The 115,343-nt window shown below is 60.6% G+C and carries 104 protein-coding genes, 4 tRNA genes, 1 rRNA gene and 2 pseudogenes (2 of these 111 cut by a window edge); 51 read left to right on the forward strand and 60 right to left on the reverse strand.

Annotated features, from left to right (window positions below):
• The 10 genes from PspS04_RS23245 to mrcB form a co-directional block, all read right to left on the reverse strand.
• Positions 1–703 (reverse strand): 16S ribosomal RNA (locus PspS04_RS23245) (it extends 834 nt beyond the left edge of the window).
• Between the two features lie 487 nt (positions 704–1,190).
• A complete protein-coding gene (gene msrQ / locus PspS04_RS23250) occupies positions 1,191–1,811 on the reverse strand; it encodes a protein-methionine-sulfoxide reductase heme-binding subunit MsrQ (RefSeq protein WP_159997983.1) in 621 nt (206 codons plus the stop codon).
• A complete protein-coding gene (gene msrP / locus PspS04_RS23255) occupies positions 1,811–2,824 on the reverse strand; it encodes a protein-methionine-sulfoxide reductase catalytic subunit MsrP (RefSeq protein ID WP_159997985.1) in 1,014 nt (337 codons plus the stop codon). Before msrP ends, msrQ begins: the two co-directional genes overlap by 1 nt.
• 63 nt (positions 2,825–2,887) lie before the next feature.
• Positions 2,888–3,745 (reverse strand): CDP-diacylglycerol--serine O-phosphatidyltransferase, encoded by an 858-nt coding sequence (gene pssA / locus PspS04_RS23260; protein ID WP_095166608.1) that lies wholly within the window; start codon positions 3,743–3,745, stop codon positions 2,888–2,890.
• A 145-nt stretch (positions 3,746–3,890) separates the two neighbouring features.
• On the reverse strand, positions 3,891–4,907 hold the full coding sequence (ilvC, locus tag PspS04_RS23265; protein ID WP_007948647.1) for a ketol-acid reductoisomerase: 1,017 nt from the start codon (positions 4,905–4,907) through the stop codon (positions 3,891–3,893).
• Between the two features lie 48 nt (positions 4,908–4,955).
• Positions 4,956–5,447 (reverse strand): acetolactate synthase small subunit, encoded by a 492-nt coding sequence (gene ilvN, locus PspS04_RS23270; protein WP_003176102.1) that lies wholly within the window; start codon positions 5,445–5,447, stop codon positions 4,956–4,958.
• A 2-nt stretch (positions 5,448–5,449) separates the two neighbouring features.
• The gene (locus PspS04_RS23275) at positions 5,450–7,174 is read right to left on the reverse strand and encodes an acetolactate synthase 3 large subunit (protein ID WP_095166633.1); all 1,725 of its coding nucleotides are present in this window, start codon (positions 7,172–7,174) and stop codon (positions 5,450–5,452) included.
• A 483-nt stretch (positions 7,175–7,657) separates the two neighbouring features.
• On the reverse strand, positions 7,658–7,993 hold the full coding sequence (locus tag PspS04_RS23280; protein ID WP_095166606.1) for a YqcC family protein: 336 nt from the start codon (positions 7,991–7,993) through the stop codon (positions 7,658–7,660).
• Positions 7,993–8,742 (reverse strand): hypothetical protein, encoded by a 750-nt coding sequence (locus PspS04_RS23285; RefSeq protein WP_159997987.1) that lies wholly within the window; start codon positions 8,740–8,742, stop codon positions 7,993–7,995. The genes PspS04_RS23280 and PspS04_RS23285 overlap by 1 nt, the downstream gene beginning before the upstream one ends.
• A gap of 16 nt (positions 8,743–8,758) precedes the next feature.
• Positions 8,759–11,083, reverse strand: coding sequence for a penicillin-binding protein 1B (mrcB, locus tag PspS04_RS23290; RefSeq protein ID WP_159997989.1), 2,325 nt, complete (start codon positions 11,081–11,083; stop codon positions 8,759–8,761).
• 117 nt (positions 11,084–11,200) lie between these two features.
• Between mrcB and PspS04_RS23295 the strand changes: the two genes are divergently transcribed.
• The 3 genes from PspS04_RS23295 (at position 11,201) to PspS04_RS23305 (ending at position 13,692) form a co-directional block, all read left to right on the forward strand.
• A complete protein-coding gene (locus tag PspS04_RS23295; protein ID WP_159997991.1) occupies positions 11,201–12,757 on the forward strand; it encodes a bifunctional aminoglycoside phosphotransferase/ATP-binding protein in 1,557 nt (518 codons plus the stop codon).
• Between the two features lie 93 nt (positions 12,758–12,850).
• On the forward strand, positions 12,851–13,195 hold the full coding sequence (locus PspS04_RS23300) for a pentapeptide repeat-containing protein (protein WP_159997993.1): 345 nt from the start codon (positions 12,851–12,853) through the stop codon (positions 13,193–13,195).
• Between the two features lie 224 nt (positions 13,196–13,419).
• Entirely contained in the window at positions 13,420–13,692 is a 273-nt protein-coding gene (locus tag PspS04_RS23305) for a TfoX/Sxy family protein (protein WP_095166596.1), read from the forward strand.
• 261 nt (positions 13,693–13,953) lie between these two features.
• Here PspS04_RS23305 and PspS04_RS23310 read toward each other — a convergent pair whose 3' ends face one another.
• The 4 genes from PspS04_RS23310 to PspS04_RS23325 are packed head-to-tail and all read right to left on the reverse strand — an operon-like array spanning position 13,954 to position 17,503.
• A complete protein-coding gene (locus tag PspS04_RS23310; protein ID WP_159997995.1) occupies positions 13,954–14,805 on the reverse strand; it encodes a ChaN family lipoprotein in 852 nt (283 codons plus the stop codon).
• Positions 14,806–14,814: 9 nt separating this feature from the next.
• The gene (locus tag PspS04_RS23315) at positions 14,815–15,582 is read right to left on the reverse strand and encodes a heme ABC transporter ATP-binding protein (protein ID WP_095166591.1); all 768 of its coding nucleotides are present in this window, start codon (positions 15,580–15,582) and stop codon (positions 14,815–14,817) included.
• Positions 15,582–16,565, reverse strand: coding sequence for a FecCD family ABC transporter permease (locus PspS04_RS23320; protein ID WP_162530239.1), 984 nt, complete (start codon positions 16,563–16,565; stop codon positions 15,582–15,584). The genes PspS04_RS23315 and PspS04_RS23320 overlap by 1 nt, the downstream gene beginning before the upstream one ends.
• A gap of 50 nt (positions 16,566–16,615) precedes the next feature.
• Positions 16,616–17,503 (reverse strand): heme/hemin ABC transporter substrate-binding protein, encoded by an 888-nt coding sequence (locus tag PspS04_RS23325; RefSeq protein ID WP_159997997.1) that lies wholly within the window; start codon positions 17,501–17,503, stop codon positions 16,616–16,618.
• A gap of 184 nt (positions 17,504–17,687) precedes the next feature.
• On the opposite strand from PspS04_RS23325, the gene PspS04_RS23330 reads away from it, so the two are divergent.
• Positions 17,688–18,005, forward strand: coding sequence for a Rieske (2Fe-2S) protein (locus PspS04_RS23330; RefSeq protein WP_159997999.1), 318 nt, complete (start codon positions 17,688–17,690; stop codon positions 18,003–18,005).
• Here the strand turns inward: PspS04_RS23330 and sfsA are convergent.
• On the reverse strand, positions 18,002–18,715 hold the full coding sequence (gene sfsA / locus PspS04_RS23335; protein WP_159998001.1) for a DNA/RNA nuclease SfsA: 714 nt from the start codon (positions 18,713–18,715) through the stop codon (positions 18,002–18,004). The two genes, PspS04_RS23330 and sfsA, sit on opposite strands and share 4 nt — an antisense overlap.
• Entirely contained in the window at positions 18,715–19,887 is a 1,173-nt protein-coding gene (locus PspS04_RS23340; RefSeq protein ID WP_159998003.1) for a pyridoxal phosphate-dependent aminotransferase, read from the reverse strand. Before PspS04_RS23340 ends, sfsA begins: the two co-directional genes overlap by 1 nt.
• A 333-nt stretch (positions 19,888–20,220) precedes the next feature.
• Between PspS04_RS23340 and dksA the strand changes: the two genes are divergently transcribed.
• The 14 genes from dksA to PspS04_RS23410 all read left to right on the forward strand — a co-directional run bounded on the left by dksA (position 20,221) and on the right by PspS04_RS23410 (position 40,057).
• A complete protein-coding gene (gene dksA / locus PspS04_RS23345; RefSeq protein ID WP_095166579.1) occupies positions 20,221–20,664 on the forward strand; it encodes an RNA polymerase-binding protein DksA in 444 nt (147 codons plus the stop codon).
• A gap of 199 nt (positions 20,665–20,863) precedes the next feature.
• Positions 20,864–21,760 (forward strand): tRNA glutamyl-Q(34) synthetase GluQRS, encoded by an 897-nt coding sequence (gene gluQRS, locus PspS04_RS23350; RefSeq protein WP_159998005.1) that lies wholly within the window; start codon positions 20,864–20,866, stop codon positions 21,758–21,760.
• Between the two features lie 77 nt (positions 21,761–21,837).
• Complete coding sequence (locus PspS04_RS23355; protein WP_003176118.1) at positions 21,838–22,014, forward strand: hypothetical protein; 177 nt, start codon at positions 21,838–21,840, stop codon at positions 22,012–22,014.
• Complete coding sequence (locus tag PspS04_RS23360) at positions 21,998–24,952, forward strand: sensor histidine kinase (protein WP_162530212.1); 2,955 nt, start codon at positions 21,998–22,000, stop codon at positions 24,950–24,952. Before PspS04_RS23355 ends, PspS04_RS23360 begins: the two co-directional genes overlap by 17 nt.
• 22 nt (positions 24,953–24,974) lie before the next feature.
• Complete coding sequence (locus tag PspS04_RS23365; RefSeq protein WP_095166573.1) at positions 24,975–26,411, forward strand: sigma-54-dependent transcriptional regulator; 1,437 nt, start codon at positions 24,975–24,977, stop codon at positions 26,409–26,411.
• A 765-nt stretch (positions 26,412–27,176) separates the two neighbouring features.
• Positions 27,177–28,580, forward strand: a complete 1,404-nt coding sequence (locus PspS04_RS23370; RefSeq protein WP_095166571.1) for a polynucleotide adenylyltransferase PcnB — start codon at positions 27,177–27,179, stop codon at positions 28,578–28,580.
• 4 nt (positions 28,581–28,584) lie between these two features.
• Entirely contained in the window at positions 28,585–29,073 is a 489-nt protein-coding gene (gene folK, locus PspS04_RS23375; protein WP_095166569.1) for a 2-amino-4-hydroxy-6-hydroxymethyldihydropteridine diphosphokinase, read from the forward strand.
• Between the two features lie 245 nt (positions 29,074–29,318).
• On the forward strand, positions 29,319–30,119 hold the full coding sequence (gene panB, locus PspS04_RS23380) for a 3-methyl-2-oxobutanoate hydroxymethyltransferase (protein ID WP_159998007.1): 801 nt from the start codon (positions 29,319–29,321) through the stop codon (positions 30,117–30,119).
• Positions 30,116–30,976, forward strand: a complete 861-nt coding sequence (gene panC / locus PspS04_RS23385; protein WP_159998009.1) for a pantoate--beta-alanine ligase — start codon at positions 30,116–30,118, stop codon at positions 30,974–30,976. Before panB ends, panC begins: the two co-directional genes overlap by 4 nt.
• A 280-nt stretch (positions 30,977–31,256) precedes the next feature.
• Positions 31,257–32,921: a glucose-6-phosphate isomerase gene (gene pgi, locus PspS04_RS23390; RefSeq protein WP_095166563.1), complete on the forward strand. Its 1,665-nt coding sequence runs from the start codon at positions 31,257–31,259 to the stop codon at positions 32,919–32,921.
• A 129-nt stretch (positions 32,922–33,050) separates the two neighbouring features.
• Positions 33,051–34,988 (forward strand): acetate--CoA ligase, encoded by a 1,938-nt coding sequence (gene acs / locus PspS04_RS23395; RefSeq protein ID WP_159998011.1) that lies wholly within the window; start codon positions 33,051–33,053, stop codon positions 34,986–34,988.
• A 54-nt stretch (positions 34,989–35,042) separates the two neighbouring features.
• Positions 35,043–35,912: an oxygenase MpaB family protein gene (locus PspS04_RS23400; RefSeq protein ID WP_095166559.1), complete on the forward strand. Its 870-nt coding sequence runs from the start codon at positions 35,043–35,045 to the stop codon at positions 35,910–35,912.
• Between the two features lie 86 nt (positions 35,913–35,998).
• Positions 35,999–37,015, forward strand: a complete 1,017-nt coding sequence (locus tag PspS04_RS23405) for a class I SAM-dependent rRNA methyltransferase (protein WP_095166557.1) — start codon at positions 35,999–36,001, stop codon at positions 37,013–37,015.
• A 93-nt stretch (positions 37,016–37,108) separates the two neighbouring features.
• Positions 37,109–40,057 carry a DUF748 domain-containing protein gene (locus PspS04_RS23410; protein WP_159998013.1) on the forward strand — a complete coding sequence of 983 codons (2,949 nt, stop codon included), beginning with the start codon at positions 37,109–37,111 and terminating at the stop codon, positions 40,055–40,057.
• A 172-nt stretch (positions 40,058–40,229) separates the two neighbouring features.
• Here the strand turns inward: PspS04_RS23410 and PspS04_RS23415 are convergent, their stop codons facing one another.
• Positions 40,230–40,586: a BON domain-containing protein gene (locus tag PspS04_RS23415; protein ID WP_095166553.1), complete on the reverse strand. Its 357-nt coding sequence runs from the start codon at positions 40,584–40,586 to the stop codon at positions 40,230–40,232.
• Between the two features lie 193 nt (positions 40,587–40,779).
• The gene (locus tag PspS04_RS23420; protein WP_095166551.1) at positions 40,780–41,196 is read right to left on the reverse strand and encodes a pilin; all 417 of its coding nucleotides are present in this window, start codon (positions 41,194–41,196) and stop codon (positions 40,780–40,782) included.
• Between the two features lie 266 nt (positions 41,197–41,462).
• Here PspS04_RS23420 and PspS04_RS23425 point away from each other — a divergent pair, with 266 nt between their 5' ends.
• The 4 genes from PspS04_RS23425 to yacG are packed head-to-tail and all read left to right on the forward strand — an operon-like array spanning position 41,463 to position 44,372.
• Positions 41,463–42,680: a type II secretion system F family protein gene (locus PspS04_RS23425; RefSeq protein WP_159998015.1), complete on the forward strand. Its 1,218-nt coding sequence runs from the start codon at positions 41,463–41,465 to the stop codon at positions 42,678–42,680.
• 2 nt (positions 42,681–42,682) lie between these two features.
• Positions 42,683–43,555 carry a prepilin peptidase gene (locus PspS04_RS23430; protein ID WP_159998017.1) on the forward strand — a complete coding sequence of 291 codons (873 nt, stop codon included), beginning with the start codon at positions 42,683–42,685 and terminating at the stop codon, positions 43,553–43,555.
• Positions 43,552–44,175 carry a dephospho-CoA kinase gene (coaE, locus tag PspS04_RS23435; protein ID WP_159998019.1) on the forward strand — a complete coding sequence of 208 codons (624 nt, stop codon included), beginning with the start codon at positions 43,552–43,554 and terminating at the stop codon, positions 44,173–44,175. The genes PspS04_RS23430 and coaE overlap by 4 nt, the downstream gene beginning before the upstream one ends.
• Entirely contained in the window at positions 44,172–44,372 is a 201-nt protein-coding gene (gene yacG / locus PspS04_RS23440; RefSeq protein WP_095166544.1) for a DNA gyrase inhibitor YacG, read from the forward strand. The genes coaE and yacG overlap by 4 nt, the downstream gene beginning before the upstream one ends.
• Here the strand turns inward: yacG and PspS04_RS23445 are convergent.
• Complete coding sequence (locus PspS04_RS23445; protein WP_095166542.1) at positions 44,369–44,584, reverse strand: hypothetical protein; 216 nt, start codon at positions 44,582–44,584, stop codon at positions 44,369–44,371. The two genes, yacG and PspS04_RS23445, sit on opposite strands and share 4 nt — an antisense overlap.
• Positions 44,585–44,647: 63 nt before the next feature.
• The gene (locus tag PspS04_RS23450) at positions 44,648–45,334 is read right to left on the reverse strand and encodes an energy-coupling factor ABC transporter permease (protein ID WP_095166540.1); all 687 of its coding nucleotides are present in this window, start codon (positions 45,332–45,334) and stop codon (positions 44,648–44,650) included.
• 230 nt (positions 45,335–45,564) lie between these two features.
• Between PspS04_RS23450 and PspS04_RS23455 the strand changes: the two genes are divergently transcribed.
• Positions 45,565–45,804, forward strand: a complete 240-nt coding sequence (locus PspS04_RS23455) for a DUF2790 domain-containing protein (RefSeq protein ID WP_159998021.1) — start codon at positions 45,565–45,567, stop codon at positions 45,802–45,804.
• Here the strand turns inward: PspS04_RS23455 and PspS04_RS23460 are convergent.
• The 3 genes from PspS04_RS23460 to PspS04_RS23470 form a co-directional block, all read right to left on the reverse strand.
• A complete protein-coding gene (locus PspS04_RS23460) occupies positions 45,799–47,067 on the reverse strand; it encodes an OprD family porin (protein ID WP_159998023.1) in 1,269 nt (422 codons plus the stop codon). The genes PspS04_RS23455 and PspS04_RS23460 overlap by 6 nt on opposite strands.
• A gap of 101 nt (positions 47,068–47,168) precedes the next feature.
• The gene (locus PspS04_RS23465; RefSeq protein ID WP_159998025.1) at positions 47,169–48,380 is read right to left on the reverse strand and encodes a benzoate/H(+) symporter BenE family transporter; all 1,212 of its coding nucleotides are present in this window, start codon (positions 48,378–48,380) and stop codon (positions 47,169–47,171) included.
• A gap of 3 nt (positions 48,381–48,383) precedes the next feature.
• On the reverse strand, positions 48,384–49,727 hold the full coding sequence (locus tag PspS04_RS23470; protein WP_095166533.1) for an aromatic acid/H+ symport family MFS transporter: 1,344 nt from the start codon (positions 49,725–49,727) through the stop codon (positions 48,384–48,386).
• 352 nt (positions 49,728–50,079) lie between these two features.
• On the opposite strand from PspS04_RS23470, the gene PspS04_RS23475 reads away from it, so the two are divergent.
• The 5 genes from PspS04_RS23475 (at position 50,080) to PspS04_RS23495 (ending at position 55,607) form a co-directional block, all read left to right on the forward strand.
• Positions 50,080–52,731 (forward strand): autotransporter family protein, encoded by a 2,652-nt coding sequence (locus tag PspS04_RS23475; RefSeq protein WP_159998027.1) that lies wholly within the window; start codon positions 50,080–50,082, stop codon positions 52,729–52,731.
• A gap of 126 nt (positions 52,732–52,857) precedes the next feature.
• A complete protein-coding gene (locus tag PspS04_RS23480; protein ID WP_095166529.1) occupies positions 52,858–53,484 on the forward strand; it encodes a DUF1780 domain-containing protein in 627 nt (208 codons plus the stop codon).
• Positions 53,481–54,011 carry an MOSC domain-containing protein gene (locus PspS04_RS23485; RefSeq protein ID WP_159998029.1) on the forward strand — a complete coding sequence of 177 codons (531 nt, stop codon included), beginning with the start codon at positions 53,481–53,483 and terminating at the stop codon, positions 54,009–54,011. Before PspS04_RS23480 ends, PspS04_RS23485 begins: the two co-directional genes overlap by 4 nt.
• A 63-nt stretch (positions 54,012–54,074) precedes the next feature.
• Positions 54,075–54,248 carry a DUF3094 domain-containing protein gene (locus PspS04_RS23490; protein ID WP_095166525.1) on the forward strand — a complete coding sequence of 58 codons (174 nt, stop codon included), beginning with the start codon at positions 54,075–54,077 and terminating at the stop codon, positions 54,246–54,248.
• 60 nt (positions 54,249–54,308) lie between these two features.
• Complete coding sequence (locus PspS04_RS23495; protein ID WP_095166523.1) at positions 54,309–55,607, forward strand: NAD(P)/FAD-dependent oxidoreductase; 1,299 nt, start codon at positions 54,309–54,311, stop codon at positions 55,605–55,607.
• Positions 55,608–55,777: 170 nt separating this feature from the next.
• Here the strand turns inward: PspS04_RS23495 and PspS04_RS23500 are convergent.
• The 7 genes from PspS04_RS23500 to rluD all read right to left on the reverse strand — a co-directional run bounded on the left by PspS04_RS23500 (position 55,778) and on the right by rluD (position 60,872).
• Positions 55,778–55,854, reverse strand: a tRNA-Pro gene (locus PspS04_RS23500).
• A 96-nt stretch (positions 55,855–55,950) separates the two neighbouring features.
• Positions 55,951–56,026, reverse strand: a tRNA-Lys gene (locus PspS04_RS23505).
• Positions 56,027–56,031: 5 nt separating this feature from the next.
• Positions 56,032–56,108, reverse strand: a tRNA-Pro gene (locus tag PspS04_RS23510).
• A gap of 9 nt (positions 56,109–56,117) precedes the next feature.
• A tRNA-Asn gene (locus tag PspS04_RS23515) sits at positions 56,118–56,193 on the reverse strand.
• Between the two features lie 299 nt (positions 56,194–56,492).
• Complete coding sequence (clpB, locus tag PspS04_RS23520; protein ID WP_159998031.1) at positions 56,493–59,057, reverse strand: ATP-dependent chaperone ClpB; 2,565 nt, start codon at positions 59,055–59,057, stop codon at positions 56,493–56,495.
• 130 nt (positions 59,058–59,187) lie between these two features.
• Complete coding sequence (gene pgeF, locus PspS04_RS23525) at positions 59,188–59,913, reverse strand: peptidoglycan editing factor PgeF (RefSeq protein ID WP_159998033.1); 726 nt, start codon at positions 59,911–59,913, stop codon at positions 59,188–59,190.
• On the reverse strand, positions 59,910–60,872 hold the full coding sequence (gene rluD / locus PspS04_RS23530) for a 23S rRNA pseudouridine(1911/1915/1917) synthase RluD (protein ID WP_095166517.1): 963 nt from the start codon (positions 60,870–60,872) through the stop codon (positions 59,910–59,912). The genes pgeF and rluD overlap by 4 nt, the downstream gene beginning before the upstream one ends.
• Before the next feature lie 151 nt (positions 60,873–61,023).
• Between rluD and PspS04_RS23535 the strand changes: the two genes are divergently transcribed.
• The 3 genes and pseudogenes from PspS04_RS23535 to PspS04_RS23545 all read left to right on the forward strand — a co-directional run.
• Positions 61,024–62,040 carry an outer membrane protein assembly factor BamD gene (locus tag PspS04_RS23535; RefSeq protein ID WP_095166515.1) on the forward strand — a complete coding sequence of 339 codons (1,017 nt, stop codon included), beginning with the start codon at positions 61,024–61,026 and terminating at the stop codon, positions 62,038–62,040.
• Positions 62,041–62,164: 124 nt separating this feature from the next.
• Positions 62,165–62,401, forward strand: a complete 237-nt coding sequence (locus tag PspS04_RS23540) for a PP0621 family protein (RefSeq protein WP_095166631.1) — start codon at positions 62,165–62,167, stop codon at positions 62,399–62,401.
• Positions 62,402–62,504: 103 nt separating this feature from the next.
• Positions 62,505–63,458, forward strand: a pseudogene (locus PspS04_RS23545) (sigma-54 interaction domain-containing protein); the annotation flags it as partial.
• Between the two features lie 9 nt (positions 63,459–63,467).
• Here the strand turns inward: PspS04_RS23545 and thiO are convergent.
• The 5 genes and pseudogenes from thiO to pilV all read right to left on the reverse strand — a co-directional run bounded on the left by thiO (position 63,468) and on the right by pilV (position 66,805).
• Positions 63,468–64,568, reverse strand: coding sequence for a glycine oxidase ThiO (gene thiO / locus PspS04_RS23550; protein WP_159998035.1), 1,101 nt, complete (start codon positions 64,566–64,568; stop codon positions 63,468–63,470).
• Positions 64,569–64,625: 57 nt separating this feature from the next.
• A complete protein-coding gene (locus tag PspS04_RS23555) occupies positions 64,626–65,027 on the reverse strand; it encodes a type IV pilin protein (protein WP_095166512.1) in 402 nt (133 codons plus the stop codon).
• A gap of 156 nt (positions 65,028–65,183) precedes the next feature.
• Positions 65,184–65,651, reverse strand: a pseudogene (locus tag PspS04_RS23560) (pilus assembly PilX family protein); the annotation flags it as partial.
• A gap of 9 nt (positions 65,652–65,660) precedes the next feature.
• On the reverse strand, positions 65,661–66,365 hold the full coding sequence (locus PspS04_RS23565) for a PilW family protein (protein WP_159998037.1): 705 nt from the start codon (positions 66,363–66,365) through the stop codon (positions 65,661–65,663).
• Positions 66,362–66,805, reverse strand: coding sequence for a type IV pilus modification protein PilV (gene pilV, locus PspS04_RS23570; protein ID WP_159998039.1), 444 nt, complete (start codon positions 66,803–66,805; stop codon positions 66,362–66,364). Before pilV ends, PspS04_RS23565 begins: the two co-directional genes overlap by 4 nt.
• A 217-nt stretch (positions 66,806–67,022) precedes the next feature.
• Here pilV and PspS04_RS23575 point away from each other — a divergent pair, with 217 nt between their 5' ends.
• Positions 67,023–67,562, forward strand: coding sequence for a GspH/FimT family pseudopilin (locus PspS04_RS23575; RefSeq protein WP_159998041.1), 540 nt, complete (start codon positions 67,023–67,025; stop codon positions 67,560–67,562).
• Here PspS04_RS23575 and ispH read toward each other — a convergent pair.
• From ispH to murJ, 6 genes are all read right to left on the reverse strand, one after another.
• Positions 67,539–68,486, reverse strand: a complete 948-nt coding sequence (ispH, locus tag PspS04_RS23580; RefSeq protein WP_095166506.1) for a 4-hydroxy-3-methylbut-2-enyl diphosphate reductase — start codon at positions 68,484–68,486, stop codon at positions 67,539–67,541. The genes PspS04_RS23575 and ispH overlap by 24 nt on opposite strands.
• Before the next feature lie 152 nt (positions 68,487–68,638).
• Positions 68,639–69,076 carry an FKBP-type peptidyl-prolyl cis-trans isomerase gene (gene fkpB / locus PspS04_RS23585; RefSeq protein ID WP_174244638.1) on the reverse strand — a complete coding sequence of 146 codons (438 nt, stop codon included), beginning with the start codon at positions 69,074–69,076 and terminating at the stop codon, positions 68,639–68,641.
• A gap of 7 nt (positions 69,077–69,083) precedes the next feature.
• Positions 69,084–69,596: a signal peptidase II gene (gene lspA / locus PspS04_RS23590; protein ID WP_095166502.1), complete on the reverse strand. Its 513-nt coding sequence runs from the start codon at positions 69,594–69,596 to the stop codon at positions 69,084–69,086.
• Positions 69,589–72,420 carry an isoleucine--tRNA ligase gene (gene ileS, locus PspS04_RS23595; protein ID WP_159998043.1) on the reverse strand — a complete coding sequence of 944 codons (2,832 nt, stop codon included), beginning with the start codon at positions 72,418–72,420 and terminating at the stop codon, positions 69,589–69,591. The genes lspA and ileS overlap by 8 nt, the downstream gene beginning before the upstream one ends.
• A gap of 13 nt (positions 72,421–72,433) precedes the next feature.
• Positions 72,434–73,372 carry a bifunctional riboflavin kinase/FAD synthetase gene (gene ribF / locus PspS04_RS23600; protein WP_095166498.1) on the reverse strand — a complete coding sequence of 313 codons (939 nt, stop codon included), beginning with the start codon at positions 73,370–73,372 and terminating at the stop codon, positions 72,434–72,436.
• Positions 73,373–73,501: 129 nt separating this feature from the next.
• Positions 73,502–75,040: a murein biosynthesis integral membrane protein MurJ gene (gene murJ / locus PspS04_RS23605; RefSeq protein ID WP_159998045.1), complete on the reverse strand. Its 1,539-nt coding sequence runs from the start codon at positions 75,038–75,040 to the stop codon at positions 73,502–73,504.
• Positions 75,041–75,292: 252 nt separating this feature from the next.
• On the opposite strand from murJ, the gene rpsT reads away from it, so the two are divergent.
• Positions 75,293–75,571 carry a 30S ribosomal protein S20 gene (gene rpsT / locus PspS04_RS23610; protein WP_003185593.1) on the forward strand — a complete coding sequence of 93 codons (279 nt, stop codon included), beginning with the start codon at positions 75,293–75,295 and terminating at the stop codon, positions 75,569–75,571.
• A 117-nt stretch (positions 75,572–75,688) separates the two neighbouring features.
• Here the strand turns inward: rpsT and PspS04_RS23615 are convergent, their stop codons facing one another.
• The 5 genes from PspS04_RS23615 to rplU all read right to left on the reverse strand — a co-directional run bounded on the left by PspS04_RS23615 (position 75,689) and on the right by rplU (position 79,450).
• Positions 75,689–76,150, reverse strand: coding sequence for a CreA family protein (locus PspS04_RS23615; protein WP_159998048.1), 462 nt, complete (start codon positions 76,148–76,150; stop codon positions 75,689–75,691).
• A 15-nt stretch (positions 76,151–76,165) separates the two neighbouring features.
• On the reverse strand, positions 76,166–77,284 hold the full coding sequence (gene proB / locus PspS04_RS23620; protein ID WP_095166492.1) for a glutamate 5-kinase: 1,119 nt from the start codon (positions 77,282–77,284) through the stop codon (positions 76,166–76,168).
• 123 nt (positions 77,285–77,407) lie between these two features.
• A complete protein-coding gene (gene cgtA / locus PspS04_RS23625) occupies positions 77,408–78,631 on the reverse strand; it encodes an Obg family GTPase CgtA (protein WP_095166490.1) in 1,224 nt (407 codons plus the stop codon).
• A gap of 193 nt (positions 78,632–78,824) precedes the next feature.
• Positions 78,825–79,100 (reverse strand): 50S ribosomal protein L27, encoded by a 276-nt coding sequence (gene rpmA, locus PspS04_RS23630; protein ID WP_093419745.1) that lies wholly within the window; start codon positions 79,098–79,100, stop codon positions 78,825–78,827.
• Between the two features lie 35 nt (positions 79,101–79,135).
• On the reverse strand, positions 79,136–79,450 hold the full coding sequence (rplU, locus tag PspS04_RS23635) for a 50S ribosomal protein L21 (RefSeq protein WP_003176051.1): 315 nt from the start codon (positions 79,448–79,450) through the stop codon (positions 79,136–79,138).
• 240 nt (positions 79,451–79,690) lie between these two features.
• Between rplU and PspS04_RS23640 the strand changes: the two genes are divergently transcribed.
• The 3 genes from PspS04_RS23640 to PspS04_RS23650 all read left to right on the forward strand — a co-directional run bounded on the left by PspS04_RS23640 (position 79,691) and on the right by PspS04_RS23650 (position 81,651).
• Complete coding sequence (locus PspS04_RS23640; protein ID WP_095166627.1) at positions 79,691–80,659, forward strand: polyprenyl synthetase family protein; 969 nt, start codon at positions 79,691–79,693, stop codon at positions 80,657–80,659.
• Positions 80,660–80,844: 185 nt separating this feature from the next.
• The gene (locus PspS04_RS23645) at positions 80,845–81,186 is read left to right on the forward strand and encodes a zinc ribbon domain-containing protein YjdM (RefSeq protein WP_027617845.1); all 342 of its coding nucleotides are present in this window, start codon (positions 80,845–80,847) and stop codon (positions 81,184–81,186) included.
• 207 nt (positions 81,187–81,393) lie between these two features.
• Complete coding sequence (locus PspS04_RS23650; protein ID WP_095166625.1) at positions 81,394–81,651, forward strand: PA4570 family protein; 258 nt, start codon at positions 81,394–81,396, stop codon at positions 81,649–81,651.
• A gap of 83 nt (positions 81,652–81,734) precedes the next feature.
• Here the strand turns inward: PspS04_RS23650 and PspS04_RS23655 are convergent, their stop codons facing one another.
• From PspS04_RS23655 to PspS04_RS23665, 3 genes are all read right to left on the reverse strand, one after another.
• Positions 81,735–82,352, reverse strand: a complete 618-nt coding sequence (locus tag PspS04_RS23655; RefSeq protein WP_095166489.1) for an FKBP-type peptidyl-prolyl cis-trans isomerase — start codon at positions 82,350–82,352, stop codon at positions 81,735–81,737.
• A 129-nt stretch (positions 82,353–82,481) separates the two neighbouring features.
• Positions 82,482–82,784, reverse strand: coding sequence for a DUF6482 family protein (locus PspS04_RS23660; RefSeq protein WP_095166487.1), 303 nt, complete (start codon positions 82,782–82,784; stop codon positions 82,482–82,484).
• Between the two features lie 110 nt (positions 82,785–82,894).
• Positions 82,895–83,383: a TIGR00645 family protein gene (locus PspS04_RS23665; RefSeq protein WP_095166485.1), complete on the reverse strand. Its 489-nt coding sequence runs from the start codon at positions 83,381–83,383 to the stop codon at positions 82,895–82,897.
• Positions 83,384–83,540: 157 nt separating this feature from the next.
• Here PspS04_RS23665 and PspS04_RS23670 point away from each other — a divergent pair, with 157 nt between their 5' ends.
• Positions 83,541–85,370, forward strand: coding sequence for a hypothetical protein (locus PspS04_RS23670; protein WP_159998050.1), 1,830 nt, complete (start codon positions 83,541–83,543; stop codon positions 85,368–85,370).
• A 2-nt stretch (positions 85,371–85,372) separates the two neighbouring features.
• On the opposite strand, the gene PspS04_RS23675 is transcribed toward PspS04_RS23670, so the two are convergent.
• Together PspS04_RS23675 and PspS04_RS23680 are read right to left on the reverse strand one after the other, a co-directional pair.
• A complete protein-coding gene (locus PspS04_RS23675) occupies positions 85,373–85,714 on the reverse strand; it encodes a PA4575 family protein (protein WP_095166481.1) in 342 nt (113 codons plus the stop codon).
• Between the two features lie 265 nt (positions 85,715–85,979).
• Positions 85,980–88,418, reverse strand: coding sequence for a Lon protease family protein (locus PspS04_RS23680; RefSeq protein ID WP_095166476.1), 2,439 nt, complete (start codon positions 88,416–88,418; stop codon positions 85,980–85,982).
• Positions 88,419–88,695: 277 nt separating this feature from the next.
• Here PspS04_RS23680 and PspS04_RS23685 point away from each other — a divergent pair, with 277 nt between their 5' ends.
• From PspS04_RS23685 to PspS04_RS23700, 4 genes are all read left to right on the forward strand, one after another.
• Entirely contained in the window at positions 88,696–89,184 is a 489-nt protein-coding gene (locus PspS04_RS23685) for a DUF3015 domain-containing protein (protein ID WP_095166474.1), read from the forward strand.
• A 92-nt stretch (positions 89,185–89,276) separates the two neighbouring features.
• Complete coding sequence (locus PspS04_RS23690; protein WP_159998052.1) at positions 89,277–91,130, forward strand: Lnb N-terminal periplasmic domain-containing protein; 1,854 nt, start codon at positions 89,277–89,279, stop codon at positions 91,128–91,130.
• Positions 91,131–91,190: 60 nt separating this feature from the next.
• Positions 91,191–91,496 (forward strand): chorismate mutase, encoded by a 306-nt coding sequence (locus PspS04_RS23695; RefSeq protein ID WP_095166470.1) that lies wholly within the window; start codon positions 91,191–91,193, stop codon positions 91,494–91,496.
• A gap of 135 nt (positions 91,497–91,631) precedes the next feature.
• Complete coding sequence (locus PspS04_RS23700) at positions 91,632–92,126, forward strand: GreA/GreB family elongation factor (protein WP_159998054.1); 495 nt, start codon at positions 91,632–91,634, stop codon at positions 92,124–92,126.
• On the opposite strand, the gene gdhA is transcribed toward PspS04_RS23700, so the two are convergent.
• Positions 92,123–93,460 (reverse strand): NADP-specific glutamate dehydrogenase, encoded by a 1,338-nt coding sequence (gdhA, locus tag PspS04_RS23705; RefSeq protein WP_095166466.1) that lies wholly within the window; start codon positions 93,458–93,460, stop codon positions 92,123–92,125. The genes PspS04_RS23700 and gdhA overlap by 4 nt on opposite strands.
• A gap of 264 nt (positions 93,461–93,724) precedes the next feature.
• Complete coding sequence (ettA, locus tag PspS04_RS23710) at positions 93,725–95,389, reverse strand: energy-dependent translational throttle protein EttA (protein ID WP_095166464.1); 1,665 nt, start codon at positions 95,387–95,389, stop codon at positions 93,725–93,727.
• Between the two features lie 283 nt (positions 95,390–95,672).
• Here ettA and PspS04_RS23715 point away from each other — a divergent pair, with 283 nt between their 5' ends.
• The 6 genes from PspS04_RS23715 (at position 95,673) to PspS04_RS23740 (ending at position 104,921) form a co-directional block, all read left to right on the forward strand.
• Entirely contained in the window at positions 95,673–99,521 is a 3,849-nt protein-coding gene (locus PspS04_RS23715) for a sensor domain-containing protein (RefSeq protein WP_159998056.1), read from the forward strand.
• A gap of 250 nt (positions 99,522–99,771) precedes the next feature.
• On the forward strand, positions 99,772–101,025 hold the full coding sequence (gene glyA, locus PspS04_RS23720) for a serine hydroxymethyltransferase (protein ID WP_095166449.1): 1,254 nt from the start codon (positions 99,772–99,774) through the stop codon (positions 101,023–101,025).
• 206 nt (positions 101,026–101,231) lie between these two features.
• Positions 101,232–101,813, forward strand: a complete 582-nt coding sequence (locus tag PspS04_RS23725; RefSeq protein WP_095166447.1) for a hypothetical protein — start codon at positions 101,232–101,234, stop codon at positions 101,811–101,813.
• 287 nt (positions 101,814–102,100) lie between these two features.
• Positions 102,101–103,414: a C4-dicarboxylate transporter DctA gene (locus tag PspS04_RS23730; protein WP_159998058.1), complete on the forward strand. Its 1,314-nt coding sequence runs from the start codon at positions 102,101–102,103 to the stop codon at positions 103,412–103,414.
• Positions 103,415–103,481: 67 nt separating this feature from the next.
• The gene (locus PspS04_RS23735) at positions 103,482–104,186 is read left to right on the forward strand and encodes a FadR/GntR family transcriptional regulator (RefSeq protein WP_159998060.1); all 705 of its coding nucleotides are present in this window, start codon (positions 103,482–103,484) and stop codon (positions 104,184–104,186) included.
• Positions 104,187–104,228: 42 nt separating this feature from the next.
• Positions 104,229–104,921: a GntR family transcriptional regulator gene (locus PspS04_RS23740; RefSeq protein WP_159998062.1), complete on the forward strand. Its 693-nt coding sequence runs from the start codon at positions 104,229–104,231 to the stop codon at positions 104,919–104,921.
• A gap of 27 nt (positions 104,922–104,948) precedes the next feature.
• On the opposite strand, the gene yjiA is transcribed toward PspS04_RS23740, so the two are convergent.
• The 3 genes from yjiA to PspS04_RS23755 all read right to left on the reverse strand — a co-directional run bounded on the left by yjiA (position 104,949) and on the right by PspS04_RS23755 (position 108,361).
• On the reverse strand, positions 104,949–105,920 hold the full coding sequence (yjiA, locus tag PspS04_RS23745; RefSeq protein WP_159998064.1) for a GTPase: 972 nt from the start codon (positions 105,918–105,920) through the stop codon (positions 104,949–104,951).
• A 161-nt stretch (positions 105,921–106,081) separates the two neighbouring features.
• Entirely contained in the window at positions 106,082–106,279 is a 198-nt protein-coding gene (locus tag PspS04_RS23750; RefSeq protein ID WP_028620750.1) for a YbdD/YjiX family protein, read from the reverse strand.
• A gap of 15 nt (positions 106,280–106,294) precedes the next feature.
• Complete coding sequence (locus PspS04_RS23755; protein WP_095166437.1) at positions 106,295–108,361, reverse strand: carbon starvation CstA family protein; 2,067 nt, start codon at positions 108,359–108,361, stop codon at positions 106,295–106,297.
• 159 nt (positions 108,362–108,520) lie between these two features.
• Between PspS04_RS23755 and PspS04_RS23760 the strand changes: the two genes are divergently transcribed.
• Positions 108,521–108,889, forward strand: coding sequence for a PilZ domain-containing protein (locus PspS04_RS23760; protein ID WP_095166436.1), 369 nt, complete (start codon positions 108,521–108,523; stop codon positions 108,887–108,889).
• A gap of 9 nt (positions 108,890–108,898) precedes the next feature.
• Here the strand turns inward: PspS04_RS23760 and radA are convergent, their stop codons facing one another.
• The gene (gene radA, locus PspS04_RS23765) at positions 108,899–110,266 is read right to left on the reverse strand and encodes a DNA repair protein RadA (RefSeq protein ID WP_095166434.1); all 1,368 of its coding nucleotides are present in this window, start codon (positions 110,264–110,266) and stop codon (positions 108,899–108,901) included.
• A 695-nt stretch (positions 110,267–110,961) separates the two neighbouring features.
• Between radA and mscL the strand changes: the two genes are divergently transcribed.
• Complete coding sequence (gene mscL / locus PspS04_RS23770; RefSeq protein WP_159998066.1) at positions 110,962–111,375, forward strand: large-conductance mechanosensitive channel protein MscL; 414 nt, start codon at positions 110,962–110,964, stop codon at positions 111,373–111,375.
• 45 nt (positions 111,376–111,420) lie between these two features.
• Here the strand turns inward: mscL and PspS04_RS23775 are convergent, their stop codons facing one another.
• On the reverse strand, positions 111,421–112,197 hold the full coding sequence (locus tag PspS04_RS23775; protein WP_095166431.1) for a ferredoxin--NADP reductase: 777 nt from the start codon (positions 112,195–112,197) through the stop codon (positions 111,421–111,423).
• 360 nt (positions 112,198–112,557) lie between these two features.
• Here PspS04_RS23775 and PspS04_RS23780 point away from each other — a divergent pair, with 360 nt between their 5' ends.
• Positions 112,558–113,274 (forward strand): autoinducer binding domain-containing protein, encoded by a 717-nt coding sequence (locus PspS04_RS23780; RefSeq protein WP_159998068.1) that lies wholly within the window; start codon positions 112,558–112,560, stop codon positions 113,272–113,274.
• Positions 113,275–113,474: 200 nt separating this feature from the next.
• A complete protein-coding gene (locus PspS04_RS23785; protein ID WP_159998070.1) occupies positions 113,475–114,599 on the forward strand; it encodes a methyltransferase in 1,125 nt (374 codons plus the stop codon).
• 73 nt (positions 114,600–114,672) lie between these two features.
• On the opposite strand, the gene PspS04_RS23790 is transcribed toward PspS04_RS23785, so the two are convergent.
• Both PspS04_RS23790 and cydB read right to left on the reverse strand, forming a co-directional pair.
• Positions 114,673–114,840 (reverse strand): DUF2474 domain-containing protein, encoded by a 168-nt coding sequence (locus PspS04_RS23790; protein ID WP_095166426.1) that lies wholly within the window; start codon positions 114,838–114,840, stop codon positions 114,673–114,675.
• 54 nt (positions 114,841–114,894) lie between these two features.
• Positions 114,895–115,343: the 3' end of a cytochrome d ubiquinol oxidase subunit II gene (cydB, locus tag PspS04_RS23795; RefSeq protein ID WP_095166424.1), read on the reverse strand. It continues 559 nt past the right edge of the window; 449 of the gene's 1,008 nt are visible here — the last part of the coding sequence; its start codon lies beyond the right edge, outside the window; its stop codon occupies positions 114,895–114,897.

Raw genomic sequence — 115,343 nt, forward strand, 5'->3', positions numbered from 1 at the left:
CTATATCTACGCATTTCACCGCTACACAGGAAATTCCACCACCCTCTACCATACTCTAGCTTGTCAGTTTTGAATGCAGTTCCCAGGTTGAGCCCGGGGATTTCACATCCAACTTAACAAACCACCTACGCGCGCTTTACGCCCAGTAATTCCGATTAACGCTTGCACCCTCTGTATTACCGCGGCTGCTGGCACAGAGTTAGCCGGTGCTTATTCTGTCGGTAACGTCAAGACAGCAACGTATTAGGTTACTGCCCTTCCTCCCAACTTAAAGTGCTTTACAATCCGAAGACCTTCTTCACACACGCGGCATGGCTGGATCAGGCTTTCGCCCATTGTCCAATATTCCCCACTGCTGCCTCCCGTAGGAGTCTGGACCGTGTCTCAGTTCCAGTGTGACTGATCATCCTCTCAGACCAGTTACGGATCGTCGCCTTGGTGAGCCATTACCCCACCAACTAGCTAATCCGACCTAGGCTCATCTGATAGCGCAAGGCCCGAAGGTCCCCTGCTTTCTCCCGTAGGACGTATGCGGTATTAGCGTCCGTTTCCGAGCGTTATCCCCCACTACCAGGCAGATTCCTAGGCATTACTCACCCGTCCGCCGCTCTCAAGAGAAGCAAGCTTCTCTCTACCGCTCGACTTGCATGTGTTAGGCCTGCCGCCAGCGTTCAATCTGAGCCATGATCAAACTCTTCAGTTCAAACATCTTTGGGTTTTTAAGAAACCCTAAACTTGGCTCAGCAATCGTTGGTTACATCTTTGATTTCTCGCGGAGTAACTTGTGATGCTGATAATCTTTTTGACTATCAGTCTGACAGCACAAGCACCCACACGAATTGCTTGATTCAGTTGTTAAAGAGCGGTTGGTTAAGATCTTTCGTCTCAACCGAGGCGCGCATTCTACAGCAGCCTCATTTGCTGTCAAGCGGTATTTTCAGAAGTTTTTGAAGATTTCCTCAACAACTTCAACCACTTGCGCTTCCGATCACTCGGTAGCGGGAGGCGAATTCTACAGCGTTACACGCTGCTGTCAACACCTCTTTTTCAACTCCTTTCGCGCTTCGATGAACTGAAGCAACCTGCTGCCGAAAACTGCGTAACTCATTGTTTACCAAGGAGTTTTCCGTTTCGACTGCGCCGGAAGTGGGGCGAATTATAGACACCTGAGATCTGCCGTCAAGCGTTAATTAAGCTTTTGTTGCAGAAGGTGCCTTTTTACCCTTTAGACGCGGAATTCGCCGGGCAATGGCAGGCACACGCAAGACTAATAGCAGTGCACCTATAGAGGCATAGATCGCCCACTCTTTCAGGTCCGCACGAACTATCCACAACATGTGCAGCAAACCAAGCCCCAAAATCACGTAGACCAGGCGGTGCAACTTCCTCCAGCGCACACCCAATCGTCGCTGACTGTATCGATTGGACGTTGCCGCCAGCAGGAGCAACCCCACCAGGCCGAGACTGCCAACAATAATGTATGGCCGCTTGCTCAGCTCCACCCCCAACTGCGACCAGTCCAGGCCAAGGATAAATACCAGGTAGGCAGACAGATGCAGCACTGCATAGGCAAAAGTCCACAACCCCAGTTGCCGCCTCACCGCAATCCAGCCCGCCCAACCGCTCAATTTCTGCAAAGGCGTCATGCTCAACGTAATCAAGAGCAGCGTCAGGGTTCCCAAACCCAAGCGATCGACCAGCACCTTGCCCGGGTCAGGCCCCAACGCCGAACTCCAGGCTTCATACAACCAGAGCAGCGGCCACACCGCCGCCGCTATGAAGACGGCACTGCGCCACAACACAAACCGCATCAGTAGTTCGTCCTCAAGTCCATGCCTGCATACAGGCCGGCTACTTCATCTGCGTAGCCATTGAACATCTGGGTGGCACGCACATTGGGCTTGAACAATCCGCTGGGCAAACGCCGCTCCCGCGCCTGGGTCCAGCGCGGATGATCGACAGTGGGGTTCACATTGGCGTAGAAGCCATACTCATCCGCGGCAATGCCCTGCCAGGTGGTTTTTGGCTGCTCGCTGACCAGACTGATGCGCACGATGGATTTGACACTCTTGAAGCCGTACTTCCACGGCACCACCAAGCGCAATGGCGCGCCGTTCTGGTTAGGCAATTCACGCCCGTACATCCCGACTGCCAGGATCGCCAGCGGATGCATCGCCTCATCCAGGCGCAGCCCTTCTATATAAGGCCAGTCGATCAGGGCAAAACCGGAGCGCTGGCCCGGCATGCTCTGAGGGTCCTGCAAGGTTTCGAAGCGAATGTACCGGGCCTTGGAAGTGGGCTCGACCTGCTTGAGCAATGCAGAAAGAGGAAAGCCGATCCAGGGGATCACCATCGACCAGGCCTCCACACACCGCAGTCGGTAGATGCGCTCCTCCAACTGATAGGGTTTCATCAGGTCTTCCAGGGCATAACGCCCCGGTTTCCCCACCTCCCCGTCTACCACCACGCTCCAGGGTTCGGTTTTCAAGGCGCCGGCATTGGCGGCCGGATCCCCCTTGTCGGTGCCGAACTCATAGAAGTTGTTGTAGTGGGTCGCATCCTTGAAGGGCGTGATCGACTCATCCTTGACGTTGACCGCCCCCCAACGAGTCGCCGGGAGTTTCTCGTTGAACCAGGCTGGCGCCTTGCCCGGCTCGACGTCCGGGTATCGTGCGACGTCATCGGCGCTGGCCCAGCGCGGCAGACTGCTGGCAGCCATTACGCTGACTGCACTGCCCAGCACGCTGCGGCGAGATATATAGAGGGATTCAGGCGTGACGTCCGACTCAGGGCAGTCGGACGATTTGGGGAATTTGAATAACATGACAACTCCGCAGCATTGGAGGACTGATGCACCAATAGACTGCGGAGTATGGGGGAAATTACCTCACTCGGCTTTTTTGTGCCGGCGAAGGTGTAACAAGTACTGCACCGGACCAGAGGCGGCATAGGCGAGGAACACCAGGAGCAGAATGCGCGGCGGATCGCTGAACACCACGGCAAACACCAGCACCACCGCCAGGATCGCCACAAAAGGCACACGCCCCTTCAGGTCCAGCTCCTTGAAGCTGTTGTACTTGATGTTGCTGACCATCAACATGCCGGCCGCAGCCACCATCAGCGCCACCAGGAAGGACATTTTCGAGCCCTGGATCCCGTAGTCACTGAAGGCCCAGACGATACCCGCCACCACACCCGCGGCAGCCGGGCTGGCCAGGCCGATGAAGTAACGCTTGTCCGCGGTCCCCACCTGGGTGTTGAAGCGCGCCAGACGCAAGGCCGCGCCCGCCACATAGATGAAGGCAACCATCCAGCCGACCTTGCCCATATCGCCCAGGGCCCAGCCGAAGGCCAGCAACGCCGGTGCAACACCAAAGGCAACCATGTCCGACAGCGAGTCGTACTCGGCGCCAAAGGCGCTCTGGGTATTGGTCATCCGCGCTACCCGGCCATCCAGGCCGTCGAGCACCATGGCGACAAAGATCGCGATTGCCGCGAAAGCAAAGTACTTGCTCGCGCCGGCAGCATCACCGGCACTCAAGGCGCTCTGCGCGCTCATCGAGTTAATGATGGAGTAGAACCCCGCGAACAGGTTCGCGGTGGTGAACAGATTCGGCAGAAGATAGATACCACGATGCCGGACTTTACGGCCTTCAGCATCATGCCCTTCTTCGATGTGTTCATCGATGGGCAGCAGGCTTTCGGCGTCAGAAGCCTGGTTTGGCTCTTCGGGACGTTCGCTCATGGACAGTACCTTGCAACGGTGTGGAAATTTTTGACAGGTGTCTGCGTCAACGGTTCGCAGCACAAACGATGCAGCTTTATACCAGAACCAGCCCACCAAACGAAAAAACGCGGCATAAGCCGCGTTTTTCGTACAGGGTCGTGACTTAGTTTTTGGCTTTGTCGACGATCTTGTTGGCACCGATCCACGGCATCATCGAACGCAGTTGCTCGCCGATGATTTCGATACCGTGTGCAGCGTTGTTACGACGCTTGGCGGTCATCGAAGGGTAGCCGGTTGCACCTTCGCTGATGAACATCTTGGCGTACTCGCCGTCCTGAATGCGTTTCAGGGCGTTGCGCATGGCCTGACGGGATTCGGCGTTGATGACTTCCGGGCCGGTCACGTACTCGCCGTACTCGGCGTTGTTGGAGATCGAGTAGTTCATGTTGGCGATACCGCCTTCGTACATGAGGTCAACGATCAGCTTCAGTTCGTGCAGGCACTCGAAGTAGGCCATTTCTGGCGCGTAGCCAGCTTCAACCAGGGTTTCGAAACCGGCTTTTACCAGCTCAACGGTACCGCCGCACAGAACGGCTTGTTCGCCGAACAGGTCGGTTTCGGTCTCGTCCTTGAAGGTGGTTTCGATGATGCCGGTACGACCACCGCCAACGCCAGCCGCGTAGGACAGTGCAACGTTTTTGGCATTGCCCGAAGCATCCTGGTAGATCGCGATCAGGTCAGGAATACCGCCGCCTTTGACGAACTCGGAACGCACGGTGTGACCCGGAGCCTTCGGCGCGATCATGATCACGTCGAGGTCAGCGCGCGGCACAACCTGGTTGTAGTGGATCGCGAAGCCGTGGGAGAACGCCAGGGTGGCGCCTTTCTTGATGTTCGGCTCGATTTCGTTCTTGTACAGGGCAGACTGGAACTCGTCCGGGGTCAGGATCATGACCAGGTCGGCAGCTGCAACAGCGGAAGCCACGTCAGTCACTTTCAGGCCGTGAGCTTCAGCCTTGGCAACGGTAGCCGAACCTTTACGCAGGCCAACGGTAACGTCAACGCCGGAATCTTTCAGGTTGCACGCTTGAGCGTGACCTTGGGAACCGTAACCGATGATGGCAACTTTCTTGCCCTGGATGATGGACAGGTCGCAGTCTTTTTCGTAATAAACTTTCATGAAATTCCCCTATATATCCAGGCCGTTCAGGCCATTCGCTAATTTGGTTTAGATGCTGAGTACTTTGTCGCCGCGGGCAATACCGGTTACGCCGCTACGGACGGTTTCCAGGATCGAAGCGGTGCCAATGGACTGGATGAAGCTGTCGAGCTTGTCGCTGGTACCGGTCAGTTGAACGGTATACACGCTGGCGCTGACATCTACGATCTGCCCACGATAAATATCCGTAGTGCGTTTGATCTCGGCGCGCTGGGCACCGGTAGCCTTGACCTTGACCAGCATCAGCTCGCGCTCGATGTGCGCGCTTTCCGACAGGTCGACCAGCTTGACCACTTCGATCAGCTTGTTCAGGTTCTTGGTGATCTGCTCGATAACTTCATCGTGCCCTACGGTGGTCAACGTCAGACGCGACAGGGTCGGGTCTTCGGTAGGTGCCACGGTCAGGCTTTCGATGTTGTAGTTACGCTGCGAGAACAGCCCGACTACACGCGACAGAGCGCCCGGTTCGTTTTCCAGAAGCAAGGAAATAATGTGCCGCATGATTAAGTACGCTCCGTCTTGCTCAGCCACATATCGCGCATGGAGCCGTCTTTGATCTGCATCGGGTAGACGTGCTCGCTGGTGTCGACCGAAATATCGATCACGACCAGGCGATCCTTCATGGCAAACGCTTCTTCCATCTTCGACTTGAGGTCTTTCGAGTCGGTGATGCGCACGCCGACGTGACCATAGGCCTCGGCCAGCTTGACGAAGTCAGGCAGCGACTCCATGTAGGAGTGCGAATGACGGCTGCCATAGCTCATGTCTTGCCACTGGCGAACCATGCCCAGCACACCGTTGTTGAGGATCACGATCTTGACCGGCAAGCCGTACTGCAGGCAGGTGGACAGCTCCTGGATGTTCATCTGGATGCTGCCTTCGCCTGTGACGCAGGCAACATCGACATCCGGGAAGCTCAACTTGATACCCATGGCCGCCGGGAAACCGAAGCCCATGGTGCCCAGGCCGCCGGAGTTGATCCAGCGGTTTGGCTTGTTGAACTTGTAGTACTGCGCCGCGAACATCTGGTGTTGACCCACGTCGGAGGTCACAAAGGCATCGCCCTTGGTCACTTCGCACAGAGTCTCGATCACGGTCTGCGGCTTGATGACGCTGCCATCGCCCTTGTCGTAAGGGAACAGGCCGCGATCACCGCGCCACTCGTCCACTTGCTTCCACCAACTGGCAACGGACTCCTTGTTCGGGGTCTCGCCGATTTCCTTGAGGATCGCGACCATTTCGTTCAGGACGCTTTCCACCGGGCCCACGATTGGCACGTCGGCCTTGATGGTCTTGGAGATCGAAGCCGGGTCGATATCGATGTGGATGATTTTGGCATTCGGGCAGAATTTCGCCGGGCCGTTGATCACTCGGTCATCGAAACGCGCGCCGACCGCCAGGATCACGTCAGCATGGTGCATGGCCAGGTTGGCGGTGTAGCTGCCGTGCATGCCGAGCATGCCAATGAACTGACGGTCGGTGCCAGGGTAGGCACCCAGGCCCATCAGGGTATTGGTCACGGGCAGGTTGAGCATCTGGGCCAGTTCGGTCAGCGGCGCGGAGCCGCCACCGAGGATCACGCCGCCACCTGCGTACAACACAGGACGCTTGGCCGCCAGGAGCATTTCTGCCGCCTTGCGGATTTGCCCGGAGTGACCACGAACAGCCGGGCTGTAGGAACGCAGCTTGGCTTTTTTCGGGAAGACGTATTCGAACTTCTCGGCCGGGTTGGTCATGTCTTTCGGAATATCGACAACCACCGGACCAGGACGACCGGATTGCGCCAGGTAGAACGCCTTCTTCATGACTTCCGGGATTTCCGAAGCGTGCTTGATCATGAAGCTGTGCTTCACGATCGGCCGGGAGATACCGATCATGTCGGTTTCCTGGAACGCGTCGGTGCCGACCATGGTGCTAGGCACCTGACCGGAAATGATCACCATTGGAATCGAGTCCATATAGGCGGTGGCAATCCCGGTGATGGCGTTTGTGGCGCCTGGACCGGAAGTCACCAATACCACGCCGGCTTTACCGGTGGCACGGGCATAGCCGTCAGCCATATGGGTAGCCGCTTGTTCGTGGCGAACCAGGATGTGAGTCACTTCCGGTTCTTTGAACAGGGCATCGTATACATGAAGGAGAGCACCACCCGGGTACCCGTAGATATATTTGACGCCTTCGTCACGCAAAAAGCGGACGAGCATCTCACCGCCAGATAAAAGCTCCACGTTGTTCACCTCTAAAACGCCAGAATACCGCCCACATAAGGGGACGGGTCTTAATAGGTTTACTTCTCAGCAGAGCATGAGCGACGGTGGTCGCCGACTACGTCAGCACTGACTGAGCAAGTATTGGGAGCGTCCCAAGTGTTGCGGGACTTTCCCACCCAGCGCGAGGTAACGCGTTGCGGGTGTAACAGGTCGGCGCGGATGTGCGCCTCATGATCTGCTGAGCGGGCCTGCTTCTGGCAGTCCCTCTACAGCGGACTTTGGATTCTTCTGTTTCGCCCTCTGCAAGTCAAGCCGTCAATGTGCTTAATTCGAACTAAGCGCATGAGAACGCAAGAAAAAACCGCCAAACCCCAGGTCGGATTATTTCAATTGCGCAGTTTTGGCAAGAAAATGGCATACGAACGCACCGGTCGCGGCGCACAGAGGGGATTTTCTGGGGGATTGAACGTCACCGCCAGCAGGACGCTGGCAGTGAGCACATCAACGGGAGGCGCTGATCAGTTGGTCGAACTCTTTGAGCAGGACCTGCAACTGACGATCCCGGCCCTGGACATCGCGGGCGGCGAAGACCATTTCGGCCATCTCCTGAATCCCCGAGGCATTGGGCAAGGGCAGATCCTGTTCGAGGATCAGCTTCATACGTGGCAGGAAGATCCATTGCAGCCACTGCTCGAAGTCCAGGGTGTCGACCGAAAACGGCTCGACACTGGACAGCGCCTGCGCAGAAGGCGAAACCTCGTCCCACCAGCCCTGGACCCGCAATTCGCGCTCGATCAGCAACAGTTGCTCGGCAATCTTCGGAAAACGTTGATCCATCACAGCGTAACCTTGGCCTTCTGCCGCGCCTGGGCCGCACCGGCGGCATCGCCCTGCTGCTCACGCGCCTGGGCGATCAACCCCCACAGGCTAGCCTGCAAGTCAGGACGGCCATTGGCCAGGGTCAAACCACGACGGGCGAACTGCTCCGCCTGGGGCGCATCGCCTTGGGCCATGCGCACTTGCGCCAGGCGATAGAGCACTTGCGGCTCACGCGGGGCTACCCGCTGGGCCCGCTCAAGGCTCGAAGACGCGCCATTGAGGTCACCACCCGCCTGTTGCTGCTGGGCCGTGGTGAGCAAGGCCAGCACCGGACCGTCCAACTGCTCGTCAGCCGACAGGCCACCGGCCGCGCTGCTGGCAGAAGGCACGCCGCTCGGCGTCGGCGGCAGGCTGTAGCTGGTGCTCGGTACGAGCGGGCCACTGTCGACCGGCCCCGGAGTAATCGGCCCGGAACTGATCGGCCCTGGGGTGATCGGCTGGGTGCTGATCGGCATCGAGGTCGTGGCGCCGCCCCCTGGCACCATCACCACCACACCGGTATCACCCTGTGGGATGGCCTGGACCTGGCCCTGTGTCGGGCGGGTCACGGTGGTCTTGCGAAAGCCGCCGTTGGCAGAGAGCCGCTCGCTGTTGGACACCGCAGTGCCCGAATCGACCACCGGAATCGAGCCGCGCTGCACGGTCGAGCAGCCACTGAGCAAAGTCAGAGCCGTCAGCGTCACCGCTGGAATAAACCACTTGTTCACTTGAAACCCTCTCTGCTTAATTCATCCAGCCCTTGACCCAGTCCATCACCGACTCGCCTGAGGCGGGGTCTGTGCCACCGCAGGCGGCGCCGGGAGGCGGTTCGCTGCCGCGAATATACGGCATCTGCACCGCGCCCGGGCAACTGGCATCCGAGCCCTGCCCGGTCCGCGAATCGACCCAGGCCTGCACGATGTTGTCCGGCTGTGGCATGTCCAGCGGCAGCGGGTCGGCCTTGCGCATGAAACTGCTCCAGACCTGCAGCGCACCGGTGGCCCCGGTGAACGGCGTCTTGCCGTTGTCATCGCGGCCCAGCCACACCACCGCCAGCAGATCCTGGCTGAAACCAGCAAACCAGCTATCGCGCGAATCGTTACTGGTACCGGTCTTGCCTGCCAGGGTCAGCGTCTTGGGCAGCACGTTATAAACCGAACTGCCGGTACCCTCGCGCATCACCCGCTGCATGGCGCTCTGGATCAGATAAATGGACGCCGGATCAAAGCGCTGCTGGATCTGGAATGGATAACGCTTGAGCGGCTCGCCCTCGGCCGTCAGCACGCTGCGAATCCCGCGCATCGGCGTATTAAAACCACCGTTGGCCAGGGTCTGGTACATGGTTGCCACTTCGATCAGCGTCAAGGCACCCGCCCCCAACAACATCGACGGGAAGGCCGGGAACTCACGCGTGACGCCGAGGCGGCCGAGGGTCTTCAGGACATTCGGCACCCCGACTTCCAGACCCAGGCGTGCGGTCGAGAGGTTGTAGGAATGCGCCAGCCCCTGATACAGGAAGACCGTGCCGTGGGACCGACGATCATAGTTCTGCGGTTTCCAGACCTGGCCATCGGCGCCTTTTACCGAGAACGAATCGTCGGACAGCCAACTGGTCAGGGTGTACTTGCTCGGCTTCTCCAGCGCCGTCAGATACACCGCTGGTTTGATCAGCGAACCGATCGGGCGCACCGCATCCAGCGCCCGGTTGAACCCGGCAAAGCCGGCCTGGCGACTGCCAATCATGGCCTGTACTTCCCCGGTTTCCGGGTTGGTTACCACCATTGCCGCCTCGACCTCGTCCGCACCTTTGCGTCCGGAAAGACGCTTGAAGGTGTCGTTGACCGAAGCTTCCGCTTTCATCTGCAGAATCGGATCAAAGCTGGTGAAAATCCGCAGGCCTTCTTCGGTCAAGTCTTCGTCGCGGTAGTCTTCGCGCAGTTGACGCTTGACCAGGTCGATAAAGCCCGGGAACGAACTGTCGGCCAGCTTGCCGCGGGTGGTCACACCCAGTGGCAGTTTTTTCGCGGCTGCCACCTGCTCGGCCGTGGCCACGCCCTGTTGCTCGAGGACATCCAGCACCAGGTTGCGCCGCTCAAGCGCCCGCTCGGGGTTGCGCCGCGGGTTGTAGTAGGACGGCCCCTTGACCATGCCCACCAGCATGGCCACTTGATGCAGTTTCAGCTCGGACAACGGCTGGCCGAAGAAGAACTGACTCGCCAGGCCAAACCCGTGCACCGCGCGCTGGCCATCCTGACCGACGAACACCTCATTGAGGTACGCCTCAAGAATTTCGCGCTTGTCGTAATGCAACTCAAGCAACATCGCCATCATCGCTTCGGTCAGCTTGCGGCTCAGGCTGCGCTCGTTGGTCAGGTAGAAGTTCTTGACCAATTGCTGGGTCAGCGTGCTGCCGCCCTGGGTCATTTTGCCGCCAGAGGTGTTGACCCAGACGGCCCGGGCAATCGATTTGGGCGACACACCCCAGTGGCCGTAGAAATCCCGGTCTTCGACCGCGACCAGGGTTTCCAGCAAATAGGGCGGGACCTGATCGAGCTTGATCAGAATCCGATCTTCGAGATTTTTCGGGTAGATCCCGCCGATCAGCAACGGCTCCAGCCGCACCACGGACAGCTTCGACCCGTTCAGCGCGGACAGCTCGGCCACGTAGTCGCCGGAGAAGCGCACACGCACCGGCTGGGCCTTCTCCATGCCTTCATAGAACTGGAAACCACGGGTATTCAGGTCCACGGTATTGCCACTGACTGCCGCCGCACCCGGGCCATTGGCCACGCTTTCGCGGCGATAGCCCAGGGCATCGAGTTCCGTGAGGAAATCTTGCTTGCTGAGCTTTTGTCCGACGAACAGCTCCAGCGGACGGGCGTAAACCTTGGCTGGAATGGTCCAGCGCTTGCCGGAGAACTTCTCCTGGACCACGGCATCAAGGTAAACAGCAAAGCCTGCCAGCACCACGAGGCCGACCAGACTGAGCTTCAGGGCCCAGCCCAGCCAAGGGCTCAGGCCTTTGGAGGGACGTTTTTTAGCAGTGCGGGGGGATCGGGTACGAGTCATGGCGGCGGATTATACGCACTTTATTCCTGATCAACATGAGCCCCGCGAGGTTTGCGTTGGCCCCGCTTGCGGCCATAATGGCGCCCTTGAATTTTCCCAGACTCTGAAGGATCGCCCGTGAGCCAATCCCTGATCGCTGCCCTGCAAAACCCGGCCCTCTACCCGCATCCGGTAGACGGATTCCAGGTCATCGAGACGCACATCTCCTGGGTGCTGCTCACCGGCCCCTACGCCTATAAAGTGAAAAAACCGGTGAACTTCGGCTTCCTCGACTTCACCACGCTCGACGCTCGCGAGCACTTCTGCGCCGAGGAACTGCGCCTCAACCAGCGCCTGACCAACGACCTGTACCTGGAAGTCTTGCCGATCACCGGCAGCGCTGAAGCCCCCCAACTGGGCGGCAGCGGTCCGGTACTGGACTACGCGCTGAAAATGCGTCAGTTCCCGCAAAGCCAACTGCTCAGCACTCTGCAGGCCAACGGCGAGCTGACCACCGCGCACATCGACGCGATGGCCCAACAGATTGCCCGCTTCCACCTCGAAGCGCCGCGCGTTCCGGCCGACCACGAAGCCGGCACACCGGACAGCGTCATGGCCCCGGTACAGCAGAACTTCGAGCAGATTCGTCCGTTCCTCAACGACAAGGCCGACCTGCTGCAACTCGAAGCCCTGCAAGCCTGGGCGCAAAGCAGCTTCGAGCGCCTCAAGCCGCTGCTGGCCCAACGCAAGGCCGAGGGTTTCATCCGCGAATGCCACGGTGATATCCACCTGGGCAACGCCACCGTGATCGACGGCAACGTGGTGATTTTCGACTGCATCGAATTCAACGAGCCGTTCCGCTTCACCGATGTCTATGCCGACACCGGTTTCCTCGCGATGGACCTGGAAGACCGCGGCCTGAAAAGCCTCGCTCGCCGCTTCATGAGCCAGTACCTGGAGCTGACCGGCGATTACCAGGGCCTGGAGCTGCTGAACTTCTACAAAGCCTACCGGGCCCTGGTGCGCGCCAAGGTCAGCCTGTTCAGCATGCCTGCCGATGCGACCCCCGTGCAGCGTGCCACTACCCTGCGCCAGTACCGCAACTACGCCAACCTGGCGGAAAGCTACAGCACCATCCCATCGCGCTTCCTGGCCATCACCCACGGCGTCTCGGCAGTCGGCAAAAGCCGCGTGGCCATGCGCCTGGTTGAAGCGCTGGGCGCCATCCGCCTGCGTTCCGATGTCGAGCGCAAGCGCCTGTTCGGCGAGCAACAGGTACCCAACGATCCACAAGCCGGCATCTACGGCGCCGATGCCAGCGCCGCCACCTATGCACGCCTGCACGAGATTGCCGACGTGATCCTGCGTGCCGGCTTCCCAGTGGTGCTCGACGCCACGTACCTCAAGCGCGAGCAGCGCGATGGCGCGGCGCACGTTGCCGAGGCCACTGGCGCACCCTTCCTGATTCTTGACTGCAACGCACCCCAAGCCGTGATCGAGAGCTGGCTGGCCCAGCGCCAGGCCGACAAAAACGATCCATCCGACGCCAACCTGGCCGTTATCGCCGCTCAACAAGCCAATCGCGAAGCCCTGACGCCAGCAGAGATTCTCTGCAGCAAACGGGTGCAGACCAACGAAAGCGGGACCCTGGACACCGTCGTCGCCCAGATCCGCCAGCGCCTGCCAGGCCTGTAAGCACGCGAGGTAACCGGCGTGAGGTTGTGATGACCTCACGCCGGTTACGCAGTGGCACTATACTGGCGTCATAAATCCAACACGGTGACGCCCATGAGCCAGCCCACACTGCTCGATACCCCGCTCTACGCCCTGCTGCACAAAGACGATATCCATGGCTTCAACCGCGAACGCCCACAGAACGGCACCATCGACATGGTGGGCGGTGATTTTCGCGGCCTCGATCTGCGTGAACTGAACGCTGCAGGCATTGATTTCAGCTATGCCTACTTCCGCTCCGCCGACCTGCGCGGCATTGATTTTCGCCAGGCCTCCCTGGAAGGCGCGAGCCTGGCCCATGCGCAAATTTCCGGCGCCTACTTCCCGCCCGAACTTTCGGCCGACGAAATCCTTATGTCGATGAACTTCGGTACCCGCCTGCGTTACCGCACTCGCTAATCCGCCTCACACCCACTGAACGTCTGGCGCCGCCACGGGGCCGGACTTGGCGCGTCGTTTTCACGACACCCACCCCCGTCGCAACGCCTCTCGCAGAGCCATCTGGCACATGGCCTTAGAAGCTTTTGCGTTCAAACCGACCAAAGAACCACGCTTTTCCTACTGACCGCTACACTCCTCAAAGGTCCGCCCAACGCACTCTTCGCCCATCGCAAGGAGGCTTGATGAATGACGAACTGCAACACCTGAAGAATCTTGGCAAGACGTCGGCGCAATGGCTGCATGCCGTAGGCATTCACAGTGCTTCGGATTTGCGCCGGCTGGGGGCGGTGGATGCTTACAGGGCGGTACGCACCCGCGGGTTCCGTGCATCGAAGGTGCTGCTGTACGCGATCGAGGGGGCACTGCTGGACATGCACTGGAACGATATTCCCGCCGAACGCAAAGACGCCCTCAACAAACAACTGGAAGCCATCTCGTCCCGACAAAAGAATTGAGCCCGTTCGACAGCGGGCAACCCCAGGGTTTACAGGGGTTTCAAACAAGCGTTTAGAGAAATGAAAAAGAATTCGAGAATCATCCGTTGACTTAGAAATGAGAATCGTTATGATTATCACAACTGGTCGCGAGATCAGCTGATCTTCTGGAAGACCATTGGTTCGGACTCTCAGATTATCTCCTCATCAGGCTAATCACGGTTATTTGACCCGGCTCTTGCCGGGTCTTTTTTTGCCTGTCGATTACCCACCGTCAGTCGCTCACTGGCGCATTGAGGCGCAATAATCCTGCACCGGCCGGACGGCCGTGTACCAGGCGTAATCCGCCGAGGCCGTTGCCACTGGCTGACCTTTCTCCGCCAGCATCAACACCACCGCTGGCGGGCGCGCGTCGAGATCCGCCATGTGCACCGGCACCCCGAGATCCAGGCGAGCGTGATAACCACCGGCCAATAGCATGGCGGGCGTCGCTGCAATCATCAGGCGCTCGGCCATTCGCCGATCGCGGTGTTGCTGCACGGCCAGCATCGCCGGCATCTGGCTCTCGGGTAGCAGGCCGCAATGGGATAACGCAATTTGCGCCAGCAACGACGCCCTGACCGAGGCCGCATTCGAGCGCCCACCGCTCAGGGCTGGTGCCTCTTTGTAGAGACGCCGCACCTCAGGCCCATCGAGATTGGCTGCCAGCAAGGGATAAGGGTGGGCCAAGGCATAACGCACAATCGGGCCATACAGACTCCAGTCCCAACCCGGCTGCCAGGCCAGCGCGGCCGGCAGATCAGCCGGCCATTGCCCCGGACTGCGTGCGCGCAGTTGATCGACCGCGGCCTGTTGCCCGGGGGTGAGCATTTCCAGCAACAGACTGCCTTGCGCCCGGCGCTGGGCCAACGCGTGCAACAGCCATAGTTGGACCTGGTGGTGATCAGGGTTGTCATGCTGCTCGCCGACGATCACCCGGGGCGCTGCGGCCAAACGCTCGACCAGCGCCTGGGCCGTCAGTGTCTGCCCGCTGCGCAGATCGATAATCTCGCCAGCAGGCTGGCCTACGCCAGTCGGCACCCCGCTCTGGCAGGCCGCCAGCAGCAGACACAGCACAATCAGGATTCGACCCATGCACTCACCTCAGCGGGCAATGATCAGCGGATGCCCACGCTCCGGGTGCGGCTGCACCAACACCTCCAGGCCGAACACCGCCTGCAGGGACTCGGGGCGCAGTACCTGTTGCGGGGTGTCCAGGGCATGGGGGCGACCGTTTTCCAGGAGCAGAATGCGGTCACAGTAGCGCGCGGCCAGATTCAGATCATGCAGGATCACCAGCACCGCCGCACCGCGATCGGCAAACTGGCGCACGGCCTGCAACGTAGTGTGTTGATGCAGGGGGTCGAGCATCGAGGTTGGCTCATCGAGCAGCAAGGTCTGCCCTGCTTCACCCGGCCATAGCTGCGCCAGCACCCGCGCCAGGTGCACCCGCTGGCGCTCACCACCCGAGAGTGCGGTGTAGCTGCGCCCGCTCAAGTGGGCAACGTCAGCTGCTTGCAAGGCCGCGGCGACAATTTCGTCATCTCGCTGGCGGCCGGTCTGATGCGGCAAGCGGCCCATGCCGACCACCTCCTCGACGCGGAAGGCGAAATCCAGGGTCGAACTCTGCGGCAGCACGGCCAGGCGCTGCGCGCGCTGGGCGCCGTCCCACTCACTCAATGGGCGCTGGTCCAGCCAGACGTGGCCATGATCGGCACGCAGTTCCCCGCACAGGGCTGCCAGCAAGGTGCTTTTGCCAGCACCGTTGGGGCCCAGCACACCAAGCACCTCGCCTGGGTTGAGCGCAAGGTCGATGTCCGCCAGGACGATGTTGCCACCTCGACGGATCTGCAGGTTTTCCACGCGCAGCATCAGGCACGACCTCGCAACAACAGGAACAGAAAGAACGGTGCACCAATGAACGCGGTGACGATGCCGATTGGTAATTCCGCCGGTGCCAGCGCCAGGCGCGCCACCAGGTCGGCCAGCAATAACAGGCTGGCACCCGCCAGGATCGAGGCCGGCAGCAACACCCGGTGATCAGGTCCGGCGAGCAACCGCACCAGGTGCGGCACCACCAGGCCGACAAAGCCGATCATCCCCGCCGCCGCGACAGCCGCACCCACTCCTAGCGCGGTGCAGAACACCAGTTCGCGCTTGAGCCGCTCGACATTGATCCCCAGGTGACTGGCCTCGGACTCGCCAAGCAGCAGCGCATTCAATGCCTTGGCCCGGCGCGGCAACCATAGCGCCACCACCACCGTCACCAGCAGCAAGGGCCAGAGCCGCGCATAACTGGCGCCATTGAGACTGCCCAGGTTCCAGAACGTCAGGGTGCGCAAGGTCGCATCGTCGGCCAGATAAGTGAACAAGCCCACCGCCGACCCCGCCAACGCCGTCAGGGCGATGCCCGCCAGCAACATGGTCGCGACGTTGGTCTGGCCGTTGCGCCGGCCCAGACGATAAACCAGCGCCGTCACCCCCAGGCCGCCGAGGAAGGCACAGATCGACAACAAGTACGGACCGATCGCCTCCGGCATTCCGCCAAACAACGAACCACCGACAATCGCGATCGCCGCGCCGAGGGCCGCGCCACTGGAAACCCCCACCAGCCCCGGGTCCGCCAGCGGGTTGCGGAACAGCCCCTGCATCGCCACCCCAGACAGGGCCAGGACGCCACCCACCGCCAGCCCGAGCAAGGTTCGCGGCAAACGGATCTGCCCGAGTATCAGCTCGGCCTGCTCCAGGCCATCACCCGCAATCGGCAACCCGAGCATACGCAGGGCCGCCCGCAAGGTGTCCAGCAACGGCAAGCTGACGGGGCCCAGAGCCAGGGACAGCCAGGTCGCCAGCACACACAGCAGACCCAGGCCAATGAACAACGAACGCGGTTTTACCAGAGTGCTCATTGGGCGGCAGTGGCCTTGGCGGACTCAGCCGGATAGAAACCGGCAGACAGCTTGACCAGGCTTTGCGGCAAACGCGGTCCCAGGCCGCCGACCAACAGCGTCGGGTCGAGCTCCAGGACGCGACCGGCCTTGGCCGCCGGCGTCGAGGCGAGGATCGGGTTCTGCTTGAACAACGCTTCACGTGCGGCATCGCCGGTCAATGCCCGGTCCGAGAACACCAGGACATCCGGCGTTAGCCCCGCCAGGGACTCCACCGAAAACGGCTTATAGCCACTGTGGGTCGCCAGGTTATGCCCGCCGGCCTGTTGCAGTAGCCAATCGGCCGCGGTGTCTTTACCCGCAATCAACGGCTTGCCCCCGGCGTGGCCCAGCAACAGCAGCACCCCCGGTGCCTTGGCGCTGGCCTGGGCCTGGCTGACCCAGGCCTGCTGCTGCGCAATTTGCTGTTGATAACCGTCGAACAGTGCCGTGGCCTGCGCCTCGCTGCCCAGCAAGCGCCCCAGATGCTGCAAATTGTTCTGCAGGGTGGGCAAGTCCGGCTGAGCCGAGAACAGCTCGACCTGGACCCCGGCACTGCGAATCTGCGACAACACCGGCGGTGGGCCCATTTCTTCGGTGCCGATCAGGATCTGCGGACGCAGGCTCAAAATGCCTTCCGCCGACAGTTGGCGTTGATAACCGATACTCGGCAAGCTCTTGAGTGACTCCGGGTGCTGGCTGGTGGTGTCCACTCCCACCAGCTTGGCCTGCGCGCCCAAGGCACTGACCCACTCCGACAGCGCGCCCCCGGCACTGACCCAGCGTTGCGGCAATTCGGCCGCTGCGGCCCCATGGGTAACCAGAAGTCCGACACAGAGCGCGATAGCGCTGGTACTCAGGCGCATAACAGGGTTTCCTTTCAGGAGTTTTCCCGCACAATCCCAGGCGCTTTGGCTAACGCACCTTCGCGGGCGAAGCCGGCATTTGATAATTGTTAGCATTTGCGCGTCAAGCACGGACATATTTGCTAACCAGCGCACGCAGCACATAACCGCCGCAGGCCAGGGTCTTCGGCACCTGAGGATAGTCATGAAGTTTCTTTGTACCAGCGCCGAACTGGTCGATGCCAGTAGCCGTGGCTTCGAGATTGCCGGACAAAAGATCTTTGCCGTGCGCCGCGAAGGCCGGGTCTACGCTTACCAGAACCGTTGCCCGCACCGTGGCGTCGGCCTGGAATGGCAGCCGGACCAATTCCTCGACCCCAGCGCCAGCCTGATCCAGTGCGCCACCCATGGCGCACTGTTCCTGATCGAGAGCGGTGAATGTGTGGCTGGGCCTTGCGCCGGCCAATCACTCAAGGCCCTGCACTGCCGCGAAGACGCCCAAGGCATCTGGGTCCAAGGCTAAACGCCGAGCAGTACCTGAAGACGCCGATCGACCCTGACTTCCTCGGCGCTCAGGCTCACGCCATAGGCCAACACTTCAACCCCGGCCGCTTTGGCCTGCGCCAGTGCGGCGGCGTAGCCCGGATCGATCTCCACCGCCGGGCGCACTGCCTCGATACCGGTCAGGTTCACGCAATACAACTGCACAGCGCGAACCCCGTCCCGGGCCAGGCACGCCAGCTCGCGCAAATGCTTGGCACCGCGCTGAGTCACCGCATCGGGAAAAGCCGCGACCGCCGAGCCGTCGAACCCCAGGGTGACACTTTTGACTTCGACGAAGGCCGGTCCGTGGGGGTAATCGAGGCGGAAATCGATCCGGCTGTTCTCCTGCCCGTACGGCACTTCCCGCTTGAGCCCGGTAAAGCCGGCCAGCTCGCTGATCAGCCCGGCGCGCAGCGCTTCCTCGATCAACGGGTTGGCTCGCGCCGTGTTGACACACGCCAGGCGTCCCTGCGGGGTCTCGCTGATTTCCCAGGTACCGGGCAATTTGCGCTTGGGGTCGTTGGAGCGGCTGAACCAGACCTGCCCGCCTTCGACCATGCAATTGAACATCGAACCGGTGTTAGGGCAGTGAATGGTGAGCATCTCGCCGCTAACAGTTTCGATATCGGCGAGAAAACGCTTGTATCGTCGGATCAGCCGACCTTCTTCCAGAGGGGGATCGAAGCGCATCAGCCTTGCCAGCTCCGCAAGCCACGGGCAATCCGTTCCACCGCTTCGCGCAACCGCGGCAGGCTCTGGGTGTAGGCAAACCGCACGTGATGCCCGGCCTGGTGCCGGCCGAAGTCCAGCCCCGGGGTAAAGGCGATGTGTTCGGTTTCCAGGAAATGCCGACAGAACGCAAAGGCATCGCCACCAAAGGCGCTGATGTCCGCATACAGATAGAACGCGCCTTCGGGCTCTACCGCGATGCCAAAGCCCAGCTCACGCAACGCCGGCAGGAGGAAATCGCGGCGCCGGCCGAATTCGGCGCGGCGCTCTTCCAGAATGCTCAAGGTTTGCGGCTCGAAACAGGCCAATGCCGCGTACTGGGCCATGCTCGGCGCGCTGATATAGAGGTTCTGCGCGAGCTTCTCCAACTCGCTGACCGCCCCTTGCGGCGCCACCAGCCAGCCCAGGCGCCAGCCGGTCATGCCGAAATATTTGGAAAAACTATTCAGGACAAAGGCACTGTCATCCACTTCCAGCACACTGGCGGCATCGGTGCCGTAGGTCAGGCCGTGGTAGATCTCGTCCACCACCAGGTGGCCGTTGCGCCCCTTGATTGCCGTCGACAGTCCAGCCAGTTCGTCGCGGGTCAGAATGGTTCCGGTGGGGTTGGCCGGAGATGCCACCAGTGCACCGACACTGTCCTGATCCCAATAACGCTGCACCAGGTCCGGGGTCAGTTGGTAACGCACCTCCGGCCCGACCGGCACCAGTTGCGCCGCGCCCTCCACCAACCGCAGAAAGTGGCGGTTGCACGGGTAACCGGGGTCGGCCAGCAACCAGTGCTTGCCTGGGTCCACCAGTAAGGCACTGGCGAGCAACAGCGCGCCGGAGCCACCTGGGGTGATCAGGATGCGTTGCGGATCGATGTTCAAGCCGTAGCGTTGCTCGTAGAAGCCGCTGATGGCTTCACGCAGTTCAGGTATGCCGCGCGCCGCGGTGTATCGGGTTTTCCCCGCCGTCAGCGCTGCCTGGCCAGCCTGGATGATCGGTTCGGCAGTGGTGAAGTCCGGTTCGCCGATTTCCAAGTGAATGACGTCGTGCCCGGCTGCTTGCAGCTCGTTGGCGCGCGCCAGCAGGGCCATGACGTGGAAAGGTTCGATAGCGCGGCTGCGCGCACTGTAGGGCTGAGCCATTAGCCTTCCTTCAACGGGGTAAAAGAAACGATTCTACCCAAGGCCAGGAACGAGCGAGAAGCTAATGCGGTCACAAGACCAAGGTTCATGTGTCATAGAGCCCATACGCAAGGCGCAGGATTGACTAAAATCAATATTTGATCAGGTCTCCAGAGCCGCCAGACCAGGCTTTGCAACCCTTTGCAAGCCTTATGGGCCGCAGCCTCGACATGAGGGAGTAGCGCGGCCTGATTTGATCTGGTAAGTTCGCCCGCTTGCAGCCGCAGGGCCGGCAGGTGTCGGTGATGGAGCAATCCTGCGCAATGGATTACAAGAGTAGAGGCGGTCCATTTCATGCCCACCCAAGCAAAGCAACAGGCAAATCAGTCGATCAGCGGCTTCGAACCCTACGTTGAGTCCAAGGGCGAGGAGTACATGGGCAAGCCCATGCGCGCTCACTTCACCAAGATCCTGAACAAGTGGAAACAGGACTTGATGCAGGAAGTCGACCGTACGGTTGACCACATGAAAGACGAAGCGGCCAACTTCCCTGACCCGGCCGACCGTGCCAGCCAGGAAGAAGAATTCAGCCTCGAACTGCGCGCCCGCGACCGCGAGCGCAAGCTGATCAAGAAAATCGACAAGACCCTGCAACTGATCGAAGACGAAGAGTACGGTTGGTGCGAGTCGTGCGGCGTCGAAATCGGCATTCGCCGTCTCGAAGCACGTCCTACTGCCGACATGTGCGTCGACTGCAAGACCCTTGCGGAAATCAAGGAAAAGCAGGTCGGCAAGTAATCTCGACCTGAACGAAAAACGGAGCGTGCGAACGCTCCGTTTTTGTTTCTGCCTTTTGCCTTTTGCCTTTTGTAGGAGTGAGCCTGCTCGCGATAGCGGTGGGTCGGTCAATATCGGTGTTGAATGTCACACCGCTATCGCGAGCAGGCTCACTCCTACAGGTTGACCTGCGTATAGCCTGAAAAGTAGCTTCGTCTCCATGACTGCCAAAACACCCCCCGACTACATCGGGCGCTTCGCCCCAACACCCAGTGGCCACCTGCACTTCGGCTCGCTGGTCGCCGCCCTGGCCTCCTACCTCGATGCCCGCTCGGTCGGTGGGCGCTGGCTGCTGCGCATGGAAGACCTTGACCCGCCCCGGGAAGAACCCGGCGCCCAGGCGGCGATTCTCAAGGCCCTGGAAAGCTACGGCTTTGAATGGGACGGCACGATGATTCGCCAGAGCGAACGGCACGCCGCCTACGCCCAGGTCCTCGATCAACTGTTCAACCACGGCCTGGCCTACGCCTGCACCTGCTCGCGCAAACAGCTGGAGCCCTATCACGGCATCTACCCGGGCCTGTGCCGCAACGCCGGCCACCCGAGTGAAAACGCGGCGATCCGCCTGCGTGTACCCGAGCTGGAATACCATTTTAATGACCGTGTGCAAGGCGAATACCGCCAGCACCTGGGTCGCGAGGTCGGCGATTTTGTGATACGTCGCCGCGACGGGCTCTACGCCTATCAATTGGCCGTGGTGCTCGACGATGCCTGGCAAGGCATCACCGACATCGTGCGCGGTGCCGACCTGCTTGACTCCACCCCGCGCCAGTTGTACCTGCAGGAACTGCTCGGCTTGCGCCAACCGCGCTACCTGCACCTGCCCCTGATTACCCAACCCGATGGCAACAAGCTGGGCAAATCCTACCGTTCGCCTCCGCTGCGCGCAGACCAGGCCACGCCCTTGTTGCTGCGCGCATTGCGAGCCCTGGGGCAAACGCCGCCTGCCGACCTGGACGATGCGACGCCGGCCGAAGTGCTCAAGTGGGGCAGCATCTACTGGGACGCGACGCGGATCCCGCGCACGCCGAGCCTGCCCGAAGCGTTATTACGCTGACTAAGCTTGCAGGTTGGCGCCCATCCGTTACCATCGCCGCACGTTTTCGGGCACGCACACAATAAAGAGAGGCCGGGATGTACATCTATCGCTTGGTCCTGCTGCTGGTAGTGGGGATCTATCTGTTCTCCCCCGCCATCATGGACTGGTGGATCGACGCCACTGGCGCCTGGTATCGCCCGTATCTGCTGTGGCTGATCCTGATCGTCGTGACCTTCATCCTGCAGAGCCAAAAAGATGCCGATGAGCTTTAGCCTGACCCAGATGATCCTGATCAGCGCCGCCTACCTGGCGGTGCTGTTCGGCGTTGCCTGGATCAGCGAACGTGGAATGATCCCACGGGCGATCATTCGCCACCCGCTGACCTACACCCTGTCGCTTGGGGTCTACGCCAGCGCCTGGGCGTTCTACGGCACGGTCGGCCTGGCCTATCAGTACGGCTATGGTTTCCTGTCCAGTTACCTGGGAGTGTCCGGCGCGTTCCTGCTGGCACCGGTGTTGCTGTACCCGATCCTGAAGATTACCCGCACCTATCAGTTGTCGTCCCTGGCCGACCTGTTTGCCTTTCGCTTTCGCAGTACCTGGGCCGGCGCGCTGACCACCATATTCATGCTGATCGGCGTGTTGCCGTTATTGGCCCTGCAGATCCAGGCCGTGGCCGACTCCATCGGCATCCTCACTCGCGAGCCGGTGCAGCATCGCGTGGCGCTGAGCTTCTGCGCGCTGATCACCCTGTTCACGATTTTCTTTGGCTCGCGACACATTGCCACCCGGGAGAAACACGAGGGCCTGGTGTTCGCCATTGCCTTCGAGTCAGTGATCAAGCTGATCGCCATTGGTGGCGTCGGCCTGTACGCGCTGTACGGTGTGTTCGACGGTCCGCAACAGCTTGAGTTGTGGCTACTGCAGAACCAGACCGCCCTCGCCGCCCTGCACACGCCACTGCAGGAAGGTCCATGGCGCACGCTATTGCTGGTGTTCTTCGCCTCGGCGATCGTGATGCCGCACATGTACCACATGACCTTCACCGAAAACCTCAACCCGCGCTCCCTGGTCAGTGCCAGTTGGGGCCTGCCGCTGTTCCTGCTGTTGATGAGCCTGGCCGTGCCACTGATTCTCTGGGCCGGGCTGAAACTGGGCGCCACCACCAACCCGGAGTACTTCACCCTCGGGATCGGCATTGCCGCCAACAGCAAGGCCCTGGCCCTGCTGGCCTATGTCGGCGGGCTCTCCGCTGCCAGCGGCCTGATCATCGTCACCACCCTGGCGCTGTCCGGGATGGCCTTGAACCACCTGGTGCTGCCGCTGTACCAGCCGCCCGCCGAAGGCAACATCTACCGCTGGCTGAAATGGACCCGCCGCGCGCTGATCGTCGCGATCATCATGGCCGGTTATGGCTTCTACCTGCTGCTGGGCGCCGAGCAGGACCTGGCCAACCTGGGCATCGTGGCCTTTGTCGCCACCTTGCAGTTCCTGCCGGGCGTGTTGTCGGTGCTGTACTGGCCGACCGCCAACCGACGCGGCTTCATCGCCGGGTTGCTGGCAGGCATCCTGGTCTGGCTGGTGACCATGCTGCTGCCGTTGGTAGGCAATCTGCAGGGGTTCTATATCCCGCTGCTGAACATGATCTACGTGCTCGACGACACCAGTTGGCACATGGCGGCCATCGCCTCGCTGGCGGCCAACGTGCTGATGTTCACCCTGATCTCGCTGTTCACCAATGCCAGCACCGAGGAAGCCAGCGCTGCCGAAGCCTGCGCCGTGGACAACGTGCGGCGCCCGCAACGACGCGAGCTGCATGCCGCCTCGCCCCAGGAATTCGCCACCCAACTGGCCAAGCCACTGGGTGCCAAGGCCGCGCAAAAGGAAGTCGAGCAAGCCCTGCGCGATCTGTACCTGCCGTTCGATGAACGTCGGCCCTATGCCCTGCGCCGCCTGCGCGACCGCATCGAGGCCAACCTCTCCGGCCTGATGGGCCCCAGCGTGGCGCAAGACATGGTCGAGACCTTCCTGCCCTACAAGGCCGGCGGCGAAAACTATGTCACCGAAGACATTCACTTCATCGAAAGCCGGCTCGAGGACTATCACTCGCGCCTCACCGGCCTTGCCGCCGAACTCGACGCCCTGCGCCGCTACCACCGCCAGACCCTGCAAGAATTGCCGATGGGCGTCTGTTCGCTGGCCAAGGACCAGGAAATCCTCATGTGGAACAAAGCCATGGAAGAGCTGACGGGCATTGCCGCGCAGCGCGTGGTGGGTTCACGCCTGAGCACCCTGGGCGAGCCGTGGAAGGAACTGCTGCAAGGTTTCATCAACCTGCCTGACGAACACTTGCACAAACAACACCTGGCCCTCGACGGCCAGACCCGCTGGCTGAACCTGCACAAGGCGGCCATCGACGAACCGCTGGCGCCGGGTAACAGTGGCCTGGTGTTGCTGGTCGAGGACCTGACCGAAACCCAGATGCTCGAAGACAAACTGGTGCACTCCGAACGCCTGGCGAGCATCGGTCGCCTGGCGGCCGGCGTGGCCCACGAAATTGGCAACCCGATCACCGGCATCGCCTGCCTGGCGCAGAACCTGCGCGAAGAGCGGGAAGAAGATGGCGAACTGACCGAAATCAGCGGACAGATTCTCGAGCAGACCAAGCGGGTGTCACGCATCGTGCAGTCGCTGATGAGCTTTGCCCACGCCGGCAGCCACCAGCACAATGACGAGCCGGTGTGCCTGGCCGAGGTGGCGCAGGATGCCATTGGTCTGCTGGCGCTGAACCGACGCAACTTCGAAGTGCAGTTCTTCAACCTGTGCGATCCCGAGCACTGGGTCGTGGGTGACCCACAGCGGCTCGCCCAGGTCCTGATCAACCTGCTGTCCAACGCCCGCGATGCAACACCGGCCGGCAGTGCGGTGCGGGTAAAAAGCGAAGCCAGCGAACACACGGTCGACCTGATCGTGGAAGACGAAGGCAGTGGCATCCCGGCGAACATCAAGGACCGCTTGTTCGAACCTTTCTTTACCACCAAGGATCCTGGCGAAGGCACCGGTCTGGGCCTTGCACTGGTCTATTCCATCGTTGAAGAGCATTATGGACAAATCACCATCGACAGCCCGGCTGACATCCAAAGCCAACGCGGCACCCGTATCCGGGTGACCTTACCGCGTCATGTCGAAGCGACGTCCGCTGTGAACTGAGACCGTCGAGAGAATCGAATCAATGCCGCACATTTTGATCGTCGAAGACGAAACCATTATCCGCTCCGCCTTGCGCCGCCTGCTGGAACGTAACCAGTACCAGGTCAGCGAAGCCGGTTCAGTGCAGGAAGCACAAGAACGCTTCAGCATTCCCACGTTCGACCTGATTGTCAGCGACCTGCGCCTGCCCGGCGCTCCGGGGACTGAACTGATCAAGCTCGGCCAGGGCACGCCGGTGCTGATCATGACCAGCTACGCCAGCCTGCGCTCGGCGGTGGACTCGATGAAGATGGGCGCGGTGGACTACATCGCCAAGCCTTTCGACCACGACGAAATGCTCCAGGCCGTCGCACGCATCCTGCGTGACCGACAGACGGCACAGAGCACCGCCAATGAGCGACCGGCCGGCAAGGTCGCCAATGGCAGCGACAAGCCAGGGCTCGACAACAGCAACGGCGAGATCGGCATCATCGGCTCCTGCCCACCGATGCAGGACCTCTACAGCAAGATCCGCAAAGTCGCGCCAACCGATTCCAATGTGCTGATCCAGGGTGAGTCCGGGACCGGCAAGGAGCTGGTGGCCCGCGCCCTGCACAACCTGTCCAAGCGTGCGAAGGCGCCGATGATCTCGGTGAACTGCGCGGCCATTCCGGAAAGCCTGATCGAGTCCGAACTGTTCGGTCACGAGAAAGGCGCCTTTACCGGTGCCAGCGCCGGACGTGCCGGCCTGGTGGAAGCGGCGGACGGCGGGACCCTGTTCCTCGACGAGATCGGCGAACTGCCACTGGAAGCCCAGGCGCGCCTGCTGCGCGTATTGCAGGAAGGCGAGATCCGTCGTGTCGGCTCGGTGCAGTCGCAAAAAGTCGACGTGCGCCTGATCGCGGCCACTCACCGCGACCTCAAGAGCCTGGCGAAAATCGGCCAGTTCCGTGAAGACCTGTTTTACCGCCTCCACGTGATCGCCCTGAAACTGCCGGCATTGCGCGAACGCGGTGCCGACGTCAACGAAATCGCCAATGCCTTCCTTGCACGCCAGAGTGCGCGGGTCAATCGTACCGACCTGAAGTTCGCCCCTGACGCCGAGCAGGCGATTCGTCATTACAGCTGGCCGGGCAACGTGCGCGAACTGGAAAACGCCGTCGAGCGTGCCGTGATCCTGTGCGAGAGCCCGGAAATCTCTGCCGAGCTGCTGGGCATCGACATCGAGCTCAGTGACCTGGAAGAAGACGAATTCATTGGTCTGGCACCGCATCAGGGCAGCACCAGCAACGCCAGCCACGAACCGACCGAAGACCTGTCCCTGGAAGACTACTTCCAGCACTTCGTCCTCGAACACCAGGACCACATGACGGAAACCGAACTGGCCCGCAAACTTGGGGTCAGCCGTAAATGCCTGTGGGAACGCCGCCAACGCCTGGGCATCCCGCGGCGCAAGACCGGGGTAACCAGCGAGGGCTGAACGTTACCTGTCGACTGTGCAGGTAACAGCTGAAAATGTGAAAAAACTGTTACCGCAGCTTTTTCCGTAACAAAAGCCGGGGCTTAAGGTAACGAAGCCCCGGCTTTTTTTCGCCTCGAATAAAGCCCTCTGCCTGGCTAACCCCTTGTTTTACTGGGGATCGCAAAAGTTGGCACGGCTTCTGCTATATGTTTGGTACAAGAACAATAACAAGCAATGCACAAGACAATAAAAATAAGACGAATCGACTCACGCACAATAAAAACAAGACGGCGAGAGGCGTAGCTAACTGATTCTTTTGGAGAGGCGTTGTATTTGGGGCTTGCCCCACAACCAGGCCGAGAACAACAAAAACTGCCCTAAGGCAGAGCCTGAACTGGTTGGATCGATAGATCATTGCAACACAGCGATCAAAGCAATCCGTTTGCTCTTGGCTCCCGATTGGGAGGGTCATGCAGGGAAAACCTCATGACGTGGGCGCGACACAAAAACAAGAAGCCCAAAACCCATAATAAAAATAGAGCACGCAACTACTTCTTGGGGAGCTTCGGCTCCCCTTGTAGTTTCTGCCGTTTAGCCGACTGACACTGCACAATTCCCGCCTTCACGACGGCTTCGCCGGCGAACGCTGCTTCGCATGGCTCGACAGCTGCTACAGAGAACCGCGCAGCTTCCTACACCATCCCTCGACTAAATGCTAGAATCCCGGCCCATCATGCGGTCATTCTTGGTTATGGCCGAACATTCCTTCAAACAGTGCATCCCATGCTGAAGAAGCTGTTCCAGTCATTCCGTTCTCCCAAGCGTCATACGCAACACATTCGCAGCACGCCTGAAGTGCTCAACAGCGGCCAACATTCGCTGCAAAAGGGCCAATTCAGCCGTTACGCAGTGAATATCGTCGAGCGCCTGCAGAACGCCGGTTACCAGGCTTACCTGGTCGGTGGCTGTGTGCGTGACATGTTGCTTGGCATCACGCCCAAAGATTTCGACGTCGCCACCAGTGCCACACCAGAACAGGTTCGCGCCGAGTTTCGTAACGCGCGCATCATTGGCCGTCGCTTCAAGTTGGTGCACATCCACTTTGGCCGCGAAATCATCGAAGTGGCGACCTTCCGCGCCAATCACCCGCAAAACGACGAAGAGGAAGACAGCAACCAGTCCTCGCGTAACGAAAGCGGGCGCATTTTGCGCGACAACGTCTACGGCACCCTGGAAGAAGACGCGCAACGTCGCGACTTCACCATCAATGCCCTGTACTACGATCCGGTCAGTGAGCGCATCCTCGACTACGCCAACGGCGTACACGATATTCGCAACCACCTGATCCGCCTGATCGGCGACCCGACCCAGCGCTACCAGGAAGACCCGGTACGCATGCTGCGAGCGGTGCGTTTTGCCGCCAAGCTGAACTTCGGTATCGAGAAGCACACGGCCGCACCGATCCGCGACCTGGCCCCCATGCTGCGGGAAATCCCGTCGGCACGCCTGTTCGAAGAAGTGTTGAAGCTGTTCCTCTCGGGGCATGCCGCTGACACCTTTGAAATGCTGGTCGACCTGCAATTGTTCGATCCATTGTTCCCGGCCAGCGCCGATGCACTGGAGCACAACCCGACCTACACCCACACCCTGATCAGTGAAGCGCTGATCAACACCGACCTGCGGATCAAGCAGAACAAGCCGGTGACCCCAGCCTTCCTGTTCGCCGCCCTGCTGTGGCCCGCGCTGCCGGCCCGGGTCCTGCGCTTGCAGGACCGTGGCATGCCGCCGATCCCGGCCATGCAGGAAGCCGCTCACGAACTGATCGCCGAGCAGTGCCAACGGATTGCCATTCCCAAACGTTTCACCATGCCGATCCGCGAGATCTGGGACATGCAGGAACGCCTGCCCCGTCGCAGCGGCAAACGCGCCGACCTGCTGCTGGACAACCCACGCTTCCGTGCCGGCTACGACTTCCTGCTGCTGCGCGAAAGCGCCGGCGAACAGACCAACGGCCTGGGCGAATGGTGGACGGACTATCAGGACGCCAACGACAGCGAACGCCGCGATATGATTCGCGACCTCAGCGGCAAGGATGAAAGTGCCGGCGCAGCCCCACGCAAACGTCGCCGCACCGGTGGTGCCAAGCGCAAACGTGCCGCTGACGGCACGAGCGCTTCAGGCGAGTAAGTCGATGGAACGCATCTACATCGGCATGGGCAGCAACCTCGCGGCCCCGCAAGAGCAACTGCGCAACGCTGTACAGGCGTTGACGCAGTTGCCCAAGACTCAACTGACTGGGGTCTCGGCCTTCTATCAAAGCGACTCCCTGCTGCCAGGCCAGCCTCGCTACACCAACGCCGTAGCGGCGCTGGAGAGTGCCCTCGCGCCCCTCGAGCTGCTCGATGCGCTGCAAGCCATCGAAAACCAGCAAGGCCGCGAACGCCTTGAGCGCTGGGGCCCGCGCACCCTCGACCTGGACATCCTGCTGTTCGGCGACCGCCTCATCGACGAGCCACGCCTCAAGGTCCCCCACTACCAGATGCAGGAACGGGCCTTTGTGCTCTACCCCCTGGCTGAGCTGGCCCCCGCCCAACTGGAACTGGCGGACGGCCGTCGCTTGAGCGACCTGCTGGCAGCCTGCCCGTTTGTCGGCCTGGATCGCCTGGCCACCGGCGATTAATCCTACAGAGCGCACCGCACTCTGCTGAATCGCATCAGTAACGCCGGTAACACCCAGGCGGTAACACATCCAATTGACTTCCCGAGTTCTCATCACGACTATAGGCGTCCCGCTGCCGCCAACCCGGCACCAAGGGCGCAATCCAGGCTTTTCAAGCACGACAAAAGACCGTGCGCCTGAGTCCATGAAGAATCACGCGCGTTACTCGCAGTAGTTTTCCAAGCGCCTGAACGAGGATCCTTTTCATGCCAGCTATTACTCTCACCACCCTGCAGTCCCTGAAGCAGAAAGGTGAAAAGATCACCATGCTGACCTGCTACGACGCTACTTTTGCCCACGCCTGCAATGAGGCCGGTGTTGAAGTGTTACTGGTGGGCGACTCCCTTGGTATGGTGTTGCAAGGCCATGACAGCACCCTACCCGTCACGACGGCCGAGATGGCGTACCACGTGGCCTGCGTCAAGCGCGGCAACACTGACGCACTGATCCTCGCCGACCTGCCGTTCATGGCCAATGCGACGACCGAGCAAACCATGATCAACAGCGCCCAGCTGATGCAGGCCGGCGCGCACATGGTCAAGGTCGAAGGTGCACTGTGGCTGGCCGATTCGATTCGCTTGCTGGCCGAGCGCGGGGTTCCGGTGTGCGCGCACATGGGCCTGACACCGCAGGCGGTGAACATCCTGGGCGGCTATAAGGTCCAGGGTCGCAACGAGAACCAGGCACGGCAGATGCGTGCCGACGCCATTGCCCTGGAACAGGCCGGTGTCTCGATGCTGTTGCTCGAATGTGTGCCAAGCGAACTGGCCCTGGAAATCTCCCAGGCGGTGAAGATCCCGGTGATCGGCATCGGTGCCGGCAGCGGTACCGACGGTCAGGTGTTGGTGCTGCACGACATGCTCGGCCTGTCGCTGACCGGCCGTGCGCCCAAGTTCGTGAAGAACTTCATGGCCGGCCAAGAGAGCATCCAGGCGGCCCTCAGCGCTTACGTCACGCAAGTCAAAGCCGTGACCTTCCCGGGTGCTGAACACGGATTTTCTGCATGATCACCGTCAACACCGTACTTGAACTGCGTGCCGCGGTCGCCCGCGCGCGCAGCGAAGGCAAGCGCATCGGATTCGTCCCGACCATGGGCAACCTGCACAGCGGCCACATGGCCCTGGTCACCAAGGCCGCCCAGCAGGTGGATTTCGTAGTCGCGAGTATCTTTGTCAACCCGCTGCAGTTCGGTGCGGGCGAAGACCTGGATAAGTACCCGCGGACCCTGGCCGGCGATCAGGAACAACTGCTGCAAGTCGGTTGCCACTTGCTGTTTGCGCCGACCGTCGAGGAAATGTACCCCGACGGCATGTCCGGCCAGACCCGCGTCAGTGTCCCCAACCTGGCAGAAGGCTTGTGCGGCGCCAGCCGTCCCGGGCATTTCGAAGGCGTGGCGACGGTAGTCAGCAAGCTGTTCAACATGGTCCAGCCGGACCTCGCAGTGTTCGGCCAGAAAGACTTCCAGCAACTGGCGGTGATCCGCGCACTGGTGCATGACCTCAACATGCCGATCCAGATCATTGGCGAGCCGACTGTACGCGCCGCCGATGGCCTGGCCCTATCGTCGCGCAATGGCTTCCTCGATGAGCGACAACGGGCCGTGGCACCCGTGGTGTATCGCACCCTCAAAGGCATTGCCGACGCCATCGAGCAAGGTCGACGCGATTATCCGGCGTTGCTCCAGGCGCAGCTCAAGCAACTTGAAGCGGCCGGATTGCGGCCTGATTACCTGGAGATTCGCCACGCACAAAACCTGCGCCCGGCGACCCCCGAAGATCGCGACCTGGTGATCCTGGTGGCTGCCTTCCTCGGCACCACCCGCCTGATCGACAACCTGCACCTGAACCTCGATACCCCCGCCTAAACCCCGCACGCCCCCCCTGTAGGAGCGAGCTTGCTCGCGATGACGGCATGTCAGTCAATGAGATATAGAATCTGACGACCTCATCGCGAGCAAGCTGACCAGTTCAAGCTCGCTCCCACCACAAAGCCAAGACAGATACCCCCCTCAAGGTTTACTGTTGTCGGCCTGCGTTTTTTAATCATGTCTTCGTAGTTTTACCGGATAATATCTGCCGCCCGGCAGGATGTTCCGGGCTTTTCAGTGTCCTAAAGGCAGTTCAAGTAAAAGGAAACCCGCAGCGATGGCGTACTACCGCAACCCTCAAGACGTTACCGCTCTGCCAGCCTGGCAGGCGCTGAATGATCACCGCCAAGCCATGCAGGATTTCAGCATGCGTGAAGCGTTTAATGCCGACCCGCAGCGTTTCACCCAGTTCACCCTGAGCAGCTGTGGACTGTTCCTCGACTACTCGAAAAACCTGATCAACGAGCAAACCCGCAACCTGCTGGTGGGCCTGGCGAATGAAGCCGGCCTGCAGGACGCCATCAAGGCCTTGTTCAGCGGCGAAATCGTCAACGCTTCCGAAGGCCGCCCAGCGCTGCACACTGCCCTGCGTCGTCCGGTGGGCGACAAGCTGTCGGTCAACGGCGTCAACGTGATGCCGGAAGTGCACAAGGTGCTGAACCAGATCACCGACATGGTCGGGCGTATCCATGACGGCCTGTGGCGCGGCTACACTGAAAAACCGATCACCGACGTGGTGAACATCGGTATCGGCGGCTCGTTCCTCGGCCCGGAGCTGGTCTCCGAAGCCCTGCTGTCCTACGCCCAGAAAGGCGTGCGCTGCCACTACCTGGCGAACATCGACGGCAGTGAGTTCCACGAACTGGCCCAGAAGCTGCGCGCCGAGACCACGCTGTTCATCGTTTCTTCGAAATCCTTCAACACCCTCGAAACCTTGAAAAACGCCCAGGCCGCTCGCGCCTGGTACTTGGCCCAGGGTGGCTCGGAAGCCGAGCTGTATCGCCACTTCATCGCGGTCTCGAGCAACAACGCGGCCGCCGTGGCTTTCGGCATTCGCGAAGAAAACATCTTCCCGATGTGGGACTGGGTTGGCGGTCGTTACTCGCTGTGGTCGGCCATCGGCCTGCCGATTGCCCTGGCGATCGGCATGTCCAACTTCAAGGAACTGCTGTCCGGTGCCTACACCATGGACCAGCACTTCCAGAGCGCACCGTTCGAACAGAACATGCCGGTGCTGCTAGCCTTGCTGGGCGTGTGGTACGGCAACTTCTGGGGCGCACAGAGCCACGCGATCCTGCCGTACGACCACTACCTGCGCAACATCACCAAGCACCTGCAACAACTGGACATGGAATCCAACGGCAAGAGCGTGCGCCAGGACGGTACGCCCGTGTCCACCGATACCGGTCCAGTGATCTGGGGCGGCGTAGGTTGCAACGGTCAGCACGCCTACCACCAGTTGCTGCACCAGGGCACCCAACTGATCCCGGCCGACTTCATCGTGCCGATCGTCAGCTTCAACCCGGTAGCGGACCACCATCAGTGGCTGTATGCCAACTGCCTGTCGCAAAGCCAGGCGCTGATGCTCGGCAAGACCCTGGGCGAAGCGCAAGCCGAGCTGCGTGACAAGGGCATGAGCGAAGAGCAGATCGAGAAACTCGCGCCGCACAAGGTGATCCCGGGCAACCGTCCGAGCAACACCCTGGTGGTCGAGCGCATCAGCCCACGACGCCTCGGCGCACTGGTCGCGATGTACGAACACAAGGTCTTCGTGCAGAGCGTTATCTGGGGCATCAACGCGTTCGACCAATGGGGCGTGGAGCTGGGCAAGGAACTGGGCAAAGGCGTCTACAACCGTCTGGTGGGCAGCGAAGAAGCCCCCGCCGACGATGCCTCGACCCAGGGCTTGATCAACTACTTCCGCGGGCGTCACCGCGGCTGATCTGAAGCCCCGCTGCTACCCCTGTGGGAGCGAGCTTGCTCCCACAGGGGTTTTAGCGCATGACTTGAACCCATTGATCACTCGGCGCATCTTTATCTCTTGTGGCCAAGACAAGAATAAGGAACCGTCATGTTCGATATCAGCACATTCCCCAAAGCCGATGCCGTCCGCCGGGCTGGGCAATTAAGTCAGGACGACTATCAACGCCTGTACCGCCAGTCCATCGATCATCCCGATAGCTTCTGGGCCGAACAGGCCAGGCAATTTCTCGACTGGTCCCAGCCCTGGCAGACCGTCCAGCGCTGCGATATCAAGACTGGCCAAGCCCAATGGTTCGCCGGCGGCCAGCTCAACGTCAGCTACAACTGCATCGACCGTCACCTGGCCACACGCAGTCAACAGACCGCGATCATCTGGGAAGGCGACGACCCCGCTGACTCGCAACAGATCACCTACCAACAACTGCATGACCACGTCTGCCGCCTGGCCAACGTGCTGAAAAGCCGCGGCGTGAAAAAAGGCGACCGGGTGTGCATCTACATGCCGATGATCCCTGAAGCCGCCTACGCGATGCTCGCCTGCTCGCGCATCGGTGCCGTGCATTCGGTGGTGTTCGGCGGTTTTTCCCCGGACTCGCTGCGCGACCGCATCCTCGATGCCGACTGCCGCACAGTCATCACCGCCAACGAAGGCGTGCGCGGCGGCAAGAACGTGCCACTCAAACATAACGTCGACCAGGCCCTGCTCAGTTGCCCCGCTGTCAGTACGGTGATCGTGGTCCAGCGCACCCAGGGCCAGGTCAATTGGCAGGAGGGCCGCGACCTCTGGTATCACCAGGCCGTGCACGATGCCAGCGCACAGTGCCCGCCCCAGCCGATGGACGCCGAGGACCCGCTATTCATTCTCTACACCTCCGGCAGCACCGGTAAACCCAAGGGCGTGCTGCACACCACCGGGGGCTATCTGCTGCAAGCAGCGATGACCTTCAAGTACGTGCTCGACTACCGCGACGGCGAAGTATTCTGGTGCACCGCCGACGTCGGCTGGGTCACCGGCCACAGCTACATCGTCTATGGCCCGCTGGCCAACGGCGCCACCACCCTGATCTTCGAAGGCGTGCCCAACTACCCCAACAGCTCGCGTTTCTGGCACGTCATCGACAAACACCAGGTCAACATCTTCTACACCGCCCCCACCGCGTTGCGCGCCCTGATGCGTGAAGGCTCCGCGCCCTTGCAGGACAGCTCGCGCAGCAGCCTGCGCCTGCTGGGCAGCGTCGGCGAACCGATCAACCCGGAAGCCTGGGAATGGTATTTCAATGCCGTCGGCGAACAACGCTGCCCGATCGTCGACACTTGGTGGCAGACCGAAACCGGCGGCATCATGCTCAGCCCGCTGGTCAGCGCACAACGGATCAAACCCGGTTGCGCCACACAACCAATGTTCGGTGTACAGCCGGTGCTGCTCGATGAGCAAGGCCAGGAAATCAGCGGCCCCGGCAGTGGCGTACTGGCGCTCAAGTCCAGTTGGCCGGCGCAGATCCGCAGCGTCTACGGCGACCCGCAGCGAATGCTCGATACCTACTTCAAGCCCTACCCCGGCTACTACTTCACCGGTGACGGCGCTCGCCGGGATGAGGACGGCGATTACTGGATCACCGGGCGCATCGACGATGTGATCAACGTTTCCGGGCACCGGATCGGCACCGCCGAAGTCGAAAGCGCCCTGGTGCTGCACGACAGCATTGCCGAGGCGGCGGTGGTCGGTTACCCCCACGACGTCAAAGGCCAGGGCATCTACGCCTTCGTTACCCCGATGAACGGCATCGAGCCCGATGCAGCCCTGAAACAACAATTGCTGGCCCATGTCAGCAAGGAAATCGGCAGCTTCGCCAAGCCGGACCTGATCCAGTGGGCGCCGGCCTTGCCGAAAACCCGCTCAGGCAAGATCATGCGGCGTATCTTGCGCAAGATCGCTTGCAATGAACTCGACAGCCTCGGCGACACCTCGACCCTGGCTGACCCGAGTGTGGTCGCGGGGCTGATCGACAAGCGCCTGAATCAATGAGTCCGCTGCGGCCGGTGGGCCGCAGCCTTTTTCTGCTGTTGCCAACGAGTTGTCATGGAATTCATCCGTACCCGCATTGAAACCCAGATCATGAGCCTGAGCGGACTGTCCCTGGGCAAGCTCGACCTGGAGAACCCCAAGGGCGATCCCGGCCTGTTCGGCCCCGACTCGGTGAGCTGGCAGGTCCACGGGGACTTCAGCAGCATGCTCATCGGCGGCATCAGTGCCTTGATGCTGCAAGCCTTGCACCCGCTGGCGCTGGCCGGGGTCTGGGACCATTCGAACTTTCGCCAGGACATGCTCGGGCGCCTGCGCCGCACCGGGCAGTTCATCTCCGGCACCACCTTCGGCTCACGGCAGGACGCCGAGTGGCTGATCGAAAAAGTGCGCACCATCCACCTGCAAGTGGTCGGCACCGCCCCCGATGGCCGAGCCTACGCCGCCAGCGACCCGGACCTGCTGACCTGGGTGCACGTGGCCGAAGTCAGCAACTTTCTCGCCGCTCACCTGCGCTACCGCAATCCGCATCTCTCAGGCGCCGACCAGGACCGCTACTACGCCGAGATCGCGCTGGTCGCTGAGCGCCTGGGCGCCCGTGAGGTGCCGCGTTCGCGCCAGCAAGTCGCCGACTACCTGCAACGGATCCGTCCACAACTGCTGTGCGACGAACGCAGTCGGGAAGTATTGCGCCTGCTGTTGAACGCCCCCGCCCCCAGTCGTCTCGCCAAACCTTTCGGCGGGCTGATGATGCAGGCCGGGATCGACCTGCTGCCGGACTGGGCCAGCGCCATGCTCGACGTCAGCCAGAGCGCACTGCAACGCCAACTGATCCGCGCCAGCATCAACCGCAGTGCGCCGATGCTGCGCTGGGCGGTGCGTAATGGCTCGGTGCAGCGCGCCAAGCGACGTATGGGGCTGTTGTAGGTCCGGGAGCAAACGTGCTCGCACCTCCAGAGAAGCCCCATAGCTGTTAAACTCTCGCGCCCAATTCCCCCTGCAAGGCGCTACGCATGTCTTCCTTGAATCAGGCGCTGCGCGCCGCCCTCGATCATCGCCAAGACTTGCTCGCCGAGCTTCACCAGCAAGGCACCGACTGCTACCGCCTGTTCCATGGCAGCCAGGAAGGCGCCGGCGGCCTGACCGTCGACCGTTACGGTCCGCAGTTGCTGGTGCAGAGCTTTCACCAGGCGCTGGAGCGCGACGACCTGCTGGCGTTGCACGCCACGGTCAATCAACAGCTGGGCCTCGACACCCTGCTGGTCTACAACGACCGCTCCCGGGGCAATTCGCGCATCGACCGGGAAGACACCGTGTACCGCGCCGACGAGGCCGCACTGGCAGACATGGTCGGCCACGAGTGGGGCCTGAACTATCGGGTGCGCGGGCGCCACGCCGGGCAGGATCCGCTGCTGTTTCTCGACCTGCGCAATGCCCGTGGCTGGGTCAAGCAACACAGCCAGGGCAAGAGTGTGCTGAACCTGTTCGCCTACACCTGTGGGGTCGGCCTGAGTGCCGCCGCCGGTGGCGCGCGCGAAGTGTGCAACCTGGATTTCGCCGAGGGCAACCTGGCGGTAGGCCGGGAAAACGGTCAGCTCAATCCGCAGTTGCCGAGCATGCAGTTCGTCCAGTCCGACTATTTCCCGGCAATCCGTCAATTGGCCGGCCTGCCGATCAGCCAGCGCCGCGGGCAAAAGCTGCCCAGCTATCCACGCCTGGAACAGCGCCAGTACGACCTGGTGTTGCTCGACCCACCGGCCTGGGCGAAAAGCGCGTTCGGCACCGTCGACCTGCTGCGCGACTACCAGAGCCTGCTGAAACCGGCGCTGCTCAGCACCGCGGACAATGGCGTACTGATCTGCTGCAACAACCTGGCGAAAGTCAGCATGGACGACTGGCGTGAGCAGGTCCTGCGGTGCGCGGAGAAGGCCGGGCGCCCGGTGCGCGAATGCACAGTGTTGCCGCCAGCCGCCGATTTCCCGTCGATGGATCAGCAACCACCACTCAAGACCCTGATCCTGCAGCTCTGAGTCGCGGCGCCGGAATCTGAATAATCCTGATCGAGGTCATTGCTTCGGAACCAGAATCGCATGCCATACTCCAAGGCACTCCGATTCAGACAGATGAAGCCACACATGCCCAAAGGATTGATTCGCGCCATCGGCGCCTTGTTGACTGCTCTGGCCCTCTACAGCTTGCTGGGCTTTCTGATTCTGCCGGGTATCGCCTTGCGGATCGCCAATCAACAATTGGCCAATTACGCAGCGGTGCCGGCCAGCATCCAACGCATCGAGTTCAACCCGTTCAGCCTGGAGCTGACCCTGTGGGGCCTGAACATCGGCGAGCCTGGCAAGGAGCACGTCGGCTTCGAGCGTTTGTACGCCGACCTGCAGATCGACAGCCTCTGGACCCGCGCCCTGCACCTGGCCGATGTGCAACTGGACAAGCCAAAAACCTCGGTGCTGTTCAGCAAGGACGGCACCCTGAACCTCACCCAGCTGTTCAAGTTGCCGGCCAGTGAACCGACGCCGGCCGACCCCGAGGCCAAGCCCTTCCCGCTGCGCATCGACCGTATCGACCTGGCCCGTGGCTACATCCACTTCCAGGACTTGCGGCCGAGCGAACCCATCGAGTTCCTCTACGACAAACTGGATTTCGAGCTCAAGAACCTGAGCACCTTGCCGGAAGACAATGCCGACATGAACCTGGTGGCGATTGGTCCGGCCGGTGGCCAGATCGACTGGAGCGGCAAGATCAGCCTGGTGCCCATCACGTCCGAAGGCAGCTTGAAAATCACCGATGGCAAGATGAAAGCCTTTTGGCCCTATGTGCGCGACGCGCTGCCACTGGTGCTTGAAGAAGGCACGGTCAGCCTCAGCACCGATTACAAGCTCAACCTGTCCAAGGAAACCGAACTGCTGCTGAGCAACACCTCGGCCAGCATCGCCCCCTTTGCCATCAAGGCCCCGGATGGCCGGCCACTCGCCCGTCTCGAACGCCTGGACATCAGCGAAACCAGCATCGACCTGGCTAAACAACAAGTGATTGTCGGCAAGATCCGCAGCCAGAAACTGGAGACTTGGGCCGCCCGCGAAGCCGATGGCCAACTCGACTGGCAGAAGCTGTTCGCCAGCCAGCCAGCCAAGCCGGCGGTCAAGGCCGAAGCGGTGGATGCACCGGCGGCGGCCGACTCCCCTAAACCCGAGCCCGCTGCGCCGAGCAAACCCTGGCAGGTGCTGCTCAAGGATGTCGAGCTGCGCAATTACCAGGTGCACCTGGCCGATCGCCAAGTCAAACCGGCGGTGGCGCTGGAGGTCGGCCCGCTGAACCTGGACCTGAAAAATTTCGACAGTCTCAATGGCTCGCCCTTTACCCTCAAGCTCGATACCGGCGTGGGCAAGCAAGGCAAGCTGATGGCCGACGGCGAAGTCAACCTGGCCCCGGTCAGCGCCCGGCTCAACGTACAGACCCGGGACATCGACCTGCGGGTCGCCCAGTCCTACATCAGCCCGTTCATTCTTCTGGAACTGCGCTCCGGGATGCTCGGCAGCGACCTGGCCGTCAATCTCAAGAGCACCGAGCCCCTGGCCTTCAACGTCACCGGCAAGGCCCAGGTCGACCAGTTGCACACCCTCGACACCCTCAAATCCCGTGATTTCCTCAAGTGGCAGAAGGTCATGGTCGAAGGGCTGAACTATCAGCACGGCGACAGCCTGTCGATCAATCGAATCAACCTGCAGCAGCCCTACGTGCGGTTCATGATCAATGATGATCGGACCACCAACGTCGACGACCTGCTGATCCCGCAACCAGCCGACAGCACGGCGAAAACCACGGCAGGCAAACCTGCCACCAGCCAGGACAAGCCGCTGGGCATTCACATCGGTGGCATTGCGATCAACGACGGCTCGGCGAACTTTGCCGACTTCAGCCTGACGCCGAACTTCGCCACCGCGATCCAACAACTCAATGGCCAGATCGGCACCATCGACAGTCGCCAGGCCAAGCCGGCCTCGGTGGACGTCAAAGGCAAGGTCGACCGTTACGCCCCGGTGACCATCAAGGGCAGCGTCAATCCGTTCGACCCAATGGCGGCACTGGATATCGCCACCAGCTTCAAACGAGTCGAGCTGACGACCCTGACCCCTTACTCCGGCAAATTCGCCGGCTACCGGATCCGTAAGGGTCGCCTCAATCTCGACCTGCATTACCGGATCACCAAGGGCCAGCTCAAGGCGGATAACAAAGTGGTGGTCGAGCAGTTGGAGCTGGGCGAGAAAGTCGACAGCCCGGATGCGGTCAGCCTGCCGCTGAAACTGGCCGTGGCCTTGCTCAAGGACGTCGACGGCAAGATTTCCATCGAACTGCCGGTCACTGGCGACCTCAACAACCCCCAGTTCAGTGTGATGCCGATTGTCTGGCAAACCCTGCGCAACCTGATCGTAAAAGCGGCAGCTGCGCCATTCAAACTGATCGGCGGGTTGGTCGCCGGCGGCGGTTCCGAAGACCTGGGTACCGTGTCCTTCGCACCGGGCTCCAGCGAACTGAGCAAGGATGCCGAGGGCGCATTGGTCAAACTGGCCAGCGCCCTCAAGGAGCGCCCGGCCCTGCGCCTGGAAATCGAAGGCACCGCCGCGCAAAGCAGTGACGGCCCGTTGATTGCCGAGCAGCGCCTGGAGCGCGAGTACCAGTACAACTATTACAAGATTCTCCAGCGTCGCGGCGACAAGGTACCGGCCCAGGCTTCATTGCTGGAAGTCCCGGAAGGGGAAAAAACCCCGTTGCTCGAAGGGATCTACCGCACTCGCCTAAAAACCCAACCACCGGCTGAATGGAAGGACCTGGGCAAGGAAGAGCGCGCCGCAAAAATGCGTGAAGGGGTCATCACGTTCTGGGCGGGCAGCGATGTGCTGTTGCGTCAACTGGGCCAGGACCGCGCCAGCAGCATCAAGGACTACCTGGTGGACAAGGGCCAACTGGCCGATGACCGGGTGTACTTCATCGATGCCAACCTGGGTCAGGCCGAAAGTGATGGCCGGGTCATCACGCCGCTGCACCTGGACGCTGAATAACCAAGGCTCGCGCAACTTTATCGCAGCCCAATAAAACAGGCCCCGACACGAATGTCGGGGCCTGTGGAGACCACATCCCTGTGGTCGGTCGCATGAACACTAGAGTCGCGACAGGTGCATGACTCGGCTCACCTGCCGCTTCTTCTCCCAGTCCAGGCGAGAAGCCTGCGCCTTACTCGGCTTTCAGACCGTCAGCCGATACGGCAGTGACGCCCTTGATGTTTTTCGCGATTTTCACCGCAGTGGCTTTCTGCGACTCGGTCACCGCAGTGGTGGAAGACAGCGATACCACACCTTTGTTGGTTTCGACTTTGATATCGGTACCCGGAATGCCTTTCTCGGTGACCAGGTCAGCCTTCACTTTGGTGGTGATCCAGGTGTCGGAAGTCGCTTCCTTCGCCTCGGTCACTTCACCGGCAGCCAGCACCATTGGCGACTGGGTGTTTTGGGTGGTCTGCGCAAAAGCTGCGTTGGCCAGAGTCAGGGTCAGAGCGGTAGCAGTTGCGGTAGCGATAGCGAACTTCTTCATACGGGTAACTCCTGTTTTTCCAGAAAGTCTGCTGTTTGCCTTCTCAGCAGGGTTACCGGTAATAGTGCGAACGCTGTGCCAACTTTGACCTTCGGAATAACTCCTTAATTATCAATAACTTAAAAAATAATCAAAAACCCGGAATCATGCAATTTGCATGACCCGGACATTCTCGACATGCAAGTTGCCGGAATCAGCCCTCGCTGGTGGTGCAGCCTTTGGGGGAGTAGTCCGCAGCTACCGTGGTCGCGCAACTCCAGCCGCCCGCCTCGGTGCGTGAAAGGGTGAGGGTGCGGTTGAGCACCGGGCCTGGCGCATTGACCAGGGTGCAGCCGAGGCTGCCTAGCCCGGAAGCACCACTGCCCGCCGCCGAGACGGTGCAATGGCTGGTGATCTCGCTGGCGCCGAGTCGTTCCAGGGTCGGATCAGCCCCCTGGTTGATGACGTCTTCGAATGGCACCTTGAGCGCCGAGATCTCGGCCAGTCCGGCCGTGACCTTGGCCCGCGCCTGATATTTGGAATACAGCGGCAACGCCACCGTGACCAGAATGCCAATGATCGCCACCACGACCAGCAGTTCGATCAGGCTGAATCCCCTTTGTCCCTTCATCGCTACAACTCCCTTTCTGCATGAGGCGAAGGCTCATGCTCGGCAGCAGATAACGCACAGCCCATGCCAAGTCCGCCAGCCCTTGCAAACCGGGCAGCAAAACCTGGTTTCGCGCATCCAGGGCTTTGCAAAACCGCACTAACTGACACTATTTGTCACTGCAGCGCGCGCCCACAGCGTCCGGCCTTGGCTAGGCTTTGCAGCGCAAGCCAGATTTGCCGCGGCGTCCGCCGGCAAACACCCGACAGGTCATCAAGGATTGAGTCATGGCGGTCAAAGCAGCAAAGGTCAGCCTGTACGCCTGGCAAGGCACCGATAGAACAGGCCGCAAAATGTCCGGCGAATCGAGCGCGCAGACTCCGGCCCTGATCAAGGCCCAGTTGCGCCAGCGCGGCATCATCCCGGGCAAGGTACGCAAAAAATTCGCCCCCCTGTTCAGCGCTGGCCAACGGGTTACTGCCCAGGATATCGCGCTCTTCACTAGGCAAATGGCGACCATGCTCAAGGCCGGTGTGCCGCTGCTGCAGGCCTTCGACATCATCGCCGAAGGCTTCGACAACCCACGCATGCGGGGCCTGCTGGAGGACTTGAGACAGGACGTGATGGCCGGCAGCAGCCTGACCACCGCCCTGCGCAAAAAGCCGCAACACTTCGACGAGCTCTACTGCAACCTGATTGACGCCGGCGAGCAGGCCGGCGCCCTCGACACCTTGCTGGAGCGGGTGGCGAGTTACCGGGAAAAAACTCAACGGCTCAAGGCGCGGGTGCGTAAAGCCATGACCTACCCGCTGGCGGTGCTCCTGGTCGCGGTGATCGTCAGCGCTATCCTGTTGCTCAAGGTGGTGCCGCAGTTCGAAGTGATGTTCCAGGGTTTTGGTGCCGAGCTTCCGGCACTGACCCGCGGTGTGATCGGGCTTGCCGAATTCCTCCGGCACAGCGGCTGGCTGCTGCTAGGTGGGCTGCTCGCTGCCGCGTTGGGGGTGCACCAGACCCAACGCCGCTCCCCGAGGTTTCGCGACTGGCTACAGACGCGCTGGCTGGATCTGCCGGTGGTCGGCCCCCTGCTGCGCAAGTCGGCGGTCGCCCGCTATGCGCGCACGTTATCGACTACCTTCGCCGCCGGGGTGCCGCTGCTGGAGGCTTTGAATTCGGTGGCCGGGGCCACGGGCAATCGGGTTTTCAAACAGGCAGTGCTGGCGATCCGCGAGGACGTGTGTAGCGGCATGCAGTTGCATGTGGCGATGCGCAACAGCGGGGTATTTCCCAACCTGGCGATCCAGATGACCGCGATTGGCGAAGAATCTGGGGCGCTGGACGACATGCTCGGCAACGTCGCGAGCTACTATGAAGACGAAGTCGAGACCCTGGTCGATCACCTGACCAGCCTGCTGGAACCCCTTATCATGGCTGTACTTGGGGTAATCGTCGGCGGGCTGGTGATTGCTATGTACCTGCCCATTTTCCAACTTGGTACGGCGATCTGAACATGCCCTTGAATGAATTTCTCGCCAGCTCCCCGACGGCCTTCATGATCCTGGCCCTCGGGCTGGGGCTGGTGGTCGGCAGCTTTCTCAACGTCCTGGTCTGGCGCCTGCCAAGCATGCTCGCTCGAGATTGGCGCCAGCAGGCCCGGGAGATCCTCGAGTTGCCTGGCGAGGCCCCAGGCCCCACCTACAACCTGATGCTGCCCCACTCCCATTGCCCCCACTGCAGCCATCCACTGCGCGCCTGGGAGAATATTCCACTGCTCAGCTACCTGATGCTGCGCGGGCGCTGCGCTAGCTGCAAAACCCCGATCAGTGCCCGTTACCCGCTGATCGAACTCAGTTGCGCGCTGCTCTCGGGCTTTATCGCCTGGCACCTGGGGTTTGGCTGGCAGGCCGCGGGGCTACTGGTGTTGAGCTGGGGCTTGTTGGCCCTGTGCCTGATCGACGCCGACCATCAGTTACTGCCCGACGTACTGGTCATGCCGTTGCTGTGGCTGGGGGTGATCGTCAACGCGTTCGAACTGTTCGTGCCACTCCAGGACGCCGTGTGGGGCGCCGTAGCCGGCTACCTGAGCTTGTGGACGGTGTATTGGCTGTTCAAGTTGATCACCGGCAAGGAAGGCATCGGCCATGGCGACTTCAAGCTCCTGGCACTACTGGGGGCCTGGGGTGGCTGGCAGATCTTGCCGCTGACGATCCTGCTGGCCTCACTGGTGGGGGCGGTCAGCGGACTGCTCTGGCTGCGCTGGAAACGGGCGAAAACCTCGACGCCGATCCCCTTCGGTCCCTATCTGGCAATTGCCGGCTGGATTGCCATGCTCTGGGGTGGTCAAATAACCGACTTCTATTGGCAGTTTGTCGGTTTGCAATGAATATCCCTGTGGAACAACCCTGGATTCTCGGCCTCACCGGTGGCATCGGTAGTGGCAAAAGCGCGGCGGCCCAGCATTTCATCGACCTCGGTATCCATGCGGTGGATGCCGATCATGCTGCGCGCTGGGTGGTCGAGCCCGGCCGCCCAGCACTGGCGCAGATCGCCGAGCACTTCGGTGGCGGCGTGTTGCAGACAGACGGCCAACTGGATCGGGCAGCACTGCGCAAGCTGATCTTCGAAATCCCCGAGGAGCGCCGCTGGCTGGAAAAGCTCCTGCATCCATTGATCGCCGAGGAAATTGCCGCGCACCTGGCACGCGCAAAATCGCCGTATGCGATCCTGGTATCACCCTTGCTGATCGAGTCCGGGCAGTACGCCATGACCCAACGGGTGCTGGTGATCGATGCCCCCGAACAACTGCAGATCGAACGCACCCTGCAGCGCGACCAGACCAGCGAACAGCAGGTCCAGGCGATTCTCAAGGCGCAGTCCAGCCGTCAGGAGCGCATCCGCCATGCCGACGATGTGCTGGTCAATGACCGCGACCTCGCCTGGCTGCACAGCGAAGTCGAACGCCTGCATCACTTTTACCTAACTTTGCGTGGAGGCCAGTCATGAGCCAACCCCCTGTCGTCACCTGCCCAACCTGCGGCGCCCCCGTGGAATGGAGCGCCAGCAGCACCTTCCGGCCGTTTTGCTCGGACCGCTGCAAACTCATCGACCTAGGCGCCTGGGCCTCGGAAGAACACAAGATCCCGGTTAGCCCGGACGCGGAAGACGATCTGTTCAGCGAAGACTTCGAACCGCGCCACTAAGGCCGCATGAAGCTGTAGTCGGCACTGTCATCGAGGTTCTCGGCCAGGAACTGCAGCTCATCGGCCAGGTCCTCGACACTGCGCACTCCCTTGCTCTCCTCGACCACCGCGCTGAGCAAGGCGCGCAGGCTCAACCCCGGCTCAAAACCGGCCGCCTCCGCCGACGCCAGACTGTCGCGCAACTCTTGCCTCGCCCACTGGTAAACGCTCATGCCGCTGCTCCTGAGGATTTCTCGGAGCATAGGTGCGTCTGTCCAGCGACCTGTTGATAAGGATCAAGACTTGTCATCGTCCTTCCACGGCGCCGACAGGTAACGGGTGCGGTTGAAGGTCTCCAGCCACTCGGGGCAGAACACCACCAGGGCGCTGATCACCATGCCGTTGATAAAGGCTTCGGGAAAGATGATCAGCCACAGGTAGCCGACAAAATCCTCGAGCCATTCCGGCAGCGCAAAACGCTCGTCGAACCACAGCACGCCCAATGCCAGCAACAGGCAGAGCAGCGCAGACAAGGCGGCGGCAAAAAACCCCGAGCAAAAGATATACACAAACGGATTACGCGGTTGCGCGCGCTCCACCAGCAATGCGCAGCCTTCGGTGACCAGCACCGGCAGCAGGATCAGCAAGGCACCGTTGACCCCCATCGCCGCCAGGTCCTGGCGCCCCAGCAACACCAGGCCGACCTGGGCGACCAGCCCGCCGACGATCGCCAGCGGCCAGTCGAGCAGCAGGGTCACGGCGGTCATGCCGATGAAGTGATAGGACACACCGGTGTCGAAGTCGCGCCGCACCAGCCAGAGCAGGAACAACGCGAACACCGTGCCGAACAGCAGGTGCTGGCGTCGGCTGTCGCTGAACAGTTCGACCCAGGGCGCGCGCGCGATGGCCCAGAGCAACACCGGCACGTAGAGCAACCACCCTACCGTGAGGGTGAACGGTGACAGCAGTTCGGCACCGATCATGCCGCGGCCTCCATCCACCCTATTGCACAGACCTTCACGTCAGACTCCTTGGCGAAACCGAACAGGCCATCAGTCTACACCGCCCTGCTGCCCCCTGGCGTAAAGCCAAGGGCCCTGCCAGGGCGGCGACTGTTACGTTTCCTGCAACACTGCATCCGGTTTTACCCCCTTTTTCAGCGGCCGGCGAAGACTAAACTTCAGGTATCGAGATCCACACGGAGTACCGCAAGATGAAAAGCCTGATCAGCCTGTTGCTGGCCCTGGTTGCCACCTCGGCCTTGGCCGCCGGTAACGAACCGCCTGCCACTCCCTACGACCCCGCGCAGCCGCTGGACATTGCCAAGGTGGTTTCGGTCTCCGACACCGCCAGCGGTTGCGGCGTGGTGCCGGCGAGCATGGTCTATGTCGACCACCAGGGCCAGACCCACCGGGTGTCTTACCAGGTCATGGGCGACTGCAGCGGCTCATAACAGGGTCCAGGTGTAACTGAGGATCAGGCGGTTTTCGTCGATGTCACTGCGGTAGTTGGACCGCGCCATCGCATTGCGCACTCGAATCCCCAGGCCCTTGAGGCTGCCGCTCTGCAGCACGTAACCCAGATCCAGGTCGCGCTCGCGATCCTTGCCTTCATAGCCTTTGCCGGTGTCGACATTATTGCCGGTGATGTAACGCACGGTACTGGTCAGCCCGGGCACACCGAGCGCCGCAAAGTCATAGTCGTAACGTACCTGCCAGGATCGTTCGTCGGTGTAGGCAAACTCGTAGGTGGGCACCTCGTTGCCCAATGGCGAGATATTGGCAAAGACGCGTGGGAAGGCACTGTCACCAAACATACCCTGGTAACCGAGGTAGAAGGTGTGGCCACCACGTTTGGCCGACAGCAGGGAGAAGAACGCCTGGTTGTCGATATTGCCCAGCAGCTGTTTGCCGTCTTGCTTCGAATCGTAATAGCCCAGGTTCGCGCCCAAGGTCCAGTCCCCTAGCGGCTCACTGTGTTTGAGCCCGAGAAAGCGCTGGTTGTAGATATCTTCCAGTTGTCCGTACCAGGCACTGAGCGAGCTGCGCTTGTCATTGAACGCGTAGTCGGCCCCGGCAAAGTTGAAGCCGTCGCTGCTGACCTGGCGCTGAGGCACATGCCCCAGCATGGCCTGCATTTTTTCATCGCCGGACTCGTTGCGCAGGCTAGTGGAGTTCAAGTGACCGCCCTGCACGGTCAGGCCATTGAGTTCGCTGGAGCTGATGCTCGCCCCCTGGTAACTGGGTGGCAGCAAGCGGATGTCGCTGAAGGCCAGCACCGGCAGGTTGGGTTGCAGCTCGCCGACCTTGAGTTCGGTTTTCGAGTAACGCACTTTCAGCGCCGCGCCCAGGCGACTGTAGTCATTGGCCGCGCGGCCATCGTCCTGCACCGGTAGCAGGCCGGTGTTGACCCGGTCCGGGCTGCTGTCGAGCTTGAGGCCCAGTAGGCCGATGACATCCACGCCCACCCCGAGGGTACCCGGGGTGTAGCCGGACTTGAGGTTGAAAATGAAGCCCTGGGCCCACTCCTCGGCCTTGGACTGCTGATTGGCGCCGACGATGTCCGAGAAGTCGCGGCTGAAATAATAATTGCGCGCCTGCAAGGTCGCAGTGGTGTCTTTTACCAAGCTATTGTCGGCGGCCAGCGCACGGTCGGAAAAACCCGAGGCGAGCGTCAGGGACAACAGCGAAGCGGTTGTGGCGAGAGTCTGTTTCATCGTTTTGCTCTTATTGTTATTGATCGACAGGGTGCAGTGATCCGCCCGCAGCACTGGCGCTGCGGGGGAAGGTCAAGCAGGTAGGAATCAGTCCAGTGCGGTCAGCGCACAGACTCCGGGGCGGGCGTTGCCTTGGCCCCTGGAGCGGCGCGGCGCGCGTTCAACAGCAGGTGGGTGAGCATGCCGAAGATCAGTCCCCAGAACGCGGCGGACAAACCGAACAGCGACATCCCCGAGGCCGTCGCCAGAAAGGTCACCAGCGCCGCTTCGCGATCGTTGGGCACCGCCATCGCGCCCGCCAATGCCCCGGCAATCGCCCCGAACAGCGCCAGCCCCGCGAGGGCTGCGATCAGCTCTTTGGGAAAGGCCGAAAACAGCGAGACCAGGGTCGCGCCGAAGATCCCCAGCACCAGGTAACACATGCCGCCGACGACCCCGGCGACATACCGCTTGCCTGGGTCCTCATGAGATTCACGGCCGGTGCAGATTGCCGCGGTGATCGCCGCCAGGTTCAAACCGTGGCAGCCAAAGGGTGCGAGCAACGCCGTACCCAACGCGCTGCTGGCGATGATCGGGCTGGCGGGAGTCGAGTATCCGCTGGCTCGCAGCACCGCCATGCCGGGGACAAACTGCCCCGTCAGTGCCACCATCACCAGCGGCAACGCGATGTTCAAGGTCGCGCTCAGGCTGAATTGCGGGGTTATCCAGACCGGCGTAGCCAGGCCGATCACCAGTGCGTCGACCCGTAGGTCCCCGGCGAGCAAGGCCATGGAGCAACCCACCAGCAGCACCATCAACACCGCGTAACGCGGCATCAGGCGCTTGCACATCAGGTAGGTGGCAAACATCGCCAGCACCAGCCACGGCTTGCCCTGCAACGACACGAACAGACCGGTGCCGAAGCTGAACAGAATCCCCGCCAGCATGGCTGCGGCAATGGCGGCCGGCAGCTTGCTGATGATCCGGTCGAACGCGCCCGAGACCCCGATCAAAAAGATGATCAGGCTGCTGACCAGATACGCCCCCACCGCTTCCGGCATGCTGATCCCCGGTAACAGCGCCACCAGCAGCGCCGATCCCGGCGCCGACCAGGCGATGATCACCGGCACGCGATAGCGCAGACTCAAGCCGATGCCCAACAGCGCACTGCCAATGGAAATCGCCCAGACCCAGGACGACAGCACCTCGCGCGACAGATGGGCGGCGTCGGCCGCCTGGAAAATGATCACCAGGGGGCCGGCATAGGAAATCACCGTGGCAATAAAACCGGCGACTGCCGCCGACAGCGAAAAGTCCCGCAATAGCCCTTTCATGCTTCAGGCACCCGATGGCGACAGCGCGCTGGTAGCGCTCGATGCGCTGCGCTGGTTACTGATGGCAAACACGGTCATGGCAATGGCAGCTACCGCACCCGGCAGGGCAAACGCCATGAAGTTGAGTTGCAACGGCAGGTTGATCCCCAGCAGGGCACCACCGAGCAATGGACCGACAATAGCACCGTTGCGACCGATACCGGAGGCCCAGCCCAGGCCGGTGGAGCGGATCGTCATGGAGTAGAACTGTGCGGCGCAGGCGTACAGCAGGATCTGCGAACCGATGGTGGTGGCACCGGCAATGGCGATCAGCAGGTACAGCAAAGGCATCGGGCTGTTGAAACCGAGCAAGGTGATCGACACCGCCGCCATGGCGAAGAACACCGCCAACACCCGCGGCAGGTTCAGCTTGTCGCCCAGCACGCCGCCACCGACAGCGCCGAAGATTGCGCCGAAGTTCAGCACCAGCAGGAACGACAGGCTCGAGCCCAGACTATAGCCAGCGTTGGCCATCAGCTTCGGCAGCCAGGAACTCAAGGCATAAACCATCAACAGGCAGCAGAAAAATGCCAGCCACAACATCAGCGTGCGCAGCGCCCGACCTTCGCGAAACAACTGCAGCACCGGGGTTCCCGTGCCCTTCACTTCGCTCATCTGCAACTGATCGCTGCTGTGCCCAACGTACGTCGGCTCCACTCGCTCGAGGACCTTGCGTGCCTCTTCATTGCGCCCCTGGCGCAGCATGAAACCCACCGACTCAGGCAAGAAGTACATGATCAGCGGCAGCATCAATAGCGGTAGCACCGCGACGTAGAACACCGACTGCCAGCCAAAACTCGGGATCAGCACAATGCCCAGCCCCGCCGACAACATGCCGCCGACCGAGTAGCCGCTGAACATGATCGCCACCAGGGTGCTGCGGATTTTTTTCGGCGCGTATTCGTTCATCAGCGCCACCACGTTGGGCATGACCCCGCCGATGCCCAGCCCAGCGATGAACCGGCAGATCCCGAACTCCGTCGGGTTGCGGGCAAACCCGTTGAGCACGGTGAAACCGCTGAACAGGATCACACACAGGGTAATGGCTTTCTTGCGGCCGATCCGGTCCGACAGCGGGCCGAAAAACAGCGCGCCGAACATCATCCCGAACAGCGCGTAACTGCCCAGGGCACCGGCCTGCAAAGGACTCAGCCCCCACTCTTTCATCAGCATCGGCAGGACCACGCCGTAGATCACCAGATCGTAGCCATCGAAGATGATGATCAGGGCACACCAGAACAGCACCATCCAGTGGAAGCGGTTGAAACGAGCGTTGTCGATCAGCTCATGTACGTCGATCTTGCGCATGGCATCTGTCTCTTGTTGTTGTTTTTTTAAGAGCATCGGTCACGGGGTAAGCGTGCGTATCACCGAGGGTAGAGAGGCCATTGGCGCGGCAATATCCGCTTTGCGCAGATCGCTATCCGTTTTGTGCAGCGAGTGGATTGCAGAGCATCCCAGGGATCAAGGCCGGGAGCAGTGACAGCCCGCTGGTCGAAAAAAGCCACACTGGCGAAATTAACCGTCTACACCTTGTACTTGACTGATGAATCAGTTTTCAACGCGTTAGGGCAACGGCTGCAGTGAAGCGTGAACATGGGTGAAGCCAGGCCTTAAACCATCAGGACGAAGCCATCACTCCTTCAGTAGGGACACTGTCATGCACCTTCATCCAAGGCTTAGCACGCTCCTGTCGTGCACTTCCCTCTTGCTGCTCGCCAGTCCCGTCGTCGAGGCGGCTTGTAGCCTGCTCCCCGGCCCCGGTGATACCAGCCATACGTGCGCCAGTGGCACCAGCGGTCCACTCACCGACACCCTGGGCAACAACTCCCTGACCTTCCCGGCCAACGGCTCCGGCGTGATCAATGGCGACGTCACGTTCGGCGCCGGAGCGGACCGGGTGTTGATGGATTCCGGCACCATTGCCGGTTCGCTGGACCAGAGCGATGGCAGCGACTCCCTGGAGATCAACGCCGGACAGATCACTGGCGCGGTCTACCAAGGCAACGGCATCGATGAGTTCAAAATGACCGGCGGGCAGATCCAGTCGCTGGCCCAGGGCGACGGTCGAGATCGTTTTCTGATGACCGCGGGCACCATCGTCGGGGCCTTCGAGGATGGCGATGTGGCGACGATGACCGGGGGCACCATCGGCCGCGTCGACATGAAACTCGATAACAACATTTTTGATATGTCGGGGGGGCGGATTATCGGCAACCTGGTCACCGCGTTTGGCCGGGATACCATCACCGTGTCAGAGGGCTCGATCGGCGGCAACATCAGCACCAGCGGCGGCGATGACATCATCAGCGTTTCCGGCGGGGTAATTGCCGGGCAGATCCGCGCCAGCGCTGGCAACGACCGCTTCACCTGGGGCAACGGCGGACAGATCAACTCCGCCATCCTCATGGGTGACGGCGACGACAGTGCCCTGTTGAGCAATCTCTCCGAGAACACACTCGCCTCCACCCCCTCCGTGGACGGTGGGCTGGGCACTGACCGCCTGAGCTTCGACAACAGCACCTCGGCAGGCGCCGCACGTTATGTCGGCTGGGAGTCAGTGAGCCTGGACAACCGCTCGCACTTTACCCTGGCGGGGGATTTTTTCCTCGGAGACAGCGCCAGCGCCACGGGCGTATTTGCCATTGACGGCAGCAGTACCCTAGCCGTGACCCAAGGCGCTATCCGCCCCTACACCGCCGGCCAACGGACGACACTGAGCAACGCCGGAATCATCGACATGACCAACGGCAGCAGCAGTGCCAGCGATGCACTGACCGTCCATGGCAACTACGTTGGCAACAACGGGCAACTGTTGCTGCAAACGGTGCTGGGTACCGACAACTCTGCCAGTGACAAGCTGGTGGTGTCCCAAGGCACCCTCAGTGGTAACACCCAACTGGGCATCACCAACCTCGGTGGCCTGGGCGGCTTGACCCGCCAGAACGGGATCGCAGTGGTGCAGGCCCAGAACGGCGCCACCAGCAGCAGCGATGCCTTTGCCTTGAAGGGCTCGCTGTCTGCCGGTGCCTATCAGTACTACCTGTTCAAGGGCGGGGTCACCGCAGGCTCCGAGAACAACTGGTACCTGCGCTCATCGGTGGTGGCAGTGCCGCCGCCGACCGTTCCACCCGTAGTTGTCCCACCGGTGGTGCCACCGGCCCCGCCACCGATCGAGCAGCCTGCGCCCGAGGTTGACCCGGATGAGCCCGCCGTCGAACCGCCGACCGCGCGGCCAGTAGCCCCCGTCGAGCCGAACCCGGTGCCGCCGCCACAAACCCTGGCCCAGACCTCGCCGACACCGGCCATCAGCACGCCGCCGATCCCCACGGCCGTGGCCGGCGCCGATCCGATTCCCCTGTATCGCCTGGAAGTCCCGGTGTATTCCGTGGTCCTCCCCGCCGCTCAGTTGCTGACGATACAAGCCCTCGGCACCTTCCATGACCGTCAGGGCGAGCAAAGCCTGCTGAGCGAAACCGGCGCCGTCCCTGCTGGCTGGGGCCGTATGTATGGCAGTAATCTGCAAAAAAGCTGGTCCGGCACTGTGGCCCCGAGCTTTGACGGCTCGCTCCAGGGCTTTCAGATTGGCCATGACCTGTATGCCTCGCAGACCAGCGGCGGACAGTTGCAACGCTTCGGTTTTTTTGTCGGCCACAGTCATCTGCAAGGCGACGTCGATGGGTTTGCCGAAGGCTTCGAGGATCGACGCTCGGGACGGGTCAAGCTCGACGGCGATCAGGTAGGCGCCTACTGGACCCTGGTCGACCCCAGCGGTTGGTACCTCGATACCGTAGCGATGTGGTCGAGCCTGGACGGCGACAACCGCTCCGATCGCGGAGTCAAGATCGACACCGATGGCCATGCGCTGGCACTGTCCGTGGAGGCGGGATACCCGATTGCCGTCGCGCAAGACTGGGTGCTGGAGCCCCAGGTGCAGGTAATCAACCAGCAAATTGACCTGGACTCGCAGAACGACGGCATCTCCAATGTCGCATTCGACTCCCAGGACTACTGGACCGGCCGCCTCGGTGCCCGCCTCAAGGGGCGGTTCGTGGCACAGGACATCCCGCTCGAGCCCTATCTGCGGGCCAACCTGTGGAAAACTTTCGGCGGTTACGACACCGTCACCTATGACGACATCGATCGGATCAAGAGCGAGCATGAGTCTTCATCTGCGGATCTGGGCGTGGGCCTGGTGGCGAAGCTGTCTTCGAGTGTCAGCGTTTACATGGGGGCCGACTACAACACCCATCTGGACAGCAACGACCTGGACGGCGTCTCCGGCAATCTGGGCATGCGCATGAGCTGGTAGACGCCCCGCGCATAGTCACGGCCGCGCCAGGACATCCCGCCAGCCAGGCTTACGGGAATGCAAAAGTTTGCGCCTGTCCGACAAATTGTGTTCTTTGTGAACGCATTTGAACGCTAAGCTTGGCCTATGGATGATTCAGATTATTTACGCCTGCTGACCATCGCGGCCGAGCAGGCCAACGCGTTCCTCTCCAATGCCCGCAAATGGGAGCGTGAGCGTTGGGTGTGCCAGCGCCTGTTGCAGGGCTTGAACATTCCTTACCGCGCCGACGAGTTCAGCCCCGCCGGCGAGCCGCCCGACGTGCTGTTTCGCGAGGCCAATTTCGAAGTGTTCTTCGTTCTCGACGAAGGTCGGCGGCTCAATGACGAGTGGCGCGATGAACTGCAGCGCCGACGCAGCGCGTTCTCCTTGAGCCAGTTGGTGCGCCGCGAGGCCAAGCCCAAGCGGATTCCGGCCAACGAGTTTTTACTCAGGCTGGCGCCGACCCTGCGCAAAAAAGCGCACAACTACAAAGAACGTGGCATGGACCTGGGTGAACTGGACATCATCGCTTTCGCCAGCCTCAAGCGTGAAGTGCTGGACCTCAACAGCCATTTCCCACCCCCCACCGAATACCTGCGCCAGGGCTGGCGCTCGCTCTCACTGGTAGGCCCGACCTTCGCCCGCGTGCTGTTCGCCCATCCCGACGCGCCGGACTTCCTGCGCAGTAACCTGGGGCGCAGTATCGTCTTCGACGTCGGGATCAGCCTGTGAGCCCGTTGCAGGAGCTGATTGCCGCGGTACCCCAGCAAGGCCGCGTGCGTTGGCTGGGCGTGCGCCCACAATCGCGCGGGCCGATGCTCGCGCTCGATGCCGTGGAAGCACGCTTGGAGGCCGGCCTGACGGGCGATCATGCGCGGCCCGGGGTGCGCAATGCGCGGCAGGTCACGCTGATCCAGTGGGAACACCTGGCCGTGATCAGTTCCTTGATGGAACGCCCTGCAGACCAGCCGATCCAGCCCCAGGACTTGCGCCGCAATATTGTGGTCAGCGGGATCAATCTGTTCAGCCTCAAGGGCCGGCGCTTCCGAATTGGCCAGGCCATCTTCGAAACCACGGGCTGGTGCCAGCCCTGCACCAGGCTCGAACAGAACCTCGGCCCAGGGACTTTCCAGGCCGTGCGCGGCCATGGCGGGATTACCGCGCGGGTGATACAAAGTGGCATCATTCGCCTGGATGACAGGCTGTGTGTCGAGCCCGTGCCAGTGAGCGGCTATGCTCCCTTCAATACTGGCGGCTGACTTGGCCGTGCGCTGTAGCTTCTACACCTTTAGCAACGTCTATCTACCTGACGAGGCCTTGATATGACCAGCCGCCTGAACCCGGACGACCAACAGCATGTCGAAGAGTACCTGCACCTGTCCCAGCACCAAGTCGAGCGCCGGCCTTTTCGGCCGTGGATGCTCCTGGTGATAGTCCTGGCGGTGACCATTGGCCTGGGCCTGCTGAGCCGTTTTATCAGTTACCTGACGCTATGAGCTGCGTGGCGCTCGCTCGGTTGACTGCACCGATTTCCTTTAGCCTTGCGAGATATCCCCATGACTCATCGTATTGTCATCGTTGGCGGCGGCGCCGGCGGTCTGGAGTTGGCTACCCGTCTGGGTAAGACTCTGGGCAAGCGTGGCACGGCCAGTGTGATGCTGGTCGACGCCAACCTGACCCACATCTGGAAACCGCTGCTGCATGAAGTGGCCGCCGGTTCGCTGAACTCTTCCGAAGACGAACTCAACTATGTCGCCCAGGCCAAATGGAACCACTTCGAGTTCCAACTGGGGCGCATGAGCGGGCTCGATCGCGCGCAGAAGAAAATCCAGCTGGCCGCTACCTACGACGAAGCCGGCCTGGAGCTGGTACCGGCTCGTGAAGTGTCCTACGACTCGTTGGTAATCTCGGTAGGCAGCACCACCAACGACTTCGGCACCCTGGGCGCGGCCCAGCACTGCCTGTTCCTCGACACCCGCAAACAGGCCGAGCGTTTCCACCAGCAACTGCTCAACCATTACCTGCGTGCCCATGCCGGACAGACCGATAAGGTCGAGCAAATCAGCGTGGCCATCGTCGGCGCTGGCGCCACCGGTGTCGAGTTGGCCGCCGAACTGCACAACGCGGCCCATGAACTGGCCGCCTACGGCCTGGACCGGATCAAGCCGGAAAACATGCACATCACCCTGATCGAGGCTGGCCCCCGAGTGCTGCCGGCCCTGCCGGACCGGATCGGCGGTCCTGTGCATAAAACCCTGGAGAAACTTGGGGTCAATGTCATGACCAACGCGGCGGTCAGCGAAGTGACGGCCGATAGCCTGATCACCGCCGATGGCAATGTAATCAAAGCCAGCCTGAAAGTCTGGGCGGCCGGGATCCGCGCACCGGGTTTCCTCAAGGATATCGACGGCCTGGAAACCAACCGCATCAACCAGCTGCAGGTATTGCCGACCCTGCAGACCACCCGCGACGAGAACATCTTCGCCTTCGGTGATTGCGCCGCCTGCCCGCAACCCGGGACTGATCGCAACGTGCCGCCGCGTGCCCAGGCTGCACACCAGCAGGCTTCGCTACTGGCCAAATCGTTGAAACTGCGGATCGAAGGCAAACCACTGCCCTCCTACAAGTACACCGATTACGGATCGTTGATCTCGCTGTCGCGGTTTTCGGCTGTGGGTAACTTGATGGGCAACCTGACGGGCAGCGTGATGCTGGAGGGCTGGCTGGCGCGGATGTTCTACGTGTCGCTGTACCGCATGCACCAAGTGGCGCTGTACGGGCCGTTCCGCACGGCGATGCTGATGCTGGGCAGCAAGATTGGACGCGGCACCGAGCCACGCCTGAAATTGCACTGAGAACTCGATGTAACTCTTGCTCGCGATGACGGCAGCACATTCAACATCGACTGTGACTGATACACCGCTTTCGCGGGCAAGCCCGCTCCCACATTAGAGGTCTGCGGCACGTCGGGATTTTGTGCAGGCAAAAAAAATCCCCGTATCTTTCGATACGAGGATTTTTAATATGGTCGGGGTAAGGGGATTCGAACTCCTGACATCCTGCTCCCAAAGCAGGCGCGCTACCGGACTGCGCTATACCCCGGTAAAAAAAAGGCGACCTTTCCAAGTCGCCTTCTTCGATCAGCGCTTTTGGCCTCTGATCTTAAGATTCGATTCCAGCGTTAACTGGTTTCAAAAATGGTGGGTCGTGTGGGATTCGAACCTACGACCAATTGGTTAAAAGCCAACTGCTCTACCAACTGAGCTAACGACCCAAAAATGGTCGGGGTAAGGGGATTCGAACTCCTGACATCCTGCTCCCAAAGCAGGCGCGCTACCGGACTGCGCTATACCCCGGTTTGAAATTGGCTCCGTGACCAGGACTCGAACCTGGGACCCAATGATTAACAGTCATTTGCTCTACCGACTGAGCTATCACGGAACTACATATTTCAATCACAACATTTGAAGCTTTACTGCGTTCTCTTCGACCCGTTCGCATCGCTGCGTTCGTGTGTCTGAGGCGCGCTATTCTACAACCTTAAACACCTCTGTCAACCCCCTAAATTGCTTTCAAGACAATGATTTGCAACTTATTTCAGATTTCTACTTGGGGAGTGGAAACCCTTGGGGCGACTTACTGCGGGGCGCACTTTACAAGCCTTTTCCTTACAGTTCAACACCCTGTGAAAAAAAAGGCCCCGCAATGCGGGGCCTCTGCTCTTTTACGGCAATTACGCCTCAGTTGAACACGATTTCGTCGTTCACCACGGTGGCCGTTACGCTGGTGCCTGGCAGGAAGCTGCCCGACAGAATCAGCTGGGCCAGCGGGTTTTCGATCCAGCGCTGGATCGCTCGCTTGAGTGGCCGTGCGCCATAGACCGGGTCGTAACCCACCGCGATCAACTTATCCAACGCTTCGCTACTCAGTTCCAGCTTCAGCTCACGCTCAGCCAGACGGCTGCGCAGGCGGCCCAACTGGATTTCAGTGATGCCGGCAATCTGATCACGGGCCAGAGGCTCGAAGATCACCACTTCGTCGATCCGGTTGATGAACTCCGGACGGAAGTGCGTCGACACCGCATCCATCACCGCGGCACGTTGCGCCTCACGATCACCCACCAGTTCCTGGATCTGTACCGAGCCCAGGTTGGACGTCATGACGATCACCGTATTACGGAAATCCACGGTGCGTCCGTGACTGTCGGTCAGGCGACCGTCTTCCAGCACTTGCAGCAATACGTTGAACACATCCGGGTGGGCCTTCTCGACCTCGTCCAGGAGGATCACCGAGTACGGCTTGCGACGTACCGCTTCGGTCAGGTAACCGCCCTCCTCGTAACCCACGTAGCCTGGTGGTGCCCCGATCAGCCGCGCCACGGAATGTTTCTCCATGAACTCGGACATGTCGATGCGCACCATCGACTCTTCCGTATCAAACAGGAACTCGGCCAGCGCCTTGCACAGCTCGGTCTTGCCCACGCCAGTCGGGCCGAGGAACATGAACGAACCACTTGGGCGGTTAGGGTCGGACAACCCGGCGCGCGAACGCCGCACCGCGTTGGCCACAGCCACCACGGCCTCGTTCTGGCCGATCACACGTTGGTGCAACAGGCTTTCCATCTTCATCAGCTTGTCGCGCTCACCCTCGAGCATTTTCGACACCGGGATACCGGTCCATTTCGACACGACTTCGGCAATCTCTTCTTCAGTCACCTTGCTACGCAGCAACTGGTTTTCGCTCTTGCCATGCTGGTCGACCATTTGCAGGCTGCGCTCCAGGTCCGGGATCACCCCGTACTGCAACTCGGCCATGCGATTCAGGTCACCTTTACGGCGGGCAGTTTCCAGCTCCTGGCGCGACTGCTCGATTTTCTGCTGGATCTGCGCAGAACCCTGCACTTCCGCTTTCTCCGAGGTCCAGATTTCCTCCAGGTCGGAATACTCGCGTTCCAGCCGGACAATCTCTTCCTGGAGTTTTTCCAGGCGCTTGATCGCCGCTTCGTCATCTTCTTTCTTCAGGGCCTGGGATTCGACCTTGAGTTGAATCAGGCGCCGCTCCAGGCGATCCAGCACTTCGGGCTTGGAGTCGATTTCCATGCGAATGCGGCTGGCCGCTTCGTCGATCAGGTCGATGGCCTTGTCCGGCAACTGCCGGTCAGTGATATAGCGATGGCTCAGCTTGGCCGCCGCAATGATCGCACCGTCCGTGATCGCCACCTTGTGGTGAACCTCGTAGCGCTCTTTCAGGCCACGCAGGATAGCGATGGTGTCTTCCTCGCTTGGCTCATCCACCAGGACTTTCTGGAAGCGTCGCTCGAGGGCCGCGTCCTTCTCTATATATTGACGGTACTCGTTGAGCGTGGTCGCGCCGACGCAGTGCAACTCACCCCGGGCGAGGGCCGGCTTGAGCATGTTACCGGCATCCATCGAGCCTTCGCCTTTACCGGCGCCGACCATGGTGTGCAGTTCGTCGATGAACAGAATGATCTGCCCTTCCTGCTTCGACAGTTCGTTGAGCAGGCCTTTGAGGCGCTCTTCAAACTCGCCACGGTACTTGGCACCGGCAATCAGCGCGCCCATATCCAGCGACAGCAGGCGCTTGCCACGCAGGCCGTCTGGCACCTCACCATTGATGATGCGCTGGGCCAGGCCTTCGGCAATAGCGGTTTTACCCACACCCGGCTCACCGATCAGCACCGGGTTGTTTTTGGTCCGGCGCTGCAGGACCTGGATGGTCCGGCGAATTTCGTCATCACGACCGATCACCGGATCGAGCTTGCCGTCTTCGGCGCGCTTGGTCAGGTCGACCGTGTATTTATCCAGCGCCTGGCGCGATTCCTCGGCATTCGGGTCGTTCACTGCTTCACCACCACGCAGGTTGGTGATCGCATTCTCCAGGGCTTTCTTGCTCACGCCCTGGCCGAGCAGCAACTTGCCGAGTTTGCTGTTCTCGTCCATGGCGGCGAGCAGCACCAGCTCGCTGGAGATGAACTGATCACCTTTTTGCTGGGCCAGGCGATCAGCCTGATTGAGCAGTCGCGCGAGGTCCTGCGACATGTTCACGTCGCCAGTCGGATTCTGGATTTTTGGCAATTGGTCGAGCTCTTTGCTCAACGCGCTGCGCAGGCTGTTGATGTCGAAGCCCACTTGCATCAGCAGCGGCTTGATCGAGCCACCCTGCTGTTCAAGCAGTGCTTGCATCAGGTGCGCAGGTTCAATGCCCGGATGATCGAGGCCAACGGCCAGGGATTGGGCATCGGATAAGGCTAACTGCAATTTGCTGGTTAAACGGTCTATACGCATTGGTCACCTTCCTTTTGAGCAGGCCGGAGCGATGGACACACCTAAATAGAGAAACCTGCCAGATACCCCACTAGATGCGGTCGATTCTGGAAGATTCAAGCGTCGTGCAGTTGATGCAGGTCAGGAGAGTCTAGCGTTCGAGCCAGATCAGGGAGGCAAACCGGCCGGTGCGTGGCGCACGGCGGTAGGAAAAGAAGCGTGGGTCGGTCACGGTACACCAGCCGCCACCGTACACGGCGTTGACGCCGCGGGCTTTGAGGCGCAAGCGCGCCAGCAGGTAGATGTCGGCCAGGTACTTGCCAGCATTATGACTGGGCACAAAAGCCTGATGTGTTTCTGCAAGTTGCGCGATGAACACTTCGCGAACTTCCGGACCCACTTCAAAGGCCCTCGGGCCAATGGCCGGACCGAGCCAGACCAGCACTTGCGCCGGATCCACGGCGAGGCTGTCGAGCGTCGCCTCCAGCACGCCTGCGGCTAATCCGCGCCAGCCGGCATGAGCTGCCGCAACACGGCTACCGGCACGATCACAGAACAACACAGGCAGGCAATCGGCCGTCATCACCGTGCAGGCGATGCCGGGCGTGGCCGTCCAGCTGGCGTCCGCGGTCGCGACCAGAGTCGGGTCAGCGTGGGCCACGGCAACACCGTGCACCTGCTGTAACCAGGCCGGTTGTATCGCAAAGTGATCCGTCAGGCGCCGGCGATTCTCGGCCACTGCCGCAGGGCTGTCATCGACATGATCGCCCAGGTTGAGGCTGTCGAACGGCGTCAGGCTGACGCCGCCCGCACGGGTGGTGACACAGGCTTTGACCCCGGCAGGCAGCGGCCAGTCAGGAATCAGCCAGTCACTCATCCGATGAACGCCTCACGGTCCTGCTTGAGCAGCGTGAGCAACCAGACGAAATCTTCTGGTAGTGGCGATTCCCAGCTCATGCGCTTGCCGGTGGTCGGATGATCCAGTTCCAGGAAACGCGCATGCAGCGCCTGACGCGGGAAGTGTTTCAGCGACTCGACCATGGTCACACTGGCTGCCGGCGGGATACGGAAGCGACCGCCGTAGGCAGGGTCTCCGACCAACGGGAAGTTGATGTGGGCCATGTGCACCCGAATCTGGTGGGTTCGACCGGTTTCCAGCTTGACCCGCACGTGGGTGTGGGAGCGGAAACGCTCGAGCACACGGTAGTGGCTGACCGCCTGCTTGCCGCCTTCCATCACCGCCATGCGCTGGCGCTGCTGGCCGTGACGACCGATCGGCGCGTTGATCTTGCCGCCGGCGGTGACCACACCAATCACGATGCACTCGTAGATCCGGCTGACACTGCGGCTCTGCAACTGTGTAACCAGTTGCGTCTGCGCCTGAATGGTCTTGGCCACCACCATCAAACCGGTGGTGTCCTTGTCCAGACGGTGCACGATGCCGGCGCGCGGAACATTGATGATGTCCGGCACGTGGTGCAGCAAGGCGTTGAGCAACGTGCCGTCGGCGTGACCGGCGGCAGGATGCACCACCAGCCCGGCAGGCTTGTTGATCACCAGGATGTCGTCATCTTCATAGACGATGTCCAGGGCGATGTCTTGAGCGATCCATTCGCCCTGAGCTTCCTGCTCGGCGGTCAACTCAAGGATGGCGCCACCATGGACAATGTCTCGCGGGCGGATAACCGCCCCATCCACAGTCAGGCGGCCGTCTTTGATCCAGGCGGAAAGGCGCGAGCGCGAGTGCTCAGCGAATAATTGTGCGGCGACTTGATCGAGGCGTTGGCCGCCCAATTCGGACGGCACCTCTGCGCGAAGTTCAATTTTATCGGACATGCTCAGACTAGGCGTCGGCACAGCCTTTGGTTTCGGCTGCGCGCTTGTGGTTAAATACGGCGTCTTTTGCCCCGAGGCTATTCAACGGGGCACTCATCATAACAGGACGGCCCCGCCCAAGACAGCGGCCGTCATAGGGACGCAAGCCGCCATGCAAGTGAAACACCTGCTGCTGATCGCCATCCTCGCATTGACCGCTGCTTGCTCGTCGAAGGAAGTCGTAGACGAAAACCTCAGCGAAGTCGAGCTGTACCAGCAGGCTCAGACCGATCTGGACAACAACAGCTACACCGCGGCCACAGCGAAGCTGAAGGCCCTGGAGTCGCGTTATCCCTTCGGTCGCTATGCGGACCAGGCTCAACTCGAACTGATTTATGCGAACTACAAGAACGCCGAGCCCGAGGCTGCCAAGTCGGCTGCCGAGCGCTTCATCCGCCTGCACCCCCAGCACCCGAACGTCGACTATGCCTATTACCTCAAGGGCCTGACCTCGTTTGACCAGGATGTTGGCCTGCTGGCGCGCTTCCTGCCGCTGGACATGACCAAGCGTGACCCAGGTGCAGCCCGCGACTCGTACAACGAATTCGCCCAGCTCACCAGCCGCTACCCCAACAGCCGCTACGCGCCGGACGCCAAGCAGCGCATGATCTACCTGCGCAACCTGCTGGCCTCCTACGAAATCCACGTTGCCGACTACTACCTGACCCGTCAGGCCTATGTCGCAGCGGCCAACCGCGGTCGCTACGTGGTGGAAAACTTCCAGGAAACACCGTCGGTCGGTGATGGCTTGGCCGTGATGGTCGAAGCCTACCAGCGCCTGCACCTGGACGAGTTGGCCAATACCAGCCTGGAAACCCTGAAGCTGAACTACCCGAATCACTCAAGCCTGGTGGACGGTCAGTTCGTGCCACGGGTTGCCGAAGCCGACAACCGTTCGTGGGCCAGCAAGGCCACCTTGGGCCTGATCGAGTCCCGTCCGCCGCTGCCGCCGGGTGAAACCCGCGCCAACCAGGACATCATGAAGCAGTATCAGGATGCCAAGGACTCCATCCCGGCCGAGCTCAAGCCACAAGACGGCGATGCTGTCGAAGAAGAGCAACACGAAGCGGAAGGCAGCAACGACGACCGCTCCTGGTTCAGCTACATGACCTTCGGCGTGTTCGACTGATACCCGCCAGGTACACAAAAGGAGACTTTCGAGTCTCCTTTTTTATTTCCGGATTTTATAGCGCTGTGCGCTGGATGAGACCTTGGCTAAACTGCCCAATCATCCTCCCAAAAAGCCGCTGACCATGCTTCGTTTACTGTTCTGGATTGCCCTGATTGCTGCTGCGGTATGGTTCTGGCGCAAGTTCAAGCGCCCCGCCGACGCCTCCCGCCCGACACCCAGCGAGCAAAATGCACCACCCATGGTCCGTTGCGCCCACTGCGGTGTTCACCTGCCACGCGACCGCGCCCTGAGCCTGCAGCAACAGTGGTATTGCAGCCAGGGCCACCTTGAGCAAGGCCCAAGCTCGCGGGATCGTTGAGGCATTACCTGCCGCTACTCAAGTAGCGGCGACAAACGTTAGCCCACGGACGGACACGACGTTGAAGACTTCCCAGCATATTCCGGCTCCCCCCTGCCGGCTCCGGCGCCTGCTGGGGGATTCGCTGCCCATCCGTAGCCTGCGCCAGCAGATCGAAAAACTGGCCCACAGCCAGGCTGCGGTGTACATCAGCGGCGAATCAGGTAGTGGCAAAGAGTTGGTTGCCCGGCTGATTCACGATCAAGGCCCACGCGCCAGCCAGCCTTTCGTCCCCGTCAACTGCGGGGCCATCCCGACGGAACTGATGGAAAGCGAATTTTTCGGTCACCGCAAAGGCAGCTTCAGCGGCGCCATCGAAGACAAGCCCGGGTTATTCCAGGCAGCGAATGCAGGGACCCTGTTCCTTGATGAAGTCGCGGACCTGCCCCTGGGCATGCAGGTCAAACTGCTCAGGGCCATCCAGGAAAAGGCCGTGCGCAGCATCGGTCAGTTGCACGAAAGCCTGATTGATACGCGAATACTCTGTGCCACGCACAAGAACCTGGACGCAGAAGTCAGCGCCGGACGTTTTCGTCAGGACCTGTACTATCGGCTGAACGTGATCGAGCTGCGCGTGCCGCCGTTACGCGAGTGCCGCGACGACATAGAATTACTGTCCACCCAGATGCTCAAACGCCTGGCCGCCGACACGGGCGCGCCCCTCGCACACCTGCTGCCGCAAGCCCTGGAGGCCCTCAAGGGCTATGGTTTTCCGGGTAACGTCCGCGAACTGGAAAACATGCTCGAGCGCGCCCATACGCTGTGCGAAAACCAGCAGATAGGAGCCAGTGACTTGCGGCTGATCCAAGCCGATGGCAGCGCTAGTGCCAGTGAGGACGCCCCTCTCTGCGACCTGAAGCAGGTCGACAACCTCCAGCATTACCTGGAGGAGATCGAGCGCCGGGTGATTCTCCAGGCCCTGGAGCAAACCCGCTGGAACCGCACGGCAGCCGCCCAGCGCTTGAGCCTGTCGTTTCGCTCCCTGCGTTACCGGTTGAAAAAGCTCGGTCTGGAGTGAAGCGCGGCCTCAGATTCGGCCGGCCGGCGCATAGGGGGCCGGATCGATCACCGGCTCGCGTCCCAGCAACACATCGGCGAACAGCTGGCAGGAAGCGGGCGCGAGTACCAGGCCATTGCGGTAATGCCCACAGTTGAGCCACAACCCGCCAACCCCCGGCACCGCACCAATATAGGGAACACCCTCTGGTGAACCGGGACGCAGCCCCGCCCAATGCCCAACCACTTCGGCCCGTGCGAGCGCTGGAATCAACTCCACTGCCGAAGCCTTGAGGCTTTCCAGCGCAGTCTCGGTCGGCGTCTTGTCGAACCCTTCGTGCTCCAGGGTGCTGCCGATCAGAATGTGGCCGTCGCGACGTGGAATGGCGTAACGGCCCTTGGCCAGAACCATGCTCGAGAGAAAGTCCGCTTCACACTTGTAGAGAATCATCTGGCCTTTCACCGGTTCCACCGGCAAAACCAGGCCCAGGGTCTTGAGCAGATCGCCACTCCAGGCACCTGCGGTCAGCACCACCTGATCACCCAGGATCGGGCCGCTGGAACTCTCGACCCCCAGCACTCGCTCACCCTGGCGAATGAAGCCGCTGACCTCGCACTGTTCGTGAACGGTCACGTTGGGCAGCGCCAGCAATGCCGCCTTGAGTGATTTGACCAGGCGCGGGTTACGCACGTTGGCCACATCTGCCATGTAGATCGCCCGAGAAAAACCTGACCCCAACACGGGCACGTGGTCGTGAGCGGCCGAGATATCCACAGCACTGAGCGGGCGATTTTCCCGCTGCGCCCAGGCCAGCGCCTCGGCTTCGTCCTCCAGGTCCAGCCAGTACAAGCCCGTGGTATGAACCTCAGGGTCGACCCCGGTGGCGGCGAACAAGCGCTCGGCCAACTGTGGATAAAAGTCCTGGGACCAATGAGCCAAGGCCGTGACTGCCGGACTGTAGCGCCATGGATACAGCGGCGAAACGATACCGCCGCCCGCCCAGGAAGATTCCTGGCCAAGACTGGAACGATCCAGCAGGATCACCCGCTCTACATGGGGCGCCAGATTAAACGCCGTCAGCAGGCCGATCACTCCGCCGCCGACAATCACCACTTGCTCTTGCTTGGCCATCATCTGATCCAACAGTAAAAAAGACAGGGGGTGCAAGCCGCACCCCGAAAAAGCGCCTCAGCGGCCCCAGCAATCTTTGCTGGTCAGCTCGGCTGCCGCATTGTTCATGCCCATCACACCGGTGTTGCTCAGCGTGAGATCGCCACATTTGTCGCTGGCCATGCTGGCGTCAGACTTACGCACGGCCGTCAGCAGGAAGCTTTGATCCGCCAGGGTCGGGACGATGCTGTAGTACTCGTTACCGGCACTCAGTCCCGTGGCATTGCTGTAGACATTGTTTTGGGAGTGGAACCGCTCAAGCAACTGCGCCTGCTCTGACAGCAGCCCTGCGATCTCGCTACGGTGGGTCTTTTTCACGTACTCGGTGAGCAGCGGAGCGGATATGGTCACCACAATGCCGATGATCGCGATCACAATCATGATTTCGATCAGGGTAAAGCCTTGGTTGAATCTACGCATTGCCTCAAGTCTCACTTACTGTATTTGTCGCCACATGATTCGACGGCTGCCGCCATCGCTGTTTTCAACCGCGCAGGGCCTGCCTTCGCCGAGGGTCTCCCCAGCCAAGCAGGTGCCGAGCATCTTACCGCCGATCGCAGCGGCTTCGCTCTCGATCTTGGCATAAATACTCTCCACCACCGTACGTGAATGGCCACCCAGCCCCACTGCGCTGACCCGATACAGCGTGGCCCTGGTATCCACCGGAACCCGCACCGCCCCCGTGATACTGCCCAGGCTCTGCACTCCATAAACGCCATTGGCGGCGGCGATCCAGGTCACCCCGGACGTGGCGTTGAACCCGGCCGAGGTGACTACCGAGGATTCGGCCGGCGGCCCGCAGCGTATCCCCCCAGCGCACTCCGGCAATAAGTAGCTGCTACGCTGCACGGCACTCTCGCCAATCCGCAGGGCCGTCTCTGCCCCCTGGAATGACTGATTGCGCGCGGCCAGGCTTGCCGCCAGTTTTTCCTGGAGTGTGGCGTTCTGCATCGCCGCAACCCCGATCAGCGTCAACAGCGAGAGGAATACCAGGCTCAGCAACAGCGCCATGCCCGACTGGGCTCTTGTCTTGAGAGACGTCATCAGCGCCTCCTAAGGCAAGCGGTTACGCAAGCTGGCCACGACATTGAAGGTTTGATCGCGCACGCGCTGGCCGGGATCTGCCAGAGTCAGGGTCAAGCGTACGCTGCGGATCCGCGCCGGGTCGCCGGGGTTGGGGCTGTAACTGGAAACTGCTGTACCGCTGGCACTGTCGGCCAGACCGAAACTCACGGCAAAGGCCTTGACGTTGCTGACCAGGGCCTGCGTGCTGTCACCTGCCGTCAGCAGGATTTCGTCATCACGCAGGCGGTAATCCAGGCGGCGAATCGCTAAGGCAATTTCTCCCGCTGCCGGGCTCTGTCGCTTGCTGTAGGCAGTGGCCCGGGTGCGACAGTCCGACACTACCGTCCAGGTCGGCACGCCGCCATTGCCGCCAACGTCCGCGGTGACCAGGCTGAGCTTTTTCAAGGTGTTGTCCCATTTGATCGGTGCGTTGCGGCCAGCACTGAAATCCCCGCTTTCACTGGCATCGGTGATGTTTTGCAGGCAACCGAACACACCGACCATGCGAATCTCCTGCAGCAACTTGCTCAAGACAAAACGCGCATCCTCCTGCATGCCGGCCGCTGCGTTCTGCGCGCGGTAGGTGTTGTTCGCCGCCATGAAGATCTGCGTCACACCCAGCACTACCGCCAGGCTGATGGCTAACGCCAGTAGCAGCTCGATCAGGCTGAACCCCCGGCACCTGTTGCTCATGGCGCCCCCAGCGGTTCGACCGCGACACGACTGCTCAAGACCAGGCTGCGCCGGGTATCCGCAATACCGGCGGCGCGTGCGTCATCCCAGGTAATGGTGATGCTGTACAGCCCTTGGACGTGGCTGATACTGCCGCGGGCGCTAGGGCCACCGAACTCGCGGATATGGCTGTGGAAATCCGCCAGGTCTTGATTCCGCGCCGATACCACAGGACCCGATATCGGCGCAGGGAGGCTGTAGTCAGCCGCCACATTGGCGCGAATCCGGTCCAGCATGTCGTAGGCAATAAAACTCGCCTGGCTGCTCATCAGCGAGCTGTCGGTGTATTTCAAGGCATTGAGCTGAACCGCCGCCGCCCCTAGCAACCCTGCAGTCAGAATCAGCAAGGCCACCATCACTTCAATCAAAGTCACACCGCCCTGTGCACCCGCTACCGTCATCCGCACGGTTCCTACCTCCCTGTGATCGATCCTGATCACCAGGAAGGTTAGCGCCGGCTGCGCGTCGCTGCTCGCCGCCGGAACAAGGCGCAATACATTCGCGACTGCGCCAGTGCGGCCCTACGCAGCGAAACCTTTTGCACAATGATTGACCACCATCCTGGGCCGCCAACAGCTACACCTAGGGATACCTCGTAACTCCAGGGAAGGAGCCGTCATGGATCAAAAAGGCCTGGGCCTGATCGAGTTGCTGGTAGGCCTGGCCATTGCCGCCATGGCGCTGCACCTCAGCGTGCCGGCGCTCAGTCAATACGCGCAGTCAGTGCGCCGGGAAAGCGCGGCCCTGAGCCTTGCCAGCGGCCTGCGCAATGCGCGCAGCGAGGCGCTGCTGCGCAATCAGGCGGTGGTGGTGCATGGCTTGAACGATGACTGGAGCCAGGGCTGGCGAATCATCCTGGACCTCAGTGGTCGCGGCCAGGAGGACAGCAGCAACCCACTGTTGCGCCAGCACCAGACTGGCGGGACGCCGCTGATCGTCGGCAATCAATGGGTCAGGCGTTTTGTACGATTCAGCAGCCTGGGCGAGCCGTTATTGCCCGCAGGTACTTTTCAGGTAGGGACGTTGCACATCTGCGCGAGCCGCCAGCCAATCAGTCACCATCAGGTGGTGCTGTCCAGAAGCGGCCGCGTCAGCCTGCGCCACGACAAGGCGGAGCAGGCCTTGTGCGCGGGATCAAAGCAGGGAGCGAACCCGTAGTTCCTTGGGCATGGAGAAGGTGATGTTCTCCTCGCGACCGGCCAGTTCATCGGCACCGGTGGCACCCCAGGCGTGCAACTGCTGGATTACCCCACGAACCAGCACTTCCGGTGCCGAAGCCCCGGCGGTGATGCCGATCCGCTCGACGCCATCGAACCAGCTGCGCTGCAAATCTTCGGCGCCGTCGATCAGGTAGGCCGGGGTAGCCATGCGCTCGGCTAGTTCACGCAGGCGGTTGGAGTTGGAGCTGTTGGGGCTGCCCACCACCAACACCACATCGCATTCGTCGGCCAGTTGCTTGACCGCATCCTGACGGTTTTGCGTGGCGTAGCAGATGTCGTCCTTGCGTGGACCGCCAATGGCCGGGAAACGCGTGCGCAAGGCGTCGATCACCCGACTGGTGTCATCCATCGACAAGGTGGTCTGGGTGACGAAGGCGAGCTTGTCCGGGTTATGCACCTGCAAGGCGGCAACATCCTTTTCGTCTTCGACGAGGTAGATCGCACCGCCGTTGCTGGCATCGTACTGGCCCATGGTGCCTTCGACTTCCGGGTGGCCGGCATGCCCGATCAGGATGCACTCGCGACCGTCACGGCTATAGCGCGCGACTTCGATATGCACCTTGGTCACCAACGGGCAAGTTGCGTCGAACACCTTCAGGCCACGGCCTGCGGCTTCGCTGCGAACAGCCTGGGAAACCCCGTGGGCGCTGAAAATCACGATGACGTCATCCGGCACCTGATCCAGCTCCTCGACGAAAATCGCTCCGCGTGCACGCAGGTCTTCAACCACGAACTTGTTATGGACCACTTCGTGGCGCACATAGATCGGCGGCCCGAAGACTTCCAGGGCGCGGTTGACGATTTCGATCGCCCGGTCCACACCGGCGCAGAAGCCACGGGGATTGGCGAGTTTGATTTGCATGCTGTGCCTCGTGTCTTGCCCTGTAGGAGCGGGTGCCCGCTTGCGGTTTGCTCGCGAAAAACTCAAAGACACCGCGTTTATCCAGGATATACGCGTCATCGTTAACGATCATCGCGAGCAAGCTCGCTCCTACAAAAGGCCGGCTTAGTCGGTTAGAGCGCTTTGACGTCGATGATCTCTACGTCAAAGGTCAAGGTCTTGCCCGCCAGCGGGTGGTTGAAGTCGATAGTCACTTGCGTGTCATCGAATTCCTTGACCACACCCGGCAGCTCGGTGTTGGCCGCATCGTTGAAGATCACCAGCAAACCCGGGGACAGCTCCATGTCCTGGAACTGCGAGCGCGGGATGATCTGTACGTTCTGCGGGTTGGGCTGGCCAAACGCACGCTCTGGCTCGATGCTCAGTGTACGCTTGTCGCCCGCCTTGAAGCCGAACAAGGCGGCTTCGAAACCTGGCAACAGGTTGCCATCGCCGACCTTGAAGGTCGCCGGGGCTTTGTCGAAAGTGCTGTCGACGGTGTCGCCGTTCTCCAGGCGCAATGCGAAATGCAAAGTGACTTCCGTGTTCTGACCGATGCGTTGCTCAGCCAATACCTGTTCAGTCATGAACGGTTTCTCCGGTTTTCTTGCTTTTGAACATATCCAGCGCAAGCATCACGGCGCCGACGCTGATGGCGCTATCGGCAAAGTTGAACGCTGGGAAATACCAGCGGTTCTGCCAATGCACCAGAATGAAGTCGATCACATGGCCCAGGGCAATGCGGTCGTACAGGTTGCCCAGCGCCCCGCCCAGCACCAGCGCCAGGGCGACGGCCAGCCAAGTGTCGTTGCGCCCCAGGCGCTTGAGCCAGACCACCAGCACGCCACTGACCACGATCGCAATCAAGGCGAACAGCCAACGCTGCCAACCACCGCCATCAGCCAGGAAGCTGAAGGCCGCACCCGTGTTGTAGGCCAGGGTCCAGCTGAAGTAATCGGGGATCACCACGATCTGCTGGTACATCGTCAACGAACCTTCGAAGTAGAACTTGCTGGCCTGGTCGATGACCAGGACCAGCAGGCTCAACCACAGCCAGCTCAACCGTCCGAAACGGCTAGCAGCATCAGGCATAGTGACGAACCTCGCCTGCGCCGCTGATGTTGTCGACGCAACGACCGCAGATTTCCGGATGCTCCGGGTTCACCCCGACGTCCTCGCGGCAGTGCCAGCAACGGGCGCACTTGGCGAAGCCCGACTTGACCACCTTGAGTTTCAGGCCGCTGACTTCGGTCGCGACTGCGTCGGCCGGTGCCTGCACGAACGGGGCAATGCTCGCGGTCGAGGTGATCAGGACGAAGCGCAGTTCGTTGCTCAGCTTGGCCAGGTCGGCGCTCAGCGCTTCTTCGGCGAACAGCGTGACTTCGGCTTGCAGGTTGCCACCCACCGCCTTGGCAGCGCGCTGGATTTCCATTTCCTTGTTGACCGCCACCTTGACCGCCATGATCCGCTCCCAGTAGGCGCGGTCCAGCTCAAAGCCTTCCGGCAGTTCGCTGAGGCCTTCGTACCAGGTGTTGAGCATTACCGATTCGTTACGCTCGCCCGGCAGGTACTGCCACAGCTCGTCGGCGGTGAAGGCCAGGATCGGCGCGATCCAGCGCACCAGCGCTTCAGAGATGTGGTACAGCGCGGTTTGCGCCGAACGGCGGGCCTTGCTGTTGGCGCCGGTGGTGTACTGGCGGTCCTTGATGATGTCCAGGTAGAAACCGCCCAGCTCCTGCACGCAGAAGTTGTGGATCTTGGAGTAGACGTTCCAGAAGCGGTATTCACCGTAGTGCTCTTGCAACTCGCGTTGCAGCAGCAAGGTGCGGTCCACGGCCCAACGGTCCAGGGCGAGCATTTCGTCGGCCGGCAGGATGTCGGTGGCCGGGTTGAACCCGCTCAGGTTGGAAAGCAGGAAGCGCGCGGTGTTACGGATCCGCCGGTAGGCGTCCGCACTGCGTTGCAGGATCTGCTCGGAAACCGCCATTTCACCCGAATAATCGGTCGAAGCCACCCACAGACGCATGATGTCGGCGCCCAGGGTGTCGTTAACCTTCTGTGGCGCAATCACGTTGCCCAGGGACTTGGACATCTTGCGGCCGGACTCATCGACAGTGAAGCCGTGGGTCAGCAGCTCGCGGTACGGCGCGTGGTTGTCGATGGCGCAACCGGTCAGCAGGGACGAATGGAACCAGCCACGGTGCTGGTCCGAACCTTCCAGGTACAGGTCGGCACGCGGACCGCTTTCGTGGCCCATCGGGTGCGAACCGCGCAGGACGTGCCAGTGCGTGGTGCCCGAGTCGAACCAGACGTCGAGGGTGTCGCTGATTTTGTCGTACTGTGGCGCTTCATCGCCCAGCAGCTCGGCAGCGTCCATCTTGAACCAGGCTTCGATGCCTTCGACTTCGACGCGCTGGGCCACCAGTTCCATCAGCTCAACGGTACGCGGGTGCAGTTCGCCGCTTTCCTTGTTCAGGAAGAACGGGATCGGCACACCCCAGTTGCGCTGGCGGGAGATGCACCAGTCAGGACGGTTGGCGATCATCGAGTGCAGGCGTGCCTGGCCCCAGGCCGGAACGAACTTGGTCTCTTCAATGGCCTTGATCGCACGCTTGCGCAGGGTCTCGCCAGTTGCCGGCTCTTTGTCCATGCCGATGAACCACTGCGCGGTGGCGCGGTAGATCAGCGGGGTCTTGTGACGCCAGCAGTGCATGTAGCTGTGTTCGATGATGGTGGTGTGCAGCAGCGCACCCACTTCAGTCAGCTTGTCGACGATGGCCGGGTTGGCTTTCCAGATGAACTGGCCACCGAAGAACTCCAGCGACGTCGCGTACACACCGTTGCTTTGCACTGGGTTGAGGATGTCGTCGTTGACCATGCCGTACTTCTTGCAGGTCACGAAGTCGTCCACGCCGTAGGCCGGGGCGGAGTGAACCACACCGGTACCAGCGCCCAGTTCGACGTAGTCCGCCAGGTAAACCGGCGACAGGCGATCGTAGAACGGGTGACGGAAGTTGATCAGCTCCAGCTCTTTACCGGTGGTGGTCGCGATGACCGAACCTTCCAGGCTATAGCGGGCCAGGCACGATTCCACCAGCTCTTCAGCCAGCACCAGCAGCTGGTCACCGACGTCGACCAGGGCGTAGTTGAATTCCGGGTGAACGTTGAGCGCCTGGTTGGCCGGGATGGTCCACGGGGTGGTGGTCCAGATCACGATCGAAGCCGGCTTGCCCAGCGATGCCAGGCCGAAAGCCGTAGCCAGTTTGGCTTCATCGGCAATCGGGAAGGCAACGTCGATGGTCGAGGACTTCTTGTTCTCGTATTCGACTTCCGCTTCGGCCAGGGCCGAACCGCAGTCAAAGCACCAGTTCACGGGCTTGAGGCCCTTGAACACGAAACCACCCTTGACGATTTCAGCCAAGGCGCGGATTTCGCCGGCCTCGTTCTTGAAATCCATGGTCTTGTACGGGTTGGCGAAGTCGCCCAGCACACCCAGGCGGATGAACTCGGACTTCTGCCCTTCGATCTGCTCGGTGGCGTAGGCACGGCACAGTTCGCGGGTCTTGTCCGCGCCCAGGTTCTTGCCGTGGGTCACTTCGACTTTGTGCTCGATCGGCAGGCCGTGGCAGTCCCAGCCCGGAACATAAGGTGCGTCGAAGCCCGACAGGGTCTTCGAACGAATGATCATGTCCTTGAGAATCTTGTTGAGCGCGTGACCGATATGAATGGTGCCGTTGGCGTACGGAGGACCGTCGTGCAGCACGAACTTCGGACGATCCTTACCAATCTCACGCAACTTCTGGTACAGGCCAATGCTGTCCCAGCGCTGCAGAATCTGCGGTTCGCGCTGAGGCAGGCCGGCCTTCATTGGGAAGGCGGTGTCCGGAAGGTTTAGCGTGGCTTTATAGTCGGTCATTTAAGGCTCTTCATTAGCGATTGGCGCTAGGTGCGGCATAGGCACGGGCGGCGGCGACATCCGCATTGATCGCCGTCTTAAGCGCCTCCAGAGAGGCGAAACGCTGCTCATCACGCAGCTTGTGGTGGAAAACCACCGTCAAACGCCGGTCATACAGATCGCCGGCAAAATCGAGTATATGGACTTCAAGGTGGGCTTTGCCGTCACCTGCGACCGTTGGCCGGACGCCGATATTGGCGACGCCTGGCCAGGTCTTGCCGTCGAGGTCGACACTCACCAGGTACACCCCGGTCAGCGGCACGCGACGGCGCTTGAGTTGCACGTTGGCCGTTGGCGTACCCAACTGGCGCGCCAGCTTCTGCCCGTGCAGGACCCGCCCGGCAATCCGGAACGGCCGCCCGAGCAAACGCTCAGCCAACTCGAAATCAGCGGCGGCCAGGGCGTTTCGCACCTGGGTGCTGCTGACCCGCAGACCGTCCAGCTCGACCGTCTGCGCCGCCTCCACGGTAAAACCCTGGACGCTACCCGCCTGCTGCAGGAAATCGAAATCCCCTACCCGGTCACAGCCGAAGCGGAAATCGTCACCGACCTCCAGATGCTGGACGCCCAGGCCATCGACCAGGATGGTGTCGACGAATTCGGCGGCGCTGAGTTTGCTCAAGCGCTGGTTGAACGCCAGGCATAACACCCGGTCAACGCCTTCGTCTGCCAGCAGTTGCAGCTTGTCGCGCAGGCGAGCAAGACGCGCGGGCGCGGTGTCGGGCGCAAAAAACTCGCGGGGCTGGGGCTCGAAAATCACCACGCAGCTGGGTACGCCCAACTCAAGCGCACGTTCACGCAGCCGGCCCAGGATAGCCTGGTGACCACGGTGAACACCGTCAAAGTTGCCAATAGTGGCGACGCAGCCCCGATGCTGGGGGCGCAGATTGTGGAGGCCTCGAACCAGCTGCATAACGCGCTTCTTGCTCATAAAGTGGTCGATTATAACCACACCCGGCGGCCGACGACAGGCAACACCGTAACCCAAAGTGATCGAACCGACAAAACCGACGCCTGGCTCGCGATTATTCCAGCATTGGCGTCAGCTCAACGCCTTGCGATTGAAGTCCCGCAGACGGAAGCCCAGCAGCGCCAGCATGCCGAAATACGTTACCACCCCAGCACCAACCAGCACGCCCAGACGCAAGAAACGCTCGAGCATGTGACCGTCGCTCCAGGCCGGCATGAAATGCATTATCCCCAGCAGTACTGCGGACATCACGGCCACCGCCAGCAACAGCTTAAGGGCAAACTTGACCCAACCCGGCTGCGGTTGATACATATTCTGCTTGCGCAGTTGATAGAACAACAGGCCGGCGTTCAGGCACGCCCCACCACTAATGGCCAGCGCCAGGCCCGCGTGCTGCAGCGGACCGACCAAGGCCAGGTTGAACAGCTGGGTGACTATCAGGGTGAAAATTGCGATTTTTACCGGAGTGCGGATGTTCTGTTGCGCGTAAAAGCCGGGAGCCAGCACCTTGATCACGATAATCCCCAGCAACCCGACCGAATACGCCACCAACGCGCGCTGGGTCATCGACGCATCAAAGGCACTGAACTGACCGTACTGGAACAGCGACACGGTCAACGGCTCCGCGAGGATCCCCAGGGCCAGCGCACAGGGCAGCACCAGCACGAAGCACAGGCGCAGGCCCCAGTCGAGAATGCGCGAGTATTCGTGGCGGTCCTTGCTGGCATAGGTCTTGGCCAGGGTCGGCAGGAGAATGGTGCCCAGGGCCACGCCCAACACCCCTGATGGCAACTCCATCAGCCGATCGGCGTAGTACATCCAGGACACGGAGCCGGCCACCAGAAAAGAAGCAAAAATGGTGTTGATGATCAACGAAATCTGACTGACCGAAACCCCGAGGATCGCCGGCAGCATTTGCTTCATCACGCGCCAGACCCCGCTATCACGCAGGTTCAGCCGTGGCAGCACCAGCATGCCGATCTTTTTCAGGTGTGGCAGCTGATAAAGCAACTGCGCCAAGCCGCCAGCCAGCACCGCCCAACCCAGCGCCATCACCGGCGGATCGAAGTAGGGGGTGAGGAACAGCGCGAAGATGATCATGCTGACGTTGAGCAGGGTCGGCACGAACGCCGGCACCGAGAACCGGTTATAGGTATTGAGAATCGCCCCAGCCAGCGAAGACAGGGAGATCAGCAATATATAAGGGAACGTGACCCGCAGCAGGCTGGCCGTCAGCTCGAACTTTTCCGGGGTATCGGTAAAACCCGGGGCCGTGGCCCAGATCACCCAGGGCGCAAAGATCATCCCGATGATCGTCACCAGCGCCAGCACCAGCGTCAGCAAACCCGAAACATAAGCCACGAAAGTGCGGGTCGCCTCCTCGCCTTGCTGACTTTTGTATTCTGCCAGGATCGGTACGAACGCCTGGGAAAACGCGCCCTCGGCAAAGATCCGCCGCAACAGGTTGGGCAGTTTGAAGGCAATGAAGAAGGCGTCCGTGGCCATGCCGGCGCCAAATATACGGGCGACGAGGGTGTCACGCACGAATCCCAGAACCCGGGAGATCATCGTGATAGAGCTGACGGCGGCCAAGGATTTAAGCAGGTTCATGGAAGAGTTTTTTGCCTGTCGATAAACAGCAGGCGAACAATGCGCCTACTTATGCGATACTCCGCGCCGCAACAGCACAGAGCCAAAGCTCGCGAGTTTACAGGTCGTACGCCGGAATGAAATATCCCGGTGCTTTATACCTACCACTTAGCGGAACGTCTCAACCGCCCTTGACAAGACTTCAACTCATCGGCATGATTCGCGGCCTATTTTGTTTGCTATTTCCCAAAAAGTCTTTCGAGGAGCTCGACGGTGGCCAACACACCTTCCGCCAAAAAACGTGCAAAACAGGCTGAGAAGCGTCGCAGCCACAACGCCAGCCTGCGTTCCATGGTTCGTACCTACATCAAGAATGTAGTTAAAGCCATCGACGCAAAAGACGCTGAAAAAGCGCAAGCTGCTTACGTTCTGGCCGTGCCAGTTATCGACCGTATGGCCGATAAAGGCATCATCCACAAGAACAAAGCTGCTCGCCATAAGAGCCGCCTGAATGGCCACGTAAAGGCTCTGAACGTTGCCGCTGCTGCCTAAGCGACACGCTCATTAAAAAACCGACCTCAGGGTCGGTTTTTTATTGCCTGCGATTTGATCAAACCAATACAAAAAACTGTAGGGGTGGGCGCCCACCCCTACCAGCCTCGAATCAAATCAATGCTGAGCCCACGGCAAAATCGGAATCGCCGTCACCGCATTCTGCGGACTGCCTTCGATCAGGCGGTCGCTATAGACCAGGTACACCAGGGTATTGCGCTTCTTGTCGAGAAATCGCACCACCTGCATGGTCTTGAACACCAGGGACGTGCGCTCCTTGAACACCTCGTCACCATCCTTGAGTTCACCCCTGAAGCTGATCGGCCCAACCTGACGACAGGCAATGGACGCCTCGGCACGATCCTCGGCCAACCCCAGACCACCCTTCACTCCGCCGGTCTTGGCGCGCGACAGGTAGCAGGTCACACCATCGACCTTCGGATCATCAAAGGCCTCGACCACAATACGGTCATTGGGCCCGACAAACTTGAATACGGTCGACACCTGACCAATCTCTTCGGCCGAAGCCAATAGCGGCATCACCAGCAACAACCCCAACAAGCCCTTTGCCATGCGCATGCGCGTTTCCTTCACTCAAACCAGAATCAGGTTATCGCGGTGAACCAGTTCCGGTTCCGCCATGTAACCCAGCAAACCGACAATCGCCTCGGACGATTGACCGATGATTTTTTGCGCCTCCAGGGCGCTGTAGTTAGCCAGGCCACGGGCAATCTCGCGACCGTCCGGCGCCACGCACACCACCATTTCGCCACGGCGGAAGCTGCCCTGGACCAGCTTGACGCCAACCGGCAGCAAGCTCTTGTTGCCCTGGGACAAGGCCGAAACCGCGCCCGCATCCAGCACCAGCGTGCCGCGCGTCTGCAAGTGCCCCGCCAGCCACTGCTTGCGCGCCGCCAGCAGGCCACGCTCAGGCGACAGCAAGGTGCCGATACGCTCGCCTGCCTTCAGGCGATCCAGCACCCGCTCCAGACGCCCGCCCACGATGATCGTGTGCGCCCCGGAACGCGCCGCCAGCCGCGCCGCACGCAGCTTGGTCTGCATACCGCCACGGCCCAGCGCGCCGCCCGTACCGCCAGCCACCGCATCCAGCGCCGGATCATCGGCACGCGCCTCGTAAATCAGCTGGGCATCGGGGTTATTCCGCGGATCAGCGTCGAACATGCCATCACGGTCCGTAAGAATCACCAACAGGTCCGCCTCGACCAGGTTGGCCACCAGCGCCGCCAGGGTATCGTTGTCGCCGAAGCGGATTTCGTCGGTGACCACCGTATCGTTCTCGTTGATCACCGGGATGACCTTGAGATCGACCAGCGCGCGCAGGGTGCTGCGAGCATTGAGGTAACGCTTGCGATCGGACAAGTCATCATGCGTCAGCAGGATCTGCGCAGTGTGCCGGCCATGCTCGGCGAAGCTCGACTCCCAAGCCTGCACCAGGCCCATCTGGCCAATAGCGGCCGCCGCCTGCAACTCATGCATTGCACTGGGTCGTGCAGTCCAGCCCAGGCGACTCATGCCTGCCGCCACCGCCCCCGAGGACACCAGCACCAACTCGACGCCCGCCTCGTGCAGCGCCACCATCTGCTCAACCCAGACGCCCATTGCCGCGCGATCCAGACCCTTGCCGTCAGCCGTCAGCAAAGCGCTGCCGATCTTCACGACCCAACGCTGCGCACCTGTCACCTTGCTCCGCATGATCTTCAACCTTAGCTTGAGGACAGCACGACCCAGTGCTGCCCATAACGTTATTCGTGACTACCGATTTCCAGATACTAAAACGCCGCTCCAGGGAGCGGCGCTTAAGTTTATCGCAACGTATCAGTCACGCACGTAAATGATTTCCGGACCATCTTCGTCATCCACATCTTCTTCATCCCAATCATCGTCACCGATGTCATGGACCGACTTCACGCCGCTGCGGCGCAGGGCACGCTGGTCATCCAGGGCCTGCAGCTGGGCACGCGCTTCATCTTCGATGCGCTGGTCAAGATCCGCCAGCTCTTCACGGTACGCCGGATCGTTGGCCAGGCGATCAGCACGATCTTCCAGGTAACGCATGATGTCGCGAGTCAGGCGCTCAGTGCCTTCTTTGGCGATAGCCGAGATGACGTAGACCGGACCAGTCCACTCCAGGCGATCGACGATTTCCTTGACGCGCTCTTCGTGCTCTTCCTCGAGGATCTGGTCGCACTTGTTCAGCACCAGCCAACGATCACGCTCAGCCAGGGACGGGCTGAACTTGGTCAGTTCGCTGACGATCACTTCAGCGGCATCGGCTGCACTGGTTTCATCCAGCGGCGCCATGTCGACGAGATGCAAAAGCAGGCGGGTTCGCGACAAGTGCTTGAGGAAACGAATCCCCAGGCCAGCGCCATCCGAAGCACCCTCGATCAGACCCGGGATGTCGGCAATGACAAAGCTTTTCCAGCGATCGACACTGACCACGCCCAGGTTTGGCACCAGGGTGGTGAACGGGTAATCGGCAACTTTCGGCTTGGCAGCCGACACCGAACGGATAAAGGTACTTTTACCGGCGTTAGGCAAGCCCAGCAGGCCGACGTCCGCCAACACTTTCATTTCCAGCTTGAGGTCACGCTGCTCGCCCGGCTTGCCCGGCGTAGTCTGGCGTGGCGCCCGGTTGGTACTGGATTTGAAACGGGTATTACCCAGACCGTGCCAGCCACCATGCGCCACCAACAACCGCTGACCAGCCTTGGTCAGGTCGCCGATAACTTCCTGGGTTGCCGAATCGATCACCGTGGTACCGACCGGAACCCGCAATACCAGCTCTTCACCCTTCTTGCCGGTGCAGTCAGTGCTGCCGCCGTTGGCGCCACGCTCGGCATCGAAGTGCCGGGTGTAACGGTAGTCCACCAGGGTATTGAGGTTTTCGTCGGCGATCATGTAGACCGAGCCGCCATCACCCCCATCACCACCGTTCGGACCACCGTTCTCGATGAATTTTTCCCGACGGAAGCTCATGCAACCATTGCCGCCATCGCCAGCTTTTACTCGAATCGATACTTCATCAACAAACTTCATAACAAAACGCCTCTCGCCATACGGACGAGCCGAAAAAACCAAGACATAAGACTCTTGCAAAAATGAGCGCAGCGACCTCAAGCAACGACCGCAAACCCACTGCTTTCGCCCATCACAAACAGCTTTGCAAGAGACTCACCCCACAAACGAAAAAGCCCCGTCGCAAGACAGGGCTTTTCCAGCAACTACGTAATTATGCCGCGACGACTGGAGTCTTCGGGACAATGCTCACGTAACGGCGGTTGAAAGCGCCTTTTACTTCGAACTTGATCACGCCGTCGATTTTAGCGAACAGAGTGTGATCTTTGCCCATGCCAACGCCGTAGCCAGCGTGGAATTGGGTGCCGCGCTGACGCACGATGATGTTGCCCGGAATGATAACCTGGCCGCCATACATCTTCACGCCAAGGCGTTTGGCTTCTGAGTCGCGACCGTTACGGGTACTACCACCAGCTTTTTTGTGTGCCATGAGTTCAATTCTCCTAGTGAGGAATTAGGCTGAAATTAAGCCTGAATACCGGTGATTTTGATCTCGGTGTACCACTGGCGGTGGCCCATACGCTTCATGTGGTGCTTACGGCGACGGAACTTGATGATGCGGACTTTATCGTGACGACCTTGGGAGATCACTTCAGCCACAACGGTAGCGCCAGCAACAACTGGAGCGCCGATATTCACGTCGTCGCCATTGGCAACCAACAGAACGCGATCAAAAGTAACGGATTCGCCGGTAGCGATTTCCAGTTTTTCGATCTTCAGGTATTCACCTGGAGCAACTTTGTACTGCTTGCCACCAGTAACGATTACTGCATAAGACATGGTATTTCTCCGATAATCCTGCTCACCCAGCTCTTTATAAGAAGAGGTATTGGCTGGCATGGCTGCATAAGGCTGGAAGGCCGGTTTGCAATTGCGTAAGGCAGGTGCTGCCCAGGAAGTTCAGGGTGCGCGATTGTACGCAAGCCACGAGCGCGTTGCAAGGGGCCGTCCATCGTGCCTTGACACCCGCTGGCGTGGGTCCTAGCATGCCGCGCAACCCTTATGGAGCACCTGTCGCTGATGCAACCCCAAGCTTTCTACCGCGCGGTGGCGGACGATTTTAGCGCCGTCGACGGCATCATCAAGAAGCAGCTGACTTCCCGAGTGCCGCTGGTATCGAAAATCGGCGACTACATCACCTCGGCTGGCGGTAAACGCCTGCGTCCTTTATTAGTGCTGCTGTGCGGCAAGGCCCTGGGTCGCGAAGGCGATGACATGCGCCTGCTGGCAGCCACTATCGAGTTCCTGCACACCGCCACCCTGCTGCACGACGACGTGGTCGACATGTCCGGTATGCGCCGTGGCCGCTCGACTGCCAACGCCATGTGGGGCAATGCCCCGAGCGTGCTGGTCGGCGACTTCCTGTATTCGCGCTCGTTCGAGATGATGGTCGAACTGGGCTCCATGCCGGTGATGAAGATCCTCTCCCAGGCCACGCGGATCATCGCCGAAGGCGAAGTCCTGCAGCTGTCCAAGGTGCGCGACGCCAGCACCACCGAAGAAACCTACATGGAAGTCATTCGCGGCAAGACCGCGATGCTCTTCGAAGCCTCGACCCACAGCGCTGCTGCCCTCGCGGGTGCAACCCCGGAGCAGAGCGAAGCCCTGCGCACCTTTGGTGATCACCTGGGCGTGGCATTCCAACTGGTCGACGACCTGCTCGACTATCGCGGCGATGCCGAGACCCTGGGCAAGAACGTCGGCGACGACCTGGCCGAAGGCAAGCCGACCCTGCCGCTGATCTACACCATGCGCGAAGGCACGCCAGAACAGGCAGCCCTGGTGCGCAAGGCGATCCAGAAAGGCGGCATCGAAGACCTGGAGAGCATCCGCGCCGCTGTGGAGGCCTCAGGCTCGCTGGAATACACCGCGCAATTGGCGCGCGACTATGTAGCCCGCGCGATCAAGTGCCTGGAAATGCTGCCGGCCAGCGAGTACCGCGATGCCCTGGTTGAGCTGAGCGAGTTCGCGGTCGCCCGCACGCACTAAGGGATATCTGTAGGAGCGAGCTTGCTCGCGAAGGTCGCCAACGATAACGCGTGCATCCTGAATGAACGTGGTGTCATTGAGTTCTTCGCGAGCAAGCTCGCTCCTACAGGTGTTGCATCGCCCTCTCCCGCTTAAAACCCTATATAATGTGCGCTTTTTAGCCATCCTGAACTCAAGGAGCTTTAGTGAGCACGTTGCCACCCTGCCCGAAATGCAATAGCGAATACACCTACGAAGACGGCGCCCAACTGATCTGCCCGGAGTGCGCCCACGAATGGTCTGCCAACGGCGAAGCCGAGGCGGCGTCCGATGAAACTGTGAAAAAGGATTCGGTCGGCAACGTCCTGCAAGATGGCGACACCATCACCGTGATCAAGGACCTCAAGGTCAAGGGCACCTCGCTGGTGGTCAAGGTCGGCACCAAGGTCAAGAACATCCGCCTGTGCGATGGCGACCACGACATCGACTGCAAGATCGATGGCATCGGCCCGATGAAACTCAAATCCGAGTTCGTCAGAAAAGTCTGAACCTGCTGCAAGCCATCGCGCGTCCGCGCGGGATGGCTGCTCTCCCCCCCCCCTCGTAAGCCTTCCTCTCGCCCCAATAGCAAAACGCCAGCCGTTTTGATCCTGAGCAATCCCCGCGCACAAAATCCGCAGAAACCGCCAATAGGCACTTGCTATTAATTGAATAAGAATTATTCTCATCAAACCACTAAAAAGGAGATGAGCATCATGACTTACTTGATTGATGCATGGCTGGACCGCCCACACCCTTACCTCAGGATCCTGCATCGGGAAACCGGGGAAGTCTGCGCTGTACTGGAAGAAGAAGCCTTGAGCGAACTGCAGGACCAGGGCGACCTCGACCTCAATGGCCTGAGCTCCAGCGAACCGGTGGTGCTCAAGGAGCTGGTGCGCAACCTGTTTCTGTTCTGCTATGCCCGGGCATTGCGCCCGACGCATGATCTGACGCACAAGATCGAAATATGATGCAGCACAAAAAACTGTGGGAGCTAGCGCCCGCAAGCGGGCGCTCGCTCCCACATTAGCCCGATGTCATATCAGGCCGGGTATTACAGAACGTCCAGCAGCTCGACGTCAAATACCAGAACGCTGTGCGGCGGGATGCTGCCAACGCCTTGAGCGCCGTAAGCCAATTCGCTCGGCACGTACAGACGCCATTTGCTGCCTGCGTTCATCAGTTGCAGGGCTTCGGTCCAGCCAGCGATCACGCCGCCAACCGGGAATTCTGCAGGTTGACCACGATCGTAGGAGCTGTCGAACACAGTGCCGTCGATCAGGGTGCCGTGGTAGTGAGTACGCACGGTGTCTTCGCGGGATGGCTTGGCGCCTTCACCGGCAGTCAGGACTTCAAATTGCAGACCGGAAGCCAGGGTGGTGATGCCGTCACGCTTGGCGTTTTCAGCCAGGAATGCCAGGCCTTCACCCGCCGCTGCTTCAGCCTTGGCTGCCGCTTCGGCTTGCATGATTTCACGGATGACCTTGAAGCTGGCCGACATGGCTTCCTGGCCAACGCGGCTTTCCTTACCGGCGAAAGCGTCGGTCAGACCTGCCAGGATTGCGTCCAGGCTAACGCCCGGTGGCGGGTTGTCGCGCAGCTGGTCGCCCAGCTGACGGCCGATGCCGTAGCTGACGCGGGTTTCGTCGGTGGACAGATTTACTTCGGACATGACACTGCTCCGCTGTGCGGACGGCCCGAGACGTTGCCGTGCGTGCACAGCGCATCCCGGAGCGCCCGGAACCAAAAGGGCGAGCAGACTAGCACAGATGCCCGTGCGTTGATCAGGGGGCCAGCACCCTCAAGCCGAACGGAAGGCGATCGGCACTTTCAGGCTGTCCTCGCTACTGGCGCCCAATCCGCACATCTCGTCGTGGACCGAGGTGTGGACCAGATTGAACGGTAGCTTGGGAAAGGCGTGGAGCATTTGCCGCGCATGCTCCACCGAGCGCAGGTGCATCATCTGGCCATGGGTGTCGCTCAGCGGGTAGGCCGCGCCGTGCATCCGCGCCTCGAGGAGATAGATCCCGCCTTCCATGGAGATCAGATTCAGCTCATCGACCTTGCCGGCGATGGCATAGGCGTTCAACTCTTGCAGGTTCATGTGCACACCCCGTGCATTGGCGAGCCAGGACCCTTACAGGGATAAGCCTCGACGCACCAAAGCACAAGCCGACAACGCTGCCGCCCGTCCGTTTACCACCTGCGGGGTAATCAGTGCTTGGTCAGTTTGTCCAGGTAGCCCATGGCGAACGCCGAAATCACGAACGTCATGTGAATGATCACGTACCACTTCAGGTGCTCGGGATCGACGTTCTTGGCGTCCATGAAAATGCGCAGCAAGTGGATCGAGGAAATCGCCACGATCGAGGCCGCGACTTTCATCTTCAGCGAAGACGAATCCATGGTGCCCAGCCAGTTGAGCTTTTCCTTGGATTCATCGATATCCAGCTGGGACACGAAGTTTTCATAGCCGGAGATCATCACCATCACCAGCAGGCCGCCCACCAGGGCCATGTCGATCAGCGACAGCAGGACCAGGATCAGGTCCGACTCGGCCATCGAGAAGACGTTGGGGATAACGTGGAAGACTTCCTGAAAGAACTTCAGGGCCAGGGCCAGCAAACCCAGGGACAGGCCGAAGTAGATAGGGGCCAGCAACCAGCGCGAAGCGTACATTGTGTTTTCGATAAAGCGTTCCATTAAATCTCACACCAAGGCTGGAAATGGCGGCGAGTATACCAGCCGCTCAAACACCCATAAACCGCTGGCAAATCCATAACCTGGAAGTCTGACCGAGGGTTTTCTGCTAGTGTCCAAAGCGTTCGCACCCACGTGCGTCGTACGGGAATACTGGAAAATGGATGTGCGCTTACCCTTGACGACGATCGGCCTGTGCCTGGTGGCGCTGCTCAGCGGCTGCTCGCCCGCGGACGAAAAGCCTGCGCAAAGCCTTGAAGACAAGACCGCCCAGTTCGAAAAGTCACTGGACGCCATCACCGATCCCAAGCTCAAGGATGCCGTATCCAGCCTCGGCGGCTCCTTGCTGCTGCTCGAACGCGCCCAACAGAAGCTGGCCGCCAAGCCGGTCGAAACCGAGTACGGTGACGACGCCATGGCATTGCTCCGGCACTACGCAAGCCCGCAGGCGCTGGTCGACACCTACATCAATGGCCTGATCGTCCTGCGCAAGGATGCCAGCTCCGACTACCTGACCGACCTGCAACCGGTGTTCCCGTTCAACTTCAACATGCCCTCGGAGTTTCCCTTCCCCCACGGCCTGGAATGGCAATCGGTCACTCTTAGCAACAAGCAGGTCATCCCCTTCCAGGCCGAATGGTCGGAAACCGACCCCGGCATTCAGCTGAGCCCCTCTAGCTCGAGCTTGACCGCCCCGGATGACCTGACCCTCGCCTACCCCTTTGTCGAGGGACTGGAGGTGGCCAACAGCAGCCAGCCACAACCCCTGACCCTGCAAGGCAAGGTCGAAGTGATCGCACCGCACAAGGTCGCGACCTTCAACCTGAGCAAAAAGGACATCGGGCTTACACGGACCGAGGCCAACCTCAGCGTCACCCTGCACAGCCTCGAGAACAACTACGCCGAAATTACGGTCGACAACCGCGCAGCGCTGGCCCCAGAGGTCGGCGACACCCCGCTCAATCCGCTGATCGTCCAGGCCCGGGACCAGACCGGGCAGTTCCTCGCACGCGCCGGCTCGATCAACGAAGACTCCGCACAAATAGCCTTCTATCAAAACCAACTGGCCGAGATGCAAAAACAGACCGCCTGGAGCGAGGCACTGGAAAAGCAGCTTAATGACGAACTGCAAGCCTTCGAGCGCCAGCAGAGCCATCATTACACCAAGGTCTACTTCAATGGCCCCATCGACAGCCTGGAAGTCAACGTGCTGGATTTTTCCGCCGCCACCGTGACCCGCAAGGAACTGGATCTGCCCGTCAGGCGTTTTGACCGCAACACCACCGACAAAACCATTCAAAGCCTCACCCCGCCCGTGGTGGTCTATGACGACCAGGCCGGCAACTGGCTCAAAGGCGCGAGCCTGGACGCGCAGCAACTGAAAAACAGTATTCGCATCACCCAGTCGGTGGAGGACGCCAGTGCCGCGCGCATTCAGTTCGACCACCCCAGCAGCTTCAACGATGAACTGCTCGGTAGCTCATTCAGCCCCGGCCCGACTCCGTTGACCTTCTTTACCCAGAATGACGATGGCCAGCGTGGCACTCCCATCGAGTTGCCAGCCGAAGCCTTCGAAATCGATCCATTACACGCCACCATCACCTACGACCTGACCCTGTTCCCCGAAACCCCGGCCTACGCCGTGGGCTCCATGCCACTGTTTCTCGCCGATATCGAAAAGCACAGCCTCGACGCCAGCAAACTACCCAAAGGCCTGGAGCTCAGGGGTAACGCCCTGCTGGTCGACCAGAAGGTTTTCCCCGCGCAGGACTGGCGCTTCTTCGCCAAGGACGCGAGCGGCAACTACCTGAAGGAAATTCTGCTGGTCAGTCATGACGCCAACACAGAGGGCCCCGCAGTGCTGGACGTGCACTACTTCTATGGTCAGCCGAGCCAATTGGAAAGCTACCAACGCACCGACCTGGAAACCATCGAGTATGGCTTTGAGGTCAAGCTCGACAAGGTGCAGAACCCCACCCCTGCCGAGTGAGGTCAATGCCTTGGAGTCGAATCGAAACCATCCTGGTTGCGGTACCGGCCGCCGTTGATTTCCCGTAGCTGGGCTTGCAGGTGCAAGCACCAGATCTGCGGGTCGTCGGCCAGTTGATAACCATGCAGGGTCAGGCTTTCAACGATGGTATCGAGTATCGATTCAGCCACAAAAGGGCCATGAAACGGGCCTTGGGCCTTGATCGCCGAAGGCTGTTCGCCTGCCATGCCGGCAGCAAACAGCAAGGTCCACATGCCAGTATCGCCGGCGAGCGGGCGCACACTGCATTCGATCCGGGTCACGAGACCCAGGCATTGGCGGGTAAGGCAGAGGTTGCGCGACATGGCGGCGACCCTCGATAGATCCGGTATTCAGCCTCCACGCGAAGGCTGTCTCGATCCAGTGATAACTGTCGATATCCTAGACCTGAGCATAGAAGAAAAGTCGAATCAGCAAGTTGCCGAGGGTAACGAAGCGCCGAATGGTCGCTGTTGGTTTTTTGACGTCATTCGCTGCGCCATAAAAAAGGAGCAAGGCTTACCCACGAAGGCGTCATTTCGTACGCATTCGCGGGTAAGCCTTGCTCCTACAGCGGGTAGATGACTGGGATCAAGCCGGCTTGGCTTCGGCCAGCGCCTCCTGCGCCAGTTCTTTCTCGGCCTCCTTCAAGTCCTCTTCGCTGATCATTTCCGCGATCACTCGCAAACGCTCGACCACCCGTGCGTTGACGCTGCCCTCAGGGAACTGGCCCTCCTCGTCCGGCTCACCGGCCGGCTCGCCAACCAGCAGGCTCAATGCCTCGTCGGCCTGGCGCACCGCATACACATGGAACTGCCCGGCCCGCACCGCCGCCAGGACCTTCTCATCGAGCATCAGCGTGGCCACGTTGGCCTGCGGGATGATTGCGCCCTGCTCACCGGTCAGTCCGCGAGCTTCGCACAGCCGGAAGAAGCCTTCGATTTTCTCGTTGACCCCACCCACTGCCTGTACTTCGCCGAACTGGTTGATCGAGCCGGTGATGGCGAAGCACTGCTTGAGCGGCGTCTTCGACAAGGCCGAGATCAGCGTACATGCCTCGCCCAACGACGCACTGTCGCCGTCGACATAACCGTAGGACTGCTCCAGGGCAATACTCGCCGAGATCGCCAACGGGAATTCCTGGGCATAACGACTGCCCAGGTAACCGGTGAGGATCATCACGCCCTTGGAGTGAATCGGCTGCCCGAGGTTGACCTCTCGCTCGATGTCGACGATGCCACTGCCACCCGGGTAGACCGTCGCGGAAATCCGCGCCGGAACGCCGAAGGCCGAGTCACCCACTTCCAGCACCGTCAGCCCGTTGCATTTGCCCACGGCCGCGCCAGCGGTGTCGATCAGGATGATCCCCGCCAGCATGTCATCGAGAATCCGTGCCGAGACGCGCCCGGTACGGGTGGCCTTGGCCTTGAGTGCACGCTCGATATGCCCGGCGTCGGTCATTTCGTCGCCGGCCAGGTGCCGGATGAAGTCCGCCTCGCTGACCAACTGGAACAGGTCGCCGATGCGTGCCGACAGACGCCCCTGGTGCTCGGCCAGGCGCGCACTGTAAGTCGCCAGGCGCGCCACCGCATCGGCGGTCAGCGGGGCCATGCCTTCTTCCGAAGTGCGAGTCTTGAGCAACTGGGCGAACTGCTCCAGGCTCTCGTCGACCATTGGAATGTCTTCGTCGAAATCCACCAGCACCCGGAACATCTCCTGGAAGTCCGGATCCAGGTCCTGCAGCGTGTAGTACAGCTGGCGGGCGCCAATGATGACCACCTTGACCTGCAACGGAATGTGTTGCGGCGTCAGCGTCACCGTGGCCAGGCGGCCCATCTCCCCGAGTGGCGATTCCATTTTCAGCTTGCGCGACTGCAGGGCACGCTTGAGCGCATCCCACACGAACGGCTCACTGAGCATTTTTTCCGCTTCCAGGATCAGGAACCCACCATTGGCCCGGTGCAAGGCACCGGGTCGCAGTTGACGATAGGTGGTATAGAGCGCGCCCTGATCGGTGCTGTACTCGATGCGGCCGAACAGGTTTTCGTAGGTCGGGTGCGGTTCAAACACCACCGGCGCACCGCCACTGACCGAATGCCCCACCACCAGGCTCGGCGCGTATTGCTCCTCCAGCAGTTTACGGGCGACGGCGTCGGTCTTGCTGTCGTCGACCAGTTGCTCGACCACGGTCTTGAGCAAGTACACCTGCATCGCCTGCAGGTAACCGCACACCGCTGCATTTTCCGCGTACTTTTCCGACAGCGGCGCAAGCAATGGCTGCAAGGCCAGGGTGATGGTTTCTTCGTTCAGGTGACGCATCTGATTGCTGGATTCACGCTTCCACTGCGGCAGGCTGGCGAGCTCCTCGTTGAGTCGCTCTTCAAGCCCGGAAATATCTTCGTGGAACTGCTCACGCACCGCTTCCGGCAACTGGGCGAACTCAGCCTCATCCAGCGCCTTACCCTCACTCATCGGAGTGAAGGCAATATTGGTGCTGTCGCGGTACAGCGCGACTTCTTTCTCCAGTGCCAGACGCTCGATCACATCCAGTGCACGGTCGTAGCGCTGGTTGAACGCGCGGTCGATGGCGCTTTTCTTTTGCTGGTAGGACGGGTGTTCAAAGACCGCAGGAAAGGTCGCGAGTAAGTTGTCGATCAGGCCATTGATATCGGCGATGAATGCACCGGCCGTGCCCGAGGGCAACTCCAGGGCGCGGGGTTCGCGTGGCTCATCGAAATTGTTGACGTAGACCCAGTCCGCCGGGGTCTGCAGGCGCTTGCCTTCGGCCTTGAGGTACCGTTTGACGAACGAGAACCGACCAGTGCCAGGCTCACCCATGACAAACACGTTGTAACCGGGGCGTGGCATGGCCACACCGAACTGCAAGGCTTCGACCGCGCGTTCCTGGCCGAGCACACCGCGAAAAGGCTCCAGATCATTGGTGGTAGAGAAGCTGAACTGTTCAGCGGAAAACGGACGGGTCAGCGCTTCGGGCGCTAGACGCAAGCTGGCAGCAACAGGATCAGGCATCGGGCTTCCTTACATCAGGCGGGGCAGTTGGAGGCATTCTGGCGCTGCCTGCACCTGACTGGCAAGGCGCGCCTTGGGTAAAAGCATAGTCAAACGCCGAACCCTACCCAGGCGCCGGCTAAATCACTGGTTTGAGGAATATTTTTCCAAAAAACCACGGAACCCACGGAACCTGCCTAAACTCCAAACTGCGCGGCTGGACTAATAACCGGCCCACTGATGCCAAATTGGCCTCAGAACTCCTGTCCATTGGTACGCACATAAAGAGAACAAAGCTATGAAACGGATTCTTCTTGGTACTCTCTTCACCGCTGTATCCCTCAACGCCATGGCGCAGGCGCCAGGCGGTCCGGATTGCGGTTGGGGCAACATGCTGTTTGAAGGTCAGCGTGGCACCCCGGCTCACTTCCTGGCTTCCACCACCAACGGCACCTCCGGCAACGCCACGTTCGGCATGACCTCCGGCACCAACGGCTGCGCGACCAACGCTGCGCTGACCTATGGTGGCAAGTCCTGGTTCGCCATGAACGGCATGATAAACGAGCTGTCCGAAGACATGGCCAAGGGTCAGGGTGAAGCACTGACCACTTACGCTGTGGTCCTGGGCGTCGCACCGGAAGACCGTGCGCACTTCGCCGCCGTTACCCACGAACATTTCCAGCAGATCTTCAGCAAGGCTGACGTGACCGCTGAAGATGTGCATACCAATACCCTGGCCGTACTCAAGGCCGATACTCGCCTGGCCAAATACGCCACCCCAGCTTAAGCTCGACCTCACCCGCCCTCTCACCGGGGCGGGTTTTGTTTTTTGGACCTGACTGCATTTGGTCTTTATTTTTTCGACTTAAGTTGCCCACCATGCTCAAACGCCTTGCCTGTCTGGCGCTGTTTGTCTGCGCCCCGCTGTCCGCCGCGCCCCACCTCGACAACCAACGCCTGCAGCAACTGGCCAACGACCCGTTCTGGATTTCCCTGGGCCACTACGAAACCGCCAAGCTGGGCGGCTGGCGCAGCTACATCAGCGACCACAAATTTTTCCTGGCCCGCGACGGTGCCGAACACCCGGATGCCGAACTGGCGGCCACCGTACAGGCGCTGTATGCCCCGGCCAGCCTCGGTCAGCAACATGCACAATGCGTTTACCCGGCGCGTACCCGCTGGCTGCAGGCGCAACTGCAGCTCAACGACCTGCCCGCGGTGGACTGCAGCGAATTCAAGCAATGGTTCAAGGATGTCTCGCCCCACAGTGCGGTGATGATTTTCCCTGCGGCCTACCTCAACAGCCCGTCTTCAATGTTCGGCCACACGCTGTTGCGGATCGACCAGGCCGGCGTACAAAGCGACAACACTGCCCTGCTCAGCTATGCGATCAACTTCGGCGCCTACATTGAGGGCTCGGACAACAGCATCCTGTATGCCTGGAAGGGTTTGATGGGCGGCTACCCGGGCTTGTTCGCCCTAGTCCCCTACCAGGAAAAACTCTCGGAATACCGCAGCCTGGAGAACCGCGACCTGTGGGAGTACCGGCTGAACCTGACCCAGGTCGAAACCGAGCGCATGGTCGAGCACGTCTGGGAACTGAAGCAGATCCAGTTCGACTATTTCTTCTTCGATGAAAACTGCTCTTACCGCCTGCTGGAGCTGCTGCAGGTGGCACGACCGGGGCTCAAGCTGACCGAACAATTCCCACTGACGGCCATTCCCACCGACACCGTCAAAGCGGTGAAAGATGCCGGGCTGGTGGAGAAAATCGACTATCGGCCGTCCCGCGAGCGCGAGTTGCTGAGCCGCGCCGAAACACTGTCTGACGAAGAGCAGCAGTGGGTGCTGAAGGTCAGCGCCGACCCGCAACAATTGCAGGCACCGTCCTGCAAGGCCCTGCCACGGGACCGCCAGGCACTGATCATCGATGCCGCCTACCGCCTGGAACGCTACCGCGCCAATGGCCAGGAGCGCGACCCGGCACGAGCGCAACGCAGTTTCGAACTGCTGCGGGCGATCAACCAGAATCCACCACCGGAGCTAGCCATCGAGCGCCCGGGGCTGCCGGAAGACGGGCACCAATCACGCACCTGGCAGGCGGGTATCGGTACCCGCGGCGACCAGGCGTTCGGTGAATATGGCCTGCGCATGGCGTATCACGACCTCAACGACAATGCCGAGAGCTTCCCGCTGGGCGCACAGATTGAGATCCTGCAAATGAAGCTGCGCCAGTACGAGGGCAACCAGTGGCAGTTGCAACAGCTGGACCTGGCCACCATCCGCTCCCTGACCCCACGCAACGAACTCCTGCAACCCTGGTCCTGGCAAGTTACCGGCGGCCTGGAACGGGTGCCGGGCAAGCACGATGACGAGACCCTGGTCAGCCATGTCAACGGCGGTGCCGGCGGTACCTGGCAATTGGGTGAGGATGTGCTGGGGTTTGCCCTTGGCACGGTGCGGGTCGAACACAACAATGACTTCGCCGAGTTCATCTCGCCGGCGGCCGGATTCAACAGTGGCCTGCTGTGGCGCAACCCACTGGGCAACCTGAGCCTGGAAACCCGCGGCGATTTCTTCACCAACGGCGAGGTGCGCCGTAGCCTGAGCCTGAACCAGCAGTGGGAACTGTCGCGCAACCTCGGCCTGCGCCTGAGCGCCCAGCGCGAATTCAGCCACCTCGCATCGGCGCAGAACGAGGTGATGCTGGAGCTGAAGTGGTATCACTATTGAGCGGCCTTTAGGGGCATGCCTTCGCTGACCAGCCCCCCAAAAAACACGAACGGAAAATACATGGACGTCCACTGCCACACCCTCGAAGAAGTACGTACCCATATCGATCGCCTGGACCGGCAGATCGTCACCCTGCTGGCCGAACGTGGTGCCTATGTGGCGCAGGCGGCCCGCTTCAAGAAAGACGTTGATGCGGTCAAAGCGCCGCAACGGGTGGAACAGGTCATCGCCAAGGTGCGCGCGTTATCCGAGCAAGTCGGCGCCCACCCCAATGTGACCGAACAGGTATACCGAGCCATGATCGCCGCGTTCATCGATCAGGAACTGACCGAGCACAGTCGCTTGGCAGGCGCGCCAACACAATAATCACAGGCTTCTTACGGATCCCTGCAGATTTAGCGGCCCGGAGTCTGGAATATGGCGAGGTGCGGTCGCTTTTGAACAACCCAGGAAACTAAAAGCCTGCGAGCATGGCCTAAACCCCATACAGGGAGAACCGCCATGAGCCGCGCTTTCGTCAATGAAGATAACGCCGCCGCCCAAGCCGACCAGCCCGTCGAGCGCCAGGTCAGCAGCCAACCCAATTACGTCACCCCCGACGGCCTGCGCCAGTTGCAGGACAAGGTCGCCGAACTGCAGACCCTGCACAGCGCGCAGTCGGCCCTCGGTGAGTTAGCCGACCAGCAGCGCCTGGCGGATCTGCAGCGCGACCTGCGCTACTACCACCAACGCCTGCAAAGCGCTCAGGTCGTGCCCCCGGCCACCTCGACCGACAAGGTGCAGATCGGCAGTTGGGTGACCTATGCCGATGAGCAAGGCACTGAGCGGCGCGTGCAACTGGTCGGTGAAGACCAGGCTGTTGCCGCCCAGGGCCTGATCAACTGGGGCTCACCACTGGGCCGCGCATTGCTGGGCGCGCAACTCAATGATGAAGTGCTCTGGCAACGCCCCGCCGGCGATCAACTGATCGAAGTGATCCGCATCGAAGCCGCTTAAACCACGCCCTGGGCGAGCATTGCGTCGGCGACTTTGACGAAACCGGCGATGTTCGCGCCCTTGACGTAGTTGATCTGCCCGTTTTCTTCGCCGTAGTGCACGCATGCGTGGTGGATCGACTGCATGATGTTGTGCAACTTGCTGTCGACTTCACCGGCAGTCCACAGCAGGCGCATGGCGTTCTGCGACATTTCCAGGCCACTGACCGCGACACCGCCGGCGTTCGACGCCTTGCCCGGGGCGAACAGGATTCCAGCCTCGATGAAGATATCCACGGCCGCCAGGGTAGTCGGCATGTTCGCCCCTTCGGCGACACAGATGCAGCCATTGCGCAGCAAGGTGCGCGCAGCCTCGGCGTCCAGTTCGTTCTGCGTGGCACACGGCAGCGCGATGTCACACGCCAAGTCCCACGGGCTTTGTCCGGCACGAAACTCCAGGCCGAACCGTGCGGCCAGTTCACTGATGCGGCCGCGCTTGACGTTTTTCAGCTCCAGCAGCGCCGACCATTGCTCCTCGCTCAGCCCACCCTCGCAGTACAGCGTACCTTCGGAGTCGGAGAGGGAAATCACTTGGCCGCCCAGGTCCATGACCTTGCGCGCTGCGTACTGCGCGACGTTGCCGGAGCCGGAGATTGCCACACGCTTGCCCTGCACCTTTTCACCGCGACGCTTGAGCATTTCCTCGGCGAAGTACACGCAACCAAAACCGGTGGCCTCCGGGCGAATCAGGCTGCCGCCATAGCTCATGCCCTTGCCGGTCAACACGCTGGTGAACTGGTTGCTCAGGCGCTTGTATTGGCCGAACAGGAAGCCGATTTCCCGCGCGCCCACGCCGATGTCGCCGGCTGGAACGTCAACGTCCGAGCCGATATGGCGATACAGCTCGCTCATGAAGGCCTGGCAGAAGCGCATCACTTCAGCATCGCTCTTGCCCTTCGGATCGAAGTCCGAGCCGCCCTTGCCACCGCCCATCGGCAGTGAAGTCAGGGAGTTCTTGAACGTTTGCTCGAAGGCCAGGAACTTCAGCACGCCCATGTTCACCGACGGGTGGAAACGCAGGCCGCCCTTGTACGGGCCGATGGCGCTGTTCATCTGGATCCGGAATCCGCGATTGACCTGCACCGCGCCGTGATCGTCGACCCAGGAAACGCGAAACACCACGGCCCGCTCCGGCTCACAGATGCGCTCCAGGATGCCGGAAGTCAGGTAGTGGGGATTGGCTTCGAGAAAGGGCCACAGGCTGCGCAGGACCTCTTCGACGGCCTGATGGAATTCAGGTTGGTCAGGGTCACGTTTTTTCAGGCGCGCAAGGAAGGACTCGACGGATTCGATCATGGAAAAGTCTCGGCAAATTTATTGTCGTTGGGAGAGATTGAGCCGGACTGTAACAAACGAGAGGAGCACCGGAACAGCGCAAAATGTCGCAGTTATGAAATTAAATGGTGCAATGGATATAACTTAAGCCAATTTTTGCGCCGTTTGTGCACAGAAACAGGGACCCCAGATCAGCATTTCGCACCATCAGTGACAGCGCCCTGGCGAACCGGCCGCCAAAAAAAACGGAGCCCGCAGGCTCCGTTATTTCATGCCACCAGCCAATCAGGCCAGTTTTTTGTGGCGCACCCGGTGTGGCTGGGCAGCCGCTTCGCCAAGACGCTTTTTGCGGTCGGCTTCGTACTCGGTGTAGTTACCTTCGAAGAAGATCGCTTGCGAGTCGTCTTCGTACGCCAGGATGTGCGTCGCCACGCGGTCAAGGAACCACCGATCGTGAGAGATCACAATGGCGGCGCCCGGGAAGTCCAGCAGGGCTTCTTCCAGGGAACGCAGGGTTTCGACGTCGAGGTCGTTGGACGGTTCGTCGAGCAGCAGCACGTTGCCGCCCTCTTTCAGGGTCAGGGCCAGGTGCAAGCGACCACGCTCACCACCGGACAGGTCCTTGACGAACTTCTGCTGATCGCCGCCCTTGAAGTTGAAACGGCCCACGTAGGTGCGCGACGGGATCTCGTAGTTGCCGATGCGGATCTGGTCGGAACCGTCGGAGATCTGCTGGAACACAGTCTTGCTGCCATCCAGGTCTTCGCGGCTCTGGTCCACACACGCCAGTTGCACGGTTTCACCGACTTCGATGCTGCCCGAATCCGGCTGTTCCTTGCCCATCAGCATGCGGAACAGGGTGGATTTACCCGCACCGTTACCGCCGATCACGCCAACGATGGCGCCTTTAGGCATGGAGAACGACAGGTTGTCGATCAGCACGCGATCGCCGTAGCCCTTGGTGACGTTCTTGAACTCGATGACCTTGTCGCCCAGGCGCGGACCGGCCGGGATGTAGATCTCGTTGGTTTCGCTGCGCTTCTGGAATTCCTGCGACTGCATTTCTTCGAAGCGTTGCAGGCGAGCCTTGGATTTCGACTGACGGGCCTTGGCGCCTTTGCGCACCCATTCCAGTTCTTCTTTCATGGCCTTTTCGTGGGCCGACTGCTGCTTGGATTCGGCCGCCAGACGATCGGACTTGGCTTCCAGCCAGCCCGAATAGTTGCCTTCGTAAGGAATGCCCGCACCGCGGTCAAGTTCCAGAATCCAGCCGGCAACGTTGTCCAGGAAGTACCGGTCGTGCGTAATCGCTACCACGGTACCCGGGAAGTCGTGCAGGAAGTGCTCCAGCCAGGCCACGGAATCGGCGTCCAGGTGGTTGGTTGGTTCGTCGAGCAGCAACATGTCCGGGGCGGACAGCAGCAGGCGGCACAGGGCCACACGACGCTTCTCACCACCGGAAAGGAATTCGACCTTGGCATCCCAGGCCGGCAGGCGCAGCGCATCGGCGGCGACTTCCAGTTGGCGTTCCAGGTTATGGCCATCGCTGGCTTGCAGGATGGCTTCGAGCTTGGCCTGTTCAGCGGCCAGTTTGTCGAAGTCGGCGTCTTCTTCAGCGTACGCCGCGTAGACCTCGTCCAGGCGTGCCTGGGCGTTCTTGATCACGCTGACCGCTTCCTCGACCACTTCACGCACGGTCTTGGTCGGATCCAGGATAGGTTCCTGCGGCAGGTAGCCGATGTTCAGGTCCGGCATCGGACGAGCTTCGCCCTCGAACTCGGTGTCGACGCCGGCCATGATTTTCAGCAGCGTGGACTTACCCGAACCGTTGAGGCCGAGAACGCCGATCTTCGCGCCAGGGAAGAACGACAGCGAAATGTTTTTCAGGATTTCCCGCTTCGGCGGAACAACTTTGCCCAGCCGATGCATGGTGAAGACGTATTGAGCCATGGAGAACCTAGCGTCAGTAACGGTGGAATAAAGCGGGCCAAGCCCGTGTCAGGCCATGCGCGGCGCGGACATGGACCGGGGGTCGATGCCTGCTTGCGTAAAAAAGCCTGAATGTCTGGGGCTGGAACGCCCTGCGTAACCGGCAAAGCTACCTCAATGTGGCATACCCGTCCAGCCGGACAGGGCTGGCACTTTGCCACAACTCAAGGCATGCTAGCCGCCCTTCGGGCGTCAGGCTTATAGTGCACGTCGCGCCAGTCCAGCCCCACCGCAGGATTACAGATTGTCCAATGCCACTCCGCCTTCCTCCGCGCGCGCACTGAACCCTGCGACCGGATCGCCCCTGCGCGGGACGCTCAAAGGCGCCTTGGCGATGCTGGTGCTGCTGTTGCTCGGACTGTTGTTCTGGCAGTTGCTCGATCAGTTGCACGAAACCCAGAAAGACCAGCGCCAGCACACCATCGACTACACCGCCGACCTGGCCGCCCAAGTCAGCCTGAACATGGCGCTGAATGCGCAGATCGCACTCAATCTGCTACCGATCGTCGAACAACCGCAAACTGCTGAGCAGCAACAGGCCCTGCTGCGCAAATTGCAGCAGTCGCTGCCGGATCTGCTCAGCGTGGCGCTGCTCAGCCCCTCGGGCAAAGTGCTCAAGGACAGCGCCAACACCACCCCGGATGCCGACTACCTGAACGAACTGGTCAGGCGCAGTCACGCCCAGGCGCACTATTTCAGCAACGCCAATGACGGTTCGGTGGTGCACCTGCTGCTGCATCAGGCCAGCGGCAACACTCGCGGCTACTGGGCCCTGCGCCTGCGACCGAATTTTTTCGCCGGCCTGGCCAAGCAGAGCGAAGGCACCCTACGTCCGCTGTGGCTGGTGGAAAACCGCATCAATCATCAAATCATCAGCCGTGAAGACCTGCGACCCTCGGCCCAGCCGAGCCTGCTGACCGCGCAGGACCAGGCCAACACCGTGCTGACCGTGCCGCTGAGCAGCAGCGACTGGCAACTGCGCGGCCTGTTCGACCGCCAGCGGGTGATCGAGGAGCTGCTGCCGGCCTTCATCGGTAAATGCCTGCTGGGGCTGGCACTGTCCCTGTTGCCGTTCATCGCCCTGTTGAGCATGCGCCGCCGCCAACACCAGTTGCATGAAGGCCGCAGGCGTTACCAGGACATTTTCGATGGCACCGGGGTTGCGCTGTGCGTACTGGATCTGTCGGGACTCCACAGCGCCTTCGATAAAACCCGGGTGCACGACAGCGAAACCCTGCGTGCCGCCCTGGACAGTCACGAACAACGTCAGTCACTGCTGCAGGAACTGCGCATCACCGAAGTCAACCAGGTGGCCTTGCACCTGCTCGGTGTCGAGTCCTGCACGCAGGCCTGGCAACTGCTGATCGAAGGCCGGCCACTGGACGACAACAGCATTGGCGCCGCGCTGCTGGAGGCCGTGCTCAACCAGCAGGGCCAGTTGGAACTGGAAATCAAACTCAAGGATGACCAGGGCCAGGATCAACACCTGTGGCTGGTCCTGCACCTGCCCCAGGAGCAACCGGACTACCGCGCGGTGATCCTGAGCATCAACGACATCACCAGCCGCAAGCTGGTGGAACTGTCGCTGCAGGAGCGTGAAAGCTTCTGGTCCGACGTGGTGCGCACCGTGCCCGATCACCTGTACGTCCAGGATGTGCTCAGCCAGCGCATGATCTACAGCAACCACCACCTGGGGCAGACCCTGGGCTACAACAAGTCCGAACTGCAACAGATGGGCGAGTACTTCTGGGAAATCCTCCTGCACCCGGAAGACGCCGAGCTCTACCACCGCCTGCGCGAGGAGCAACGCCAGGCCGGTTATCGCCAGTTGCGCCAGTGCCCGCTGCGCTTTCGCCACCGCGACGGCCAGTGGCGCTGCTTCGAAGTGCGCGAGCAGGCGTTGGCGCGGGATGCCGACGAGCAGGTCACGCGGATCATCGGCGTCGCCAAGGACATCACCGATCAGATCGAAGCCAGCGAATCCCTGCGCGACAGTGAGCAGCGCTACCGCATGCTCGCTGAAAGCATCAGCGACGTGATCTTCTCCACCAACAACACACTCGCGCTGAACTACGTCAGCCCATCGGTGCAGGCCGTGCTCGGCTATGACGCGAACTGGATCTTCCAGAACGGCTGGCAGTCCATCGTCGCCAACCCGCAGCAACTGACCGGCATCTACAGCCTGATGGACCGCGTCAGCCGGGCCTTGAACCAACCCGAACAACTGGCACAACTGCGCAGCCAGGTGCAGACCCAGCTATTCCTGTTCGACTGCCTGCGCGCCGATGGCCGCAAGATCCCGATCGAGTTGCGGCTGGTGCTGGTGTGGGACGAACACGACGCCTTCGAAGGCGTGCTGGGAGTCGGTCGCGACATCAGCCAGCAACGGCGCGCAGAGAAAGACCTGCGCATGGCCGCCACGGTTTTCGAACACTCGACGTCGGCGATCCTGATCACCGACCCCGCCGGCTACATCGTCCAGGCCAACGACGCCTTCAGCCGGGTCAGTGGCTACGCGGTGTCCCAGGTCCTCGATCAACTGCCGAACATGTTGACCGTCGATGAACAGCAGGAAGCGCACCTGGGCTACATCCTCAAGCAACTGCACCAGCACCGCAGCTGGGAAGGTGAAATCTGGCTCAAGCGCCGCAACGGCGAGCATTACCCGGCCTGGGTCGGCATCACCGCGGTGCTCGATGACGAGGGCGACCTGGCCAGCTACGTGTGCTTTTTCAGCGACATCAGCGAGCGTAAGGCCAGCGAGCAACGGATTCACCGCCTCGCCTACTACGACGCCCTGACCCACCTGCCCAACCGCACCCTGTTCCAGGACCGCCTGCACACGGCCTTGCAAACGGCGCAGCGGCACAAGTCCTGGGTGGTGCTGATGTTCCTTGACCTGGACCGCTTCAAGCCGATCAATGACTCCCTGGGCCACGCTGCCGGCGATCGCATGCTCAAGGACATGGCCACCCGCCTGCTCGGCTGCGTCGACGACGATGACACCGTGGCCCGTATGGGTGGCGATGAGTTCACCCTGCTGCTGCAACCGCGCACCACCCGCGAACTGGCGCTGAACCGGGCGATTCATGTCGCCGAGCAGATTCTCGCCAGCCTGGTGAAGCCGTTTGTCCTCGAAGGCCGTGAGTTCTTTGTGACCGCCAGTATCGGCATCGCCTTGAGCCCGCAGGACGGCAACGAACTTAGCCAGTTGATGAAAAACGCCGACACGGCGATGTACCACGCCAAGGAACGCGGCAAGAACAACTTCCAGTTCTACCAGGCGGAGATGAACGCCAGCGCCCTGGAACGCCTGGAACTGGAAAGCGACCTGCGCCACGCCCTCGAACAGAATGAATTCGTGCTGTATTACCAGCCGCAGTTCAGCGGCGATGGCAAGCGCCTGACCGGGGCTGAAGCCCTGCTGCGCTGGCAGCATCCGCGGCGCGGGCTGGTGCCACCGGGGGACTTCATTCCGGTGCTGGAAGAGCTCGGGCTAGTGGTGGACGTTGGTGACTGGGTGATCCGCGAGGCCTGTCAGCAACTCAAGCGCTGGCACCAGGCGCAGGTGCGCGTGCCGAAGGTCTCGGTGAACATTTCCGCGCGGCAGTTCTCCGATGGCCAGCTCGGCACCCGCATCGCCACCATCCTCAAGGACACGGGCCTGGCGCCGGCCTGCCTGGAGCTGGAGCTGACCGAAAGCATCCTGATGCGCGAAGTCAGCGAGGCCATGCAGATCCTCGCCGGCCTGAAGAACCTCGGCCTGAGCATCGCGGTCGACGACTTCGGCACCGGTTATTCATCGCTTAACTACCTGAAGCAGTTCCCGATCGACGTACTGAAAATCGACCGCACCTTTGTCGACGGCCTGCCGTCTGGCGAGCAGGATGCACAGATTGCCCGGGCGATCATTGCCATGGCCCACAGCTTGAACCTGGCGGTGATCGCCGAGGGCGTGGAAACCCATGAGCAACTGGAATTCCTGCGTGAGCATGATTGCGACGAAGTGCAGGGTTATCTGTTCGGCAGGCCGATGCCGGCGGCGCGGTTTGAAGCGCAGTTCAGCAATGATGCGTTGTTCATGCTCGATTGAGTTGGGTTGACTCAGATGACGCCATCGCGAGCAGGCTCGCTCCCACAGGGAATTTTCGGTGTACACAAATTTTATGTGTCCCCAAAACCCTGTGGGAGCGAGCTAGATCGCGATGGGGCCAGCATGATCACCGCTGATCCCGTCATGAAGCCCACTTGTCTGCGACATGATGTCGTTTCATATGCCAGACAAAAGCCATTGAGTTAGAATGCCTCCCTTTTCTGCCCCCACCCGATCCTTGAGGACCGCCATGTTCAGCCGTGATTTGACCATTGCCAAGTACGACGCCGACCTTTTTGCCGCCATGGAGCAAGAAGCTCAGCGCCAGGAAGAACACATCGAGCTGATCGCTTCGGAGAACTACACCAGCCCAGCGGTGATGGAAGCTCAAGGCTCGGTACTGACCAACAAGTACGCCGAAGGTTACCCGGGCAAGCGCTACTACGGCGGTTGCGAGTTCGTCGACGTGGTTGAGCAACTGGCAATTGATCGCGCCAAGGAACTGTTCGGCGCCGATTACGCCAACGTTCAGCCGCACGCCGGCTCCCAAGCCAACAGCGCCGTTTACCTGGCCCTGCTGTCGGCTGGCGACACCATCCTGGGCATGAGCCTGGCCCACGGTGGTCACCTGACCCACGGTGCCAGCGTTTCGTCCTCCGGCAAGCTGTACAACGCCATCCAGTACGGCATCGACGCCAACGGCCTGATCGACTACGACGAAGTCGAGCGCCTGGCGGTCGAGCACAAGCCAAAAATGATCGTGGCCGGTTTCTCTGCCTACTCGCAGATCCTCGACTTCCCGCGCTTCCGCGAAATCGCTGACAAGGTTGGCGCCTACCTGTTCGTCGACATGGCTCACGTAGCCGGTCTGGTCGCTGCAGGCGTCTACCCGAACCCGGTGCCATTCGCTGACGTAGTGACCACCACTACCCACAAGACCCTGCGCGGTCCACGTGGCGGCCTGATCCTGGCTCGCGCCAACGCCGACATCGAGAAGAAGCTGAACTCCGCAGTATTCCCGGGCGCCCAGGGTGGTCCGCTGGAGCACGTGATCGCCGCTAAAGCGATCTGCTTCAAGGAAGCACTGCAGCCTGAGTTCAAGACCTACCAGCAACAAGTGGTGAAAAACGCCCAGGCCATGGCCAGCGTGTTCATCGAGCGTGGTTTTGACGTGGTCTCCGGCGGTACTGAAAACCACCTGTTCCTGCTGTCGCTGATCAAGCAGGAAATCTCCGGTAAAGACGCCGACGCCGCTCTGGGCAAAGCGTTCATCACCGTCAACAAGAACTCGGTACCGAACGATCCACGCTCCCCGTTCGTCACCTCCGGCCTGCGCTTCGGCACCCCGGCTGTGACCACTCGTGGCTTCAAGGAAGCCGAGTGCAAGGAACTGGCCGGCTGGATCTGCGACATCCTGGCAGACCTGAACAACGAAGCGGTAATCGACGCTGTTCGTGAAAAAGTAAAAGCTATCTGCAAGAAGCTGCCGGTATACGGCGCTTAATCAGCCCCGCTAAATCGCAGTCATAAAAACCGGTCAGAGATGACCGGTTTTTTATTGCCTGGAGTTTAATGAGCGACAAACACCAGCAAGACACATCAACCCATTACCCACCCAAACTCTTGCAACACTCACACCCCCCCAGCCATCGACAAAACCCCCTAATCTAAAACCCGCTTCAACCAATAAAATTACCAACGGGCTAGATTATGAATGGCAATATAGAAAAATCCTTTATCGCAACACTGAGAATGTTTGACCATAAAGTGAATATTCTTGAAGTGCTCCATGGCAAACCGGCGCTGGCCACGATACGCCTGTTCAGCGGCGGCTTTTACACAGGCAAACCGCAGACCCTGGACCACTCCCACGTACTCGGCATACGGCCCAACGAGCAGATCGGTGAGGTAACGAGCTTGAAACTGCACTTTCTGTATACCCCTGACGGCTACGTACTTACAATCAAAAATAACGGAGCGTATTACAATCGGATCATCACCGAGAACGCGCTGGATACTTTCGAAGGCATGAACACATACACTGACGAGCCCACCACTTTTATACTGCTCAACCCTCAAGGCGAACCCGTGACACTGGATAACTTTCCGGACACTCACTCGCCGATCTCACTCAAGACAAAAGAAAAGCATTACGTAGGTGGACTTAAGTTAAACGGCTCGCCCTATGTTTATCTTGGCAAGACAGAAGAGCGCTCGAAGATAACTTTCATCCTCAGCATCCTCGAAAGAAAAGTCCCTCAAGCGCCCTTTGAGCCGCACATCAACATCTAAAAAACATCAAAGCGAAAGCGCGACGTTAATCATGTGGCCCGCAGGCTGCCTTTCAGGGCAGCCTCAACCTCTGCAAAAAAAACATTTCCGGTAACCGCTCAAGGCCGGGGTATTGCGCCCAACTGGTAAGACCGGTCATGCCAATTTCGCAAATTTCGCTTGCGACCTACCAAAATCAGCGCCTAGACTGCGCCTGCACTGGACATACCGGTAAGACCACAATAATTAAGTCCTGAATCTGATGCGCACAGCGCACGGCAGCCAGGACACCGATCAGGATCCCTCCCATGCTCAGATGGTGCTCGCGTTCAATCTTCCTCCAAGTGGTTCTCGGACTGGTGCTCGGCATCGTCTGCGGGCTTACCCTTCCCGAATACTCGGCCCAGCTCAAGCCGCTTGGCGATGGTTTCATCAAGCTGATCAAGATGCTCATTGGCCTGATTGTGTTCTGCGTGGTGGTCAGCGGTATCAGCGGTGCCGGCGACCTGAAGAAGGTCGGACGCATTGGCCTGAAATCGGTGATCTACTTCGAAGTGCTGACCACCATCGCCCTGGTGATCGGCCTGGTCTTCGCCTTCAGCACCGGGATCGGCAGCGGCGCGAATATTCATCTGGATCAGCTTTCCGCCAGTGATATGGGTGACATCCCCCAGCGCGGCGAGCACATTCATACCACCACCCAGTTCCTCATGGACCTGATCCCGACCTCGGTGATTGGCGCGTTTGCCGACAACAACATCCTGCAGGTGCTGTTGTTCTCGGTGCTGTTCGGCAGTGCGCTGAACCTGGTCGGCGAGTCAGCGTCAGGGATCTCGCGCCTGATCAACGAACTCAGCCATGTGATCTTTCGCATCATGGGCATGATCGTGCGCCTGGCGCCAATCGGCGTGTTCGGCGCGATTGCCTTCACCACCAGTAAATATGGCCTGGACTCACTGCAGCACCTTGGCAGCCTGATCGGCCTGTTCTACCTCACCTGTTTCGCGTTCGTGTCGTTGATCCTGGGCCTGGTGATGCGCCTGAGCGGCCTGCGGATGATGCCGTTCCTCAAGTACCTGCGCGAAGAGCTGCTGATTGTCCTGGGCACGGCCTCTTCCGACGCCGTGCTGCCACAAATCATGCGCAAGCTCGAGCACCTGGGCATCGGCAGCTCGACGGTTGGCCTGGTGATTCCCACGGGATACTCGTTCAACCTCGACGGCTTCTCGATCTACCTGACCCTGGCCATTGTATTTATTGCCAACGCCACCGGTACTCCGCTGGCCATGAGTGATTTGCTGACCATCCTGCTGGTCTCGCTGATCACCTCCAAGGGTGCCCACGGTATTCCCGGCTCGGCGCTGGTGATCCTCGCGGCCACTCTGACCGCGATCCCGGCCATTCCGGTGGTCGGCCTGGTGCTGGTCCTGGCGGTCGACTGGTTCATGGGCATCGGCCGGGCACTGACCAACCTGATCGGCAACTGCGTCGCTACCGTGGCCATTGCACGCTGGGAAAAAGACATCGATATCCAGCGTGCCAACAAAGTCCTGGCCGGCCAGCAGGGCTACAGCTTCCAGACACGCAAATCAGCGACTACCGCGCAGCAACAAGAATTTTGACCGAGCCTTGTGCCTGTCCCGGACAGGCACAACAATCAGCACCCAAGCCAATCTCATGGAGCGAACAGTGATCACCTCGTCGACAGTGGTAAATTCAGTGGTTGAAAAGCTTCGCAGCGCCCTGGCGCGCGGGCAGTGGCGCTCGGGCGAGATGTTGCCCGGGCAACGCGAACTGGCTGAACAGCTGGGGATCAGTCGCCCCAGCCTGCGCGAAGCGGTGATAGTCCTGGAAACCCTCGGCCTGGTGCGCTCCATGCCCGGCAAAGGCGTGGTGGTACTGGAAGCCAACCTCAGCGATGCGCCCATCAGCGACAACGGCGTGGCCAGCGCCAGCCTCGAGGATGTCCTGCAACTGCGCTACACCCTTGAGCCGTTCATTGTCGGCCTGGTCGCCCAGTCCATCAGCAGCAAGGAAATCGGCCAACTGCGCCTGACGCTGATGGACATGCGCGAAGCCCTCGACGCCAACGACAGCGAAGCCGGAATGAACGCCTACATCGCGTTCCACGAAGAACTGTTCACCCTGACTTGCAACCCGATCTTCCAGAACGTCGTGCAGCAGACCAGCAACGCCCTCAAGGAGAGCGCCGAGATACTGCGCAACTCACCCGAACACCTGGCCGAGCGACTGCAGGAAAACGAAGCGGTGGTACGCGCCATCCGCAACAAGAACAGTGCCCTGGCCAGCGCCGAAATGCGCCGGCACATCCTTCGCGAAGGCCAGCGGATGGGCATTGAATTGAATATCCCGGACGACAACCTGGGCAAATAACGGCAGTAGCCCCCTTATCGGCAACCGGACTGGAGACAGGCCATGACTTCCTGCGCCTTGAAGAATCCCGCTTTCTCGATTTCTGGCACCCTGCCCCGCCGCCAGCGGGAACAATTGCGCTGCATCGACGATGTCTATCCCCAGGTATTCGACGCCATTCTCGAACACCCCATCGCTCCAGCCCCGCGCTTTACCGAGGAGAGCCTGGGCCAGCGCTTCGGAGTCAGCCGCAGTGTCATACGCCAGGTCCTGGAGCGCCTGGCCCGTCAGCAGGTGGTGATTTTGCGACCCAATCATCGCCCCCAGGTGGCCGCGCCCGATGCCGAACAGACCCGGCAGATCTTCCACGCCCGGCGATTGGCGGAAACGACCCTGGTGCGCCTGGCGTGCCAGCAGCCAGCCTCCCGGCACCTGCCGCAGTTACGCCAATGGGTCGAACGTGAACGCCAATACCTGGAGCAGAACCGGCGGGCGGCAGCCATTCGCCTGTCTGGCGAGTTTCACCTGCAATTGGCGGACGTGGCGGGCAATGCCCCCCTGGCACAGTTCCTCGAGCGCCTGGTGCCGCTGACCTCGCTGGCATTGGCTCAGGGGCAGGCGCCGATCCTTGCCGACGGCACCTGGCAGGCGCACCAAGCCCTCGTCGAGGCCGTCGAGCGCGGCGATGCACGGATGGCTGAAACCCTGATCAACCGTCACCTGGATCATCTGCAAGCGCTATTGCTCAACCCGTGATCGGCAGCCCGGGCAAGGCTGACAACTTCAGGCAGCGGCCACCCGGGCAAAGCCTGCGCGGATCTTGTCTTCCGGCAAATCATCGGCAATGAACACGATCACGCTTTCGCGCGCTTCACCTTCGGCCCACTCAGTGTCCCAATCGAAGCCATACAGCTTCAGCACCCCCTGAAACACCATGCGCCGCGATTCCCCGGCAATACTCAGCACGCCTTTGTAGCGCAGCAGTTGTTTGCCGTGCGCTTCCAGCAGTTCGTTCATGAACTCGCTGAGCCGGTCGATATCCAGCGCCTGATCGCTGCGCAGCACCAGGCTGGAGATGCGGTCGATTGATGGTGCCTTGCTCACCGGGCGCAAGCTGACTCCGCCACCGAGGTCGGCATTGAGATTGAAGCCACGCACATCAAGCAACTCGGCCAGGTCGATCTTGCCGTGTTCGACCAGGCGGATCGGTGCGCGGCGATTGATCCGGGTCAGGCGCTCACTCAGTGCGGTGAATGTCGCCTCGTCCACCAGGTCACGTTTGCTGACCAGCAGGCGATCGGCAAAACCGATCTGAGCCTGGGCAATGGTCTGGGTCAGGTGCACGTCGGCGTGCGCGGCGTCTACCAGGGTGATGATGCCGTCGAGGATATAGCGCTCGCGCAACTCTTCATCGATAAAGAACGTCTGGGCCACGGGAGCCGGGTCGGCCAGGCCGGTGCATTCGATCACCAGGCGATCAAAAGTGAGCTCGCCACTGTCCAGGCGCTCGAGCAGCAGGTACAGGGCTTTGGTCAGGTCGGTGTGAATAGTGCAGCAGACGCAGCCATTGGACAGCGTCATCACTTGCACCGGCTCGTCTCCCAACAATTGGGTGTCGATACCGGCATCACTGAATTCGTTTTCGATTACCGCGATTTTCAGCCCGTGCTCGGTTTTGAGCAGATGACGCAGCAGCGTGGTCTTGCCGGCACCGAGGAAGCCACTGAGGACCGTTACCGGGATGGGAGAGGACACGTTCGATCTCCTGTTTCACAAAATTGAAAAGAAACACAAAACAAATGTGGGAGCGGGCTTGTCCGCGATGGCGGACTATCACTCAACATTGATGTTGAATGTAAAGTCGCTATCGCGGGCAAGCCCGCTCCCACAGGGATTGCATCAACCTGGCTGTCAGATCAACAGCACTTGGGCCCACCCTTGCCGCCGTAACGAGCTTCCTGGCGTTCGCGAAAGAACATCTCGTAGCTCATCACCGGCTTGTCCGGGTGGTTGGTTTGCATATGCTCGACGTAATTGTCGTAGTCGGGCATGCCGACCATCAGGCGCGCGGCCTGACCGAGGTATTTACCGAGGCGACTCAGGTCATTGAACACAGGAGCAATCCTCTCTTACGCATCCGGCAGGGCCTGGTAGGGCGATTCTTTATCCGTACGTTCCTTGCTGCCCCAGGCGGCAATACCGACCTTGAGCGCATAGAACAGGATACTGAAGACCACGAACAGGAACAGCGCGGTGAGCGTTGCGTTGGTGTAGGCGTTGAAGATCACGTGCTCCATCTGCGCAATGTTCTTGGCCGGAGCGAGAACCTGGCCATTAGCCAAGGCATCGCTGTACTTCTTGGCCAGGGACAGGAAGCCGATCGCCGGGTTGGCGTCGAACAGCTTGATGAAGCCTGCGGTGGTGGTGCAGATCAGCAGCCAAACCGCCGGCAGCATGGTGACCCAGATGTAGCGCTGGCGCTTCATTTTGATCAGCACGACCGTGGCAAGCATCAGCGCAATACCGGCCAGCATCTGGTTGGAGATACCGAACAGCGGCCACAAGGTATTGATCCCACCCAGCGGATCGACCACGCCCTGGTACAGCAACCAGCCCCACATCGCCACACAACCGGCTGTCGCGATCAGGTTGGCAGTCCAGGACTCGGTACGCTTGAGGGCCGGAACAAAGGACCCGAGCAGGTCCTGCAGCATGAATCGCCCAGCACGGGTACCGGCGTCCACCGCCGTCAGGATGAACAGCGCTTCGAACAGAATGGCAAAGTGGTACCAGAATGCCATGGTGTTTTCACCAGGCAGGACACTGTGCAGGATCTGCGCAATACCGACCGCCAGGGTCGGTGCACCGCCGGCACGCGCCAGGATGGTGGTTTCGCCGATGTCATTGGCCACCGCCTGCAGGGCTTCCGGGGTAATCGCGAAGCCCCAACTACTGACGGTTTGCGCCACGCTGACCACATCACTGCCAACCACGGCTGCCGGGCTATTCATGGCGAAGTACACGCCTGGCTCGATCACCGAGGCGGCAACCATGGCCATGATGGCCACGAAAGACTCCATCAGCATGCCGCCGTAACCGATATAGCGGGCGTTGGTTTCGTTATCCAGCAGCTTGGGCGTAGTGCCCGAAGAGATCAGCGCATGGAAGCCGGAGACCGCACCACAGGCAATGGTAATGAACAGGAACGGGAACAGACCGCCCTTCCACACCGGGCCCGTGCCATCAATGAACTGGGTCAGCGCCGGCATTTTCAGCTCAGGCATGGTCACCAGGATGCCAATGGCCAGGGCAATGATGGTGCCGATCTTGAGGAAGGTAGACAGGTAGTCACGAGGCGCCAGAATCAGCCACACCGGCAACGACGCCGCGACAAAGCCATAGCCCACCAGCATCCAGGTAATTTCGATCCCGGTGAAGGTGAAAGCCTTGGCCCAGACCGGATCCGCGGCAATCTGCCCGCCCAGCCAGATGGAGCCCAGCAGCAGCAACACGCCGATCACCGAGATCTCGCCAATGCGACCCGGGCGGACGTAGCGCATGTAGAGGCCCATGAACATCGCGATCGGGATGGTCGCCATCACCGTGAAAATGCCCCAAGGGCTTTCGGCCAGGGCCTTGACCACGATCAGCGCCAGCACCGCAAGGATGATGATCATGATCAGGAAGCAGCCAAACAGCGCGATGGTGCCAGGGACGCGGCCCATTTCTTCACGGACGATGTCACCCAGGGAACGGCCGTTGCGGCGGGTGGACATGAACAGGACCATGAAGTCCTGGACGGCACCCGCCAGCACCACGCCCGCGATCAGCCACAGCGTGCCGGGCAAATAGCCCATCTGCGCTGCCAGCACCGGGCCGACCAACGGGCCAGCACCGGCAATAGCGGCAAAGTGGTGACCGAACAGAATGTGTTTGTTGGTCGGCACATAGTCCAGACCATCATTGTTGAGCACTGCGGGGGTGGCCCGCCGTGGGTCGAGTTGCATCACATGGGTTGCGATGAACAGGCTGTAGTAACGATATGCGACCAGATAAATGGCCACTGCCGCGACCACAATCCACAAGGCGTTGATCGCCTCACCCCGTCGCAATGCCACTACGCCGAGGGCGCACGCTCCTACGATTGCCAGCAGCAGCCAGGGTAAGTGGCGTAGCAGGCTATTATTATTTTTCATTTTTTTATTCCAGCCAGGTGGACTTGAGAGACAGCCACCCCGAGTTTAGCGCCGATTTCGCCAAAGGCCATACCCCGACATTGGTCTAGAGCCTTGCCTTGAGTGGCAGCGCCTACGGATGCGGGTCTATAGTCAGCCCATTCGCGGAGGAACTGCACCATGAGCACCCACGCTGGCAATCGCCGTCGTTTCCGGCGAATCGCATTCGACGCCCGAACCGAACTGAGCCAGGGCAATCACCGCTGGCCGGTGAAACTACTCGACCTGTCGCTCAAGGGCTTGCTGGTGCAACGCCCGGATCCCTGGCTGGGCGATCGCAACCGGATCTTTTCGGTGGACATTCACTTGAGTGAAGAAACCGAAATCCGCATGGACGTGCAATTGACCCACGAAGAGCACGACCAACTCGGATTTGTCTGTCGCTACATCAGCCTGGAGTCCGTCAGCAGCTTGCGCCGGCTGATCGAACTCAATCTCGGTGACCCGCAGGAGCTGGAGCGCGAACTGGGTGCCCTGATCGAAACCTGAGCGCCGGGGTTACTCGAACAATGCGTCGAGGGCTTGTTCCAGGCGCGTCACCGCGATGATCCGCAACCCTGCCGGGGCTTCCTTCGGGGCATTGCCTTTGGGCACGATCGCGCGCTTGAAGCCGTGCTTGGCGGCTTCTTTCAAGCGTTCCTGGCCGCTGGGCACCGGGCGCACTTCCCCGGACAAACCGACTTCACCAAACACCAGCAGATCGTGGGGCAACGGCCGGTTACGCAGGCTGGACATCACGGCGGCCATCAACGCCAGGTCCGAAGCGGTTTCCAGCACCTTGACCCCGCCCACTACGTTGAGGAATACATCCTGGTCGTGGGTCGGAATACCACCATGCCGGTGCAGGACTGCCAGCAACATGGCCAGCCGGTTCTGATCCAGGCCCAGGGTCACCCGGCGCGGATTGGCCAGGTGGCTGTCGTCCACCAGCGCCTGGACTTCCACCAACATGGGACGGGTACCTTCCCACGTAGCCATGACCACACTGCCCGGCACTTCTTCCTGGGCCCGGGTAAGGAAAATCGCCGACGGATTGGAGACTTCTTTCAGGCCCTTGTCGGTCATGCCGAAAACACCCAGTTCGTTAACCGCGCCAAAACGGTTTTTCACCGCTCGCAACAGGCGCAGGCGACCATCGGACTCGCCTTCGAAATACAGCACGGTGTCGACCATGTGCTCCAGGACCCTAGGCCCCGCCAGCGCGCCTTCCTTGGTCACATGACCGACCAGGAAAATCGCCGTGCCGCTTTGTTTCGCGTAACGCACCAACAGCGCCGCACTTTCGCGCACCTGGGACACGCCGCCGGGTGCCGACTGCAGTTGTTCAGTGAAAATCGTCTGGATCGAGTCGATCACCATGACCTTGGGCTTTTCCACCCGCGCCGTGGCGATGATGGTTTCGATACAGGTTTCGGTCATGACCCGCAGTTGATCCTGGGGCAAGCCCAGGCGTCGGGCACGCATGGCCACTTGCTGCTGTGACTCCTCACCGGTGACATAGAGGGCCGGCATGCGGGTGGCGAGATTGCACAGGGTCTGCAGGAGAATGGTTGACTTGCCGATCCCCGGATCACCGCCGATCAACACCACGGAACCGTCGACCAGGCCACCGCCCAGCACTCGGTCGAGCTCGCCGGAAGCGGTGGAGAAACGCGGAATCTCTTCGACGCTGACTTCGGCCAGGGTCTTGATCTGCGCCTGCTGCCCGGCCCAGCCAGTACGCCCGCTGGGAGCGGCGGCACCGCCACTCTCCACCATGGTTTCGGTCAGGGTGTTCCAGGCCCCGCACTCACCGCATTGGCCCGCCCATTTGGGGAAGGTCGAACCGCACTCGGTGCAGCCGTACATGCGTTTTGCCTTGGCCATCTGAACTCCCGGGAAAAAACCGCGATGATAACCCAGCTGGAAAGGTTCGGTACGGCAGAAGGCTGATGGTTATTTTGTACAACTTATACGCCGCGACCGGAAAGTTTAAACTATCCACCATTCAATTCCCCGTTTAACACCACGACCCGCACTGCTCAAGTTTCAGCAACGTAATAAACGTATTGCTTGGCTGTCACCGAGTTAGAACCACCACACCTTTTTTTCGACAAGCTCTCTCAAGCAATCAAACCCAAAAACTTGTACAACCCTTCAAATAAGTACAGCACTTGTACAACTCAAATATCAAAATACCTTCATCTTGATATCACTTGTTTGATTCGGGTATTCACCTAACAACCAGGAACACAAAACTTACAAAGGCAGACCAAAAACATTCAAAAAGTGAGTTCAATTAACCGCTCAATCTCAGGCCGACCTTATCACCAGCCCCCTTCGTCACTGACCAATATCGAGGCCAGGCAGAAGGTCCAACTGACCCACGCCTCTCAGTGCACAAGAGACCACGCAGATCGGCCACCGCTGCCCATTCAGATGCGGAGTTGATGGCATTTTGTAAACTTCTTGCCACCTTTCAGGTCGATAGTGACGTGAAACGCAAGCACTTGTGTCGAGCAAGACCCGTTTTGGTGAATTACACTGCGTTCACCAACCTCATCTGTAACAAGGAATAACCTATGGGCGTGATAAGTGAGTTCAAGGCCTTCGCGGTCAAAGGGAATGTGGTCGACATGGCCGTGGGCATCATCATCGGTGCGGCGTTCGGCAAGATCGTAACGTCGTTTGTCGGGGACCTGATCATGCCGCCAATCGGCCTGCTGATCGGTGGGGTGGACTTCGGGGACCTGGCAATCCCCCTGAAAGCGGCACAGGGCGACGCCCCGGCCGTGGTGCTGGCCTACGGTAAATTCATCCAGAGCATCATCGACTTCGTGATCGTCGCATTCGCGATCTTCATGGGCGTCAAGGCCATCAACCGCCTGAAGCGCGAAGAGGCCGTGGCACCAAGCCTGCCGCCTGTTCCGACCAAGGAAGAAGAGCTGCTGGGAGAGATCCGCGACCTGCTCAAGGTGCAGAACAGCAAGCCCTGAGGGCTGTGAAGAAAACCAGAACGGCGCCCAATGGCGCCGTTTTTTCTACCAGTAGTTTTCTACCGCGACCTGGCCAGGACGTCGACTCAGGCTCAATTGCAGGTCGCGCCGTTTCAACAGGTTACGCGTCTCGTCGATCATCTGCGGGTTGCCACACAGCATCACCCGCGAATGCTCGGCAGTGATCGGCACCCCCGCGGCCCGCTCCAGCTCACCATTTTCAAGCAGGTGAGTGATTCGCCCCTGCAACGCCCCCGGGTGCTGTTCACGTGTCACCGTGGCAATAAATTGCAGCTTGTGGGCGTACTCCGCCAGATACTCGCGCTCCGCCAAGCCCGCGATCAATGCCTGATACGCCAGCTCGCGGGCCTCACGCACGCTGTACACCAGAATGATCCGCTGGAATTTTTCCCAGGCCTCGAAGTCCTGCAAGATCGATAGAAATGGCGCGATCCCGGTACCAGTGGACAGCAACCACAGATCACGTCCATCGACAAAACGATCAAGCGTCAGATACCCAAAAGCCTGCCGGTCGACCAGCAAGGTATCGCCGACGTTGAGGCGACTCAGCTCGCTGGTGAACTCACCACCCGGCACGACAATTGAGAAGAACTCGAGATACTCATCATGGGGTGAAGACACCATGGAATAGGCTCGCCACACCGTGCTGCCGTCGGCCCTGGTTACACCCAGGCGCGCAAACTGCCCCGCCCGAAACCGAAAACCCGCGTCACGCGTGGTGCGCAAGGTAAACAGGCTGGGGGTCAATGGCTGTACATCGAGCAAGGTCTGACGGGTGAATTTCTCTTCACTGGCGCTCATGAGGGACTCCGCAGGTCTGATGCCTCCAGTGTCCCGCAAAGCCAAGGGAAGAAACACCGTTGATTTGTGGTGTTATTAACCCACGAGTACGACATTACCCACTAGATAGTTAATAACTTAAACAATTATGTTTAACATACAAATAAAACCATTCAAATCCAGTCACTTAAATATCAAATAGCAGACAGGCGCAGCCGAATATCAGCCAGACTGCGCAACACATAACTAATTAATTGTTTTGCGATCCTCTGCAAGAGCAAAAAATTCGCACGCTCACGGTAGGATATCTCCTACACTCAGCAAGTGCTGTTTTTTGGACGTACCCAGCACTTTCGCAGTTAGGTAATAGGAGAGTGATCCATGGAGATCTGGAAGGAAACACAACTCAAGTTACTGGCAACCGAATCAGACATCGAAAGCGCCTACAAAATCGCTCTGAACCTGTTCAATAACATGGGTTATGAATATTGCGCATTTTCAATTACTTCCCACACAACAACTCAACGTTTTGACAGCGTCAACCTGAACAACTACCCCCATGACTGGAATACCCAGTATGAAAAAAACCACTACAGCTCGATTGATCCAATAGTTGCCCATTGCCACCATTCAATCCTGCCCATTGTCTGGAACCGCAAGACGTTCGCCAAAGCCCCCGCCCTCTGGAGCGCACTGCAGGAGCAAGGTTTGCAGCATGGCTGGTCACAACCGGCACATGACGCAAACGGCCCAGCCATCAGCATGCTCAGCCTGGCTCGCAGTCATTGCCAAGTCAGCTCTTTCGAGCTTTACGAACACCTCGGCTATGCGGTTTTCATCAGTCACACGCTGCACGCCCTGGCGATGCATAAACTCTCCAGCCAACACCCTCCGTGCATAAGCGTGACCCACCTGTCGCCGCGCGAGATCGAAGTCTTGAAATGGTCGGCAGATGGCAAGACCGCCTCGGACATTGCCACCATCCTGAGCCTCAGTGAGCGCACGGTAAATTTCCACGTCAGCAGTTCGATCAAGAAACTGGGGGTGAACAACAAAATCTCGGCCGTGGTGAAGGCCACCAAATCACACATGATCTGAGCCTTGAACGAACCGTACCGGGGATGAGCCATGCCCAACGAGGAAAACCGACGAGTATTCCCATCGAAAAAAACGTACCATTTGCTCCGTTCTGAGTGACTGCGCCCAAACCAAGCGCCGCAGTCCACTCAGACGGTCCCGCCAGCCTCACCCCCTGCAGACCTGCGGGACATTCGTTGATTATCCAGAGTCCCCGCCCCATGCCCCTGCTCGAAAGCCCCTTCGCTCAACTCGACCTGATTCGCCAACCGGAACAGCCTAACGAACCGCTGCAGGCTTTCGATGCCGCGGATGAGTACCTGCTCAATCATCTGGCCGAACAGCAGCCCGCCGCGAACACTCGGGTGCTGGTGCTCAACGACAGCTTTGGCGCCTTGGCGGCAAGCCTGGTGGGCAAGGTGCTGCTCACTAGCAGCGGTGACTCGTTTCTCGCCGCCCAGGGCCTGGAAAAGAACCTGGTGCGCAATGGCCTGCCGTTTGACGCGGCCACGGTGTTGCCCGCCAGCGCGCCCTTGCTTGGCCCGTTTGATCGGGTGCTGATTCGTGTGCCCAAGACGCTGGCCTTGCTGGAGGAGCAGTTGATTCGCCTGCAGGGGCAACTGGCGCCCGGCGCGCAAGTGATCGCGGCCGCCATGATCAAGCATCTGCCGCGGGCTGCGGGCGAACTGCTGGAACGTTATGTCGGCCCGATGCAGGCCTCGCTGGCGGTGAAGAAGGCCCGGTTGCTGATCGCAACCCCGGACGCCCGACCGGCGATAGCGTCGCCCTACCCAACCCGCTATCGCCTCGATCAACCGGCGATCGAACTGCTCAATCACGCCAACGTATTTTGCCGCGAAGGCCTGGATATCGGGACCCGCGCGTTTCTCCCCCACCTGCCAAGCAACCTCGGCCAGGCGCGGGTCGCCGACCTCGGTTGCGGCAATGGCGTACTGGCCATCGCCAGCGCCCTGAACAACCCCGAAGCCCACTACACCCTGGTCGATGAGTCGTTCATGGCCGTGCAGTCGGCCGAGCAGAACTGGCAGGCCGCGCTGGGTCAGCGCGAGGTGACAGTGCGCGCCGGCGATGGCCTGGCCGGGCAAGAGCCGCAGTCGCTGGACGTGGTGCTGTGCAATCCACCGTTCCATCAGCAGCAGGTGGTGGGCGACTTCCTTGCCTGGCGCATGTTCCAGCAGGCGCGTGAAGCCTTGGTAGTGGGCGGTGCGCTGTACATCGTCGGCAACCGGCACCTGGGCTATCACAGCAAACTGGCGCGGCTGTTCCGAGGCGTCGAGCAAGTCGCAGCCACGCCAAAATTCGTGATCCTCAAAGCACGTAAGTAACCGGCCAAAAAAAACCCTCCAGCGGAGGGCTATAAATCCGCGCCGCAAGGCAACGGGATGGGAAGTTCAGTGCTCAGTGGGTACTCAAGCCTGCGGCGTTCATGAACAGGCGCATCAGGCTGGCGACCACGAACAGCGCCAGCACGCTGCCGACCCAGATCCCGGCCAGCCAGCCAAGCCGATGCCACAGCGGCTTCTTTTCAGCCTCTTCGATTTCCCGCAAAGATTGTTTATCTGCCATTGCACAGGTCCTCGGTTGGGGGGAGACGGCGCCGTTCAAGGCGCCGTCATGCACCTAGTGGTAGCCGTCTTCGTGGGTCACCTTGCCGCGGAACACGTAGTAGCTCCAGAAGGTGTAGCCCAGGATGAACGGAATGATGAACAGCGTGCCGACCAGCATGAAGCCCTGACTTTGCGGCGGTGCGGCAGCGTCCCAGATGGTGATCGACGGTGGCACGATGTACGGCCACAGGCTGATGCCCAGCCCGCTGTAGCCCAGGAAGATCAGTACCAGGGTCAACAGGAACGGGGTGTAGTGGGCATTGCGGGCCACCGCACGCAGTAATCCGTACATGGTCACCAATACCAGGATCGGCACTGGCAGGAACCAGAACAGGTTAGGCAGGGTAAACCAGCGCGCAGCGATCTCGGCATGGGCCAGCGGCGTCCAGATACTGACAATACCGATCACCGCCAACACCACGAATGCCAGCGGCCGCGCCAGGTTGTGCATTTGCTCCTGCA

This window comes from Pseudomonas sp. S04 (assembly GCF_009834545.1).
In the GTDB taxonomy this organism is placed as follows: Bacteria; Pseudomonadota; Gammaproteobacteria; order Pseudomonadales; family Pseudomonadaceae; genus Aquipseudomonas.

Bases quoted from the DNA above. Each gene is read 5' to 3' on its own strand.
- PspS04_RS23575 (WP_159998041.1), top strand. From the start codon at position 67,023: ATGGATCAAAAAGGCCTGGGCCTGATCGAGTTGCTGGTAGGCCTGGCC.
- PspS04_RS23280 (WP_095166606.1), bottom strand. From the start codon at position 7,993: ATGGATCAACGTTTTCCGAAGATTGCCGAGCAACTGTTGCTGATCGAG.
- PspS04_RS23475 (WP_159998027.1), top strand. From the start codon at position 50,080: ATGCACCTTCATCCAAGGCTTAGCACGCTCCTGTCGTGCACTTCCCTC.
- radA (WP_095166434.1), bottom strand. From the start codon at position 110,266: ATGGCCAAGGCAAAACGCATGTACGGCTGCACCGAGTGCGGTTCGACC.
- PspS04_RS23665 (WP_095166485.1), bottom strand. From the start codon at position 83,383: ATGGAACGCTTTATCGAAAACACAATGTACGCTTCGCGCTGGTTGCTG.
- PspS04_RS23775 (WP_095166431.1), bottom strand. From the start codon at position 112,197: ATGAGCGCCAGTGAAGAGAAATTCACCCGTCAGACCTTGCTCGATGTA.
- PspS04_RS23725 (WP_095166447.1), top strand. From the start codon at position 101,232: ATGAATGGCAATATAGAAAAATCCTTTATCGCAACACTGAGAATGTTT.
- PspS04_RS23310 (WP_159997995.1), bottom strand. From the start codon at position 14,805: ATGGGTCGAATCCTGATTGTGCTGTGTCTGCTGCTGGCGGCCTGCCAG.
- PspS04_RS23360 (WP_162530212.1), top strand. From the start codon at position 21,998: ATGCCGATGAGCTTTAGCCTGACCCAGATGATCCTGATCAGCGCCGCC.
- PspS04_RS23300 (WP_159997993.1), top strand. From the start codon at position 12,851: ATGAGCCAGCCCACACTGCTCGATACCCCGCTCTACGCCCTGCTGCAC.
- PspS04_RS23430 (WP_159998017.1), top strand. From the start codon at position 42,683: ATGCCCTTGAATGAATTTCTCGCCAGCTCCCCGACGGCCTTCATGATC.
- panC (WP_159998009.1), top strand. From the start codon at position 30,116: ATGATCACCGTCAACACCGTACTTGAACTGCGTGCCGCGGTCGCCCGC.
- PspS04_RS23695 (WP_095166470.1), top strand. From the start codon at position 91,191: ATGGACGTCCACTGCCACACCCTCGAAGAAGTACGTACCCATATCGAT.
- PspS04_RS23365 (WP_095166573.1), top strand. From the start codon at position 24,975: ATGCCGCACATTTTGATCGTCGAAGACGAAACCATTATCCGCTCCGCC.
- PspS04_RS23540 (WP_095166631.1), top strand. From the start codon at position 62,165: ATGCTTCGTTTACTGTTCTGGATTGCCCTGATTGCTGCTGCGGTATGG.
- ilvN (WP_003176102.1), bottom strand. From the start codon at position 5,447: ATGCGGCACATTATTTCCTTGCTTCTGGAAAACGAACCGGGCGCTCTG.
- PspS04_RS23340 (WP_159998003.1), bottom strand. From the start codon at position 19,887: ATGGCTCAGCCCTACAGTGCGCGCAGCCGCGCTATCGAACCTTTCCAC.
- coaE (WP_159998019.1), top strand. From the start codon at position 43,552: ATGAATATCCCTGTGGAACAACCCTGGATTCTCGGCCTCACCGGTGGC.
- lspA (WP_095166502.1), bottom strand. From the start codon at position 69,596: ATGCCTGATGCTGCTAGCCGTTTCGGACGGTTGAGCTGGCTGTGGTTG.
- PspS04_RS23480 (WP_095166529.1), top strand. From the start codon at position 52,858: ATGGATGATTCAGATTATTTACGCCTGCTGACCATCGCGGCCGAGCAG.
- PspS04_RS23555 (WP_095166512.1), bottom strand. From the start codon at position 65,027: ATGCGTAGATTCAACCAAGGCTTTACCCTGATCGAAATCATGATTGTG.
- PspS04_RS23370 (WP_095166571.1), top strand. From the start codon at position 27,177: ATGCTGAAGAAGCTGTTCCAGTCATTCCGTTCTCCCAAGCGTCATACG.
- PspS04_RS23495 (WP_095166523.1), top strand. From the start codon at position 54,309: ATGACTCATCGTATTGTCATCGTTGGCGGCGGCGCCGGCGGTCTGGAG.
- PspS04_RS23450 (WP_095166540.1), bottom strand. From the start codon at position 45,334: ATGATCGGTGCCGAACTGCTGTCACCGTTCACCCTCACGGTAGGGTGG.
- PspS04_RS23490 (WP_095166525.1), top strand. From the start codon at position 54,075: ATGACCAGCCGCCTGAACCCGGACGACCAACAGCATGTCGAAGAGTAC.
- PspS04_RS23660 (WP_095166487.1), bottom strand. From the start codon at position 82,784: ATGAACCTGCAAGAGTTGAACGCCTATGCCATCGCCGGCAAGGTCGAT.
- PspS04_RS23785 (WP_159998070.1), top strand. From the start codon at position 113,475: ATGCCCCTGCTCGAAAGCCCCTTCGCTCAACTCGACCTGATTCGCCAA.
- proB (WP_095166492.1), bottom strand. From the start codon at position 77,284: ATGCGGAGCAAGGTGACAGGTGCGCAGCGTTGGGTCGTGAAGATCGGC.
- PspS04_RS23740 (WP_159998062.1), top strand. From the start codon at position 104,229: ATGACTTCCTGCGCCTTGAAGAATCCCGCTTTCTCGATTTCTGGCACC.
- PspS04_RS23730 (WP_159998058.1), top strand. From the start codon at position 102,101: ATGCTCAGATGGTGCTCGCGTTCAATCTTCCTCCAAGTGGTTCTCGGA.
- dksA (WP_095166579.1), top strand. From the start codon at position 20,221: ATGCCCACCCAAGCAAAGCAACAGGCAAATCAGTCGATCAGCGGCTTC.
- PspS04_RS23420 (WP_095166551.1), bottom strand. From the start codon at position 41,196: ATGAAGGGACAAAGGGGATTCAGCCTGATCGAACTGCTGGTCGTGGTG.
- PspS04_RS23700 (WP_159998054.1), top strand. From the start codon at position 91,632: ATGAGCCGCGCTTTCGTCAATGAAGATAACGCCGCCGCCCAAGCCGAC.
- rluD (WP_095166517.1), bottom strand. From the start codon at position 60,872: ATGTCCGATAAAATTGAACTTCGCGCAGAGGTGCCGTCCGAATTGGGC.
- PspS04_RS23305 (WP_095166596.1), top strand. From the start codon at position 13,420: ATGAATGACGAACTGCAACACCTGAAGAATCTTGGCAAGACGTCGGCG.
- PspS04_RS23780 (WP_159998068.1), top strand. From the start codon at position 112,558: ATGGAGATCTGGAAGGAAACACAACTCAAGTTACTGGCAACCGAATCA.
- PspS04_RS23455 (WP_159998021.1), top strand. From the start codon at position 45,565: ATGAAAAGCCTGATCAGCCTGTTGCTGGCCCTGGTTGCCACCTCGGCC.
- mrcB (WP_159997989.1), bottom strand. From the start codon at position 11,083: ATGACTCGTACCCGATCCCCCCGCACTGCTAAAAAACGTCCCTCCAAA.
- thiO (WP_159998035.1), bottom strand. From the start codon at position 64,568: ATGGCCAAGCAAGAGCAAGTGGTGATTGTCGGCGGCGGAGTGATCGGC.
- rplU (WP_003176051.1), bottom strand. From the start codon at position 79,450: ATGTCTTATGCAGTAATCGTTACTGGTGGCAAGCAGTACAAAGTTGCT.
- PspS04_RS23465 (WP_159998025.1), bottom strand. From the start codon at position 48,380: ATGAAAGGGCTATTGCGGGACTTTTCGCTGTCGGCGGCAGTCGCCGGT.
- PspS04_RS23675 (WP_095166481.1), bottom strand. From the start codon at position 85,714: ATGTCGCGCAACCTCTGCCTTACCCGCCAATGCCTGGGTCTCGTGACC.
- PspS04_RS23470 (WP_095166533.1), bottom strand. From the start codon at position 49,727: ATGCGCAAGATCGACGTACATGAGCTGATCGACAACGCTCGTTTCAAC.
- PspS04_RS23315 (WP_095166591.1), bottom strand. From the start codon at position 15,582: ATGCTGCGCGTGGAAAACCTGCAGATCCGTCGAGGTGGCAACATCGTC.
- PspS04_RS23565 (WP_159998037.1), bottom strand. From the start codon at position 66,365: ATGAGCAACAGGTGCCGGGGGTTCAGCCTGATCGAGCTGCTACTGGCG.
- ileS (WP_159998043.1), bottom strand. From the start codon at position 72,420: ATGACCGACTATAAAGCCACGCTAAACCTTCCGGACACCGCCTTCCCA.
- gluQRS (WP_159998005.1), top strand. From the start codon at position 20,864: ATGACTGCCAAAACACCCCCCGACTACATCGGGCGCTTCGCCCCAACA.
- PspS04_RS23405 (WP_095166557.1), top strand. From the start codon at position 35,999: ATGTCTTCCTTGAATCAGGCGCTGCGCGCCGCCCTCGATCATCGCCAA.
- PspS04_RS23330 (WP_159997999.1), top strand. From the start codon at position 17,688: ATGAAGTTTCTTTGTACCAGCGCCGAACTGGTCGATGCCAGTAGCCGT.
- PspS04_RS23680 (WP_095166476.1), bottom strand. From the start codon at position 88,418: ATGCCTGATCCTGTTGCTGCCAGCTTGCGTCTAGCGCCCGAAGCGCTG.
- PspS04_RS23615 (WP_159998048.1), bottom strand. From the start codon at position 76,150: ATGCGCATGGCAAAGGGCTTGTTGGGGTTGTTGCTGGTGATGCCGCTA.
- gdhA (WP_095166466.1), bottom strand. From the start codon at position 93,460: ATGATCGAATCCGTCGAGTCCTTCCTTGCGCGCCTGAAAAAACGTGAC.
- ettA (WP_095166464.1), bottom strand. From the start codon at position 95,389: ATGGCTCAATACGTCTTCACCATGCATCGGCTGGGCAAAGTTGTTCCG.
- rpmA (WP_093419745.1), bottom strand. From the start codon at position 79,100: ATGGCACACAAAAAAGCTGGTGGTAGTACCCGTAACGGTCGCGACTCA.
- PspS04_RS23415 (WP_095166553.1), bottom strand. From the start codon at position 40,586: ATGAAGAAGTTCGCTATCGCTACCGCAACTGCTACCGCTCTGACCCTG.
- PspS04_RS23325 (WP_159997997.1), bottom strand. From the start codon at position 17,503: ATGCGCCTGAGTACCAGCGCTATCGCGCTCTGTGTCGGACTTCTGGTT.
- murJ (WP_159998045.1), bottom strand. From the start codon at position 75,040: ATGAACCTGCTTAAATCCTTGGCCGCCGTCAGCTCTATCACGATGATC.
- yacG (WP_095166544.1), top strand. From the start codon at position 44,172: ATGAGCCAACCCCCTGTCGTCACCTGCCCAACCTGCGGCGCCCCCGTG.
- acs (WP_159998011.1), top strand. From the start codon at position 33,051: ATGTTCGATATCAGCACATTCCCCAAAGCCGATGCCGTCCGCCGGGCT.
- panB (WP_159998007.1), top strand. From the start codon at position 29,319: ATGCCAGCTATTACTCTCACCACCCTGCAGTCCCTGAAGCAGAAAGGT.
- PspS04_RS23755 (WP_095166437.1), bottom strand. From the start codon at position 108,361: ATGAAAAATAATAATAGCCTGCTACGCCACTTACCCTGGCTGCTGCTG.
- PspS04_RS23535 (WP_095166515.1), top strand. From the start codon at position 61,024: ATGCAAGTGAAACACCTGCTGCTGATCGCCATCCTCGCATTGACCGCT.
- sfsA (WP_159998001.1), bottom strand. From the start codon at position 18,715: ATGCGCTTCGATCCCCCTCTGGAAGAAGGTCGGCTGATCCGACGATAC.
- PspS04_RS23760 (WP_095166436.1), top strand. From the start codon at position 108,521: ATGAGCACCCACGCTGGCAATCGCCGTCGTTTCCGGCGAATCGCATTC.
- pssA (WP_095166608.1), bottom strand. From the start codon at position 3,745: ATGAGCGAACGTCCCGAAGAGCCAAACCAGGCTTCTGACGCCGAAAGC.
- mscL (WP_159998066.1), top strand. From the start codon at position 110,962: ATGGGCGTGATAAGTGAGTTCAAGGCCTTCGCGGTCAAAGGGAATGTG.
- PspS04_RS23400 (WP_095166559.1), top strand. From the start codon at position 35,043: ATGGAATTCATCCGTACCCGCATTGAAACCCAGATCATGAGCCTGAGC.
- pgi (WP_095166563.1), top strand. From the start codon at position 31,257: ATGGCGTACTACCGCAACCCTCAAGACGTTACCGCTCTGCCAGCCTGG.
- msrQ (WP_159997983.1), bottom strand. From the start codon at position 1,811: ATGCGGTTTGTGTTGTGGCGCAGTGCCGTCTTCATAGCGGCGGCGGTG.
- PspS04_RS23790 (WP_095166426.1), bottom strand. From the start codon at position 114,840: ATGGCAGATAAACAATCTTTGCGGGAAATCGAAGAGGCTGAAAAGAAG.
- PspS04_RS23425 (WP_159998015.1), top strand. From the start codon at position 41,463: ATGGCGGTCAAAGCAGCAAAGGTCAGCCTGTACGCCTGGCAAGGCACC.
- PspS04_RS23445 (WP_095166542.1), bottom strand. From the start codon at position 44,584: ATGAGCGTTTACCAGTGGGCGAGGCAAGAGTTGCGCGACAGTCTGGCG.
- PspS04_RS23640 (WP_095166627.1), top strand. From the start codon at position 79,691: ATGCAACCCCAAGCTTTCTACCGCGCGGTGGCGGACGATTTTAGCGCC.
- ispH (WP_095166506.1), bottom strand. From the start codon at position 68,486: ATGCAAATCAAACTCGCCAATCCCCGTGGCTTCTGCGCCGGTGTGGAC.
- folK (WP_095166569.1), top strand. From the start codon at position 28,585: ATGGAACGCATCTACATCGGCATGGGCAGCAACCTCGCGGCCCCGCAA.
- msrP (WP_159997985.1), bottom strand. From the start codon at position 2,824: ATGTTATTCAAATTCCCCAAATCGTCCGACTGCCCTGAGTCGGACGTC.
- glyA (WP_095166449.1), top strand. From the start codon at position 99,772: ATGTTCAGCCGTGATTTGACCATTGCCAAGTACGACGCCGACCTTTTT.
- PspS04_RS23650 (WP_095166625.1), top strand. From the start codon at position 81,394: ATGACTTACTTGATTGATGCATGGCTGGACCGCCCACACCCTTACCTC.
- ribF (WP_095166498.1), bottom strand. From the start codon at position 73,372: ATGCAGCTGGTTCGAGGCCTCCACAATCTGCGCCCCCAGCATCGGGGC.
- pilV (WP_159998039.1), bottom strand. From the start codon at position 66,805: ATGACGGTAGCGGGTGCACAGGGCGGTGTGACTTTGATTGAAGTGATG.
- PspS04_RS23670 (WP_159998050.1), top strand. From the start codon at position 83,541: ATGGATGTGCGCTTACCCTTGACGACGATCGGCCTGTGCCTGGTGGCG.
- PspS04_RS23355 (WP_003176118.1), top strand. From the start codon at position 21,838: ATGTACATCTATCGCTTGGTCCTGCTGCTGGTAGTGGGGATCTATCTG.
- PspS04_RS23655 (WP_095166489.1), bottom strand. From the start codon at position 82,352: ATGTCCGAAGTAAATCTGTCCACCGACGAAACCCGCGTCAGCTACGGC.
- PspS04_RS23460 (WP_159998023.1), bottom strand. From the start codon at position 47,067: ATGAAACAGACTCTCGCCACAACCGCTTCGCTGTTGTCCCTGACGCTC.
- pgeF (WP_159998033.1), bottom strand. From the start codon at position 59,913: ATGAGTGACTGGCTGATTCCTGACTGGCCGCTGCCTGCCGGGGTCAAA.
- cgtA (WP_095166490.1), bottom strand. From the start codon at position 78,631: ATGAAGTTTGTTGATGAAGTATCGATTCGAGTAAAAGCTGGCGATGGC.
- PspS04_RS23685 (WP_095166474.1), top strand. From the start codon at position 88,696: ATGAAACGGATTCTTCTTGGTACTCTCTTCACCGCTGTATCCCTCAAC.
- clpB (WP_159998031.1), bottom strand. From the start codon at position 59,057: ATGCGTATAGACCGTTTAACCAGCAAATTGCAGTTAGCCTTATCCGAT.
- PspS04_RS23410 (WP_159998013.1), top strand. From the start codon at position 37,109: ATGAAGCCACACATGCCCAAAGGATTGATTCGCGCCATCGGCGCCTTG.
- PspS04_RS23690 (WP_159998052.1), top strand. From the start codon at position 89,277: ATGCTCAAACGCCTTGCCTGTCTGGCGCTGTTTGTCTGCGCCCCGCTG.
- ilvC (WP_007948647.1), bottom strand. From the start codon at position 4,907: ATGAAAGTTTATTACGAAAAAGACTGCGACCTGTCCATCATCCAGGGC.